This is a genomic window from Parageobacillus sp. KH3-4 (genome assembly GCF_022846435.1).
Lineage (GTDB): Bacteria > Bacillota > Bacilli > Bacillales > Anoxybacillaceae > Parageobacillus > Parageobacillus thermoglucosidasius_A.
In genome coordinates this window covers 1799047-1914389 of sequence record NZ_AP025627.1, presented here as the reverse complement: position 1 = coordinate 1914389, position 115343 = coordinate 1799047, and the positions used below count along the sequence as shown (strand labels likewise).

General features: G+C 39.0%; 99 protein-coding genes, 12 pseudogenes and 2 CRISPR repeat arrays (2 of these 113 only partly in view). Of the genes and pseudogenes, 63 read left to right on the top strand and 48 right to left on the bottom strand.

All coding sequences use genetic code 11. From position 1 onward, the window contains the following. The 4 genes and pseudogenes from MWM02_RS09865 to MWM02_RS09850 form a co-directional block, all read left to right on the top strand. Positions 1–685: pseudogene (locus MWM02_RS09865) on the top strand (glycosyl transferase); it begins 456 nt to the left of the window's first position. Further along, the gene (locus MWM02_RS09860; protein WP_244401898.1) at positions 633–2057 is read left to right on the top strand and encodes a phosphomannomutase/phosphoglucomutase; all 1425 of its coding nucleotides are present in this window, start codon (positions 633–635) and stop codon (positions 2055–2057) included. The pseudogene MWM02_RS09865 and the gene MWM02_RS09860 overlap by 53 nt, the downstream one beginning before the upstream one ends. A 363-nt stretch (positions 2058–2420) precedes the next feature. Further along, the gene (locus MWM02_RS09855) at positions 2421–3155 is read left to right on the top strand and encodes a TGS domain-containing protein (RefSeq protein WP_244401897.1); all 735 of its coding nucleotides are present in this window, start codon (positions 2421–2423) and stop codon (positions 3153–3155) included. A gap of 144 nt (positions 3156–3299) precedes the next feature. Next, positions 3300–3746, top strand: coding sequence for a hypothetical protein (locus tag MWM02_RS09850; protein ID WP_244401896.1), 447 nt, complete (start codon positions 3300–3302; stop codon positions 3744–3746). Between the two features lie 316 nt (positions 3747–4062). Here the strand turns inward: MWM02_RS09850 and MWM02_RS09845 are convergent, their stop codons facing one another. The 3 genes from MWM02_RS09845 to MWM02_RS09835 all read right to left on the bottom strand — a co-directional run bounded on the left by MWM02_RS09845 (position 4063) and on the right by MWM02_RS09835 (position 7421). Continuing rightward, entirely contained in the window at positions 4063–4704 is a 642-nt protein-coding gene (locus MWM02_RS09845) for a DUF2238 domain-containing protein (RefSeq protein WP_064553765.1), read from the bottom strand. Between the two features lie 357 nt (positions 4705–5061). Next, positions 5062–6153, bottom strand: coding sequence for a class II aldolase/adducin family protein (locus MWM02_RS09840; RefSeq protein WP_244403570.1), 1092 nt, complete (start codon positions 6151–6153; stop codon positions 5062–5064). Between the two features lie 41 nt (positions 6154–6194). After that, positions 6195–7421 carry a zinc-dependent alcohol dehydrogenase gene (locus MWM02_RS09835; RefSeq protein ID WP_064553769.1) on the bottom strand — a complete coding sequence of 409 codons (1227 nt, stop codon included), beginning with the start codon at positions 7419–7421 and terminating at the stop codon, positions 6195–6197. A 138-nt stretch (positions 7422–7559) separates the two neighbouring features. Between MWM02_RS09835 and MWM02_RS09830 the strand changes: the two genes are divergently transcribed. From MWM02_RS09830 to MWM02_RS09815, 4 genes and pseudogenes are all read left to right on the top strand, one after another. Then, on the top strand, positions 7560–8129 hold the full coding sequence (locus MWM02_RS09830; protein ID WP_244403569.1) for a lysophospholipid acyltransferase family protein: 570 nt from the start codon (positions 7560–7562) through the stop codon (positions 8127–8129). Between the two features lie 229 nt (positions 8130–8358). Further along, positions 8359–9291, top strand: coding sequence for a diacylglycerol/lipid kinase family protein (locus MWM02_RS09825; protein WP_256462214.1), 933 nt, complete (start codon positions 8359–8361; stop codon positions 9289–9291). 345 nt (positions 9292–9636) lie between these two features. Further along, positions 9637–10192 (top strand): annotated as a pseudogene (locus MWM02_RS09820) (uridine kinase family protein). A gap of 147 nt (positions 10193–10339) precedes the next feature. After that, a pseudogene (locus MWM02_RS09815) lies at positions 10340–10816 on the top strand (N-acetyltransferase family protein). Positions 10817–12003: 1187 nt separating this feature from the next. Here MWM02_RS09815 and MWM02_RS09810 read toward each other — a convergent pair. Next, positions 12004–12386 (bottom strand): annotated as a pseudogene (locus MWM02_RS09810) (transposase); the annotation flags it as partial. Positions 12387–12815: 429 nt separating this feature from the next. Between MWM02_RS09810 and MWM02_RS19320 the strand changes: the two are divergent. The 7 genes and pseudogenes from MWM02_RS19320 (at position 12816) to MWM02_RS09780 (ending at position 15344) form a co-directional block, all read left to right on the top strand. After that, positions 12816–13253, top strand: a pseudogene (locus tag MWM02_RS19320) (S8 family serine peptidase). Positions 13254–13294: 41 nt separating this feature from the next. After that, positions 13295–13642, top strand: coding sequence for a S8 family serine peptidase (locus tag MWM02_RS19625; RefSeq protein WP_481861772.1), 348 nt, complete (start codon positions 13295–13297; stop codon positions 13640–13642). After that, a complete protein-coding gene (locus tag MWM02_RS09800) occupies positions 13630–13821 on the top strand; it encodes a hypothetical protein (RefSeq protein ID WP_064553786.1) in 192 nt (63 codons plus the stop codon). The genes MWM02_RS19625 and MWM02_RS09800 overlap by 13 nt, the downstream gene beginning before the upstream one ends. Before the next feature lie 143 nt (positions 13822–13964). Then, a complete protein-coding gene (locus MWM02_RS09795) occupies positions 13965–14588 on the top strand; it encodes a sigma-70 family RNA polymerase sigma factor (RefSeq protein ID WP_064553788.1) in 624 nt (207 codons plus the stop codon). After that, a complete protein-coding gene (locus MWM02_RS09790; RefSeq protein ID WP_081260553.1) occupies positions 14585–14749 on the top strand; it encodes a YvrJ family protein in 165 nt (54 codons plus the stop codon). Before MWM02_RS09795 ends, MWM02_RS09790 begins: the two co-directional genes overlap by 4 nt. An 8-nt stretch (positions 14750–14757) precedes the next feature. After that, positions 14758–14997 (top strand): helix-turn-helix domain-containing protein, encoded by a 240-nt coding sequence (locus MWM02_RS09785; RefSeq protein WP_064553790.1) that lies wholly within the window; start codon positions 14758–14760, stop codon positions 14995–14997. A 62-nt stretch (positions 14998–15059) separates the two neighbouring features. Continuing rightward, positions 15060–15344 carry a glutaredoxin family protein gene (locus MWM02_RS09780; RefSeq protein WP_064553793.1) on the top strand — a complete coding sequence of 95 codons (285 nt, stop codon included), beginning with the start codon at positions 15060–15062 and terminating at the stop codon, positions 15342–15344. Positions 15345–15414: 70 nt separating this feature from the next. Here the strand turns inward: MWM02_RS09780 and MWM02_RS09775 are convergent. Beyond that, positions 15415–15506 (bottom strand): annotated as a pseudogene (locus MWM02_RS09775) (AAA family ATPase); the annotation flags it as partial. Between the two features lie 114 nt (positions 15507–15620). Here MWM02_RS09775 and MWM02_RS19390 point away from each other — a divergent pair. Then, positions 15621–15743 (top strand): hypothetical protein, encoded by a 123-nt coding sequence (locus MWM02_RS19390; RefSeq protein ID WP_256462213.1) that lies wholly within the window; start codon positions 15621–15623, stop codon positions 15741–15743. A 1281-nt stretch (positions 15744–17024) separates the two neighbouring features. Here the strand turns inward: MWM02_RS19390 and MWM02_RS09770 are convergent. From MWM02_RS09770 to MWM02_RS09755, 4 genes and pseudogenes are all read right to left on the bottom strand, one after another. Further along, positions 17025–18355: pseudogene (locus MWM02_RS09770) on the bottom strand (IS1182 family transposase); the annotation flags it as partial. Between the two features lie 142 nt (positions 18356–18497). After that, complete coding sequence (locus MWM02_RS09765) at positions 18498–19142, bottom strand: hypothetical protein (RefSeq protein ID WP_064550517.1); 645 nt, start codon at positions 19140–19142, stop codon at positions 18498–18500. Between the two features lie 316 nt (positions 19143–19458). Beyond that, positions 19459–20424 (bottom strand): anti sigma factor C-terminal domain-containing protein, encoded by a 966-nt coding sequence (locus MWM02_RS09760; protein ID WP_064550516.1) that lies wholly within the window; start codon positions 20422–20424, stop codon positions 19459–19461. After that, a complete protein-coding gene (locus MWM02_RS09755; protein ID WP_064550515.1) occupies positions 20408–20920 on the bottom strand; it encodes an RNA polymerase sigma factor in 513 nt (170 codons plus the stop codon). Before MWM02_RS09755 ends, MWM02_RS09760 begins: the two co-directional genes overlap by 17 nt. Before the next feature lie 221 nt (positions 20921–21141). On the opposite strand from MWM02_RS09755, the gene MWM02_RS09750 reads away from it, so the two are divergent. From MWM02_RS09750 to MWM02_RS09715, 8 genes and pseudogenes are all read left to right on the top strand, one after another. Further along, complete coding sequence (locus tag MWM02_RS09750) at positions 21142–21900, top strand: phospholipase A2 family protein (RefSeq protein WP_064550514.1); 759 nt, start codon at positions 21142–21144, stop codon at positions 21898–21900. A gap of 338 nt (positions 21901–22238) precedes the next feature. Further along, a complete protein-coding gene (locus tag MWM02_RS09745) occupies positions 22239–22619 on the top strand; it encodes a hypothetical protein (protein ID WP_064550513.1) in 381 nt (126 codons plus the stop codon). A gap of 251 nt (positions 22620–22870) precedes the next feature. Next, positions 22871–24712, top strand: a complete 1842-nt coding sequence (locus MWM02_RS09740; RefSeq protein ID WP_244403567.1) for a hypothetical protein — start codon at positions 22871–22873, stop codon at positions 24710–24712. Then, on the top strand, positions 24709–25563 hold the full coding sequence (locus MWM02_RS09735) for an ABC transporter ATP-binding protein (protein WP_064550511.1): 855 nt from the start codon (positions 24709–24711) through the stop codon (positions 25561–25563). The genes MWM02_RS09740 and MWM02_RS09735 overlap by 4 nt, the downstream gene beginning before the upstream one ends. Further along, the gene (locus MWM02_RS09730; RefSeq protein ID WP_064550510.1) at positions 25560–26174 is read left to right on the top strand and encodes a hypothetical protein; all 615 of its coding nucleotides are present in this window, start codon (positions 25560–25562) and stop codon (positions 26172–26174) included. Before MWM02_RS09735 ends, MWM02_RS09730 begins: the two co-directional genes overlap by 4 nt. A gap of 218 nt (positions 26175–26392) precedes the next feature. Next, positions 26393–26752 (top strand): hypothetical protein, encoded by a 360-nt coding sequence (locus MWM02_RS09725; protein WP_244403566.1) that lies wholly within the window; start codon positions 26393–26395, stop codon positions 26750–26752. A gap of 307 nt (positions 26753–27059) precedes the next feature. Then, positions 27060–27299 (top strand): annotated as a pseudogene (locus tag MWM02_RS09720) (RsfA family transcriptional regulator); the annotation flags it as partial. A gap of 160 nt (positions 27300–27459) precedes the next feature. Further along, positions 27460–27755, top strand: a pseudogene (locus tag MWM02_RS09715) (tyrosine-type recombinase/integrase); the annotation flags it as partial. A gap of 737 nt (positions 27756–28492) precedes the next feature. After that, positions 28493–28852: direct repeats of the CRISPR family, unit length 30 nt; unit sequence GTTTTTATCTTACCTATGAGGAATTGAAAC. A gap of 51 nt (positions 28853–28903) precedes the next feature. Here the strand turns inward: MWM02_RS09715 and MWM02_RS09710 are convergent. The 3 genes from MWM02_RS09710 to MWM02_RS09700 all read right to left on the bottom strand — a co-directional run bounded on the left by MWM02_RS09710 (position 28904) and on the right by MWM02_RS09700 (position 30452). Then, positions 28904–29173, bottom strand: a complete 270-nt coding sequence (locus tag MWM02_RS09710; RefSeq protein WP_244403565.1) for a hypothetical protein — start codon at positions 29171–29173, stop codon at positions 28904–28906. A 147-nt stretch (positions 29174–29320) separates the two neighbouring features. Next, positions 29321–29578: a hypothetical protein gene (locus tag MWM02_RS09705; RefSeq protein ID WP_064550507.1), complete on the bottom strand. Its 258-nt coding sequence runs from the start codon at positions 29576–29578 to the stop codon at positions 29321–29323. A 139-nt stretch (positions 29579–29717) separates the two neighbouring features. After that, positions 29718–30452 carry a DUF6426 family protein gene (locus MWM02_RS09700; RefSeq protein WP_090949097.1) on the bottom strand — a complete coding sequence of 245 codons (735 nt, stop codon included), beginning with the start codon at positions 30450–30452 and terminating at the stop codon, positions 29718–29720. 1378 nt (positions 30453–31830) lie between these two features. On the opposite strand from MWM02_RS09700, the gene MWM02_RS09695 reads away from it, so the two are divergent. From MWM02_RS09695 to MWM02_RS09635, 13 genes are all read left to right on the top strand, one after another. Further along, positions 31831–33030 carry a CRISPR-associated protein gene (locus MWM02_RS09695; RefSeq protein ID WP_064550506.1) on the top strand — a complete coding sequence of 400 codons (1200 nt, stop codon included), beginning with the start codon at positions 31831–31833 and terminating at the stop codon, positions 33028–33030. Between the two features lie 5 nt (positions 33031–33035). After that, positions 33036–34349 carry a TIGR02221 family CRISPR-associated protein gene (gene csx2 / locus MWM02_RS09690; RefSeq protein WP_244403564.1) on the top strand — a complete coding sequence of 438 codons (1314 nt, stop codon included), beginning with the start codon at positions 33036–33038 and terminating at the stop codon, positions 34347–34349. Positions 34350–34373: 24 nt separating this feature from the next. Further along, positions 34374–35279, top strand: a complete 906-nt coding sequence (gene cmr1 / locus MWM02_RS09685; RefSeq protein WP_064550505.1) for a type III-B CRISPR module RAMP protein Cmr1 — start codon at positions 34374–34376, stop codon at positions 35277–35279. Beyond that, the gene (gene cas10, locus MWM02_RS09680) at positions 35276–36922 is read left to right on the top strand and encodes a type III-B CRISPR-associated protein Cas10/Cmr2 (RefSeq protein WP_064550504.1); all 1647 of its coding nucleotides are present in this window, start codon (positions 35276–35278) and stop codon (positions 36920–36922) included. Before cmr1 ends, cas10 begins: the two co-directional genes overlap by 4 nt. Further along, positions 36919–38046 (top strand): type III-B CRISPR module-associated protein Cmr3, encoded by a 1128-nt coding sequence (gene cmr3, locus MWM02_RS09675; protein ID WP_064550503.1) that lies wholly within the window; start codon positions 36919–36921, stop codon positions 38044–38046. Before cas10 ends, cmr3 begins: the two co-directional genes overlap by 4 nt. After that, positions 38046–38924 (top strand): type III-B CRISPR module RAMP protein Cmr4, encoded by an 879-nt coding sequence (cmr4, locus tag MWM02_RS09670; protein ID WP_064550502.1) that lies wholly within the window; start codon positions 38046–38048, stop codon positions 38922–38924. The genes cmr3 and cmr4 overlap by 1 nt, the downstream gene beginning before the upstream one ends. 15 nt (positions 38925–38939) lie before the next feature. Further along, complete coding sequence (gene cmr5 / locus MWM02_RS09665) at positions 38940–39359, top strand: type III-B CRISPR module-associated protein Cmr5 (protein WP_064550501.1); 420 nt, start codon at positions 38940–38942, stop codon at positions 39357–39359. 13 nt (positions 39360–39372) lie between these two features. Then, complete coding sequence (cmr6, locus tag MWM02_RS09660) at positions 39373–40524, top strand: type III-B CRISPR module RAMP protein Cmr6 (RefSeq protein WP_064550500.1); 1152 nt, start codon at positions 39373–39375, stop codon at positions 40522–40524. Positions 40525–40696: 172 nt separating this feature from the next. Beyond that, a CRISPR array of direct repeats spans positions 40697–41320; the repeat unit is 30 nt; unit sequence GTTTGTATCTTACCTATAAGGAATTGAAAC. Between the two features lie 728 nt (positions 41321–42048). After that, on the top strand, positions 42049–44130 hold the full coding sequence (locus tag MWM02_RS09655; RefSeq protein ID WP_244403563.1) for a thioredoxin domain-containing protein: 2082 nt from the start codon (positions 42049–42051) through the stop codon (positions 44128–44130). Between the two features lie 91 nt (positions 44131–44221). Beyond that, a complete protein-coding gene (locus MWM02_RS09650; protein WP_064550497.1) occupies positions 44222–44641 on the top strand; it encodes a CoA-binding protein in 420 nt (139 codons plus the stop codon). A 156-nt stretch (positions 44642–44797) separates the two neighbouring features. Beyond that, positions 44798–46768 (top strand): DNA topoisomerase IV subunit B, encoded by a 1971-nt coding sequence (parE, locus tag MWM02_RS09645; RefSeq protein ID WP_064550496.1) that lies wholly within the window; start codon positions 44798–44800, stop codon positions 46766–46768. After that, positions 46768–49212, top strand: a complete 2445-nt coding sequence (gene parC / locus MWM02_RS09640; protein ID WP_244403562.1) for a DNA topoisomerase IV subunit A — start codon at positions 46768–46770, stop codon at positions 49210–49212. Before parE ends, parC begins: the two co-directional genes overlap by 1 nt. Further along, positions 49209–49574 (top strand): PilZ domain-containing protein, encoded by a 366-nt coding sequence (locus MWM02_RS09635; protein ID WP_244403561.1) that lies wholly within the window; start codon positions 49209–49211, stop codon positions 49572–49574. The genes parC and MWM02_RS09635 overlap by 4 nt, the downstream gene beginning before the upstream one ends. A 32-nt stretch (positions 49575–49606) precedes the next feature. Here MWM02_RS09635 and MWM02_RS09630 read toward each other — a convergent pair whose 3' ends face one another. Beyond that, positions 49607–50290, bottom strand: coding sequence for a MerR family transcriptional regulator (locus MWM02_RS09630; RefSeq protein WP_244403560.1), 684 nt, complete (start codon positions 50288–50290; stop codon positions 49607–49609). 246 nt (positions 50291–50536) lie between these two features. Between MWM02_RS09630 and treP the strand changes: the two genes are divergently transcribed. The 7 genes from treP to MWM02_RS09595 all read left to right on the top strand — a co-directional run bounded on the left by treP (position 50537) and on the right by MWM02_RS09595 (position 60170). Next, positions 50537–51952, top strand: a complete 1416-nt coding sequence (gene treP / locus MWM02_RS09625) for a PTS system trehalose-specific EIIBC component (protein WP_244403559.1) — start codon at positions 50537–50539, stop codon at positions 51950–51952. Positions 51953–52072: 120 nt separating this feature from the next. Further along, positions 52073–53761: an alpha,alpha-phosphotrehalase gene (gene treC / locus MWM02_RS09620; protein WP_064550491.1), complete on the top strand. Its 1689-nt coding sequence runs from the start codon at positions 52073–52075 to the stop codon at positions 53759–53761. A gap of 22 nt (positions 53762–53783) precedes the next feature. Then, positions 53784–54497: a trehalose operon repressor gene (gene treR / locus MWM02_RS09615; RefSeq protein ID WP_064550490.1), complete on the top strand. Its 714-nt coding sequence runs from the start codon at positions 53784–53786 to the stop codon at positions 54495–54497. Between the two features lie 211 nt (positions 54498–54708). Next, a complete protein-coding gene (locus tag MWM02_RS09610) occupies positions 54709–56124 on the top strand; it encodes a Na+/H+ antiporter NhaC family protein (protein ID WP_064550489.1) in 1416 nt (471 codons plus the stop codon). A 370-nt stretch (positions 56125–56494) separates the two neighbouring features. After that, a complete protein-coding gene (locus MWM02_RS09605) occupies positions 56495–57994 on the top strand; it encodes an aminotransferase class V-fold PLP-dependent enzyme (RefSeq protein ID WP_244403558.1) in 1500 nt (499 codons plus the stop codon). Between the two features lie 70 nt (positions 57995–58064). Beyond that, on the top strand, positions 58065–59234 hold the full coding sequence (locus tag MWM02_RS09600) for an acyl-CoA dehydrogenase family protein (RefSeq protein WP_244403557.1): 1170 nt from the start codon (positions 58065–58067) through the stop codon (positions 59232–59234). Between the two features lie 363 nt (positions 59235–59597). Further along, positions 59598–60170 (top strand): DUF4871 domain-containing protein, encoded by a 573-nt coding sequence (locus MWM02_RS09595; RefSeq protein WP_244403556.1) that lies wholly within the window; start codon positions 59598–59600, stop codon positions 60168–60170. Positions 60171–60385: 215 nt separating this feature from the next. Here the strand turns inward: MWM02_RS09595 and speE are convergent, their stop codons facing one another. Together speE and MWM02_RS09585 are read right to left on the bottom strand one after the other, a co-directional pair. Continuing rightward, the gene (gene speE, locus MWM02_RS09590; protein ID WP_064550485.1) at positions 60386–61258 is read right to left on the bottom strand and encodes a polyamine aminopropyltransferase; all 873 of its coding nucleotides are present in this window, start codon (positions 61256–61258) and stop codon (positions 60386–60388) included. A gap of 168 nt (positions 61259–61426) precedes the next feature. Continuing rightward, complete coding sequence (locus MWM02_RS09585) at positions 61427–61870, bottom strand: Rrf2 family transcriptional regulator (RefSeq protein ID WP_064550484.1); 444 nt, start codon at positions 61868–61870, stop codon at positions 61427–61429. A gap of 166 nt (positions 61871–62036) precedes the next feature. On the opposite strand from MWM02_RS09585, the gene hmpA reads away from it, so the two are divergent. The 8 genes from hmpA (at position 62037) to MWM02_RS09545 (ending at position 70431) form a co-directional block, all read left to right on the top strand. Next, on the top strand, positions 62037–63269 hold the full coding sequence (hmpA, locus tag MWM02_RS09580; protein ID WP_244403555.1) for an NO-inducible flavohemoprotein: 1233 nt from the start codon (positions 62037–62039) through the stop codon (positions 63267–63269). A gap of 88 nt (positions 63270–63357) precedes the next feature. After that, positions 63358–64329 (top strand): peptide-methionine (S)-S-oxide reductase MsrA, encoded by a 972-nt coding sequence (msrA, locus tag MWM02_RS09575; protein WP_064550482.1) that lies wholly within the window; start codon positions 63358–63360, stop codon positions 64327–64329. A 70-nt stretch (positions 64330–64399) separates the two neighbouring features. After that, entirely contained in the window at positions 64400–65302 is a 903-nt protein-coding gene (gene purU, locus MWM02_RS09570) for a formyltetrahydrofolate deformylase (protein ID WP_064550481.1), read from the top strand. Positions 65303–65458: 156 nt separating this feature from the next. After that, positions 65459–65833 (top strand): replication termination protein, encoded by a 375-nt coding sequence (locus tag MWM02_RS09565; RefSeq protein ID WP_064550480.1) that lies wholly within the window; start codon positions 65459–65461, stop codon positions 65831–65833. A gap of 180 nt (positions 65834–66013) precedes the next feature. Further along, the gene (locus MWM02_RS09560) at positions 66014–66859 is read left to right on the top strand and encodes an ATP-binding protein (protein WP_232509511.1); all 846 of its coding nucleotides are present in this window, start codon (positions 66014–66016) and stop codon (positions 66857–66859) included. Positions 66860–66869: 10 nt separating this feature from the next. Further along, positions 66870–68792, top strand: coding sequence for a vWA domain-containing protein (locus MWM02_RS09555; protein ID WP_244403553.1), 1923 nt, complete (start codon positions 66870–66872; stop codon positions 68790–68792). Between the two features lie 17 nt (positions 68793–68809). Then, positions 68810–70048: a DHH family phosphoesterase gene (locus MWM02_RS09550; protein ID WP_244403552.1), complete on the top strand. Its 1239-nt coding sequence runs from the start codon at positions 68810–68812 to the stop codon at positions 70046–70048. 188 nt (positions 70049–70236) lie between these two features. Then, positions 70237–70431, top strand: coding sequence for a hypothetical protein (locus MWM02_RS09545; RefSeq protein ID WP_064550476.1), 195 nt, complete (start codon positions 70237–70239; stop codon positions 70429–70431). Positions 70432–71286: 855 nt separating this feature from the next. Here the strand turns inward: MWM02_RS09545 and MWM02_RS09540 are convergent. The 6 genes and pseudogenes from MWM02_RS09540 to MWM02_RS09515 all read right to left on the bottom strand — a co-directional run bounded on the left by MWM02_RS09540 (position 71287) and on the right by MWM02_RS09515 (position 76792). Continuing rightward, positions 71287–71988: a hypothetical protein gene (locus MWM02_RS09540; RefSeq protein ID WP_233130415.1), complete on the bottom strand. Its 702-nt coding sequence runs from the start codon at positions 71986–71988 to the stop codon at positions 71287–71289. A gap of 89 nt (positions 71989–72077) precedes the next feature. Continuing rightward, on the bottom strand, positions 72078–73481 hold the full coding sequence (locus MWM02_RS09535; protein ID WP_275973753.1) for an alkaline phosphatase: 1404 nt from the start codon (positions 73479–73481) through the stop codon (positions 72078–72080). Positions 73482–73996: 515 nt separating this feature from the next. Next, complete coding sequence (locus MWM02_RS09530; protein WP_244403551.1) at positions 73997–74269, bottom strand: hypothetical protein; 273 nt, start codon at positions 74267–74269, stop codon at positions 73997–73999. A gap of 430 nt (positions 74270–74699) precedes the next feature. Further along, positions 74700–75226: pseudogene (locus tag MWM02_RS09525) on the bottom strand (IS630 family transposase). Next, positions 75217–75771, bottom strand: coding sequence for a helix-turn-helix domain-containing protein (locus MWM02_RS09520; protein WP_244403550.1), 555 nt, complete (start codon positions 75769–75771; stop codon positions 75217–75219). Before MWM02_RS09520 ends, MWM02_RS09525 begins: the two are co-directional and overlap by 10 nt. Before the next feature lie 109 nt (positions 75772–75880). Further along, positions 75881–76792 (bottom strand): LysR family transcriptional regulator, encoded by a 912-nt coding sequence (locus MWM02_RS09515; protein WP_244403549.1) that lies wholly within the window; start codon positions 76790–76792, stop codon positions 75881–75883. A gap of 138 nt (positions 76793–76930) precedes the next feature. On the opposite strand from MWM02_RS09515, the gene MWM02_RS09510 reads away from it, so the two are divergent. Continuing rightward, positions 76931–78091, top strand: a complete 1161-nt coding sequence (locus MWM02_RS09510; protein ID WP_244403548.1) for an MFS transporter — start codon at positions 76931–76933, stop codon at positions 78089–78091. Positions 78092–78455: 364 nt separating this feature from the next. Here the strand turns inward: MWM02_RS09510 and MWM02_RS09505 are convergent, their stop codons facing one another. The 5 genes and pseudogenes from MWM02_RS09505 to MWM02_RS19620 form a co-directional block, all read right to left on the bottom strand. After that, positions 78456–79163, bottom strand: coding sequence for an SAM-dependent methyltransferase (locus MWM02_RS09505; RefSeq protein ID WP_244403547.1), 708 nt, complete (start codon positions 79161–79163; stop codon positions 78456–78458). Positions 79164–79398: 235 nt separating this feature from the next. Beyond that, positions 79399–79806 (bottom strand): GNAT family acetyltransferase, encoded by a 408-nt coding sequence (locus MWM02_RS09500; protein WP_244403546.1) that lies wholly within the window; start codon positions 79804–79806, stop codon positions 79399–79401. 137 nt (positions 79807–79943) lie between these two features. Next, positions 79944–80520, bottom strand: a pseudogene (locus MWM02_RS09495) (DJ-1/PfpI family protein). Positions 80521–80743: 223 nt separating this feature from the next. Next, a complete protein-coding gene (locus MWM02_RS09490) occupies positions 80744–81532 on the bottom strand; it encodes an MFS transporter (RefSeq protein WP_481861758.1) in 789 nt (262 codons plus the stop codon). Beyond that, positions 81522–81797 carry an MFS transporter gene (locus MWM02_RS19620; RefSeq protein WP_481861771.1) on the bottom strand — a complete coding sequence of 92 codons (276 nt, stop codon included), beginning with the start codon at positions 81795–81797 and terminating at the stop codon, positions 81522–81524. The genes MWM02_RS09490 and MWM02_RS19620 overlap by 11 nt, the downstream gene beginning before the upstream one ends. Before the next feature lie 454 nt (positions 81798–82251). On the opposite strand from MWM02_RS19620, the gene MWM02_RS09485 reads away from it, so the two are divergent. Further along, complete coding sequence (locus MWM02_RS09485) at positions 82252–82998, top strand: enoyl-CoA hydratase/isomerase family protein (protein WP_003250473.1); 747 nt, start codon at positions 82252–82254, stop codon at positions 82996–82998. A gap of 299 nt (positions 82999–83297) precedes the next feature. Here the strand turns inward: MWM02_RS09485 and MWM02_RS19615 are convergent, their stop codons facing one another. From MWM02_RS19615 to MWM02_RS09435, 11 genes and pseudogenes are all read right to left on the bottom strand, one after another. Continuing rightward, entirely contained in the window at positions 83298–83729 is a 432-nt protein-coding gene (locus MWM02_RS19615; RefSeq protein ID WP_481861770.1) for a LysE family translocator, read from the bottom strand. Between the two features lie 678 nt (positions 83730–84407). Continuing rightward, positions 84408–85130, bottom strand: coding sequence for a hypothetical protein (locus MWM02_RS09480; protein WP_481861757.1), 723 nt, complete (start codon positions 85128–85130; stop codon positions 84408–84410). Positions 85131–86068: 938 nt separating this feature from the next. Next, on the bottom strand, positions 86069–86476 hold the full coding sequence (locus MWM02_RS09475) for an NUDIX hydrolase (protein ID WP_244403544.1): 408 nt from the start codon (positions 86474–86476) through the stop codon (positions 86069–86071). Between the two features lie 524 nt (positions 86477–87000). After that, a complete protein-coding gene (locus MWM02_RS09470; protein ID WP_244403543.1) occupies positions 87001–88065 on the bottom strand; it encodes an anti-sigma factor in 1065 nt (354 codons plus the stop codon). Next, entirely contained in the window at positions 88062–88547 is a 486-nt protein-coding gene (locus tag MWM02_RS09465; protein WP_244403612.1) for a sigma-70 family RNA polymerase sigma factor, read from the bottom strand. The genes MWM02_RS09470 and MWM02_RS09465 overlap by 4 nt, the downstream gene beginning before the upstream one ends. 863 nt (positions 88548–89410) lie before the next feature. Beyond that, positions 89411–89749 carry a hypothetical protein gene (locus MWM02_RS09460; RefSeq protein WP_244403542.1) on the bottom strand — a complete coding sequence of 113 codons (339 nt, stop codon included), beginning with the start codon at positions 89747–89749 and terminating at the stop codon, positions 89411–89413. A 188-nt stretch (positions 89750–89937) separates the two neighbouring features. Continuing rightward, positions 89938–90390 (bottom strand): GNAT family N-acetyltransferase, encoded by a 453-nt coding sequence (locus tag MWM02_RS09455; protein ID WP_064551949.1) that lies wholly within the window; start codon positions 90388–90390, stop codon positions 89938–89940. A gap of 131 nt (positions 90391–90521) precedes the next feature. After that, a complete protein-coding gene (locus MWM02_RS09450; protein ID WP_064551948.1) occupies positions 90522–91211 on the bottom strand; it encodes a M15 family metallopeptidase in 690 nt (229 codons plus the stop codon). Positions 91212–91454: 243 nt separating this feature from the next. After that, positions 91455–92138 (bottom strand): annotated as a pseudogene (locus MWM02_RS09445) (Type 1 glutamine amidotransferase-like domain-containing protein). Between the two features lie 653 nt (positions 92139–92791). Further along, positions 92792–94135, bottom strand: a complete 1344-nt coding sequence (locus tag MWM02_RS09440) for an MATE family efflux transporter (protein ID WP_064551945.1) — start codon at positions 94133–94135, stop codon at positions 92792–92794. 229 nt (positions 94136–94364) lie between these two features. Then, complete coding sequence (locus MWM02_RS09435) at positions 94365–95048, bottom strand: Crp/Fnr family transcriptional regulator (protein WP_064551944.1); 684 nt, start codon at positions 95046–95048, stop codon at positions 94365–94367. Between the two features lie 130 nt (positions 95049–95178). On the opposite strand from MWM02_RS09435, the gene MWM02_RS09430 reads away from it, so the two are divergent. The 3 genes from MWM02_RS09430 to MWM02_RS09420 all read left to right on the top strand — a co-directional run bounded on the left by MWM02_RS09430 (position 95179) and on the right by MWM02_RS09420 (position 97113). Next, positions 95179–95409 carry a glutaredoxin family protein gene (locus MWM02_RS09430; protein ID WP_064551943.1) on the top strand — a complete coding sequence of 77 codons (231 nt, stop codon included), beginning with the start codon at positions 95179–95181 and terminating at the stop codon, positions 95407–95409. A 287-nt stretch (positions 95410–95696) separates the two neighbouring features. Then, complete coding sequence (locus MWM02_RS09425) at positions 95697–96140, top strand: OsmC family protein (RefSeq protein ID WP_064551942.1); 444 nt, start codon at positions 95697–95699, stop codon at positions 96138–96140. Positions 96141–96447: 307 nt separating this feature from the next. Further along, positions 96448–97113 (top strand): haloacid dehalogenase type II, encoded by a 666-nt coding sequence (locus tag MWM02_RS09420; RefSeq protein WP_064551941.1) that lies wholly within the window; start codon positions 96448–96450, stop codon positions 97111–97113. 1471 nt (positions 97114–98584) lie between these two features. On the opposite strand, the gene MWM02_RS09410 is transcribed toward MWM02_RS09420, so the two are convergent. Continuing rightward, positions 98585–98932 carry a pyridoxal-dependent decarboxylase gene (locus MWM02_RS09410; protein ID WP_232509576.1) on the bottom strand — a complete coding sequence of 116 codons (348 nt, stop codon included), beginning with the start codon at positions 98930–98932 and terminating at the stop codon, positions 98585–98587. 778 nt (positions 98933–99710) lie between these two features. Between MWM02_RS09410 and MWM02_RS09405 the strand changes: the two genes are divergently transcribed. Continuing rightward, the gene (locus MWM02_RS09405; RefSeq protein WP_064551939.1) at positions 99711–100199 is read left to right on the top strand and encodes a DUF6803 family protein; all 489 of its coding nucleotides are present in this window, start codon (positions 99711–99713) and stop codon (positions 100197–100199) included. Between the two features lie 221 nt (positions 100200–100420). Here MWM02_RS09405 and MWM02_RS09400 read toward each other — a convergent pair whose 3' ends face one another. Continuing rightward, a complete protein-coding gene (locus MWM02_RS09400; RefSeq protein WP_244403541.1) occupies positions 100421–101035 on the bottom strand; it encodes a class I SAM-dependent methyltransferase in 615 nt (204 codons plus the stop codon). Positions 101036–101786: 751 nt separating this feature from the next. Between MWM02_RS09400 and MWM02_RS09395 the strand changes: the two genes are divergently transcribed. Next, complete coding sequence (locus MWM02_RS09395) at positions 101787–102398, top strand: class I SAM-dependent methyltransferase (RefSeq protein WP_244403540.1); 612 nt, start codon at positions 101787–101789, stop codon at positions 102396–102398. 6 nt (positions 102399–102404) lie between these two features. Here the strand turns inward: MWM02_RS09395 and MWM02_RS09390 are convergent, their stop codons facing one another. The 9 genes from MWM02_RS09390 to MWM02_RS09350 form a co-directional block, all read right to left on the bottom strand. Continuing rightward, complete coding sequence (locus tag MWM02_RS09390) at positions 102405–102686, bottom strand: hypothetical protein (RefSeq protein WP_244403539.1); 282 nt, start codon at positions 102684–102686, stop codon at positions 102405–102407. A gap of 318 nt (positions 102687–103004) precedes the next feature. Beyond that, a complete protein-coding gene (locus MWM02_RS09385; protein ID WP_244403538.1) occupies positions 103005–103472 on the bottom strand; it encodes a GNAT family N-acetyltransferase in 468 nt (155 codons plus the stop codon). Between the two features lie 703 nt (positions 103473–104175). After that, the gene (locus tag MWM02_RS09380; protein WP_244403537.1) at positions 104176–105378 is read right to left on the bottom strand and encodes an MFS transporter; all 1203 of its coding nucleotides are present in this window, start codon (positions 105376–105378) and stop codon (positions 104176–104178) included. A 150-nt stretch (positions 105379–105528) separates the two neighbouring features. Then, the gene (locus tag MWM02_RS09375) at positions 105529–106530 is read right to left on the bottom strand and encodes an aldo/keto reductase (RefSeq protein WP_244403536.1); all 1002 of its coding nucleotides are present in this window, start codon (positions 106528–106530) and stop codon (positions 105529–105531) included. Between the two features lie 38 nt (positions 106531–106568). Then, a complete protein-coding gene (locus MWM02_RS09370) occupies positions 106569–107633 on the bottom strand; it encodes a bifunctional phosphoglucose/phosphomannose isomerase (RefSeq protein ID WP_244403535.1) in 1065 nt (354 codons plus the stop codon). Between the two features lie 21 nt (positions 107634–107654). After that, positions 107655–108725, bottom strand: coding sequence for a bifunctional phosphoglucose/phosphomannose isomerase (locus MWM02_RS09365; RefSeq protein WP_081260321.1), 1071 nt, complete (start codon positions 108723–108725; stop codon positions 107655–107657). Continuing rightward, positions 108722–109657 (bottom strand): 6-phosphofructokinase, encoded by a 936-nt coding sequence (locus MWM02_RS09360; RefSeq protein ID WP_244403534.1) that lies wholly within the window; start codon positions 109655–109657, stop codon positions 108722–108724. Before MWM02_RS09360 ends, MWM02_RS09365 begins: the two co-directional genes overlap by 4 nt. After that, positions 109654–110445 (bottom strand): class II fructose-bisphosphate aldolase, encoded by a 792-nt coding sequence (locus tag MWM02_RS09355; RefSeq protein WP_244403533.1) that lies wholly within the window; start codon positions 110443–110445, stop codon positions 109654–109656. Before MWM02_RS09355 ends, MWM02_RS09360 begins: the two co-directional genes overlap by 4 nt. A 56-nt stretch (positions 110446–110501) precedes the next feature. Further along, on the bottom strand, positions 110502–111398 hold the full coding sequence (locus tag MWM02_RS09350; RefSeq protein ID WP_244403532.1) for a Cof-type HAD-IIB family hydrolase: 897 nt from the start codon (positions 111396–111398) through the stop codon (positions 110502–110504). 278 nt (positions 111399–111676) lie between these two features. Between MWM02_RS09350 and MWM02_RS09345 the strand changes: the two genes are divergently transcribed. The 4 genes from MWM02_RS09345 to MWM02_RS09330 all read left to right on the top strand — a co-directional run. Next, complete coding sequence (locus MWM02_RS09345) at positions 111677–113140, top strand: class I SAM-dependent methyltransferase (RefSeq protein WP_244403531.1); 1464 nt, start codon at positions 111677–111679, stop codon at positions 113138–113140. Between the two features lie 153 nt (positions 113141–113293). After that, on the top strand, positions 113294–113653 hold the full coding sequence (locus MWM02_RS09340; protein WP_157778172.1) for a winged helix-turn-helix domain-containing protein: 360 nt from the start codon (positions 113294–113296) through the stop codon (positions 113651–113653). An 800-nt stretch (positions 113654–114453) separates the two neighbouring features. Then, a complete protein-coding gene (locus tag MWM02_RS09335) occupies positions 114454–114891 on the top strand; it encodes an MFS transporter (protein ID WP_157778171.1) in 438 nt (145 codons plus the stop codon). Between the two features lie 278 nt (positions 114892–115169). Beyond that, positions 115170–115343 carry the 5' portion of an oxidoreductase gene (locus MWM02_RS09330; RefSeq protein ID WP_244403530.1) on the top strand. The gene runs 684 nt beyond the window's last position, so the window shows 174 of its 858 coding nt (coding positions 1–174); its start codon is at positions 115170–115172; its stop codon lies off the right edge, out of view.

The window sequence follows — 115343 nt, the reverse complement described above, 5'->3', positions numbered from 1 at the left end:
CTTGCAGCTTGCTGCCTGATGTTGTCCAAGCGGAATAACGGTTTGGCTTTGCCTTCTGGCGTAACCGAGTCCGACCTTGCAAATTTGGCGGATGCCTTTGAGCAGCGTTTGCTCGCCGCTTACCGCGCACATCGGACGGATGACTGGCGTTGGTTTGAACCACAAATCACCTATGCCAACGGGCTTCTGCCTTGGGCTCTGTTTGTAGCGTATCGGTACCATAGACGTGACGAAACGTTAAAAGTAGCGAAAGAGAGCCTCGACTTTCTGACGGCAAAGATGAGTGGGAGCAACGGTGTCATCCGTCCTGTCGGCAATCGCGGTTGGTGCAGCATCGACCGGCGTGCTGATTGGGATCAGCAGCCTGTCGACGTGATGAAGCTGGCTTTGGCTGCACGCGAGGCTTATCGGGTGTTGGGTGACGAAACGTACCGTGAACTCGTTCGTCGCTGTCGCAATTGGTTTTATGGCGATAACGATCTCGGCACTCCTCTTGCCGATCCGAGCGACGGAAGTTGCTGTGACGGTCTTAACTCGGATGGTCCGAATCCGAACAGGGGTGCTGAGTCGACACTTTCCTACTTATTGACAGAAGCCATGGCACAATCCTTGCAATTGGAGGTGGTTTCACGATGAATTTTTCAATGGCACAACAACAATCCGCTCTACCAACACACGTGTTTAAGGAGTACGATATTCGCGGACGTGCTGGGGAGGATCTGGACGAGAATTTTGCCTACTTGCTAGGATTGGCGTTTGCGGAGATGGTCCAACAAGCTGGTGAGCAGAAGGTAGTGGTCGGCCATGACAACCGCATCTCTTCCCCAACATTGCATCGTGCGCTGATTGCAGGGCTTAGCCAGGCATCGTGCCGAGTGATCGATATCGGTCTAGTGACGACCCCGATGTTTTATTACAGCCTCGAGCACACTAACGTGCCGTGCGGCATCATCGTCACCGCTAGCCACAATCCTGGCGATGAAAACGGATTTAAGATTGCGATGAATAAGACTACCATTTACGGCGAGCGCATCCAAGAACTGCGGCGGATAATGGAACGTCTCCAAACACAAGGAGTTAACCGCAGCGATTCGTGGAAAGAAGGATATGTGGAGGAGCTCGATATCAAGCCGGCCTACTTGAAGATGCTGGAAAACAAGATCAAGCTGGGGGCGCGCAAGCTTAAAGTAGTGGTCGACTGCGGTAACGGAACCGCTTCGATCATTGCTCCGAAAGCATTAGAGGCGTGGGGATGCGAGGTCGTGCCTTTGTATTGCGAATCCGACCCGACGTTCCCTAATCACCATCCAGATCCGGTCGTGCCGGAGAATTTGAAAGATTTGATTGATACGGTGCGACGGGAAAAGGCGGATGTCGGTTTGGCGTTCGACGGCGACGGAGACCGGCTGGGAGTCGTTGATGAAGAAGGAAACATCCGCTGGGGCGACCAATTGATGATTTTATTCTGGCGCGAGATTCTCCGCCGCTATCCGGGAGCTGACGCACCGGTCGAGGTCAAATGCTCGCAGGCGTTGGTGGAGGAAATTGAACGGCTTGGCGGAAAACCGTTCTTCCATCGCACTGGCCATTCGCATATTAAAGCGACGCTGCGTAGCCGTCCGGAAATTCCATTTGCCGGCGAGATGTCTGGCCATCTGTTCTTCAATGACGAATTCTACGGTTATGATGACGCCTTGTACGCGGCAGGACGGCTGTTGCGCATACTATCCAACGATGACCGCAAACTGTCGCAACTGTTTGCCGACGTCCCAAGTTATCATGCTACTCCGGAGACGCGCGTGCCTTGTCCGGAGGAGAAAAAGGCAGAAGCCATCGCTGCGGTAAAACAGCGGTTTGCGGACAGCCATGAAGTCGTCGATGTGGACGGCGCCCGCATTCAATTCAAAAACGGCTGGGGATTGGTGCGCCCGTCGAATACGCAGCCAATTCTGGTACTGCGTGCTGAAGCCGCGTCACCGGAAGCATTGGCTGATATTAAACAACAGTTGGCCGACGTGCTTTCCAAGCCGCCGCTTAACTTAAACATCGCGTGGTGAAGCGGGGCGCGATCAGATTACAATTGGTATCGGCGCTGATTCGAATGGTCTGCACTGTTCGGATCAGCGCCGTTTTTTTCTTTTTTATAGATATTGGATCAACCGATTTTTGACGGTACCTTTTTATATGATTATTGCAAAATATTTGTAAACGTTTCTTTCCAGCAAATATTTTTATCCACTCTGGTTTTTAAGGAATCTATATCTTCATAACTTTGATAAGATTGTGTGAAAAAATGGTGTTGGTTTTCTGTTCGAATAATAATTGGCTGATTGTTACAAAAATATAAATTATGTTTGAAAATTTATATTTCGGTTGTTATGATTTGTTGTAATTTACTTTAAAATCCGGGAGGGATGCAGTTGGTTGATATAATCAAAGAGAAGTTAGAAAATAACGGTTATTCGTTTGTGGCTAAAATCGATTGGGATAGAATGCCTCTATATACGGCTTATTCCCTTTTACAAGAAGGCTATGCGCTATCTGATTTGTTTGGTGTAAAAGTTGTTACCGATTCAACGATTCACTGTTATTCTATTTTGGGAATCCTGCATAATTCATTTAAACCGATTGAAGGGCAATTTGAAGATAACATCGCAATCGAAAAAAGCATTTTCTCAAGATACCTCCAAACAAAGGTAATCATTAATGGAATGGAGGTTAAAGTCACTATACAAACAGAAGCTGATTGGGCTTCAAGTGAAAAAGGGGTATTTCACTTATTGCGAGATGATTTATCCCAAGAAGAAATAAGGAATTTAAGTTCGGCGCTATTAAGAAACTCAATCAATGCTGTAAAGTCAATCTCCAATAATCCAATTGAATTTTATGATTTGGCTTCATTTGAATTATTTCAAAGAGAAATCGCTGTTTTTACACCTAAGATGGATATTTTTTTACTGCCAGAAGGATCAACAGTACTTGATTTTGCTTTCATTGTAAATCCTTCTTCAGCTAAAAGGATGTCTTTTGCGAAAGTGAACGGTAAGTATAAACCAATGAATACAGTATTAAAAGATATGGATGTTATAGAAGTAATTACGGCAAATAAAGAAACACTGGGATTCCAATTGGCTAAATTATGCTTATACTTCTAAAGCAATAAAAGAAAATTATGAAGCATTGTCCAACTCCCATGGAAGATAAATTAGTTTCCATCATCGATGGCGAAGCTCGCTCATAGTTGCTAACGGTACGGTTAGTGAAATGTGAATATAGTTATGTTATAAGGGGGAGAGAAGATGGGAGAAGTGAAATATATAAAAATACACATCCTTTTGCTACTTACGATCATACCTCTTTCTGTTGTTGGTTATTTATTTGCAGTCTATAACGAATCTTTGTTTTTCCTGTATGAATGGCTTCTTACGTTACTGATTTTATATTCAACCATTTTATCCATCATAAGCATCGGGAAAATAAAGGGGAATCTCAAGTGGGTTTCTATCTCCATTTTAGCCTTTCTTGTTCAATTTTCAGTACTTAGTTTGTTCTTAGGCCCTTTTACTCGATATGCTTTATTCTCTGTATTTTATATTGTTACATTTTTTGCGACTATTATTTTTATTATATCTTTTAGAAAAGCGGAAACATTCAAATGGATACCGATGGTTTTTATAATCGTTTCTGTAATATTCACGTGTTATATGTTGTTGTTAAATAGTTTATGGGGAAGAGATGTGAGTTAAGTTTTTATCGTTCGAGAATACTTTTTCTAATGTTAATGAAGGCGTTGCAAAACTAAAACTGGAGGTTATGAATAAGGTTGCAACATAACACATACAGTAATAGTTTCCACAGCCGATTTTCAACAACTTTTTTGTTATTGTTTTCTGGAACATGAAAAAACCGGAGTTCGGCAGTTTGAAGTCCTGGAGCATTCTGTTTCGTCAAGGGCTTGACAACCACTTTCCTGTGAACTCCTAAATACACGTGTAAAGTATGCCCGATCGTTCACCAACACCCTTGGTGCCGCAAGTGCTGGTGAACGTGTTGTTTGCCTAGTCAGTGTCGAGCTTTGGGGGTTATTGCTTCTTTTTTTAACAGTTTGTCATGCAGTTTGGATAAGATAAGCAATGCAGCGATCGAACCGATCAAGCTACATAACATATCCCATTGCGTATCCCAAATATCACCTTGAATTCCTAAAAAGTTTTTCGACGCTTCTCCTCCCTTACTTATTTTGGAAACTAACCATTCGATGATCTCGTACAAGGCAGAGATGGCCAGAGACATACTTATAACAATGGTAAATAACCAAGGACCTTTCGTTAATGGAGTTTTTCGTAATAAAATTTCTCTCAGCACAATCGCAAACAAGCCTTTAAGCAAATGCCCAAATCGGTCGTAATGGTTTCGCTTTAAGTCGTAAGCGTCTTTGATCCAATCGAAAAGAGGGACTTTGGAATAAATATAATGGCCGCCGACAAACATGATAATGGCGAGAATAGTCATAATCACATAAGAGAGAGTAGTGAAACGAAATTTATTGTATACCGCGATGACGATAATCAAACCGACAACAGCAGGGCTAACTTCCAACGCCCATGTCAGGTAACTGGCTGGTTTGATCGCTGACCAAATAAAAACGGCAACAATAACCAATAGTAAAAATAGATGAATTTTTCTGCTTCCATCGTTTTTCACGTTATTCACTCCTTTAGGGAGGTGCTTTATTTACAGTATTTCATCAAAAAACAAGTTTCATACAGTGCATATATCTTCCTTGTTGTGCGAAGAATGGGTTATCATATTCGAAAAAATGCAAACAAAATAAGGGGACTTTGCTTCCCTTATCATCAGACTGAACAATTCCATCTGCTGACAAGGGAGGACCAATCCCCGATCTATCTCCGTTTATTTCAGAGATTCTCCTATCTATCTTAATCGTTACACCAAATTTTTGACGGTATCATCATATAGTACCGGGCTTTATTTCTTCAGCAAAATTGCAGATGATGTTTACAGTTTTTTCTCTTATCATCATCTTAAGAAACGAATGGGTTAAGACATTGGTACTTGGGGAATAATTTTGCCTTCGATACGTGCAAAAATGTCGTCTAAATCCGTACCGGTGATCGTTAAACCATGGTTTTTAAGCCCAATAATCGCTCTAGAAGGATCCTCCGAATTTCTGACAAGTTCAGCTACTGTTTTTGCAAGTTCAATCGTTCCGCATGGATAATTAATCTCTGTAGCTCTTACGCCATCCATCCAAGCATGAACATGTACAATCGCCCCTACCTCCGGGTGTTCTTTGTAAATCATCCAGTGTTCAATCGCGTCAACAGATGCCCTTTTTGGTGTTATATTTGGGGGAACGCTTACTTTTATGGCATTTTTATCAGAATCATACCCCTTTATTAAAAGGAAATCTTCGCCAACCGTTTTCATATTTGCTTTGTTAATTCCGCTTGCACTCATCCAAAAGCTTTCCCTGTCCCGTCTCGCACTGAGGTTTCCATAGCTTAGTCCTCCTATTCCGTAAAGCTTTTTTAGATGACGCATATCGCGAGGTGTAAGATATTCTTCCAAAGGAAATGGAGCAGGGAGCAAATTCATACGGTCAAGCTTTTTTCCAGATTCGCTTAATGATTTCGTAATCTCATCACCGTTCCACAATTCTTCTGGAAGGTCATCATAAAAATCATTGTCAATCACTAGCTGCGAAGCCGCAAGCGGTTCTAATCTTTCATAAATACGCTTGAAAAGTGTTTCTGCTTCTCCTTTTCGATACGTCAATTTGTAAAACCCTTGTTCAGGTGTAAGAAAATAAATATCCGTCGTTCCATCCTCATTATGTAAGATATACATCAAATGATTGGCTAAAGACCTGATTAAATATGGATAGGCCGATTTGTGAATGTTTTCCGATTTTTCCGATGTTTCCATAACGGAAACGACAAATGTTGCTTGAGCCTGCCTCCGGTAAGGACGCGGTTTTTCAGGATCAATAAAATGAAACACAAGTTTAATATTTTCTTCAGGAGCGGAATAAAACGTATAACCTTTTGACAAAAATTCCTCTTTTATTCCTTCTGCAAGCCAACTTAAAAAAGGCGTTTGCTTGTTTCCGCTAATGGTGAAAGTTCTCACGATCTTTCCCTCCGAACTATGTTTTTGTATTAAAAAAGGATTTAAGGTTCGAATACTACTTTCATGATGGGACCTTTTCCTTTGTTAATAACGGTTTGCAAGGCATCACGGTAATTTTCCAAAGGAAAACGATGTGTTACTAATGGAGATAAATCCACCTTTTCATCGCTCATTAATTCAATGGCAATTTGTAACGTCCGCATCTTCTTTCCTTTATATTCTTCCGTACTGTATGCAAAGCTTCCTTTAATATCCAGCTCATTAAGCCAAACGGCCGTCCAGTCGACGCCGTCCATGATCCCTGCCAATCCCAATAGAACAACTTTTCCTCCATTTCTAGCAAAACGGAGTGCATCGTTTATGCTTTGCTTATTACCGACGCATTCAAAAATAAGATCGGCTCCGCCTTGTACAACCGGATCGCCAAAGAACGGCTCTAACACGCTTGCATGAAGAGATTTGGCCGTTTCGTAAATATAATTTTTATTTTTTGTAAGATAAATAATTTCATCTGCACCATAGTGGGAAGCAAGCTGTGCTTGAAAGCCATGTTTTGCCAACACCACAATTCGGCAGGGAAATTCAAGCGCTCTAATCGCGGCGACAACGCAAATCCCTATTGTACCGGCTCCAATGACAAGTACCGTATCACCCTTTTTCGGAGGATTTCGCAAAACAGCATGCAGGGCACAGCTAAAAGGTTCTACCAGCACTCCGTTTAAATCATTTACATTATCAGGAAGCTTTAATACTTGGCTTTTATGTGCAACAAGATAAGATCCCCAGCTTCCGCCGGTATCACGGCAAGTGCCTATTAACAATCCCGGCGAAATTTCTCCCTCGACCATAAAATGGCAAAGGTTGTAATCACCGCGCCGGCAATTAGGACAAGGGTCTGCAATTCCTCTTGTTATACATGATAATATTGGGTCAATGACTACACGGTCTCCGACATTCATGTTTTCCACCTTTGAACCAACTTCTTCAATCGTTCCTACCACTTCATGTCCAATCGTAAATGGAAAAGACGCAAACGGAGAAGTGACTGGACTATCCTTTAAAAGGATGAGATTTAAGTCACTTCCACAGATTCCTCCGTACTTTACCTTTACTTTTACCCATTCATCGTTTGGAAGTTTGGGTACTTCAACACGGCGTAATCGAACGCAGGATAATTTGGAGTTCCAATAAAAAGACTTTGAAACTTTACCCATTATTTTACTTAAGGCATACCGAGGCACGCTGTATTCAAATTGAATGGAATTCATTGTTACATCACCCCCTGGTATAGAATATTTTGGTTAGTAAGTATAATGTGTACTTTGGAGTAGCAAATTATACATAATAGCGAATTTAAACAACGTTTTTCTTATGGTAATGGGTGAAGAAGCATGTTCTATACAAGCATGAAATGGATTTCCAAAATAATCTTATGTTTCATTTTTCGAATTGAAGTAATTGGCATCAAAAATTTCCCTAAAACTGGTCCAGTCATTGTAGCAGCAAACCATACAAGCAATTATGATCCTGTTATTCTTTTCAGTATCTTTAACCGAAAAATTCATTTTTTAGCGAAGAAGGAACTGTTTCAGCGACGTATTGCCAATTGGTTTTTTCAAAAACTTCATGCTATTCCTGTGGACCGACAAAGTGGAATTGTCATTCGCCCTGTCCGCCGTGCCTTAAAGGTGATTGAAAACGGGGGAGTGCTTGGAATTTTCCCGGAAGGTAAAAGATGTAAAAATGGGGAGATTGTCAAACCGAAAAAAGGGGTGGCTTTTTTAGGGGTAAAAACAGGGGCACCTGTTCTTCCGGTGGCGATTATTTATATGGATACGAAAAAGTGGCTTCGAAAGACGGTAAAAATTGTGGTTGGGCCAATAATGTATTTAGATGAACTTAAATGTTCCAATTATACTGTACTTGCAGAGGCTGTTATGAATCGCTCAAGAGAGCTTAGAGAAATACATGCATAAGTTGACAATAAATTTTTCTAAGGATATGGCAGTAAATTTAGGCAAAGAAAAAGCAACATCAATCCCTTGTATTTTCCAGTGATTCCCGTTCATATTTGTCCCGCGTTAGATAACTTTGCATATTTTCCTGATCAAAGGGGAAAAATTGCTATTAAAAAATAGATGGTGAAATGGTAAAATTAATGAAAACAATCCTAGTTATGGAATGGCACAATAAACCGATTTTCGCATGTCCTGCGAATTGTTGCGATTTCTAATAAAAAGGAAAGATCTGTTTATGTATTATTTTATCGTCAATAAAATCTCGGGAAACGGAAAAGGACTAAAAGTTTGGAAAAAAGTTGAGAAGTTGCTTCAAGAGAAACGGATAAATTATCAAGTCCGTTTTACCGAACGTCCAAAACATGCAGTGGAAATCGCTAAGGAGCTGTCTTCTGAAAAATGTTATGCGGTTGTCGCTGTAGGTGGAGATGGTACAGTTCATGATGTTGCTAACGGGTTAATCGGTTCGAATATACCTTTAGGTGTTATTCCTGCAGGATCGGGAAATGATTTTGCAAGAGCTCTTGATATACCAATGGATTATAAAAAAGCACTAGAACGTATTTTAATGGGAAAGCAAAGAAAAATCGATATTGGAAGAATTGGCGAAGAATACTGCATCACTGTAGCGGGGATCGGTTTTGATGGCAAAGTGGCCGAGGTAAATAATGATTCCAAATATAAAAAATGGTTAAATTTCATTAGATTGGGTGCTCTTTCCTATGGGCTTAGTTTCTTGCATGTTTTATTAAAATATCGCCCTGTCAACATTCAATTAAAGGTTGATGGGGAGAACCTAGTTTTTTTTAATGTATGGTTAATTGCTATTGCTAATATTCCAAATTATGGTGGGGGTATTAGAATATGTCCGGATGCTTGTTATAATGATGGACTTTTCGACATTTGTATCGTACACAGCATAACAAAATGGGATTTGTTGCGCACTTTTCCGAAGGCGTATAAAGGCAAACATCTTTTTCATTCTGGTGTAACCATGATCAAAGGAAAACAAGTAGAAGTTATCTCTGAATTTCCAGTTATTGTACAAGGCGATGGCGAGATTCTCATGAAAACTCCGGTGAATGTAACGATTCAAAGGGATGCATTACTTATCATTTAAATAGGGAACGACAACTATAAAAGTTTTGATCTGCTTGGCGAAAACAACCGCCGAAGCTGGCACCAGATGTAAATCTGATTGGTATTTTGTGTAGGAAGCCCTTCAAACACGAAAAATTTTTTGCCAAACTTCCGTTCAGAGCTATTTGTTACATAATGAAGCAATAATATTTTTGCGGGAAGTTTAGTTCTTGTTACTGCTGCTACCTAATTTATTAACATTAATGTAATGCTACGCGAGTAATCCTGCTTTAAACATAGAATATCGTAATATTTTAGCGGATTGAAAGGTGGTGATTTAGTGAATTTGATAACAAAAAAAGGTAAATTTAAAACTTTCGAACAATTGGTAAGGTCTATAGACAAAATTCCCAGAAAACAATCTACGCTTCTAATCGGAATAGATGGTTGTGGGGGCTCAGGAAAAAGCACATTATCTGATAAATTAAAAGAAGAATGTTCTAATGTAACGATTGTTCATATGGATGATTTTTATCTTCCTTCTGCTCAAATTATAAATACGCACCCAACAAAAAAGCCTGTCGGTGCAGATTTTGATTGGAAACGTGTATTAAATCAAGTGCTTGAACCCATTAGCCAAGATAAAGAGGGGTATTATCAACGATATGATTGGGAAACTGACAGTTTAGCAGAATGGCGTATGGTTCCTGTTGGTGGCATTGTGATAATAGAAGGTGTGTACTCCATTCGCAAAGAATTATCAGAAAAATACGATTTCACAATTTGGGTTGATTGTCCAAGAGAAATACGGCTTGCGAGAGGTTTGCAAAGAGACGGAGAAAAAGCTCGTGATATGTGGGAAAATAATTTGTGAAGATATTTATGTTGAAAAACACAAACCACACGAAAGAGCAGACCTTGTTGTTGATGGGACTAGATAAGTTCATTCAGCTCGCACGGAAGAACAGATTAGCTTCCATCATTTATGGTGAAGCTCGCTTCATGGTCGGCTAACGGGCGGATTAGTTGAAGAATAACACTAAATTTGCCTTTATGATAGTCGTACTTTTACAATTAGGGGGATTAAGATGGAAATTCGTTCAGTGAAAGGGTCAGACTACTATGTAATATCTCCACTAATCAATGAGTGGTGGGGCGGAAGACAGATGTCTGATAAGTTGCCAAAATTATTCTTCGAACATTTTAAAAATACAAGTTTCATTGCCGAAAAAGATGGAAAAATCGTTGGATTTTTGATAGGTTTTCTATCCCAAACATATCCATAAGAAGCATATATACACTTTGTTGGGGTTCATCCAGATTATAGGAAACAAGATATTGGAAAACGACTTTACAATGAATTTTTTCATATTGTGAAAAAGAATGGCCGGAATATCGTCCGTTGTGTAACTTCACCAGTGAACAAAGTTTCCATTGCATTTCATACAAAAATGGGATTTGAAATCGAGAAAAACGGAGATAAAGAAATGGACGGAGTTTCTGTATATGCTGATTATGATGGACCAAATCAAGATAGAGTTTTATTTGTGAAGAAGTTAGTTTAATGATGAGCTGTTCAACTAACGGTTGGCGATAGTTGAACAGGACATACAAAAAAAGACCGATTGATTTCGGTCTTTTTCTGTGGTCTAAAATCAACATGAAATTAAAGTTCACTAAGCTATACAGGTTCAGAAAAAGTCATGTTCACTGTTGCTTGTGTTCTTCTAAAATATTGTTTTATAAAATCTCGGTCATTTTAACACTTCCTGGAAATAATAAAAAACCTTCTCAAATGAGAAGGGCTACATATTTGCACTTCCAAAGCTATAGAGTTTCTCCATAAAACTCATCTTTATTTATGTGGGTAGATTTCTGCCATTTTTTGATGAAATATGTAAATGACAGAATTATCCCCGCTTTATGCGCAATTTTGATCATTTTTTGTTTGTATGTTTACTGAATTGTTGAGTAACAAAAATGTTGTTTCAAGACTCCAGATATATTGCTCCATTAAAGAGTCATATTGCGGAAGAGACTTATTGAAATGATGGGCAGTTATGTAAAGTAATTTTGAATTAAGGTTTGGAATGTTTTTGGCAAATAGGAAATGTATCAATGGCAATTAAAAATGTCCACTCATTAATATAGAGTTTGATCAGGCTAATCGTTTAAAAACTCTCACTAACAAACTGGCAAATGGTGCAGCGTTCCATTCATATACGTATTACTACGATCAAAATAACAATATAGAAAGTATTGTTACCAATCATGGTACCATTTCGTATCAATATGATGAGCTGAATCAATTAGTTCGTGAAACGTTGCTGGATGGTACAGTCATTACTTATGAATATGATTCAGTTGGAAACCGCACGAAAAATTGTCACCAAAGATGGAAGCAGTACAACAACTTCCTATTCATACAATGCGGCGAATCAATTTGGAAGTATTGATTTAGGAAAGTTTAAGCAAAAAGTAAAAGGTAAAACAAGCATATAAAGAGCCTAAAACCGGTTGGATAATTGAAAAAGATACCGCTCGTCATGTAGGTAGAAAATGGAAACTAAAAGATAAGAAAGGAAAGCGAAGAGCTTCATTAGACGGAAATGGAAGAATATTATCTAATTAGAAAATCACATATAACCGTATACATGTTTATTTAACAATTTTATGCTAAATAGCCATCAAGATTTAAACAACATTATTTTAGTTAAAAGGTGGTATTTTTTCGAGCCCTTTGCACAGTGAGGGAGACCGTGGATTTGGAAAACGAAGTGCCGCACAACTCTTCTGTGATTTGGGTGATTTTTCGGGTAGACACTCCGTTTATAACCATTTCCATTAGTGCGAGTACTAAAGCCTCTTCGCTCCGTTGAAACAGTTCAGTGGAGAACTCCCCATCTCTTGTCCGTGGAACGCGCAAGATCAACAACCGTCCACCCGGGTCATCAGCTGGCGTGGATACGAACTGTTGCGATATTCTTTTCGTTCTTCCGTTCGTTCATAACGGCGAGCCCCCAGCTGTTCTTCCACTTGCGCTTCGAGAATTTGATTTAAGACTTATTCCAGCAGCTTAGCTGATCCCTCACCTCTGGTTAATAACCCATGCAAAAGTTCACGGTAATGTGATATTGGGCCATTGTTGCGTTTCTCCTTGTTTGGTGTTTTTGATCCACTGTTTATTCTGCCAAATGGGAAGCAACATGGCTCTTTTTCTATTTTCCTTTTTGCACAATTATATGGGCTTAAACTATATTGGATAATTGGTTCTACATAGCGTAGCAATACAAATGAAGTTTCTAGCTATTAACAATAAATTTATTGATTTTGCAAAAATGGTTGTGGAAATTTTTTTGCGAATTTCTTTATAAAGAGAGTCATCCTAAAAAAAGCTATAGGAGGTTTTTAGATATAGGGAAAACGAAGTAAAACTTCTGCCGTTCAATCCATAAAAAATTATTTCATCCTCAAAAAATATACCTTCAGAAGAAATATCCCCCAAATATCTTAGATATCGGTTCACAATATAAATGGAATCACGGTTACACAGGAAAAAGGGTAGTGATTGCCGTACTTGATACTGGTTGTGAAACAAACCATCCTGATTTAAAAGATAGAATAACAAGAGGATATAATTTTACATAAGAACATGGGGGTGATATCAGTATTATCGAAGACACAAATGGACATGGAACCCATGTTGCAGGAATAATAGCTGGTTCTAGAAACGGTAAGGGGATAATGGGAGTGGCTACAAATGTAAAGTTACTCATTTTAAAAGTGCTAGATCAATTTGAAGGAGGTTCAATACGCTCACTAGTTGACGCAATTCGCTACGCTGTTGATTGGAGAGGTACAACTGGTGAGAGGGTAAAGATTATTTCACTATCTTTAAGTTCAAAAATACCTACCTCTGATCTATATGAAGCAGTTAAGAGAGCCATCGCACATAATATCTTGGTCGTAGCGGCATCGGGTAATGATGGAGATGGAAATTAGAAACAAATGAATATCGGTATCCGGGGGCTTATAAAGAAGTAATAGAAGTTGGCGCAATCAGTAAATTAAATGAGGTTGCTGACTTTTCTAATACTATCGAAACTTTTTATGCCCCAGGAATCAATATTTATTCTTCTTTTTTAAATAACAATTATACTACCTTGTCTGGTATTTCAATGGATGCACCTCATGTAGCCGGAGCCATCGCTTTATTAATCAAGGAATACGAAGATTTATTCGGAAGGGAACTAAATGACATGGAAACCTATCGATTGTTCATGGAACATACAACTCCTATTAAAATAAATCACAATAAAGAAATTTATTGGTTGAATTTGGAGAAAAAACAATGCTCAGAAATAGAGGGGAATAAAAAATGGAAACACTAAAAAGGGATATGTTACTCAAATGTTTTTGTGAAGCTAGAAAAACTCAAGCCTTCTTTACGAAATGCTTAGATGAAAATTCATCAGAAGAGGAAAGGGAGTTCCTTTTGGAGTTAGTAAAAGAATCAGCTAGAATTTCTAACAAAATTATGGAGATTTGTGTAATTAATCCAAATAAATGATAATAAATGGTATAATATTTTTGAATATTTAAATAAAATAAAAAAATTATTTTCCTTCATGGCTAAGTTTTCAGTTGGTCATTTTTTTGAACATAAAAACAGAACGTACGTTCATTCTCCTATTCAGGAAGGTGGGAGAGATTATGAATCTAGACAGATTTGACGAAGCTTGTATTCAAGATGTAGAAAAGTTCAAGAAAGAGAACAAGGCATTTTTAGAGAATACGATAATCAAATCATTTCTAAATGATGAGAAGAACGAGAAATTGCTTCTGGAAGTTATTTGTTATCCTACAAAAGAAAATAAAGAGTTATTAGACAACGAATTTAAAAAGTTTTATTCAGGTATAAGATTTACATCGTTTATCTCTTCAACCTTATATTTTAACGCAATCAATTTTGATAAACAGTACCGTAAAGTGTTGAATCGATATATTTTGACACTTGATAAGCCAATGAAGGATGAAGAAGATACGTCATTTAAAGACATGATTGCTGACTCTCAAACGGAAATACAAGTAGAACATATCATAAAAAGTGATGATATAACGGATTATATTGAAGACCCTGTTCTTTATGAGGCTATTCTAACATTATCGGATAAACAGAGAGAAGTTATTAATTTGGCATACGTGAAAGGCCTTACAGACACAGAAATTGGAAAATTATTAAACAAATCGCAACAAGCAATTTCTAAGATGCACAAAAAAGCATTAGAAAATATTTATAAATTTATCAAAGAAAAAGAGGAGGGAACTAGAAAATGACTGTAGTCGAAGTTCCTCAATGGATAACAATTGTAGGCAACTTTGGATTTCCGATAGCGATTACCATCTACTTGTTTTTACGCTTTGAAAAGAAACTGGAAAGATTAGAGATAGTCATTAATCAGTTAAGTGAAGTTATTAAAGAGTCAAAAAAGGAGTGAACTCCGCTATGTTATATGAATTATTAAAAGCATCTAAAAGCAATAATCAGGCGTTAGAAGAAATCATGAATTTGTTTGAGCCAAAATTAAAAAAAACATTATCCCTTACTAAATATGGAGAAAGAGAAGATCTTGCACAAGAGTTAAGATATAAGTTGATTAAGTATATTAGAGAATACGATGTCGATTCTACACCAGGTTTTTGGGAATTAAAAGACCAAATAAAAGGTAGAACCAATGTATCTTAAAAGGGTTGTTTAGATTATGTTTCTTTATAAAATGTACGTTCTTGAAAGGGGAAGGAGTAGTAATGGAAGTTATCGTTTATTCAACAAAAAACTGCATTTATTGCAAAAAACAAAAAGAATTCCTAACGGAAAAAGGAATTGAATTTGAAGAAAGGGATATTCACGAAAATGAGGAATACTTTCGGGAATTTAAAGCTTTGGGTGGGTACGGTACACCTTTTACTATTAAAAAAGAAAATGGTATTATCGTTTCTAAAATTATGGGATTTAATCGGGAAAAGTTACTAGATGAATTAATTAATGATGCTAAGTCTAAAAAGGGAACACATCGAACGGAGAAATTATAACAAACATAATTACATGTTAAGGCTGATTATTTTTCAAAAAATCGCCGGTTTAAAATTCTCCAGAAGGACCTCATTGATCCTTCTGTTTTTCTTGTTGGAACCTCTTTTCCGTAATCGATAGCTTTCCCCCTTTAGATTGAAAATGATGGAATGATGCAGCAATGAAATCGTTAGAAACTCCATTAGTTATTTACTCCATTACGTACATTATTTGAACAGCGATCCGATATATTAGAGCTTGCGTGATGAATGTGATTTCACCGGCGGGTTCGTACTGTGACGGAGTATGTTTCCGAACGCAGAAAGCAATTGATCAAGGAGAAAGAAACGTATGTTGATTTATATCATCTCGAGAACGAAGCACAAGTCGATTTTGGAACAGATGAACTCATCCGCTAAATGAATATTATGAAAAAAAATATCCATCTCTGTCCTTCCCGTACAGTAATGTGGCCTATCGTCGTATTGCTAAAAGCAAATTTAAAAAGCTTTCTTCATAGACTTCAAACTTTATTCGAGTATGACGGAGGAGTATCAAACAAAATATGGTTTGATAACTTTTCGGCGGACGTATTGAAAATCGAAAAGAAACAGAACATGCCCCAACGCATCTAAATATTTCAGTGTTTTCAACTGCACTTTCCCCCAGCACAGATGAATTCATCCATTTCCTCATCATATTCCATGTTTTAGCTAGTTCCATCCATTTTTTATGTTAGTTTTTGTTCCCGTTAGCCAACAATGTATCGCTTTGTTACACCACAGATGATGAAATTAATTAAATCCATCAATACCGTTTACTATGGCTAGGAGTGTAAGCATACAGAACCTGTTAGTGGCAATCAGAAAATGTACAGTTTGGCAATTAAGTGTATGCATCTATTTGTCTATTTAGGAGATCATATTCGTGCTGAACTTTAATACCGGTCTTACGATTGCTTCCTCTGAACCTTAAATAAATTTTTTGTAATTGTACAAATATATTATTTAGAAATTTTTTGATATTATGTTTACAAATACAATACACCAACATATAATTCATAATGAATGGAAATTAACTGAAGAAATGGGAAATTGCAATTCTAAACATTCCTTTTTATTAAGAAATTCAGTTGCACAAAAAAAACATTATATTGTACGGAAGGGGATTTTTTGAAAACCGTTATGCCCAAATTATCTTTAATCGTAACTATCGGAATATCACTATTTTTCCTTATGTCAATGTTTTCAGTTTTAGTTGTTTCACAACGATATTTAGGGTAATCATGATTTTAGGAATTATCATATCTTTTGTGTTGGCGGTATTAGGCCCAAAAGGGAATTTTAAAAATGCTTTACTGACTGTTGTTATAATTATTGGTGTATTTTATGTGATTGGTATTGAGTTAATGAGAAGCAATTTTCAGGGGAACGGATTTTAAATATATTATATGATCGTGTTGTAAAACTTGACTATTTAATTTATCCTCACATTGCATGTGTAATTGTAGTTCCGCTGATGATATTACTCAATAGCATTGTATTGGTCGTCCGGAAATCATCCTTAACCCAATAACGATCAAAAGGAGTGGGAAAAGTTTTTCCACTTCTTTTCAGACTGTTGACAAAATAGAATATGTTTTCAATAAAAGTAGGGAGAATAGGAAATAATACGAGTGAAAAGGAAGGACGGTGCTTCGGCTTCCATAGGTAATTCACCAGTTTTCTCAAATTCATGGCAGCACCAACAAGCATCGGACTGTGCCTGATTTTTTTGTGCCCAGCGCAGACCATGTTTGTTTCTCTTTCATATCGGCGAAATCCCGTTCAACCGTCTCTTTTCGAAGGGCATAGAGTTCATGGTATTCCGACACATACCGCAAATGGCTCTGCTTCTTCATAGTAGTCTTGACATACGTGGCGAGTGGCTACTTTCGTGTGGTTCTTACTTTGTGTGCACGGAGGAAGATACGGACAGCTTCGGAACACCGACGGGTCCGATTTGTATTCCCGATATCTTTTCCGATTCGTGGTTAGAGTAAGATAGAACTTGACTATTAGGACACAAACAACAACAAAAATATTCGTCATACACAAAATCCGATTTTCGAAAAAATCCATCTTTGGTTTTCGGGCGAGCGTACAGTCAAAATTTGCTTTACTACTTGCTCGAGTAAATACTTGGCAATGGCAGGAGTTTTATATCCTGCATCGACACACGCGGCTTCCGGACATGGTTGGATTTCCCGCTTTACTCGTTCGAACAGCTCAAAAAACGCTTGATTGTCGTGAATATTGGCTGCCAGCACGTAAGGCTGTAAAATCCATCCATGGCGATCACAAGCTATATGATACAAATAGGGCAAACATTCGCTCCCGTTCATTTTTCACAAATAGTCCGCTCTCTGGATTTGTTTTGCTTACTTTTACTTCTCGTTTTTTTTCGTCTCCGGCGGCAACGGTGATTTCCCATGAGCGATCCGGTCCCGTTCGATTTCTTTTTCGAGTTCTTGTTGGTAGGCCTTGGCTTCGACTTCTGCCATTTCGATCATAAACTTCTTTTTATTGGCGCTCGCTTTAACATGAGTGGAGTCCACGTATACGATGTTCTGATCTACTAATCCGTGTTGAAAGGCTTCTTTTAAGATCCGTGAAAAAATTTGATGGAACACATCCGTTCCGGCGAAACGGCGCGCATAGTTTTTACTTGGCGTCGAATGATGAGGAACAGGATCATGAAGGCTAAGTCCCAAAAACCAACGGTAGGCGACGTTGGTTCGGATTTGTTCGACCGTTTCGCGCATCGAGCGAATCCCAAATACATACCGAATCAAATATATTTTAAACAACATCACTGGATCAATGCTCGGACGTCCATGGCTGGGAGAATAGAGATCTTTTACCACATCATAGATAAAAGAAAAATCAATGGACGAATTTAGTTTTCTTACCAAGTGATCTTCAGGAACCAGATCATCGAGTTTCACCGTCATTTCGGTATAGCGCCCGTCTTTTTGGTGTGGCCGAAGCATCGTTCTTCCCCTCATTCGCTTTTTCCTGTCTCCATAATAAAACAGCTTGTCGACAAAGTCGGCAAGCTGTGCGTACATTTAAACATGATGTATGCTTAATTTTTTTCATGCCCTTTTTGTAATGTTTACTCATTAGAACTTATTAAAAGGTCTTGAACCACTCTTTATCGTCTAATGGTGCACCATTTTTAATATAACTCATGGAAACCGTTCCATGCTTTAATCCAGCATCTTTTTGAATAAATGATACGATTTCGTTTAAAATTTCTTCATCCTTTTTATCCGGCTTTCTAGGTACAGATATGTGAATAATAGGTGTCGCATCGTATTCTTTATAACTACTTGGCTTATTTGGATTAACGTGATATGTTATTCCGGTTCTATCATCATATTCTACCCAAAATTTGTCCAACGTCCCAAGCTTTTGCTCAATATAAGGACGTATATTGTTTTCTAATTCCATTTCCCATTTCTCCGCAATATAGGTGTCTTCCATCTGTTTTGTTTCTTCGTTGTAATAGATTAAAAACTGTGTATGATCTTTTTCGTTCTCTGCTTTAGCAGCATAATCAAATGTTGAGAAGTTACCCATATTATCAAATAGTGTGCCATAAATAATAATTTTATCTTTAAATGTATTTTTTATATATTCCTGTGCTTGTGTTTTTATCTTTTTGACTTCATCTTCATCTGCCTTCATGCTTTGTAAAAACGAGAAAACAAAAAGCCCGATACCTAATGCGAATATGCCGAATACACCGATAGCAATTTTTATTTCTTTATTCATAATAATCCTCCTTGTTGTGTTATGGCTTTAACGGGCTGACTGTTTTTTCTTGTGAGAAGGCCCTTAATCAAAAAAATACCCTCATTTATAAAGGTTGATATACCAAAGATAACTCCGGCTACTCCTGCTCCAATTCCCTCTCCTGATTGTGTTCCAATAATATAAATGGTTATGGTCGTTACTGTGGGGAAACACAAAAGCATGACGATTAGGTCAGAAGCTATCCAATGGCTGCGTATAGTACCAGAAAAATATTAAGAAATAGGAGAAAGAGGAGCATAACAAATAATGACATGGATAACACGCTTCATTTCATTTAATATCGATCAACAGTGACTCCTAGGGAAGCGGCTCGAACAAAAGGCACGTTATTAAATTTTCTGATTTCGCTAGGAGTTCCGGTGATTACTACACCTATAATTTCAAGGTTTTCGGCTGACAATTTCTCTTTGTTGTTATGCGTAATATTTTGAATGATTTTATCGGCTACATCTTTATAAGAACTGTTCCGTTTAAGTTCCTTTAGGTTACGGATGAAGTATTCTGCTCCCCATTTGCTCTCTGGTTGATTGATGTAATGAAAACCAATTGCATCATCACCAATGATAGTAAAATCTTTTCCTGTTTCTTTAATGAAGTTGTTATAATTTTTTATGTCTGATTCGCTATAAGTATTAACCCAAAACCAAGAGATATTTTTATTGAATATTTTTTGGACATCCGTTACTTTATAGCCTTTATCAAAGGAAAGAGCTAATTCTACTACTTTATCATCGTCCATTTTGGAAACAATGCTTCTATCATCAAATAAAGAAGAGTTGACGTTTGGATGAATAAATTCAATGACTCTTTCTCCATTAAAGTACATCGGAATTCTTTTTTGATCTACATTTCCGGTTCCACTTGCACCTTCTGAAATGATAATTTTTGACTGGCCGAAGATGGAATACACTTTCTCTACAGGCACCCAGGGTACAGGAATGCCATTTACTTTTTTGACAAACTCTGTTTTTGAAATTGCTGAAAACAACGAATAATTAATACTTGTTCCTTGTTCCTCTATATTGGCACCGTGGATATTGTGCCATATTGCATCATTTCTCACTTCTTCATTAACCTTATTTATCATAATGGAGTTACCAATAAAGTAAGTAGCTGTTACGACAATTATGCTTATAATTAGAGATATAATAACAATCCTTAAAACAGAATTTCGTTTTGCCTTTTTAACCAATTTCCGAAAATCTGGATCTTTCGGAAGAAATTCATTCTCTTCGTTCATTTTGATGCCTCCTGTATTCCTCTATGAATTGTTTTCGTGCTCTGTGAATGATAGTTTTGACGGAATCTACTTTCATATCATACAAAGCCGCAATTTCTGTTAGTTTTAAGCCTATGCTGTATTTTAAAATTAGAAATTGTGCATATTTTGGTTTGAGTCGGTCTAAAAGGATATAAATGTCTTTTTCTAATTCTTTTTGAAGGACTGCTTTTTCAGGGGTGAATTCCTCAAATAACTCTTTGTAGTTGAATTTCAATGAAATATTTTTTTGTCTATTACGTTTACGGCATAAATCGTAATATTGATTAACTGATACACGAAAAAGCCAACGTTCTACATTTTCAATATTTACGGAGTCTATATAAGTTAAAAATTTGTAAGCCGTTTCTTGGGTAATATCCTCAGCATCCTGGAGACTTGCTCCCATCTTTAAAAGATAGGCCTTTACTCGCTCCAATTGTTCATGTAATTTCTTCCCTAATTCGAAATCATTCATGTAAAACCTCCCACTGATAAGACGTTTATGTATGTAAAAGGTAAACAGGAAATAAATAAAATTCATCTATTTACATTATATAGGGGGAATTATATGCATGTGGTTTAATTTTTAAATCATGTACATTTATAAATTTTTTATTTATTAGGTTGTAACTTTACCTCTTTGTTTTTCTATATATAGTGTCAGCTGACACAAGAAAAAACAAGGAGGGTGCCAAAATGCAGGTAGTTGGTAATTATTTAAACAAAGCAGAGATTAAAGAACTAATTTCTACTTTCAAAAACAAACCTAAATTTCAAAATCTTATCCGTGAAATGAAGCATCAAGAAAATTTCGATTTCAATGAGGATACAGTTGAGGTGATCCAAGCTCTGAAGTTTGACGTAGCAAAAGGTAATGATGTTATCTCTGCTAAATCTTTATATCTAAAGGTAAACGACAATGTAAAAATCAAATATCTTATCCGTAATCTGAATGGCGAGAAAGAAACAACAAACGACTTTTTTATTGGAAGTATCACTCGCAATAGTGATGATGAAGAAGGGTTTACGATAACCCACTTCAAGGCCAGACATGACACATTTATCTCTTCATTTGAAACTCGATTGACTGAAGAGGCAATTAAAGCGGCTGCTGAAGTTGACGCTCAGGCAAGTGAGGAATTCCCTATTGATGAAAATTACTATCCAGGGATGTTGCTAGATCAAGTTGACTCCGAAGGGTTTCTTGATGGTTGTTTGCCCGGAGGATATATCTGGTGCGGTATGAAGTGTGGAGGTTCCGTTGCTTGCACATCTTCAAAATACGGTATTAATGAGTTAGATAATTGCTGTAAGTCGCATGACTGCTGTTATGCAAGAAATAACGTTGACTATCCAAATTGCTATTGTGACCAAAGACTATGTGATTGCGCACAAGCTGCTCCGTTTTATGGTATGACACCAGTTGTTGAAGCAATTTTTTGTTTCGTCTGCTAAACCGTTAGTTAGTAGATAAAAAATGAGTAATGAATCAATTCTTTGATTCATTACTCAACTTAAAAAATAAGAGAAACCTATGATGAATACCTTAACATCATCTAAGAAAAATTAAAAAAATATACATGGCATCAGATGATTGCGCCCCATGAGGTAGCTGGCCTGAAACTGTCTCCCTTGAACCAAGTAACTATTATGCACATGGGTCTATCCCGATTTGCGGTAAGCGGAAAAGTAAGTGCAATCGGCTAACAAATAAAATTAAATAACCTAAAAGTAGCTTCTTTTTACAATTAAAGTAATATAAAACCATTTAAAAATAATAGGAGGTAAATATTATGAGTCTAGCCACAAGTAAATCAAATATTAAGGCAATCTTCCTGATTATCAGTATGCTGTTTATGGCAATTTTGGCTACTACTGCACAAGCAGCTACTTCAACAGCTATTTTATCGTACGAGTCTAGCAAAAGTGGACCTAATATCCCTGTTCATGACGGAGGTGTAAGCTTTAGTTCTTTTAATGAAAGTAGATCTGTGGATCGCTTAGAAGCTAGTATTAGAAAATCATTGGCAGTTCTGCCGGATCCGTATGCATATTTCCGTATAGACCCACCGGGTACTGGTGTTTCCACGTGGGTTTCTCTTGAGCCTTCTTCCTACTACGCTTATGCGTATTCACCAAGTAAAATCTACGCAAGAGTAAGTATTTCTAATTAAAAAAAGAAAGTAATGAACCGTTAAGATTTCTTAATGGTTCATTACTTTTTAATTGAGGTGGGATAATGAGGATATTTAAGATTTTATCAATCCTAACTATAAAGTCACACAAATATTTACTTATACTTGGATTAGTCAGCTTATATATTTATTCGGTTTTTTTATTGTACAGCATTTTGTTTAAACTAAAAGATGCAGGTAATGCTTTGCAGTTATCAAGCTTTTTAATACAATCAGGGATGCTGTTTTTTATGCTTTTAGGCTTTCAAATAGCAAGGAAGAATTCAGGAGCGATGGTTCTATATAAAACTATAAAAGGCGGTATTATTAAAGTACTTATTTTAAATATTGTATTACTACTCTTAATTATTACGGTCTTTGTTTTCTCATTAATTATTATCACAAATTTGTATTACTTTCATTTGAATCCATCAAATCATTTTTATTTTGAGAGTAGCGCCTTTCTGATAAATAATCTGTTATTACCGTATTTTATAGCGGGATTAATCGGATACATCGTTGGTGCTAATTCACGAAGTACCTTTTCATATGCTTACTTAATACTCATATGGGCATTATTATCACCTACAAACCAGAACTTCGTGAATAATCTCTTGTCCAACGCTCAGTTAACAGAGGGATTTTCGTTATTGCATAACTTGAATCTTGGTGTACAAGATATGAATGCGCCTTATCAACCTTTCTATGGTTTTCAGTTATATTGGGCAAAGAAAGTGATATATATATTGATTTTGTTAGGGATCTGTTTCCTTTCTATATTTGCAGCGACTAAACGAAGATTACAGCGGATTAATATTGCATCGCTTTTGTTTACTTTGGTTATTTTTAGTCTAATACCTTATTCATCTAATAATATTAATTATCTAGATGGATACCTAGACGAATATGATTTTTATGAAAAACAACATAAGATTCCAGATAAGGATTTATTTGATTATAAAATTGAAAGCTTTAAGGTAGCAGTAAAGAATTACGAAAAATTTTCTGTGGATCTTGAAATGGAAGTTAACAATATAAAGACATCTAAAATTGCTTTCACTTTGTATAAAGGCTTTCGAATAACTAAAATTAATGATTCTAATGGTATAAATCTTCGATTCGAACAGATGGGTGACTTTACAATCGTTAACTTACCATTAAACTTTATAGAACGCACCATAACACTTAATATTCAATATACTGGCAATGGCACACTTGCAAATCCGGCCACACAGAATAAGGTGTTTTTGCCTTCTGATTTTAGTTGGATACCTGCCAATAAAATGACTCCTACTCACTTTGTTTTCAATGAACACGTTATACCAAATAAACTTAGTAATCCAGAACCGATTAAATTTAAATTAACATACGAGGGAAAAGAAAAGCTGGACTATGTAAATTTAAAACAAATAGATGGTTCAGTTTATGAAGGAGAAGCGACTGGACTAACATTAATCGGGGGAGATTTAACGCAAAGAAAAAAGGATGATCATAACATTTATTACCCGAAATCTTGGTTTAGTTATGAAAATGAATTAGATAAATATCTTTTAGAATTTGAAAAGATGATAAGTAATTACAACAATCTCTTCAAAACAAATTATAAGCTTCCAAAAAACATCGTTCTGCTGCCTAGTATGGCTATAAATGATTCATATATCTTTACCTTCACATCGAGCACGAAAGAACAATTAATTATCCAATTGGACCCAGTGAAACTAACGAAGAAACGACCATTAAATACAACTATTCCATATCAGATGGTATTTGCCTTTAACAACAATAAGAATTTTAAGGGACCTGAACAATTTGCAAATTGGTTAGTCTTTAATAGTTTTTTAGGTGCGAACTTAGATAACGACTTTAAAAACAAATCTTCTTTTATATTCAAACAATATCAGCAATTAGTTGCTGAACCTTATATCAGTGAAAAAGATAAACCAATTTATAATAAATTGCTGGAATACAATAATACAAAACTACCTAATGAATTTCTGATCAAATGGAAGTCACTTTTAGAGGATGACGAAGAAAATGACTGGGAACAACTTGAGGAGTTGTTAAAAACAACACAAATGGAGGTAATACAATGATAACAATAAAAAATTTGTCAAAAACCATTAGAGGAAATAAGATACTAGATAATTTAAACCTACAGCTAAAAGGAATTACAGGGATAATTGGGCCAAATGGTGCTGGTAAATCCACATTAATGAGAATAATTGCTTCCGTGGAAAAAGGCGATAAGGGGAGCGAAATTATTTTCGATAAAACAAATAATGAGCAAATACGGATAGGATATCTGCCTCAAAATTTTTCTATTTATCCTAATTTAACAGTTTATGAAGTATTGAAACTACTCGCTACTTTGAAAGGTAATTTTGATTCTGCTCATATAGAACATCTAATCGAATTACTTAATCTCGATAATTATAAGAATAAAAAGATGAAGGAATTATCTGGTGGAACGCATCGAAGGGTAGGGATAGCTCAAGCCCTTCTAAATAAGCCTAATTATTTAATTATAGATGAGCCAACTGCTGGATTAGATATAATAGAATGTATTAAATTGCGAAATATTCTTTTAACTATAAGTGAGAAGGTGGAGGATATAATTATTTCTTCTCATTTGCCTGAAGACATTGAATATATTTGTAACCATATTGTAGTAATTGAAAAAGGGCAAAAAAGGTTCGAAGGTAGCTTAAGCGAAATGATACAACGCTCAGAAAATCTTTCCTATGAAGCCACTATAGAATTGAATGATTTACAAAAATTAAATGCTATAGGGGAAATAGTAAAAATAGATAAAATATCTAATAGGTTAGTAAAAGTAAAATTCATTACAAGAAAACCTATTGCGGATCATCAATTATATAAACCAGTTCAACCTGGATTTTTAGGCAGCTATGTATCTCTACTAAAAGGAGAGGTAGTATTATGATAAATTTACTCCAACTAAAAAGTAAAACATTAGGATGGGTGCTATATGTACCGTTGGTCATTCTTATTGTAATGTTATTTTTGATTTTTGGAATTCCCAATAACAATGTTAATGTAGTAATAGTGTTACTTCAGTTAACGTTCATTCCGCTTGCATGTATTTGGGCGTTATATCTGTTTTATGATTTATTTGGAACAGGGAATTTTCAGCATATGTGGCTTTATTATAAAGGAAATATAGAAAAGATATTAATTATGTTTTTTGTTATTTTATTTATTCCCTTATTATCTCTAATCATAGCGATTGAATTTAGATTTGATGAATTTAAGGCTTTACCAACCTTAATGCTATTACTTACACAATGTTTAATCAGTGTTGTTGTTTCATTAATTTTATTTGCTGTTTTTGGTGACGTAAGCATTCCAATTACATTGATTTTTCTCTATATTTCAGCAGAATTAGCCACTTTTGGCTCGAGTAAATATTTATATCATATATTCTTTCTCAATTTACAAGAAAGTTTGAACTTTACCAATATCATCGATCTTGCATTACTAAATTTACTGTTTGGTTTAATTGGGTATAAAATCTTTAAACTTTTAATCACTTAAGATTCACAAATGAGAATAAATAAAAACACTCAGAAGTTTTAGTCATCTGAGTGTTTTTATTTATGTAAGAAAGTACTCTTGGACCGATAGAACTATTAATTCAATACACACTCTTTATAAATTGGTTGTAGTTATACGGTTTTCTTCTTCTTTATATGGTGTAGCTGTTAAGTTCTTATCAGCTGAAAAAAATTTAATTAAAAAAGGAGGAAGCCAAAATGACACAAGAAAATCAAAGTCACCAAAACACAACAAACGAGTTAGAGAACAATGAAGGAGTAGAAACTCAAGCAAGTGTATCAGTCACTCTTCCCCTTGCTGCTGGATTAGCTGATTCTCCAAAGATTGATATTTTGACTGGTAAAGCAAGAGTTACTGCAAGTCATACAAGTGGATATAGTCCAATGGTCATACGAATTATGGAAACCACATTTATTGATGATGTTGTTAAAAGTTGGACCATTGATCCGGGGACATCACTTTACGCCGAAGTAACTATACCGAAAGATACCTATTATCTACGGCTAATGAGTCATGATGGTGGTGCAGGTGGAAAGGGAACTTTAGGACCTGCCTAGATTGTTTTTTGCATTTGTAATTTAAAATCAAATCCGCTTAGTCCTTATAAGGATTAAGCGTTTTTTTCTCTTCAATAATTTTTTAACGGACAGGTTGTATTTATGATGATTATTGCATCCAGTCGCTCTATAAAAACTTATGGCATACCTAAATAAACAGATTGATGTTAAAGAAGATTATGGGAATCGGAAGAACATGAATAGGCGGTGCGTACCTTTTTATAGAAATCATAATATTTCTCTCTTCTATCTATGTTTTCTACTAGCTGCATACATATAGTGAAAAAATAACTGGAGATTAGAATCTATGACGAGCGTACGCCAAGATGCATGGAAGCAAGACGAAGATTTGATGTTGGCAGAAGTTGTATTGCGCTATATTCGCGAAGGGGGAGCTCAGCTCGCCGCATTGAGGAAGTAGGGCTGCCTATCGCGAACGCCGGCATCCTGCGGATTTCGCTGGAATTCATACGTGCGGAAGCAATACAAAGAAGCGATTGAATTAGCGAAAAGGCAGCGGAAGGAAAAGAAAAAGGAAGTGGGTATGAGTAAATATCAACCGTTAAACGACCATCTAACTGAACTGAAGGGTGATTTTGTAAGTCTATCATTTTCGGAAATCGAAATAATTATTTCTGATTAGCTACCAAATTCAGCATTTAAATATCGAGCATGGTGGACCAATAATAAAGCGCATGTTCAAACGAAGAAAAAAGCCGCATGTCGCTCAATCACCATACGTATTTTACAGCCAGCGCTCGCTGAAGTTTTCGGTCTGGGGCATTCAGCGAATGATCGAAAGCTATAGTTTGCCAAATAAAAAACTTACGCCCCATATGTTCTGGCATACATTTCGTAAGTGGATGTTAAAAGCCACAAAAATGACATTAAAAAAGTTCAAAGGCTCGCTGGGGTTACAGCAATATTCGCCACGGCGTCCCGCTGCTTAAAAGACAGCTATAGTAATCTTGTCGATGTCGCGGAGGCGTTGCCGAAGTTCTAACAAAGTTTGTTGTGCGTAGGCGTCGCTGATAACGATTCGGATAGTTCAAGTACGGCTGGGGCGTGATTTTGCTGAACGAATGGCTGCGATAATTGAACAAATACGTACAAAAAAGACCGATTTTGGCATTTTATAAAAAATATAGTAGATGATAAATAATTGTTAAAAATTTCATAATGATGTGATGTAAAAATAATCAGTATTGTAAACACTCTCAAATATTAACATATATGAGAGCGTGACAACAGGCGCGCCACAATGCCGCTTCGGGCACTATCACATGTTACTATTATAATGCAACAGACAAAACAGCAGGGAAATAGACAACGACAGCAGAAACGGCAAACCATAAAACAGATAGCAATAAATGAACCAGAATAATGACTAACGATGACATGCCCAGAAACAGCTTATCGCCAGCACTCAGCCGTTTGTTTTATAGACATGCTAGGGGGACGTAGGAGGTGTCTGCGGTCGGTCTTTCCTTGCCTATGGATACTCAGTTGGTTAAAAAATCTCAAATCAACAAATAGATGTTTGAATTCATTGAATAGCAACATATATTTTTGTCGTCGATCTCTAATAGCGCACAAACCCCAGGGGATCGACGACATATTTATTTTCCTAATTTTCTCCTACAGCTATCAGCACTTTTTCCATATTGACGCAATTTTCAAACTGGCGTATACTGTACATATCTATTATTCACTGTCCTTGATATATTAGCATTTGTTGGGGTTTTTATCTTACCTATGAGGAATTGAAACGCGATTTTCAGCAGTGATTCACCACGCGCCACACCTTGTTTTTATCTTACCTATGAGGAATTGAAACTCCAGGTGATCATAAACATCGTCTGGCATCAAATTCGTTTTTATCTTACCTATGAGGAATTGAAACTTCACAATAAATTCTTTGCTCCGTTGGATGACTTCTGTTTTTATCTTACCTATGAGGAATTGAAACCGAGTTGATTCATATATGAGCATTTTTGACCGTACAGTTTTTATCTTACCTATGAGGAATTGAAACAAATAATAACTAGCGTTATGGGCTTCCGTATATTCGTTTTTATCTTACCTATGAGGAATTGAAACATCGTTCAAACATGTCTCTAAAATAGATAAAGTCGCCGTTTTTATCGTTATTTACATTTTGTGGTAACATTCTGGACATAACAGGTTTTCTCTAGTATAATCATCAATTGTCCATAATAAATATTTGGCAATCAATTGAGCAAAAGGTTTTTCTTTAAACCGTGTTTTTAAAACATAAATCTTGTCAGATAAAACTCCTAACTTTTCTGTAGCATCAAGCCTATCGAAAAGTTTGGAGTTCATATGAAACTCAAAAATCACAGTGGCTACCCTTTGAGCTTTTCGTTCCTGCAATAAAGCCATGTTGCTTATATAGCTCAAAAGCACCCCCCTTAGAAAAGCTAAAGCTTAAATTTCTTTATATTATACTTTTGAAAAATGTTTTTTATAAAAAAAGGAGTTGGATCATCATCTTCCAACTCCCCATTTTATGGTGTTACAATCTGAACGTAATTTTTCTTTTCCATCCTATTTGTTGCCATTCTTGTTGAGAATGGAAAATAAACCTGTAAATAAGAAAATTGATCCTATCACTCTATAAGAGTCTATATACCCTTCTAACATTTGCAAATATTTCTGAGAATCCTCACTACCACCTACTGACCGAAGCCATGATGAAGTTGAAATACTCCCTAATCTAGGACTGTTTAAAATTAAAAACAATCCAATTACAGCAACTATTAATGAAATAAACCTCATTTTGTTCGGGTCTTTTAAAAAATTCATTTTACTCCTTCCTCCTTTTTGTTCATATAAACAATACAAGATAAATTAATTATATTAAAGTTTATACCAAATTAACCACAAAAAAACAGAAGTAAGTTTCATATAGAAACTTACTCCAATAAAAATTCTTTATAAATTATCATTCATAGTAATAAAAGCATACTCCGATTGGTTTGGAAGCATTTCCATATCCCGCTTTATAATCACTTCCAATAATCGGATCATACCAAACGTCAAAATTATAAGTTTGGTAATACGGTCTAGCGACTATGGTATATGTTTTCCCTGATGGAACTTTAATTTGATAAGTATCCGAAACCTCGTAAGAACTTGTTACACTAAAACCTAATCCTGCTGAAACCGTTGAAGCACTTATATTTGTGTTAGATGACCATGTAGCAGAAACATTTTCTTTCACAGTCAATGTAGCAGTTGATGGTCCCTTAAAAGTAGATTGTCTTATTATTGAAACACCGCATGCTTCACCAGTATGAATGTTTTTTAAATAGTAACCAGTTGCCCACTGCGGAGTCACTACAGAATTATTTTTCGAAAGAGATAAGTTTTTTGTTTGAGTGTATGCCACTGAAACACCAACTAGTTTTTTCCCGTCTTGCTCAGGAATAGAAGCTTCTAATTCTTTAAGCACTTCTGGATCCGTTATTTCAACTACCATGTTTCCATTTTGGGATTTAATAACTTTAGATTCTTTAGCTTCATCTAAAGCTTTACTCAATGTCGCATTTGCTTCATTACTTAATAAGCACCCAGTATTTGAATTCTCATTTTCTGCGGAAGCGATGATGCTACCTCCCAATAACAAACCAAAAGTTAGTGAAAAAGCAAGTATCGATTTTAGAAATTTTTTAGTCATTGTTGATTTCCTCCTTACAAAAATCATACTCCCCCAAAGCAGAACAGCCAATAAGATCCGCTAATCATTTCTAAATAAAACAGTGTTTTACCAGTATTCCATCAATCCCCCTATTAACCTTTATTTTACAATTAGATTATATTTTGTTCTTACTATAATTGTCAATAAATATTCCTAATTTTTTAAAAATATTTTAAAAATTTGTCATAATAGTTCTTATCATCATCTTTTTATCTAATAAAAAAAACTTCCCGTTTTTCCTAGGGAAATTTTTTTAGGGCAGTAGTTCTTTTTCTTTACCAAAAAATTTTAAAAAATTGATAGAAGATTGTTCCATAAAGGACTATAATACCTATACTGGAAATGAAATATATCGATAGAGAAATCTTTCTACTCACTGGATTAACCGTTCGCTTGGCAAATTCCACTAGACTAAAAGCAAGCATTATGGCAAAAATAAAAAACAATGCAAACCAAGTGTAAATAAAATTAATAGACAAATTACCACTCCTTTCAGGAGGTGGTTGTTTTTTGCAAGGAAAAAGTGCAGAGTATTGCAGTATATAAATTCGTTTATATTGCATAAAAATTCAATCCGAATTCTCGCTATTGAGGGCTTGACATGGAGCCTCTGCAGCCATGATTCTTTTGCCAAGCGGCCAGCTGTAACAGATTTGACAAACCCAAACAGGTTATCATGACTGCCCCTCCATGTAAAGCCCCTCTGCATAACCATTTGCATAAAAATTTTGCACATCTCTGCACTTTAATTTTGCAATAAACAATGCTTCATCGTTTTTATCTTACCTATAAGGAATTGAAACTCATAAGCTAGGAAGTGGACGAAACCATTGAAATGTTTTTATCTTACCTATGGGGATCGAAATATAATTTCTCGGATAGTTTTTTGACTTCTATTATGAATTCGTTTGTATCGTACCTATAAGGAATAAACCCCAATTGATTCAATTGTATTCATTTGCGCAAAATATAGTTTTTATCTTACCTATGAGGAATTGAAACTGACCATCCAAGATGCATGCTCACTCAACACTCTGTGTTTGCATCTTAACTACGAGAAATAAATTCTGTACAGGAAGCACATTAAAGGTTGCATGTACGTAACTGTAATGATATTTAATCATTACGTCTTTATTAGAGCATATGGAACCGATAGTGTGAAAGCCCCATAATTATGGGGTTTTTTTAGTTTTGTTGTAAATTTTTGTTGATATATGCAGAAAAAATTAGTTAAAATTTGGATAGGAAATTGGAAGTAGTAGAAAGGTGGTGCGCCGCTGGAAATCATGTTTCTGCTGTTGATAGTTTCCTAGAGTTTCTTAATCAACAGCGGTGATGATGTAATTGCGGAACGGAAATGTATCAACATATCGTCATTACGTGCGGTGTTTCCTTATTGACTGGCAGAGCGAATGTTTTTTCGATAAACCGTGATGAAACGATGGCGGAAATACGACTGCTATTAGATGAAAAAGAAATCAATGAGGAGATGGAAAAGAAGATCGAGTGTTGGCTTCAGTACGCTAAGCAATTCGCGCATGAAGTAGAGCATCGGCCTAACCGTGTTTCCGCCGAATACTCGACGGTGCATGAGCTCCGCAAAAAAGGAAAACTGGCCGAGCGGCCGACGATCGTCCTTTTTGTGACGCAAACAGTAGGAGGTCGGATCGTAGAATCCATTTTAACGAGTCTATTGGAAATGCATTTTCAAGCCAATGTCCGTGTGATATACGTAGACATTGACGTAAAAAATCCAAAACGCATGCAAGAAACGTTAGGAGAATACATGTCGAAACTTAGTTACGCCCTTTCCCAAGGGGAACCAACATCGACATGTTTTGCGCCTATCGGCGGATATAAAGTGATGACGTCACTCGGTTATATTGTTGGCGCGTTTTTAAATTATCCGACTGCTTATTTACATGAAGACCATCAAGTTCTTCATGAAATTCCGCCGGTTCCGATTCATATCAAAGAGGAATTCGTTTATGAGCATTTAGATTTGCTTCGGAAATGTCAAAAAGATGTGGTTCCGGTTCAGGCACTGTCTTATCAAGAAAGACAATGCGTGGAACAATACCCTTCCTTGTTCTATCAGGAAGACGGTTTCGTTTGCTTAAGCGCTTTTGGAGAGTTTTTGCTAGAACAAGAGAAATATAGACATTTATTTGATACCGCTTATTTTGTGTCGAAACAAATTGCGGATGTCTTGGAGCACAATCGCCATCAATCATTATTTATTTTTCAGCAGCTTCACGAGCTTGTGAAAAAGCTGAAATATAAAGAGGGAAATGTGTCTGATTTACAACATGAAAAGGAATTTAAAACGATCCGTCAAGAACAAGTAAAATACCATTTATACAAAGGAGCAAGCAACGGACAAACCGTCTTCCGACTGGCGTACCGCTATGACGAACGGGAAGATCGGTTGTACGCTAACTACTTATGGCTTGATCATGACCGTTATGAACGTGAAGCTTCGCAAGGGCGCGGGCTTTATGAAGACTGGTCGGAATTTTTGGATATTACGAATGATTTAATGACGGTGGTGAAGTAAAACGAATGGCTCGAAATGTGCTGTTGTCTTTTCTAGGCCGCAATGATTATGAATATTGTTTTTACACATATCGCGGTCAGCGCTCCAGTTATACGCGCTTTGTGCAAACAGCCATTTACGAATTATTTCGAAATGAAGAACCAATGGATGTGATCATCTTTGCGACGAAAGAGGCAAAAGAAAGCAACTGGAATGATAAGGTTCGTGACGGGCAACAAGTGGAAGGGATCAAAACTGCTTTCCAACGGATCGCTCCAGAAGCGAACGTCAAGCTTGTTGAAATGGAAAGCGGTCAAGACGAGTCCGCCAATTGGAAGCTATTTGATTCCATTATCGCGGAAATTGGCGAAGGGGATACGATTTACTTCGATATCACCCACAGTTTCCGCTCGATTCCATTTGTGGCGTTAATTGTGTTAAATTACGCGCGTTTAGTAAAAAAAGCGACGATCGGAACACTGGCGTACGGATGGTTTGAAAAACTAGGGAGACCAAACGAAGTGAAACAGCTTTCTCCTGAACAGCGGCTAGTGCCAATTGTGGATTTGACGAATATGGCAGAATTGCTTGATTGGACAAACGGAGTCGACCAGTTTTTGCGAACGGGAGATGCTTCTCTCATTAAAGAACTGACGGAGCGCGAAAATAGAAAAGTGTTTTGCGATGCCAATGCAAGCCCGCTATTGAAACAGGAAGTGGCAGAGCTGAATAAATTAGCGAAACAGTTGGACCAAACCGGAAAGTCGATTCGTACGTGCCGAAGCCTGCAAGTGGAAGAAGAAGTGAAAAAATTCCGCCGTCAGCTTGAACAAGTCCGTCACTCACAAGCGGAGGCGATTAAACCGCTTGTTCCGTTGCTGGATGAAATGGAAAAGAAATATTTGAATTTTGGCGGCAACACGATTATCAACGGGTGGGAAGCAGCGCGCTGGTGTGTAGATAATGGACTGATTCAGTCAGCGTTAACGATGTTGTCAGAAAATGTCGTTACGGCAATCTGCCGCGCGTTTCAGCTGGAAGTCACAAATGTGATGATCCGAGATGACCTTCATTCTGTCATACGGATTATCATACGAAAAACGAAAAAAGAAGAATGGAAAGTACATAACGTTTCATTTGTCGAGGAAATGGTAGAAAAGCTGCTTCCGTATCGCGAATTGTTGAAACCGTTTGGAGAAGTGACGGAACTGCGCAATGATATGAATCATGCTGGTGTAAGAGCAAATCCGTTCACGGCAGATCGATTTGCGCAACGAGTAAAAACGGTATTAAATGCGATGAAGCCATTTTTCGAGGAAATGGCGGCACTTTCACAATGAAAATGAATAAAGGGGAAAGAGTGAATGGTTGATAACGAACGGTTGAAAGCGTCAGCGATCGTAGAAACAACGTACAAGTTGAAGTTGATAACACCGATGGCGATGCATGGCGCCAACGCGAAGGAAAAGGCGGAATTCCGTATTTCCTCATTGCGCGGAGTGTGGCGTTATTGGTGGCGAACGCTTCAGGAGGAAAAAAATCATGCATCGTTGCTAGAGCAGGAAGAAGGATGGTTTGGCGGAACACAGGTGAAAAAGCAAAAGTCTCCAGTGAGCTTGCTTTTACCACGCCCATTAAGCGGTTCAAAAGGAGAAAGCGTCCTTCCGCATCGAACAAAGTCGTCGTTTGCGGTTAAGACGATTCCAGCAGGACAAGAAACAGCTGTTGTTATGCGGGCATTGCGAAAACACGAGCAGCTGTTGGAAACATATGAATTGTATTTTCAGTACATGCTTCATCTTGCTGGAATAGGACAGCGGGCGCGGCGTGGATTTGGCGCGGTCCAATGGGAAGAACATCGTTGGAAGACGGTCGCGGATTTCGCGGCTAGCTTGCACGAGGTGCTTATTCGTTTGGGACAGCGCGAGAGGTTTCAGTTTTCCGACAGTGGATGCATTGTAAAGCGCAAAGGAGAAACGCACACTTACCATCCGGTGTTGTCAGCGGTTTGGGTCGGTGAAGGACAAAAAACGCCGCAAGAAGTGTTAAAGCGCTTTGGCGAAGCGTCGCACAGGGCGAACCGCTATGGACGGTTAGGCGCCGTTCGTCCGAAACGATTCGCTTCGCCGCTATGGTGTACCGTGCGGAAAATCGGGGATTTGTATTACCCAATCATCACCGAAGTAGAGGCAGATAGCTCTGTATATAAACAACCACAGTATCAACGAGATCGAGATTTGTTTTTGGAAATAGCTGGGGTGAGGGTATGAGCAAACGGCAATTGGTGATTTTTACGGTCGGACCAGTGCAGTCATTTATTGCATCGGCGCGGAAAACGGAAGATTTTTGGAGTGGAAGTTACATCTTATCTTACCTTGTGCGCGAAGCGATGAAAACGCTGTATCAAGCCGACCCGCATTGCGAAATTGTATATCCTCTCGTTTCCAAAGAAGAATTGGAAAATCCATCATCGCGCCGTCTCCATATCGCTTCCATTCCGAACCGATTTACGGCGATTGTCGAAGGGGAAACGGAAAAAGCAAAAGCGATATTGCAAGAAACGGAACAAAGCGTGCGAAATGTATTTTGCGATTTTTGTTTTCAAGCGATTGATAACGTGTTTCCGTTTCTTTTAGATCATGAAAAAGAAAAGCTGAAGACAACGACAGAAGCGCAAATCCGCTCGTTTTTGGAAATTTATTGGGTTGCCGAACCTTATGATGAAACGGCAGCGTTTAAACAAATTCGTGAGCGCGCCGAGCGGCGGCTAGGGGCGTTGAAAAACGAAAAGCGCTATGAATCCGTTCCTCAACACGGTTTAGTTTGTACCGTTTGTAAAGAGCGGGAAGCGTTATGTTTGGAGGATATAGACGAGTTCGACCGATACGGTACGATGAAACAAAAATTGGAAAGAACATGGGAACGATGCGCGGGAATATACAAAGAACCGGAAGAAAATTCAGAACAAGAGCAATATGTTGGAAGAATAAAAAATAATGAGTTTTTGTGCGGTATTTGTCTTGGCAAACGCGTTGCGCGTGATTACTTCACCCCGATCTTCAAAGCAGCAGGAACAAAGTTCCGGACTTTTCCATCCGTAATGGAAATCGGTTCAGGGAAATATTATGCGATCGTGATGATGGACGGCGACAATATGGGAAAATGGTTTTCAGGAGAGAACAAGGAAGACTATAGCCGCATCAGCCAAAAGCTTGCGCATTTTTCCCAGAAAGTTGTACCGAACATCGTTGAGACGGACTATCATGGCCGGCTTGTATATGCGGGTGGGGACGATGTTCTCGCTTTCGTTCCGGTAGATGAAGCGTTAAAAATAGCTGAGGAATTACGTTTTGCCTTTAGCGATGAAAAAAAAGGATTAGGAAAAGGCGCTACTGCTTCGGTCGGGCTGATCGTTGCCCATAAAAAGGCTCCGCTGCAATTAGTGTTAAATGAGGTGCGAAGACTAGAACAAAAAGCAAAAAGCTATTACTCGGAAACTACGAAACAACAAAAAGATGCGTTGGCGATCGCCGTTCACACTCATTCGGGAGAGATTTCGGAGGCGGTATTGCCATGGACCGTGGAACAGGAAAAAATCACCGATGAGTTACATCAATTTCTCTCACTGTTAAAGGAATCGCTATCACCAACATTCATTCATCATTTTACACAAGCTTTTTATCCTCTTTTACACGAAAAATATCATCTGAAGTGGGAAAACAAGGAAATGGTTCGGACAGAATTGCGTCGATTGTTGAAACGATCGATGAAAGAAGGCGCAAAAATAGATAATCTTGATTCGCATGTGGAAACACTTATGAAACTGCATGATATAGTACCAAGCGGATACGACTTTTTGTATCTATTGAAAATCTTAACCTTTTTCAAGCGGAAGGAGGGAACGGAAGAATGACAAAATTAACGTTGACGCCGGTAGATACGTTTTTTTTCAAAAACCATCATGTTACGGAAGCAGGAGAAGATACAGTGATGGAGTCGATGTTCCCTCCTCGGCCGAACACGATTTACGGGGCTTTGCGTGCCGCTTATATTCACGCCCATACTACATTTGATGAATTTGTTCGTGAAACAGATGAACATGTGAAAAGATGGATGGGGACACCAAATCAACGAGGGGAATTTCAATTACAATATTGCGCACTGACATATAAACAAGAAATTCTTCTCCCGTTGCCATTAGATTATCAAGTAATTGAAGAAAAAAATTCTCTAAAAGCGTATCCGCTGTTGCTTGCAAACGATGAAAAGCCGTCTTCGCTGCAAGGAAAGTGGCGGCTTGCTTCTACAAGACGAGAAAAAACGAAAAGCTCCCAACATCAGTATGTTTCTCTACAGGAATGGAAGCATGCCATTTTACACGAAGCGCCAATATCATCTCTTATTTCGTTGTCGAAGTTAGTCGTGCGAGAAGAAAAGGTAGGAATTCGGTTGGATATAGGAAGGCGTACTGCTCAGAAAGGATTTTTATATCGAGTTACGCAGGGGCGTTTTCGTGATGACGGAGCTCTTGCGGTTTACATTGGAAACGGACCGGATTTTTCAAAAGTGAAATTTGCCCGCATCGGCGGCGAAAATCGCCCGTGGATTATTCAGCAGTCAGAAGAAACATTTACATTATGGGATGACAAAGAGAAAAAACAACTAGCAGAAAAAATAAAGCAAACGAAAGTAGCGAAAATTATTTTCCTATCCCCAGCGATTTTTGAAAGAGGTTCACGCCCGCGCGATTTTGACGGCGAAAAGGTGGCATTGCCGAATGGCGTGACGGTAAAATGGCTTACTGCCGCCATTGGGAGACCAGAGTTATATGGCGGCTGGGATATCGTCCGTCATCGTCCGAAACCACGAAAATGGATGGTGCCTGCTGGTTCGGTCATTTACGTAGAAGTGGAAGAAGGCGACATTTCGAAATTACTATCCGCTGCCAACGGAATGCATTTTACCGATGAGGGAGCAGAAGAAGGATTTGGCTTTGCAGTCATTGCAGGTGCAAGTAAAAGTGAGGAGGAATTGTAATGTATTCAATCGTACGTCCATTTTTTCTACATGCGGTTACATCCGTTCACGCGGGAAGTGGAAGTGAAATCGGGTTGGTCGATTTGCCGATCCAGCGCGAAAAACATACAGGATTTCCAAAAATCGAAAGCTCATCGTTAAAAGGAGCGTTGCGTTACCATATCACGCAGTCGTTAAAAGAAAAAGGGGAAGACAAAAAACTAGAATTGGTATTTGGCTCAGATGGAGAAGAAAACGAAACGCAAGCAAGCGCAATTGCGCTTAGCGACGCGCGCGTATTGTTGTTCCCAGTTAAATCGCTGCGCGGCGTGTTTGCGTGGATTACATGCCCGCAAGTATTAGAACGGTGGAACTATGAGATCGCACTTCATGAATATAGTATCGATCCGCTTCCAGTGCCAAGCCCGAAGACGGTAAGCTCTGATCGCCTAATTGCGGCAAATCAACATATTGTATTGGAGGAATATGCATTTGAAGTAACGGTTTCCGATGATGCCAAACAATTGGCGGAGCGGCTTGCGAAATTGCTTTCTGACCATGTGCAAATCAACATTCAAGATCGCCTTGTTGTATTGACAGATGATGATTTTGCCGATTTTGTAAAATTATCGACAGAAGTGAATGCGCGCATCAGAATTGACCATGAAAAGGGAACGGTAGATAATGGCGCTCTTTGGTACGAAGAAAACGTTCCGCCGGAAACGATTTTTTATAGCTTCCTTTACATCGGAAATGTGCGCGGAAAAGGAATAGAAGGCCTTCAAAAAGCGGAAGACGTGGAAACTTTTTTAGTTAAGGAAAATACGTTCCCGAAAGTATTTCAGCTTGGCGGCAATAGCACGTTAGGTCGAGGAATTCTTCGGACGATTTGGGTATAAAAGGGGTGTGTTGTCGTGGCAAAGAACATTCAACGTGTTGGTATTGAAAATGGGCGCGCCGCTTTTGCGTTTGAAAGAGTGAAAAAAGCAAAAGAAGATAAGCGTATCGGCAATTTTGAAAACTACCGGTCTTACGTCAAAAAAATGCCATCCCTTATTCAAGTGAACGGATTTGGACAAGCGTTGGCATTTTGTTATCAAAGAAAAGATCAAAGAAAAGAGTATGGAGCGATTTATCAGGCGCTTCACGAATGGTTTCAAGAAAAATACCCTTATGCGTTTCAAGGTGACAAAAAGGAATTCGTCCAAGTAGTCATTAACCTTCCAAGCGCCGAATACCGCCTTTGGACGATGGAAGCGTTAGCTCTGTTGAATTGGATGCGTAAGTTTGTTGATGGAATGGCAGAAGAGAACGGAACGGAGAAAGAAGAATAAAGGAGGGAGGGAGATGCTTCTCCATCCAAAAGATACGCAAGAGGTGGTTCGCCTTGCCGACAAGCGGCAAATCGCCCACCTTGCTTATCATATGCATTACTGCTTGGAACATACATGGAATGAACAGAAAACAAGATACGAGATATTAAAAAAGATAGAAACGATTCCTGTGAATCGTGATTTGAAAGAAATCGCAAACGATGTTGCTCGACAGCGTGAACAGGCGTTTGTTCATTGGGCACAAACAGGGTATGTCAAAAAGCTAAAAGCGCATCCAATTGGGAAAATCGTTCATGGGCTTGGTGCGGGTCATGTGCGGGAAACATCATTGACGATTCACCCTGTATACGGTGTTCCGTACATTCCGGTCTCCAGCGTAAAAGGGGTTGTCCGCCACTGGTTTATCGAAGCATATTGTGATGGAAAGGAAGAAAACCTGTCATCGCACGAAACAGGCGCGCTCGTGTTCGGAACGCAGGAACGGCGAGGAGTCATTCAATTTCACGACATCTTTTTGACAAACGGGTTACAGCTCGTTCCCGATGTGTTAACGGTACATATGAAAAAATATTATGAGAAAAAACAAGCGGCAACAGATGACCAATCTCCGACACCAGTTGCGTTTTTTACCGTAACAGTGTCGGATGTTGACATCTATATAACGTGTGATCGTGCCATTAGTCTAACGATAGAACAAACAAAGCGGTTGTTAGATCAAGCCGCGTCATGGACGATCAGCGCCTTGACCGAGCTCGGAATCGGATCGAAAACCTCGTCGGGATACGGGTATTTTACCAATATCCAGGATGTTACGGAATCGGAGTTCCTTCCTCTTGTCAAAAAAGAAAAAGAGCGGGAGGCGAAACGGCTTTTCGAAGAACGAGAGAAAGAACAAGAACGCCAAAGACAAGAGGAAGAAGCACGTTTGGCACAGCTTCCTCCAGAAGAACGGCTGGTGAAGCAAATCGAAATGCTTACCAATAGCCAGCAAGATCAAGAAAAAAGTAAATCTGTGCTGTATCAAGAGGTCATCGCGCAGCAAAACAAACAAGCCGCACAAGCACTTAAAGCCTATTGGCAACGCATTGGACAATGGAACGTAAAACCAAGTAAGCAAAAACAATACGAAAAAGTACAAGCGATTCGGGCGTTGTTAGAAAGCTAACCCGTGTCGTCGACCTCCAATCGTGCAAAAAGTGCGGGGGATCGACGACACTTCTTTTTTCTTTTTGGTCCTTACAGCTATCAGCATTACCACATATTGACGAAATTTTCTAAATGACGTATACTGAATGTAGCCATTTTGGAAAAATGTTGATACATCAACGTTTTTTGGGGTTTGTATCTTACCTATAAGGAATTGAAACTAACAATCGGAACAGCTGGTGGCGTGTAGGAAACGGTTTGTATCTTACCTATAAGGAATTGAAACAACGCTTTTGGTCTGAGCGCGGATAAAGCGTCTAAAGGTTTGTATCTTACCTATAAGGAATTGAAACGCACGAGGCATTTCCTCGATGGCTTCAGCTGTCGTGGTTTGTATCTTACCTATAAGGAATTGAAACTTTTTTCGGTCTTGTTTGAGTGTTTGATATGCTTCAGTTTGTATCTTACCTATAAGGAATTGAAACTCTTCTGAATTGTTGAGAGATGATTTTGCAATGCGTGTTTGTATCTTACCTATAAGGAATTGAAACAATTGCCGGTAACGGCTGTCAAAAGAACGAGAGCAAGCGTTTGTATCTTATCTATAAGGAATTGAAACTGAGGAAAACGGCAAAGAAATTATAGACGTGAACGAGTTTGTATCTTACCTATAAGGAATTGAAACGTTCGTGAAGGTGAGAATTATTTTGACGGTAAACGGTTTGTATCTTACCTATAAGGAATTGAAACGCTTCTTCCTTGTTGTTTTTGGTGAACATGAACGCGTTTGTATCTTACCTATAAGGAATTAAAACCTTGCATCTACCTTGCGCACAACTACTTGTGCCTTTTGTTTGTATTTCATTAGCCCCTAATGAATTTGGACACTCGGTAAGGTGTTTTTATAATCGAAGTGACCAAACGAAGGGGCTTTTTATATATGAAGTGGAGAAAACATTCCAAGGAATTTAAACTGCAAGTAGTCAAGGAAGTATTAGTGGTTGGAAATTTATAGATTGAACGAATTGGGCTTCCTAGATTATCTTAACGATTGTCTGAAGATGGTAAGTTGAGTAATTTATTATGCAGAGTAAGCAGAGTATGATGGCTTTATAATAGGGATAGTAACAAGTTTTTTAGATGGCAAAAACATTATGCAACACAAAATTCATGCCTCTATGGTTTGCCGCGGTGCGAACCTGCCAAGACACCGTATCCTCTTTCCTATGTATAACGTCAAATTTCATCATTGTCCTCAGTCCATTAGTTTCTTTCCACACCTTAATTTCTATTTGCAAAATGTGTTAACCTTTCCTAATATAACCTATATTGCTAATAATAATATATAACAAAAATGAATGTATAATTTTATTTTCCTAAGATTACTTTGTTACGTGTATTTTGCGAAAAATAACTGGTAAAATATACGTAAACGTCTCTTCCTAGCAAATACTTTTACTTTTATACGGTCTGATGGACAACCGTTCAGGCGAAGATGGAAGCAGCGTTCTAATCATTGGATAAAAGGAAGTGTTACATAATAATGAAGGAATATCTCGAACGTGAGCGTTATAACGAAAAATATAATTGGTTAGTGATGTCGAAAAGCCCTTATTTGAAGCAGCATGAAACCAATCCTGTCAACTGGCTGGAATGGTCGCCGGAAGCGTTTCAAAAAGCAAAAAGGGAAGACAAGCCAGTGTTTTTGTCGATCGGCTACTCGACTTGTCACTGGTGTCACGTCATGGCGCACGAAAGTTTTGAGGATGAAGAAGTGGCGAAAATATTAAATGAAAAATATATATCTATTAAGGTGGACCGGGAAGAACGACCGGATATTGATTCCGTGTATATGCGCGTCTGCCAGATGATGACGGGGCAAGGCGGCTGGCCGCTCAGCGTGTTTTTGACTCCGGAAGGGAAGCCGTTTTACGCGGGGACGTATTTTCCAAAACGGAGCCGATACGGACGTCCCGGCTTTATCGATATATTGACGCGGTTGTATGACAAATATAAAGAAAATCCAGATGAAATTATTCATGTTGCGGAACAAGTGACAGAGGCGCTTCGGCAGTCCGCGCGCGCTTCGGGAGCGGAGCGGCTTCCTTTTGCGGCAATCGAGAAAGCATACCGGCAGCTTTCAAACAGTTTTGATGCAGTATATGGCGGGTTTGGCGGCGCGCCGAAATTTCCGATTCCGCATCAGCTGATGTTTTTAATGCGGTATTATCAATGGAAGCAGGATGACCGCGCGCTTTTGATGGTGGAAAAAACGTTAAACGGTATGGCAAACGGCGGCATTTATGACCATATCGGCTATGGGTTTGCCCGCTATTCGACCGATGCGATGTGGCTTGTGCCGCATTTTGAGAAAATGTTGTATGATAACGCGCTTTTAGTGATCGCGTATACGGAAGCGTATCAATTAACGAAAAACGAACGGTATAAAGAGATTGCCGAACAAATCATCGAATTTGTCAAGCGGGAAATGACTTCGCAAGACGGTGCGTTTTATTCAGCGATTGATGCCGATTCCGAAGGCGTGGAAGGAAAATATTATGTATGGACGCCCGATGAAGTGATGAACGCGCTCGGTACGGAACTAGGCGAGCTGTATTGCCGCGTTTACGATATTACCGAAGAAGGAAATTTTTCTGGAAAAAATGTGCCAAACCTCATTCATGCGAAAATGGAACGCATCGCAAAACAATACCGTCTGACGGAAGAAGAATTGCGCGAAAAGCTGGAAGAAGCAAGGAAGCAGCTGTTTGCCGAGCGTTCATCGCGCGTCCATCCGCATGTAGATGATAAAATTTTAACGGCTTGGAACGCGTTAATGATTGCCGCGCTGGCAAAAGCGGCAAAAGTATACGAGCGCCGCGATTATTTACGGATGGCTAAGCAAGCGCTTTCGTTTATCGAAACGCACCTTTGGCAAAATGGCCGGCTGATGGTGCGCTACCGCGACGGGGAAGCGAAACATCTCGGCATTATTGATGACTACGCCTATCTCGTCTGGGCGTATGTCGAAATGTATGAAGCGACCTTGGATTTGGCGTATTTGCAAAAGGCGAAAACATGTGCGGAGCGAATGATTGACCTTTTTTGGGATGAACAGAGCGGCGCGTTTTTTATGACAGGGAGCGACGCGGAAGCGCTCATCGTTCGGGAAAAAGAAATTTATGATGGTGCGCTGCCATCGGGAAATAGCGTCGCGGCTGTACAGATGATTCGTCTGGCAAGACTGACAGGCGATTTGGCGTTATTGGAAAAAGCAGAAACGATGTATAAAGTCTTCCGGCGTCAAGTCGAAGCATACGAAAGCGGCCATACGTTTTTCTTGCAAGGGCTGTTATTGTTTGAAACGCCGACGGCCGAGGTCGTGCTGTTCGGCAAACAAGGCGACGAAAAGCGGGAGCAGCTTATTCTAAAGTGGCAGCACACTTTTGCGCCAAACGTTTTTCTGTTGGCGGCGGAACATCCGGCCGATGTTGCGGGCATCGCACCGTTTGCGGCGGAGTATGAACCGCTTGGCGATGAGACGACCGTGTACGTGTGTGAAAATTTTGCCTGCCAGCAACCGACAACGGATGTCGAATCCGTTGCCGAGCAGCTGTTTGAATGATCCTTTTGTCCATGTTCGCAACTGTTAGCAGGATTTTTTTCATTCTTGAAGAATAAGTACGTCAAAGACAAAAATGAAGGAGAGAGCGGATATGCCAATTGCCAATCCAAGCAGAGAAGAAATCGGAGAAATTTTGCGAAAAGCAAAGCGCATCGCCGTCGTTGGGCTCTCGGACAATCCGGAGCGGACGTCGTACATGGTGGCAAAGGCGATGAAAGACGCCGGCTATGAAATTATTCCTGTCAATCCAATGATTGAGGAATGGGAAGGCATCAAAGCGGTGAAAAAACTGACGGATATTGATGGTCATGTCGATATTGTGAACGTATTTCGCCGTTCCGAACATTTGCCGGAAATCGCCCGTGAATTTGTGCAAATCGACGCCGACGTTTTTTGGGCGCAGCTCGGCGTCGTTAATGAAGAAGCCTATGAATTTTTGAAAGAAAAAGGGTATACGGTTGTGATGGATCGCTGCATTAAAGTGGAGCATGCGTTGACGAAACAACATTAAGCGAAATCGACCATCTTTTTAGATGGTCATTTCCATTTTTAGAGGGAATTTTGCGTATTTTGTCCTAATCGGTAAAATAGGCGTAGACGCTCGCGAATTTTATGTTACAATAAAACAGAAACAAATGTTCTTGTTTTATTTGAAAGGGGTATGTATGTGGCAAAACAATCCGTATATGAATACAACGATGATGCGATTCAAGTGTTAGAAGGACTCGAAGCGGTTCGGAAGCGGCCGGGAATGTATATCGGCAGCACTGATAGCCGCGGTTTGCATCATCTTGTCTATGAAATTGTCGACAATTCTGTTGATGAAGCGCTAGCAGGTTACGGAAATTATATTCTTGTCAAAATACATAAAGATAACAGCGTTACTGTGCTTGACGAAGGGCGCGGCATGCCGACGGGGATGCATAAGCTCGGCAAGCCGACGCCGGAAGTGATTTTGACGGTGCTTCACGCCGGCGGGAAGTTCGGGCAAGGCGGCTATAAAACGAGCGGCGGCTTGCACGGAGTCGGTGCATCGGTCGTCAACGCGCTGTCGGAATGGCTCGTAGTGACGATTCATCGCGACGGTTTTATTTATCAGCAGCGTTTCGAAAACGGCGGAAAGCCGGTAACGACGCTGGAAAAGATCGGGACGACGAACAAAACGGGGACGATCATTCAATTTAAGCCAGATCCAACGATTTTCAGCACGACAACGTTTAACTATGAGACATTAAGCGAGCGTTTGCGCGAATCGGCGTTTTTGTTAAAAGGGTTGAAAATCGAGCTCATCGATGAACGGACCGGGATGAGCGACGTATTTCATTACGAAAACGGGATTAAGGCGTTTGTCGAATATTTAAACGAAGATAAAGATGTTCTTCATCCTGTCGTTTATTTCGAAGGAGAGCAAAACGGCATTGAAGTCGAATTTGCCTTTCAGTTTAACGACGGTTATTCGGAAAACGTGCTGTCGTTTGTCAATAATGTGCGCACGAAAGACGGCGGCACGCATGAAGCGGGAGCGAAGACAGCGATGACGCGCGTCTTTAACGAATATGCGCGCAAAAACGGGCTGTTAAAAGAAAAAGATAAAAACTTAGAAGGCACCGATATCCGCGAAGGGTTGTCGGCAATCGTCTCGGTGAGAATTCCGGAGAACTTGCTGCAATTTGAAGGGCAGACGAAAGGAAAGCTCGGGACAAGCGAAGCCCGTTCCGCTGTTGACGCGGTCGTATCCGAGCATTTAACGTACTTTTTGCAAGAAAACCCAGACGTTAGCACGATGTTGATTAAAAAAGCGATCCGGGCATACCAAGCGCGGGAAGCGGCGCGAAAAGCGCGCGAGGAAGCGCGAAGCGGGAAAAAGCGAAAAGGAAAAGAGACGGTGTTAAGCGGAAAATTGACGCCGGCGCAATCGCGCAATCCGCAAAAAAACGAATTGTATTTAGTGGAAGGGGATTCGGCGGGCGGTTCGGCGAAACAGGGGCGCGACCGCCGTTTCCAAGCGGTATTGCCGCTGCGAGGAAAAGTGATTAACACGGAAAAAGCAAAGCTTGCCGACATTTTGAAAAACGAAGAAATCAGCACGATTATCCATGCGATCGGCGGGGGAGTCGGACCAGATTTTTCACTTGAGGACATAAACTACGACAAAGTGATTATTATGACGGATGCGGACACGGACGGCGCTCATATTCAAGTGCTGCTTTTAACATTCTTCTACCGGTATATGCGTCCGCTCATCGAAGCGGGAAAGGTGTATATCGCGCTGCCGCCGCTCTATAAAGTAAGCAAAGGCAGCGGCAAAAAAGAAATCGTTGAGTACGCATGGACAGATGCACAGCTAAAAGAAATTACGAGGAAATTCGGCAAAGGTTATACGGTGCAACGCTATAAAGGGCTTGGCGAAATGAATGCCGACCAATTGTGGGAAACGACGATGAACCCGGAGACGCGCACGCTGATCCGCGTGCGGATTGAGGATGCAGCGAGAGCGGAGCGCCGCGTTACGACGCTGATGGGCGATAAAGTCGAACCGCGCCGCAAATGGATTGAGGCGAACGTCGCCTTCGGATTAGAAGATGATCCAAATATTCTAGACAATGAGCACGTGTTTGTCGCAGGAGGGGATTATTGATGGCAGAAAGGTTATTAGATTTGCCGTTGGAGGACGTGCTTGGCGACCGTTTTGGGCGCTACAGCAAATATATCATTCAAGAACGCGCGCTTCCTGATGTCCGCGATGGACTAAAGCCGGTGCAGCGCCGCATTTTATATGCGATGTACATCGACGGAAATACGGCGGATAAGCCGTTCCGCAAAGCGGCGAAAACGGTCGGTAATGTGATCGGAAACTTCCATCCGCACGGAGATTCGTCTGTCTATGAGGCGATGGTGCGGATGAGCCAAGATTGGAAGCTGCGCAATGTATTAATTGAAATGCATGGCAATAACGGAAGCATTGACGGCGATCCGCCGGCGGCGATGCGTTATACGGAAGCGCGCTTGTCTTCAATCGCCTTGGAGTTGCTGCGCGATATTGAGAAACAGACCGTCGAATTTGTCCCCAACTTTGACGATACGACGAACGAGCCGGTCGTGCTGCCGGCGATGTTTCCAAATTTACTAGTGAACGGTTCTACTGGCATTTCGGCAGGATACGCGACCGAAATTCCGCCACATCATTTAGGCGAAGTCATTGATGCGGTGATTATGCGCATTGACAAGCCAAATTGCACGGTCGATGAGCTGATGACCGTGATTCAAGGCCCGGATTTTCCAACAGGCGGCATTATTCAAGGGAAAGACGGCATAAAAAAAGCGTATGAAACAGGAAAAGGCAAAATCATGATCCGCGGCAAAGCGGCGATTGAACAAGGAAAAGGCGGAAAAAAGCAAATCATCATCACAGAGCTTCCGTATGAGGTGAATAAAGCGAATCTCGTCAAAAAAATCGATGAGCTTCGCTTTGATAAAAAGCTGGACGGTATTGCCGACGTCCGCGACGAAACGGACCGCACCGGGCTGCGCATTGTCATTGAGCTAAAAAAAGATGCCGATGCGGAAGGAATTTTAAACTATTTATATAAAAACACCGATTTGCAAGTGCCGTACAATTTTAATATGGTCGCGATTCATCAGCGCCGTCCGAAGCTGTTGAGCCTTCCGGAATTGTTGGACGCGTATATCGAACACCGAAAAGAAGTGGTGACAAACCGCTCGCAATACGAGCTGAAAAAAGCGTATGAGCGCCAGCATATTGTCGAAGGATTAATGAAAGCTTTATCTATTTTAGACGAAGTGATCGCAACGATCCGCGCTTCCCGCGATAAGCGTGACGCCAAAGACAATTTAATCGCCAAATATGAGTTTACGGAAGCGCAAGCGGAAGCGATCATGTCGCTGCAGTTGTATCGGTTAACGAACACGGATATTACCGCGTTGCGGCAAGAAGCGGAACAGCTAGAAAAAACGATTCAGGAACTGACCACTGTTTTAAATAGTGAAAAGAAATTGCTTGCTGTTATTAAAAAAGAATTAAAAGCGATGAAAAAGCAATATGCCGATGAACGAAAAACGGTGATTGAAGATGAAATCGAAGAAATAAAAATTAATTTGGAAGTGATGATTCCATCAGAAGACGTCATTGTCACCGTGACGAAAGAAGGATATGTGAAACGGACGAGCTACCGTTCCTACAGCGCTTCAAACGGCCAAGATTTCGGCATGAAAGAATCGGACCGGCTGCTTTCGCAAATGGAAATGAACACAACCGACGTATTATTATTGTTTACGAGAAAAGGCAACTACTTGTACTGCCCAGTTTATGAGCTGCCGGATATTCGTTGGAAGGATGTCGGCCAGCATATTTCCAATTTGATCCCGCTTGACCGCGATGATGAGATTATCGCCGCCGTTCCTGTCAAACGGTTTGATGAACCGTTAAGCCTTATTTTTGTCACCAAACAAGGCATGGTGAAGCGCACGGAGCTATCTCAATATAAAGTGCAACGCTATACGCGGCCGCTTGTGGCAATCAATGTCAAAGAAGGCGATGAAGTCATACATGTGTATGCGACGGATGGGCAACAAAGCCTATTGCTTATAACGAACCAAGGATACGGATTATGGTTTGATGAAGCGGAAATAAGTCTGGTCGGCGTGCGTGCTGCTGGAGTGAAAGGGATCAATTTAAAAGAAGGGGATCATGTCGTTTCCGCGCATTCAATCGTGGATGAAGGCGAACGGTATTTAGTCATCGCAACTCAACGTGGTGCCGTGAAAAAAATGCCATTGAGCGAATTTGCGAAAACGTCGCGCGCCAAGCGCGGAGTAGTCATGCTGCGCGAGTTAAAGACAAACCCGCACCGCATCGTTGCTTCCGTTTTGACGGATAGAAACGATGATATGTTGTTTATTCGCACAGAAACAGGAGCGATCGAGACGCTTTCCGTTTCTTCGTTGCGCGTTGCCGATCGTTACAGCAATGGTTCTTTTGTGATTGATAACGATGAGGCTGGAAACGTAATCGATATGTGGAAACAACCATCCAACATATTAGGAAAAGAGGAGACGAAATGAGATTTAGGCGCCAAGAAGCGTTTCGCTATCAATTTGGCCAGCCGCTTCCATGCACATTCCGCCTTGTGCACAATGATGAAAAATATATAGAAATCGAGGAAAAAAGCGCCCATATTCATGATATTAGCCCACATGGAATGAAACTGGAAACCCTATCACGGATTCCTTGCGAGCATAATAAAGAGATTGAAGTAACATTTATGCTCAATGATGTGCCGTTTCGTTTTTCAGGAAAAGTTGTATGGGAGAGGCCATTTGTGCGAACGTATTATTACGGGGTGCGGCTGTTGATTTCGAATGAACAAGAGGAAAAGCTTATCAGTGAGATTAAACGACACGCGGCTCTTCACCGACAGCGTTAAAAACAACTCGGCGATATGCCGAGTTGTTTTTGTTACCAAAATTTCCACCATTTATTCGAACGTTTCACGCTGGCGCTGGACGCTGCTTGGCGGAAAGAAAGAACAAGTTCGCGAAACGCTTTTTCGCGCTCTATAATTTGTTCTTCATAGCGTCTTTGTTCTTCTTCCCGCTTCGTTTTTTCTTCTTGTAAAAACGTAACGATATTGTCGAGATGTTCATGAATTTCTTCGGTCTCTTCCTGCAGTGTTTTTGTATATCGCGCTAGTGAGCGATGGATTTCTCTTTTAGTGGATGCGGAGTTTTCGCAAATTTCGCCCATGTATGTTTTCATTTCTGCCACTGCTTGTTGCACCGCTTCTGTCGTTTCTTTTTTGAGTTCACCGACGATTTCTTCTTTCATCGTCCTCGCCAATTGTTCCGCTATGTGGTAAGAATCATGACGCAAAGGACGCGGCGTGTCGATCACTTCTCCCTCCAGTCCGGTGTTTTGCTGTTCCTCCTGCAAATATTGAATAATATCATGTTTTGTTTTTTTCTCAGAGAACCATTGTTTAATTTTTATAAATTGTTCCAATAACGCGTCGTTGTAAATGCGCGCTCCTTGTTTTGTCCGTGGAACCGTAATGTATTGCGCAAATTCTTTTTCCCATTGTTTTAGGATTCGCGGAGCGACTTTCACTTTTTTTGCGGCTTCGCGGAGTGTATAGGATTTCATCGCAATTTGTCCATCCTTTCTCTATCAAAATGGTTATATGTTTATTTCCAAGCAAACGGTTTATTTTCCTGCTAAATTACAAAATATAACAAAAAAAGTGATCGATAGCGAAAAAAGTTGAAAAATGTCGAAAATGCATATTGACGAACTTGTATATACAAGTTAAAATGAAAATAGCTTGTATATACAAGTTTGAAAGCGATTGCTGAAAGCGGTTAAATTATAAGGAGTTAGGGGGATTTCGTGATGGGGGCTTACGAACAATCAGTCGCCAAAATTGTTGAAGCGATTGGCGGAAAAGAAAATATTGTCGCCGCTACCCACTGTGTCACGCGGTTGCGCTTCGCGTTGAAAGATGAGGGGAAAGTCGACAAAGAAGCGTTAGAGAGCGTGGATATTGTGAAAGGCTCGTTTTCTGCGAACGGTCAGTTTCAAGTGGTGATTGGACAAGGGCTTGTCGATAAAGTATATAACGAAATGGTGGAAATGACCGGGATCGGCAGAGCGACGAAACAAGAAATTAAAGATGCCGCGGAAGCGAAGTTAAACCCATTGCAGCGCGCCATTAAAATATTAGCGGATATTTTTATTCCGATTTTACCGGCGATTGTGACAGCCGGTTTGTTGATGGGGATTAACAACATTTTAACAGGTCCGGATATTTTTTACGAAGGAAAATCGTTTGTCGAAGTGCACAAAGAATGGGCAGATCTCGCCAATATGATCAACCTTATTGCCAATACGGCGTTCGTTTTCTTGCCTGGTTTAATCGGCTGGTCAGCGGTGACGAAGTTTGGCGGAAGCCCGCTGTTAGGAATTGTCCTCGGGTTGATGCTCGTCCATCCAGATTTGTTAAATGCATGGGGATGGGGAGCTGCGAAAGAAAAAGGCGAAATTCCTATTTGGAATTTATTCGGATTTGAAGTACAAAAAGTCGGGTATCAAGGCCAAGTGCTGCCGGTGCTTGTCGCCGCTTACGTCCTGGCGAAAATCGAGCAATTTTTGCGCAAACGCATACCGGATGCGTTTCAATTGCTGCTTGTCGCGCCGATTGCGTTATTAATCACAGGCTTTTTAGCATTCATTGCGATTGGTCCGATTACATTCGCGATCGGAAACGCGATTACGCATGTATTTGTTAGCATTTTTGATAATGTTCCGGCGATTGGCGGCTTTTTGTATGGCGCGTTGTACGCACCGCTTGTCGTCACAGGAATGCATCATACGTTTTTGCCGGTCGACTTGCAGTTGATAGCAAACACAGGCGGTACGTTCTTATGGCCAATCCTTGTCATGTCAAACATTGCCCAAGGTTCTGCGGCATTGGCGATGATGTTTGTCGCCAAAGATGAAAAATTAAAAGGCCTTTCTTTCACGTCTGCGGTGTCGGCTTATCTTGGCATTACCGAACCGGCGATGTTCGGGGTGAATTTGCGTTTCCGCTATCCGTTTATTTCGGCGATGACCGGCGCAGCGATTGCCGGAATGTTTATAACGCTGAATAAAGTGATCGCGCCATCGATTGGCGTTGGCGGGTTGCCTGGATTTTTATCGATCGTGCCGCAAAAATGGGTGCCGTTCTTTATCGGAATGGCGATCGCAATCATCGTACCGTTTGTTTTAACGTTTGTATTCGGCAAGTTCCGCAAAGAGAATCGCTAATATAGAATGTATAAAACTATGTTCTAAATAATCAATTAAACATGCCATTGGCGAGTGTCAGCCAATGGTATCGTTTTTATCCATAATATCTCTATAATAACCGAACGAGGTGATGATGCAATGCAGCAGCCATGGTGGAAAAAAGCGGTCGTATATCAAATTTATCCAAAAAGCTTTAATGACACAAACGGCGATGGAATCGGCGATTTAGCGGGAATTATCGAAAAGCTCGATTATTTGAAACAGCTCGGCGTGGACGTCATTTGGCTGACGCCGATTTACAAGTCGCCACAGCGTGACAATGGCTATGATATTAGCGACTATTTTCAAATTCACGATGAGTATGGGACGATGGAGGATTTTGATCGCTTGTTGGAAGAAGTACATCGGCGCGGCATGAAATTAATTATGGATATGGTTGTCAACCATACGTCTACGGAACATGAATGGTTTAAGCAGGCGCGGACATCAAAAGACAATCCGTATCGTAATTTTTACATTTGGCGTGATCCAAAGCCGGACGGAAGCGCTCCGACGAATTGGCAGTCGAAGTTTGGCGGTTCGGCGTGGGAGTACGATGAGAAAACAGGGCAATATTATTTGCACTTATTTGACGTGACGCAAGCGGATTTAAACTGGGAAAACGAAGAATTGCGCCGCCGCGTTTATGACATGATGCATTTTTGGTTTCAAAAAGGAGTGGACGGCTTCCGTTTAGATGTCGTCAATTTGTTGTCCAAAGATCAACGTTTTCTCGATGATGACGGTTCGGTGCCGCCGGGCGACGGCCGCAAGTTTTACACGGATGGGCCGCGCATCCATGAATTTTTGCATGAGATGAACCGGGAAGTGTTTTCAAAATACGATGTTATGACGGTCGGGGAAATGTCATCCACCACAATTGACCATTGCATTAAATATACCAATCCAGAACGCCATGAGTTAAATATGGTTTTTAATTTCCATCATTTAAAGGTCGATTACCCGAACGGAGAAAAATGGGCGGTCGCCGATTTTGATTTTCTTGCCTTGAAGCGAATTTTATCGAAATGGCAAGTGGAGATGCACAAAGGAGGCGGCTGGAATGCGCTGTTTTGGTGCAACCATGACCAGCCGCGAATTGTATCGCGCTACGGCGATGATGGGAAATATCATAAAGAATCGGCGAAAATGCTTGCGACCGTCATTCATATGATGCAAGGGACTCCGTATATTTATCAAGGCGAAGAAATCGGTATGACCGATCCGAAATTCGAGCGGATTGACGATTACCGAGACGTGGAATCGCTCAATATGTATCGCATTTTGCGAGAACAAGGAAAAAGCGAGCAAGAAGTGCTTGAAATTTTAAAACGGAAATCGCGCGATAATTCACGGACGCCGATGCAATGGGACGATAGCGAAAACGCCGGATTTACGACAGGCACGCCTTGGATTCGCGTTGCGCCGAACTATCAACAAATTAACGTGAAAAAAGCGCTGGAAGATCCGACATCGGTTTTCTATCATTATCAGCGGCTCATTCAATTGCGCAAACAATACGATATTATCACGACGGGAGATTATCAGCTATTGCTTGAAGATCATCCGGATATTTTTGCATATTTGCGAAATGGGGAGAACGAAAAGTTGCTTGTCGTGAACAATTTTTACGGAAGAGAAACGACATTCGTCTTGCCAGATGATGTCGATGTAAGCGGCTATACGGGCGAAATATTGATTTCTAACTATGATGACTCACCAAGCAATTTTCGGAAAATAACGCTTCGCCCGTACGAATCGATTGTTTATTACTTGGCAAGATCGTGATACAATACTATCGGTGAGCGATATGTATGAAAATAAATATTTAACTATTTATCACGATCTTGCCGAAAAAATCCGTCAAGGGCATTGGAAGCCGTATGACAAACTACCGTCGGAAAACGAACTTGTCGAACGGTATCACACATCGAGAGAAACGATTCGCAAAGCGCTAAATTTACTATCCGAACATGGCTATATCCAAAAAATGAAAGGAAAAGGTTCGATCGTTTTGGATGTTGGCAAATACGACTTTCCGGTTTCCGGGTTAGTTAGCTTTAAAGAATTGGCGCAAAACATGAAACAGCCTGTAAAAACGATCGTCAACGAACTGGAAATCATTAAACCGGATCCGTATTTAAAGCGGTATTTGCACGCGACAAACAAAGACGAAATATGGAAAGTTATTCGTTCCCGCGAAATTGAAGGAGAACGGATCATTTTAGATAAAGATTTTTTCTATAAGAAATATGTTCCGACATTGACGCGGGAAATATGCGAAGATTCCATTTATGAGTATTTAGAGAAACGGTTAAAATTAAAAATCAGTTTTGCGAAAAAAGAAATGACCGTTGAAAAAGTCAATGACGAGGATCGAAAATATTTGGATTTAAACGGTTATGACCACATCGTTGTCGTAAAAAATTTCGTTTATTTAGATGATGCGACGCTATTCCAGTATACGGAGTCGCGCCACCGCCTCGATAAATTCCGTTTTGTCGATTTCGCGAGACGAAAGTGAACGAACACTTGTCCCCGCGCAAGTGTTCGTTTCTTTTTTTTTGGTTAAATCCCCAATTTTGATGGTCCAAGTTTAATGGACTGAATTAGGAATTGATCATTTTTCGTTTCATTCACATCTGATAAAACTATGTGCTAAATAATCAACAAAAAAAGATATCATAAATCCCCATCATTATGGCAATCCTTGTAACGGTAAAGGGGTGAATTGGTTGGAAGGAACATGGTTGTCTTTATTGCCGTTTCTTGTAGTCATTCCGCTGGCGATTTGGCTGAAAGAGATTGTTCCTGGGCTTGTCATCGGATTGATCGTCGGAGCGTTTTGCTTGGAAGAAGGAAGCGTGCTTGCCACGATTGAGCGAGCGGTAGACACGCTGTTAAAAACGATGAATAATTTAGAACATATGAAAGTAGTTGCATTTTTATATTTATTTGGTTCATTAATTGGCATGATGCAAATTGCCGGCGGAGTGAAAGGATTTGTGCAATGGATCGACGGACGGCTTCATTCGAAGCGGAGGCTATTGTTGTTTATATGGCTTACTGTTCCGTTTACTTTTTTTATGCCGATGTTTCGCATTATGTTACTTGGCCCTGTGATGAAATCCATTCTCGGAAAATTTCGCATTGACCGGCGGAGAATAGCATACATGATAGATGTATCAACGGAACCGATTATCGTCCTTCTTCCTGCTGCAACAGCGTTTGTCGGGTTTATGGAGTCGGTAGTAGCGGGAGCACTCGAACAAAATCAAATCAATACATCAGCTTACGAGCTTTTTTTAGCGAGCTTGCCGTATAACTTTTTTGCAGTCATCGCGCTTTTTATCGGATTGATGACGACATTTATGAACGTACGGATTGGAAGAAAAGAAAGAAAAAGAGAAAAAGAAAAAACGAACCCGTTTCATCAATTGGGCCTGCGCAAAGAATTGGCGCTAGTGTCAGGGGAACCGCTTCACTTGTTTTTTCCGCTTTTTCTTGTGCTTGTGCTGACATTTTTTTTCTTTTGGTACAGCGGGACGAAAAATGGAGCCGTCACCATTATCGATGCTTTTTCGAAAGCCGATGCGACGATGGCGATGTTAATGGCATTGTTTGTTACGATCATTGCAACGACGGTATTTTATCTTATCAGGCGGCAACCGTTGCATGAACTGATTTATCATTTTTTTGACGGCGGCAATCAATTGATGGCGCCGATCGGGATGCTCCTTCTCGTTTGGGCGGTATCGCTTGTCGCAGATGAACTAGGGTTTTCCACGTATGTTTCGTCGACACTTGGGACATGGCTTCCAAAAGAAGTCGTCCCCGCTGCCGTATTTGCCGCCGGTTCGTTTATTTCTTATTTTATCGGCACATCATGGGGAACGTGGGGGATTTTTATGCCGCTTGGCATCACGTTAGCGGCGGCAACGGGAGCGCCGCTGCCAATGACGATCGGGGCGGTATTTGCGAGCGGAACGTTCGGCGCTTTCGCTTCTCCGCTAGGCGATACAACGATTACAACCGCGTCGATGATGGATTTAGATTTAATGAGTTATGCGAAATACAAATTACGTATTTCATTATTGTTCGCAATATTATCGATGGTCGCTTATTTAATCGCGCCGATCTTTTTCGCGTAACGACATCGGTGTATTATACTGACCGATATCGTTACGTTTTATTTTTAGTTGTATGGATATTGGCTATGACTATCCATTTTTTAATAAACAAAACTATGTGCTAAATAATCAAAAAACAACTTCCAACACCAAAATGTAAAAAGAAGTAGCTACTTTTTTATACCTTCCAATCTCACCTAAATGAATCCCGGAAACGGTGTAAAAGCAACATTTTTCTGGAACTAAAGTTTACTGGGCTGAAAGTGGAATTTTAAAACTCGATCTTTCGCTTCTCCAATATACGGCTTAATGAATTCCTCGCTTTTATATTGACCATTTTTCCGTTTTCCACATACTGTATGAATAAAAAGCACAAGAAGGGGGGACAACAATGGAAATTAGAGCAACCATCGGAGATGCGACATTTACATGCCGGGGAGAGTTGGAAGCGTATTTTCAACCGTTTCGTGAGGCAACGATTGGAGCGAATATGACATTTTCCACCCCGTTTGGACAACAGCGAATGATTTATGCAGATTGGACAGCAAGCGGTCGTTTATATGCGCCGATTGAACGAAAAATAACCGAAGAACTTGGCCCATTTGTCGCCAACACACACACTGAATCGAATATAACGAGCACGAAAATGACATTGGCGTACCAATACGCAAAAGAGTTGATTAAACGTCATGTCAACGCAGGACGAGATGACGTTATCATTATGGAAGGAGCAGGGATGACAAGCGCGGTAAATAAACTGCAGCGGCTGCTTGGCTTAAGAGTGCCGGAACAATGGAAATCACATCTCAAGCTTCCCGATGAAAAACGCCCCGTTATTTTCGTCACACATATGGAACACCATTCCAATTTATTATCGTGGGCGGAAACGATTGGAGAAGTAGTGACGATTCGCCCGGCCGCAAACGGTGATGTTGATGTCGGCCATTTGCAGGAATTATTGCGAACGTATGCACAGCGCCCGCTAAAAATCGGCGCTTTTACCGCATGCTCGAATGTAACAGGCATCCAGACACCATACCATCAACTAGCGAAAATAATGCATGAACACGAAGGAATTTGCTTCGTCGACTTTGCCGCCTCCGCTCCGTATGTTTCCATCAACATGCACCCTGATGATCCGCTAAAAAAATTAGATGGTATTTATTTTTCGCCGCATAAATTTTTAGGAGGCCCTGGAAGCGCAGGTGTACTTATTTTTGACTCTCATCTGTACCAAAACCGCATCCCTGATCATCCGGGAGGAGGGACGGTCATATGGACGGATCCTTGGGGAAATTATAAATACATCAACGACATTGAAACACGGGAAGACGGGGGAACACCGCCGGTTTTACAAACGATTAAAGCAGCGCTTGCCATCCAATTAAAAGAAAAAATGGGGATTGAACGCATGCTGAAGCGGGAAAAAGAATTAACAGCGCTTTTTTTATCTCAGTTAAAGCAAATACCGCGCGTTCATATTTTAGAAGGCCAACGGGAAGACAGGCTTGGCATTGTATCATTTATAATTGAAGGAATGCATTACAATTTAGTTGTAAAGCTTTTGAACGACCGCTTTGGCATCCAAACGCGCGGCGGCTGTTCATGCGCTGGCCCGTACGGTCACTACTTGCTTGGAATTGACAAAAAACAATCGAAAGAAATTATGACGCAAGTGGAACAAGGAAACTTGCTGCCAAAACCGGGATGGGTGCGTATTTCGCTTCATCCAATTATGACAAACGAAGATATATATCATATCATTCGGGCGATCCGCCATATTGTGCGTCACGAAGAAAAGTGGAAGCAAGAGTATATATATGATCACAAAAAAAATGAATTTCAGCATCGCAACGATGACCGCGACGTTCGCCACTTATTTACTCTCTAGCAACATATCGTTTCCATCTCCGCTTCCCAACGTGTACAATAAAACCATAATGAAAAAAGAGGGGAGACATATGAACGAGCTATATCATTTATTTCTTCGCACAGAGCGGGAGCGAATTTTGTACGAGCGAGCGCGGAAGCTTGCTGATCAATTTCATAAGCGCGCTGGATGGTACGATGAACATGCGGAATTTCCATTTGAGAATTTCAGTGATTTAAAAGAAGCGCGCTTCCTTTCTCTTACTGTGCCTAAATTATACGGGGGCGAAGAAATTTCCCTTTATGAATTTTTGCTCATTCAAGAAACGATCGCCCAAGGGGACGGAGCGACGGCGCTATCACTCGGTTGGCATTTAGGCATTTTGCTGAACCTCGCGGAGACGAAAAAATGGCCGCTGTCCATTTTTGAACGAATTTGCCGCGAAGTAGCGGAAAAGCAAGTTTTATTAAACAGCGCCCATTCCGAAACAGCGACCGGAAGTCCAGCACGCGGCGGAAAACCGGAAACAACTGCGGAACACCGCAACGGCCGCTGGGTAATTTCCGGACGAAAAACGTTCGCTTCGCTAGCTCCGGCGCTTGATTACTTTATCGTATCAGCAACCATTAAAGAAACAGGGGAAGTTGGAAACTTCCTCATCCCGAAAACAGCGGCTGGTTTAAAAATTGAAAAAACATGGAATACGCTCGGCATGAGAGCGACGCGAAGTGACGATGTTATTTTAGAAAATGTAGAAGTGGAAGAAGAAGCGCTTGTCGAAATGCTTAGTTCGCCAAAAGCAAAAAGTCAGGCCCAAGGCTGGCTTTTACATATTCCTGCTTGTTATTTAGGAATCGCCATCGCCGCACGCAATGAGGCGATTGCATTTGCGAAAACATATCAGCCAAACAGCCTTTCCCATCCAATTGCCGAAGTGCCGGAAGTACGGCGAAAAATTGCGCAAATGGATATACATTTGATGGCAGCCCGGCATTTTATGTATTCGATTGCTGATCAATGGGACCGCTATCCGGAGAAACGGGCAGAAATGAAAGAAGAATTGGCAACTGTAAAATATCTTGCAACGAATGCCGCTGTCAACGTCGTTGATTTGGCAATGCGCATCGTCGGCGGGCAAAGTTTATTTGCCGAGAATCCATTGCAGCGGTATTATCGCGATGTCCGAGCCGGATTGCATAATCCGCCGTCCGACGATATTACCGTTTCGATCGTGGCGGATCGCGCTTTAAATTCAAAGTAAAAGAGCAAAACTATGCAGTCAAAATGTTAAGGTGTAGATATTTTAACCGTTTGAACTATTGCCATACGCCTCTCCTAAAACGCCCTGCGATGCGCTAATTATTCGTAAGCCTTCGAGGAAGCGATAAAAACAAGGTGTATTCATCGACTTGAATGGCGAGGTTCAAGATTATCTGCTAAAATGATTGTTATTTTAGTGAGAGATATTATTTGCCCCAGATAAATCATCCTGTTGTCAAAATAGGATGATTTTTTTAAAAATTATATAGAATTTTATGTTAATATATTGTAGAGGGTTATTGAACGGAGCAACATACCTAACTAAACATGAATGCAGTAATAGAGAAAAGAGACACAACTTCCGATGAGACGCGCTACATTTATTGAAGGACATTTTATGTTTGCCGGAGGGATGTTGATGAAGTTTTTTATTCTACTTATCCTTGCAACCATGCTTGTCGCATGTTCAAAAGATACAAATATCCCCAAAAATGTAACGCAGTCTGAGAGTCAAAGTGATGATGTACCTTCATTCTTTAATCTGTCTGTAATAAAAAATGTAGATTGGAAAGAAAGTGAGGTTTTCACTTATGAAGGACTAGAACTTCGTGGTATTCCAGGAAAGGTAGGGATATTGTCCACTCCTTGGAAGGCAGGAGTAAATAACAAGTATATGTGGCACTTCTTTGGCGATAACATCCCATCTGGAAAACTGACAGTCATCGCAGTTCAAGAAGGCACAAATAAAGTGAGCAAAGCACTTACAGACGATAGAGGAAGTCATATGTGGGTATCTCCTTATGGTAGTGTACCAAAAGCGGTTAACGGTCATACGGATATCCCTGCTAATATGATGTTGCCCAATAAGGGGAAGTGGGTTCTAAATGCTTATATAGGAAAAGAGTTGTTTGGGCAGATTGTAGTGGACGTTCAGTAACCTCCCATTTGTTTTAGGTTATGCTACAGAATGTTGCTGATTTTTTTACTCCACTATCATGCATCATAGAAGAACGAATTAACTCCCATCATCTATGGTATTGCGAAGTGCCGCATGGGCGGATAAAAGAAAAAGGAGAACACATATAATCAAGTATAATATGTGCTCTCCTTTTTTATGATTTAGGTTCTGATAACAAAACAACTGCTCTTTCTTTACTTTTCAAGCGCCTTTTTCAAAAACTGCGGAAGTTGGAAGCATTGTTTTAATATTCCTTCGTTAACGTATTTCGTATCCGAAGGAATCGTTAAAGTTTCTGGAAGAGAAAGAGGTTTTGTCGAGCCGATGGTAAAGCTCCATAATCCGCCTGGATATGTAGGTACAGTGGCGGTATAAACTTGAACATGCGGGAATAATTCGCGAATGTTTGTATATGTTTGACGTAAAATGTCCAAATGGAAAATCGGAGATTGGCTTTGGCAAACCATTAGTCCGTCATCTTTTAAAGCACGGCGGACATTGGCATAAAAGTCGCGCGAAAAGAGCGCCTCTGCTGGGCCGACAGGATCGGACGAATCAATAATAATCACATCATACTCGTTTTCGTGTCCTTTCACGAAAGCAACTCCGTCATCATAAATAAACTGTACTCGCGGATCGGATAAATTTCCCGATACTTCTTGCAAATGTGCTTTACACGAGAGCACTACTTTTTCATCGATTTCAACCATATGAATTTCTTCAACATGTTTATATTTCGCTACTTCTCTAGCCGCACCACAATCTCCGCCGCCGATGATGAGCACTTTTTTCGCCGACGGGTGGAACTGCAGCGGTACATGAGAAATCATTTCATTATAAATATGGCCGTCGATGGATGTTGTTTGCACGACTCCGTCGAGGACGAGCATGCGTCCGAAATCGTAAGAATCCAAAATCATGACATGTTGAAAGTCAGATTGTTCGGAGAAAATAACGTCTTTAATACGGTAGCTGATTTTCAAGTTTTCACGGTCATCTTCCGTTAGCCAAAGTTCACCGTTTTCGACTTTTACATAAGGTGGTAATGAATTATGCACGTGCTTCATTGCGACCTCCTTTTAATCCTGCTTGTTTTCTCACACCTTTCTAATATTAATATATTTTGCGAAATGTGACAAATCCTGCGATGGAGCTGAACCAATTCCGCATTCTCACAGCGGCGTGTTGCATTTCGCCTTCAACAGCTATTTTTGAAAAGACGATTGCCTGCAAAGCTACCGCTTTTCTTCGCGAAAAATTGCCTGTAAGCTTTGTTTATTTGCAAGCAAATCAGACAGCGTATATGAATCCAACACGCGCAAAAACGCTTCTAACGCCTCATGCAGCACGCTTTTTAACTGGCAAACAGGGGTCAGAACACAATGATTGCCGTGGCTGGCGAAGCATTCCACAAGCGACAAGTTTTCTTCCGTTTCGCGGACGACAGTACCGATGCAAATCTCTTCCGGCTGTTTAGCGAGCCGAATGCCTCCGTTTCGCCCCCGTATCGTTTCAATATAGCCTAATTTTCCAAGTTCATACACGATTTTGCTTAAATGGTTTTCCGAAATCGAAAATGTTTTGGAAATTTCTTTAATGTTCGTTTTCGCACCAGGCTCAAGCGCTCCTAAAAAGAGAAGAACGCGCAAAGCGTATTCGGTATAGTTTGTCAGCTGCATTTGTTTCACACCTTTAAAAGCGGATTTCAATACGATTTTATCATAATAAATGTTGCAAAAAAAATGTGAACAATTTGTTAAAGATGTATTTAAAATATTGCTTTTAAAACACCGCTATGTTTCAATAAAGATGTATTTAAAATACATGTTTTGGAGGATAAGAGCAATGGGAACAACAACAGCATTAAGTCAAAAAACAATAGAAATTATAAAGTCTACGGTGCCAGTGCTTGAAAAACACGGCGAACAAATTACGAAACGGTTTTATCAATTAATGTTCACCAACCATCCAGAACTGCTTAATATTTTTAACCATGCCAACCAAAAACAAGGCCGTCAACAAAGAGCGCTTGCGGCAGCGGTTTACGCTGCGGCGAAACATATCGATCATTTAGAAATCATTTTGCCTGTCGTCCAACCAATCGCCCATAAGCATCGGAGCTTAGGAATCAAACCGGAGCATTACCCGATTGTCGGCAAACATTTGCTGCTTGCGATAAAAGATGTACTTCAAGAGGCAGCGACAGACGAAATCATCAACGCATGGGCGGAAGCGTATGAAGTAATCGCGAATGTATTTATTCAAGTGGAAGCACAATTGTATGAAGAAGCCGCATCCAAACGCGGGGGATGGAAAGATTTCCGCCGCTTCATCGTTCAGAAGAAGGTAAAAGAAAGCGATGTCATTACATCGTTTTATTTCATTCCTGAAGACGGCGGGGAAATTAGCGAATATTTGCCAGGGCAATATGTCAGTGTCAAAGTGTCTATTCCGGGGGAGAAATATACCCATATTCGCCAATACAGCTTATCCGATGCGCCTGGAAAAGGTTATTACCGCATTAGTGTGAAAAGGGAAGCGGCAACGGCAGACAAACCGGCCGGAATTGTATCCAACTATTTACACGATCATGTTCAAGAAGGGGACGTGCTTGAATTAAGCGCGCCAGCTGGTGTTTTCACGCTCGATATGACAAAAGAAACACCGGTCGTGTTCATCAGCGGTGGCGTGGGCATTACGCCGCTCTTCAGTATGGCCAGCACGGTTGTTTCGCGCCAGCCTAATCGCCAAACAACGTTTATCCATGCGGCAGTCAACGGAAACGTCCACGCGTTCGATCAAGAGTTGCGCCGCTTGGCAGAACATCCGGCATTTTCATATCACGTTTGTTATCAGTCTCCTTCTGTAGAAGACCGTAAACACCCTTATTTCGGGAAGGAAGGATTTATTGATTTGCCATGGATGCAAACGGTGATTCCGAACAAAGAGGCAGATTTCTACTTCTGCGGGCCGATTCCGTTTATGAAAACCGTCTATCGTTCCCTAAAAGAATGGGGCGTCGCCGATGAAAATATCCATTATGAATTTTTCGGACCAGCCGGTGATTTAACGAAGTAATAAATAATTGCATTAAAGGCACCTTTCCGTTTGGAGGAAGGTGCCTTATTTTGATATGATTAATAAGTAAGAAGGAGGGAAGTAATGGATGGGATACGAGTTGGCAACATTTGCAGGCGGTTGTTTTTGGTGCATGGTTTCGCCGTTTGAAGAGCAGCCGGGAATTATCCGTGTCATATCTGGGTATACCGGCGGCCATAAAGAAAACCCAACGTATGAAGAAGTATGTTCGAAAACAACGGGGCATTACGAAGCAGTGCAAATTACGTTTGACCCCGACGTGTTTCCATATGAGAAACTGCTTGACATCTACTGGCGGCAAATCGATCCGACCGATGACGGCGGACAGTTTCACGATCGCGGTCCGCAATATCGCACAGCGATTTTTTACCATAATGAAAAACAACGTCTTCTCGCTGAAAAATCGAAGCGGGAACTTGAAGAAAGCGGCCGTTTCTCGAAACCGATCGTGACGAAAATCTTGCCGGCATCTACGTTTTATCCAGCGGAGGAGTACCACCAAGATTACCATAAGAAAAATCCGCTCCGCTATAAATTGTACCGGATCGGTTCAGGGCGCGATGCGTTTTTGAAAGAGCATTGGCGCGACCCCGAGCGGGAAGCGATGCTGCGAAAAAAATTGACCCCGCTTCAATTTGAGGTAACGCAGCGTAACGGGACGGAGCCGCCGTTTGACAACCCGTATTGGAACAATACGCGGGAAGGAATTTATGTCGACATTGTCTCCGGCGAGCCGCTTTTCAGCACAAAAGACCAATATGACGCCGGCTGCGGCTGGCCAAGCTTTACAAAGCCGCTTCATCCAGAAAATATTAAAACAGAGCTCGATTTAAGCCACGGGATGATTCGGACGGAAGTGCGGAGCCGCAAAGCGGATTCCCACTTAGGTCACGTCTTTAACGACGGTCCGGAGCCAACTGGTCTCCGCTATTGCATTAATTCCGCCGCATTACGCTTTATTCCAAAAGAAGATTTAGAAAAAGAAGGATACGGGGAATATTTATCCTTATTTGCGGAAGACGATGCGGCAAATCAATAAAAAACGGTTGGCATTCCGACCGTTTTTTTATATGATGAAGGTTAAATAGATATACAGGAGGAAACAGTCTATGCAAACATTTCGCGAACATCGCTGGCAATCGTTTCTGCAAAACTATGAAAACCGGGCGCGTTTGTTAATTTCATGCCCGGACAAACCGGGTATTGTTGCAGCGGTAACATCGTTTTTATATGAACAAGGCGCAAATATTGTGGAATCAAGTCAATATTCCACCGATCCTGAAGGAGGCACCTTTTTCTTAAGAATCGAATTTGATTGTCCAAATATCGCGGCGCGAAAGCAAGAGATCGAATCCGCTTTTCGGCCGATCGCCGAGTCGTTTCATATGGATTGGCGCCTCCGCTTACATAACGATGTCAAACGAATCGCGATATTTGTCTCCAAAGCGGAACATTGTTTGCTCGAGTTACTGTGGCAGTGGCAAGCCGGCGAATTAATCGCCGATATTGCGCTTGTTGTAAGCAATCATGAATATCTCAAAAGCACAGTGGAATCGGTCGGCATTCCATATTTCTATATTCCAGTTACGAAAGAAACAAAAGCGGAAGCCGAGCAAAAACAAATTCAATTGCTTAAAAAACATGATGTTGACACGATTGTGCTCGCCCGCTACATGCAAATTTTATCGCCGGCATTTGTCGCCGAATTTCCAGGAAGAATCATTAATATCCACCATTCGTTTTTACCGGCGTTCGTCGGGGCAAGACCATACGAAAGGGCATATGAACGCGGCGTAAAGCTAATCGGCGCGACATCGCATTACGTCACCGACGATTTAGATGAAGGACCGATTATCGAGCAAGACGTCGCCCGCGTTGACCACCGCCACCATCCCGACGATTTAAAGCGAATAGGACGGATTATTGAAAAAACAGTGCTTGCCCGCGCGCTAAAATGGCATTTAGAAGATCGTGTCATCATCCACGAAAACAAAACGATTGTTTTTTATTAAACATGAGCAAAAAAGGAGGCAGACGCGCCTCCTTCTTCATTGAATCCTAATAAATCTATGTTCAAAATAAAGGATTGAAAATGAAAATTAGCAGGATTTCCAAACAACAAGTGGAATTAGTTATAATGAAGAAAAAGAAGAAAGAAGGGAGAATGCATGGGTGAAAAAAGAACGCCAAGCGGTTTTCTATTAAAACAGCGTGCGTTTTTAAAATTATATTTAATCACATTGACCGAACAAGAACGTTTATACGGGTTAAAAATATTAGACTTGCTGCGTCAGGAATTTAAGCCGTACGGCTACCGCCCGAATCACTCAGAAGTGTATAAAGCGCTGCATGACCTCATCGAAGACGGGATCTTGCAACAAGTGAAACGGAAAAAAGAAGGCATGAAATACCAAGAAGTCGTCTATTATCGTTTTGCCGATGGCGGGTATGAAAAAGCAAAGCTGTACAAACGGCAATTAAAAGCGGAATTGGATCGCTGCGCCGCGCTGATTCGTAAGGCGATTGAGGATAATTTCAGCTGACGGGGAGCAATATAAAACAATGGTGGCTCTCCGTTTTTCTCGCGTCTTATTTTACATAACATTTTTACAGTAAATATATAATCCTTTTTGCGCTAGAACAGGACATTTAGTAGAATAGTAACCGTAATGCAAAAAAAGAAAGGACGACAACAAGTGAAACTACCAGAGAAAATTGAACAAATGATTCAATATCGCAACCAGCTATTTTCTAACGATGAAGACGCCCATCTTATCGGAAAAGGCGGTTATACCGCTTCTGACGAGTCGATTATATATGATGCGATCATTGCGCTTGCGCTCGGGAAAAACATCTTGCTAAAGGGGCCGACGGGGGCCGGAAAAACGAAATTAGCGGAAACGCTGTCATCCATATTCGGCCAGCCGATGCATAGTGTGAACTGCTCCGTTGATTTAGATGCAGAAGCGCTGCTTGGCTTTAAAACGATCCAAAACCGTGGCGGAAAAGCGGAAATCGAGTTTGTTCCGGGTCCTGTCATCCAAGCAATGACAAAAGGGCATTTGTTATATATTGATGAAATCAACATGGCAAAGCCGGAAACATTGCCAATTTTAAACGGCGTCCTCGATTATCGCAAAATGATTACCAATCCATTTACCGGCGAAGTCGTCAAAGCAAAAGAAACGTTTGGTGTCATCGCTGCCATCAACGAAGGGTACGTTGGCACTGTGCCGCTCAATGAGGCGTTAAAAAACCGTTTTGTTGTCATCGATGTACCGTATATTCAAGGAGATACATTAAAATCCGTGCTGCTTGCGCAAACTACATTAACGGATGAAACGCTTATCGACCGCTTCGTCGCGTTATCCGCTGATTTAATTACACAAGTGAAAAATGGGCAGATTTCCGAAGAAGCCGCTTCGATTCGGGCGCTCATCGATACGTGCGATTTAGCCGTATATTTGCCGCCGCTTCGCGCTATTCAGCGCGGAATTATCGAAAAGCTTGAAGATGACCGAGAAAAAGCGGCGGTACGCAACATCGCGGAAACGTTGTTCGAAGAATGAGGGATGCAATATGGAACGGTTTATCCAATTTAACGATAAAAAGATTGATTCCTTTTTGTTTATGCAGCTTTCTGATTTGGCGAAAACGCTGGCGAAACATAGCGATTGGGAAATAGAGTTCGGCTTTCAATCTTATGTCGATTTTCCCAATCGAAAATTATATGTTAGCCACTTTTGGGACAACCGCCCAAAAGAAGAAAAAGAAAACGGCCTAAAAAGCGACGTCTGTTTGCGGGCGGTCGGGACGCTTTTCCATACCGATTTTTCTGAAGTCACCGCATTTCTCGGCAATATCAAAAACAGCTCGATCCCTAGTTTTGCCAAGCAGTTATTTGTACTAGCCGAAGATTTACGCCTTGAAGAGATTTGCAAAAGAGAACGTCCTGGCACGAAAAAGTGGTTTCGCATCCGCCGCGATGTATACCGCCGTTATTTTCAAAGCCAAGCGAACGCCAATTTGATAAGAAGCATGTATACAGATGCGTTGTTTTCTGTTGTCTATTTATTATTAACATCCGACTCACCGCTAGAGGACGTTCCGGCTATTCACGAGCCAATTGACCGGATGATGCCTTGGCTTCGCCAAACGCTTCCTCAGTTTTTTGACGCTGCTTCGACAAAAGACGTGGCCCATATCACGTCGATGATTGCCGAAGCGCTTGATGACGTATTAACCAGCGATATGTTAAACACGTATTTTTATTTGCCAGAGCAAAGTTATAACAACGTGGAGAAAATAGGGTTGACGCTGAAAGACTTAAAGCGAACCGACCCGCTGAATAATTGCGATATTTTGGATAAAGAAAAAGGCGGAGACGAAGATGTCCATGAACAAGAATTGCCTACGTGGCACCGCGAAACGAGCGACATGACAAAAAGTTTCTTGCGTTTCGAACTGGAGCAAGGCTCGCGGACCGATTTACTAGGAGAAGGGGAGCGTGAAGGCGAAGACGGAGATCAAGCGTTTGCGATTGTGCAAGGTTCCGCTCGAAAATCGAACCGGAACGACTATATAAAACAAAGCGCTTACGAACAAAAACGGGAAAGCAATCAAGCAGGCAGAGGGGATCGCTACGGAAAAGACAACCGGTATGCGGAAGCGATTTTTCTTCTTCCCGCTTCCCCTTCACCCCAACAAGTTGCTCAATATGAACAAAAGAAAGCTGATATTTTGTCATACCAAAAGAAATTAAAACAGATGATCGAAAAAACGTTGGAGCATCAAAAAACACTTCCGCGGACTGATTTGCATTTTGGCCGGCTGCATAAAAAACTGCTTCGCCTATGGACAGATGAGCAGCCGCGCCTATTTTACAAAAAACACCAGCCGTCTTCCCGCATTGATGCTGTCTTTACGCTGTTAGTCGATTGCTCGGCGTCGATGTATGACAAAATGGAGGAAACAAAACGAGGTGTTATCCTGTTTCATGAAGCGCTAAAAGCGTTGTTGGTGCCCCATCAAATCGTTGGATTTTGGGAAGATCCGAACGAGGCAACAGAAACGAAACAGCCAAATTATTTTCAAACGGTGATTTCATTCGCGCAATCACGAAAAAAAGAAAGCGGCCCAGCAATCATGCAGCTGGAGGCGCAAGAAGATAACCGCGACGGATTTGCGATCCGCGTCATGACAGAGCAGCTTCTTAAGCGGCCGGAAAAGCAAAAATTTTTATTAGTTTTTTCCGACGGGGAACCAGCAGCACTTGGCTATGAACAAAACGGCATCATCAATACGCATGAGGCAGTATTAGAAGCCCGCAAACATCATATCGAAGTGATTAACGTCTTTTTGGCCAACGGGGAAATTGACGAAGGGCAGAGGGAGACGGTGCAAAATATTTATGGAAAACATAGCATTGTTGTTCCAAATGTAGAACAGCTTCCGGATTTTCTCTTCCCGTTATTAAAAAAGCTATTGTACAAAAGTTTATGAAAAAGGATGGATTGGCGATGATCAAACTGTTTACGGATAGTGATTTAGACGGAATCGGATGCGGATTGTTAGCGAAAATCGCGTTTGAACAAGTAAACATATCCTTTTGCTCCTACCGTAATTTAGACGAACGAGTGAAACAATTTATGGAAGATGAACAGCATAATGAAGCAAGCATTTTTATTACCGATTTAGCGGTCGGCGAAGAAGTGGAAAAAAAGCTGGCAGAATGGTTTGAGGCGGGAAAACACGTTCAAGTCATCGACCATCACGTCACCGCCCTCCATTTCAATAAGTATCCTTGGGGGTGGGTGCAACCGGCGGATGAACAGGGAAGGAAAACGTGCGCAACCTCGCTGTTTTACGAATATTTAATCCGCACGCAAAAACTCGAACGAAATGAAACGCTCGATGAATTTGTCGAACTCGTCCGCCAATACGATACGTGGGAATGGGAAGCAACGGGCAACATGCGTGCAAAGCGGCTAAACGATTTGCTGACGATTTTAGGCTTGGATGAATTTTGGGATCGCATGAGTGAACGATTAATGGAAGGTGGTCCCTTTGCGTTAACGGAAACAGAAGAACTTATTTTGGATATGGAAGAAAAGAAAATCCAGCGCTACATCCGCATGAAGCAAAAGCAGCTTGTCCAGCGCTGGTTTGATGATTACTGTGTCGGCATCGTCTTTGCTGAACGGCATATGTCTGAATTGGGGAATGCCTTATCCAAGCGCTGCCCACATTTGGATTTTATCGCAATGGTGAACCTTGGCACAAAACACATTGGATTTCGGACAATTCACGACACAGTGAATGTCGCGGAGTTTGCGAAACAGTTCGGTGGAGGCGGCCATCCAAAAGCATCCGGATGCTTTGTCGATGAAAAAACGTTCCCGCTTTTCGTGGTAGACGTTTTCCCGCTGCCGCCGATATATCATGATGCGGAGCAGAACCAGCTTAACACGAAAACACAAAAAGAAGGATTCTTTTTTACCAACAATCAGGGGCAATGGTTTTTCTTCCTTCCAAACAATGAAAATTGGCTTGTTTATTATGAAGAAAAAGAAAAACAATTTTCCAGCCAAGAAGAGGCGGAACGGTTTATCAAGCGCCAGTTTGCAGCGGGATTGGCGGACGATCAAGCGGTGATCGATTACTTGCAACAACAGTTGTCCATGGAAAAAGAAACGATTGCAAATGAGTATGTGAATGTCTTGCAACAATACAAACTGCAAAACCGATACCAAAAATAGGTGTCGGTTTTTTGACATTTTTACGTAACTTCTGTCATACTATATCAAACTGATAAGCAATTTTTTTGATTATTTAAGAACAATAAACCATATTACAGATTTTCAGAAAATGTTAACATAATTGTAACAGTTAAAATGTTTAATTGACACAGATTTATATTATAATTATGAATGGGGAGGTGAAAAATATGAAACAGTATGTTTTTTCTTTTTACACAGACCAGACGAAACCAGTCGTGTGGGAAGAAACCATTTTGGCGTCTGGCATGATGGAAGCCTTTTCAAAAGTAAAGGCGCTCATGAAAAAATATAAACGAGAGAAAGGTGTACCAATCCGCGTTCAATACAAAGGAGTTTTATATCGTTATACAGATATTGCGTAACAAACATGGAAGGATGGTACGATGTGTTTCTTCATAATGTATCACAATTGGTAACATGCAGCGGTTCGCCAACATCAAAGCAGCCGCTGCATGTTTTATTATTATTTCCAGTATATACTTGATTATTGAAATAAAATCTATTATTTTCCAGTTGCTCGGAAGTAAAAAAGAGATTGTACCAAATCACCGAAGACCGCCGATAATACTGATAACGGATATGGGATAAAAAACATCCGCAAAAACAGTTATATTTATACATAAAAAAAGCGATTAACGCTTTTTTAATTCCGGAACAAGGCTTTCAGAGCTCAATTAAAACAAAATGCTGTTAGCTGTAATTTTGCTTATCATTAAATTAAATTTTGAAATACAACAAACACACAAATATATCTAGTTCGAATTTGAATCTTTGAATCATTGTTTTTATTTTTGTCTCAATATATCTAGTTTACTTATTTTTTGAAACATATTTTTTAAAACTTCCTATAATTTATATTATGTAAACTTAAATCCAAAAAATATAAAGTAGTTATTGGCTACTTAACCTCCCTTTCTTCTTTAAATTCTTCGCTAAATGATTTGTCACGCTTTAACCATTTTGCGTTTTAAACATAATCCTTTATCATGATAAATCCAGTCGAAAATTCCTTAATGGTTTTTCTGCCGCTCATATATAAACGAATATGTTTTTCGTTTTTGGTTAAGTACACTTCAAATCCTCGAGCTTTTAAATGATTCTCTAATACCGCCAAAAATCCAAAGCTTCAACCAAGCTGTTTCTGCATCTGTAATCGCCTGTTTCGTAGCCTTGATGCCTCTGTTGAAGATTGGTGTTCATGGTAGTAAGGAATTCATTTAAAATTCCAATCTTATTTCTTTTGCTTTACTGATGATTTTCTTGTTTGGGTCAACGACGTCGCTCGTAATCATTTTCACCCATTGCACATCTTCCCCGTTCGGCTCTTTTAGAATAAACCCTAGATTACCTTGTTTCGTGCCGTTTCCTTCAATTTCCCCATGTAAGTTTTCAAGATAAATATCTTTTTCCCAATCAAACTTCTCGCCTGTGCTTGATTCCAATAAAGCTACCGGCGCGAAATTTACTTTCTGTGAAGATGTATTTTTGATCTCTACGAATACTTTGATAAAGTCGAACTGTTCCTCATGCGTTAAGGCGTGAAAATAATCAATAAGGCTGTAATCAGGAATTAAATGAATCACTTTCACGTCTTTAACTGTAAGTTGAATTGGTCCAACATTGTATGTCTTGTTTACGATTTTTATTTTCTTTAAAGTAGCTTCTCCCTTTTCATCTACATAATAATCACCTGGTCTTTGTAAATTCTGGTCATCTGTTACCTGCGGGTTTGAAATATATTCGTTTGTCTCTTTTGGTAGCTTATCTTGCTTTGTATCTTTGGTCGACTTATCCATTAGTTCGTTTTTTGTTTGCTGTTGAGTATCTGAATGAGGAGCCTTGTTTCCGTGATCTATATGTTGGCCGCATCCGACAAGCAAAGTTATCAGACTTGTAAGCAAAAATAGTTTTTTCATCATCGTTTGAACCTCCATATGCATATCAAAAAAGTTCCCGTTGCTTGAGTGGGCAACGGGATGGGTGTTCTTTTTCAATACTTTTTTGATCACTACTTATCTTCAATGACAATGTTTTGTTTTCCTTTTCCTAAAATATCAAAGATGATTTTGGCATGATCCGTGTTCTCTATTTGTCCAACGAAACGTTCACTTCCCGAACCATATGCATAAACAGGAACGTCTTCCCCGGTATGGCCGCTTGTTGTCCAGCCAGTATGTGAACGTTTGTCAAAAATATGTTCGATCGCATCATCGACTCTTTTTACACCTTTATCCTTGTCCGCTTTCCCTTGTTCAGCGGCATCTTTCACAGATTGTATTTCTTCAGCTGTCAATTCCAAATCGATATACTTTTTCAACGTCTCTTCAACATCGGCGCCATTGGCAATCTCTTGTGCCATAAAGTCGGGCGTGCGTTTTGCCGCTTTAATTGGCGCACCGAACCAATTATAAATGCCGTCTGCTCCAATGGAGTAACCACCGGTAGAGTGGTCAGCTGTAGCGATAACAAGCGTATGCTTGTCCTTTTTTGCAAACTCTATAGCCGCTTTGAATGCTTTTTCAAAATCCTCCATTTCACTCATCGCAGAAACAATATCGTTGTCGTGTCCCGCCCAGTCAATCTGGCTTCCTTCCACCATCAAGAAGAAACCATCTTTATCTTTGCTTAAACGCTTAATCGCCGATTTTGTCATTTCTTCCAGGGAAGGAATGTCTTCAGTTCGGTCGATCATTTTCGGAAGTCCTCTTGCCGCAAACAAACCAAGAACTTGTTCGTTTTGATCTTTTAATAATTCATTGCGATTCGTCACATAGCTGTATCCGTCTTTTTTGAATTCTTCCACAAGGTTACGATCCTCACGGATAAATAGATCGGTTCCTCCCCCTAGCAAAACATCGACTTTATGCTCGCCATTGATTAATTCATCATAGTAGTCATTGGCAATAGCATTCATATTTTTACGATGTTCATCATGAGCACCGAATGCTGCAGGAGTTGCGTGTGTAATTTCAGAAGTGGCTACAAGACCAGTTGCTTTACCTGCTGCTTTTGCAGCTTCAAGTACGGTTTTTACTTCTGAACCATCATTATCCACAGCAATGGCTGCATTATATGTTTTAATTCCAGCTGCCATCGCTGTCGCAGCGGAAGCAGAATCAGTTATATTTTCTGCAGGGTCTTCAGGATAAGTCATCTGTTGACCGACAAGATATTTGTCAAACTCTGTTCGCTCAACGAATTTTGTGTTTGGGTTGTCTTTTAAATAACGATATGCGGAAGTATAAGATACACCCATTCCGTCACCAATCATAAAAATGATATTTTTTACTTTTCCATGGTCATGATCTTTCTTTTCTTTTGCATCTGTTTCTGTGACGCTTCCCATTCCTAATAAACTTCCTAAAGCAATGGTAGAAACAACTGCCAAGGGTAAGATTTTTTTTCTGAACAATTTTAAACCCTCCTCAAAAATTTTCAAGAACAATTGTATTGGAGAAATGTTAAGTCTTGTTTAATCGAGTTTAATAATTGTGTAAAAAAGGGAATAATAGGAATTTTGAATCACAAAAGGATTTCTTTTACTTGGTCTTACCCCTGTCAAGTAGACAAAATAAAATATCGAAATTTTTTATTTTACCAGATGGAAATATGAATTTTAACATGTGAATTTGCAAGGTGACAGTTCAGTTGGTGATTTCCATGAGTTTTCTTATGGCTGATAGTTAATTCCTAAGCCAAACCAAATCATTCCCATACAAGAAACGATTAGGATGAAGTGAAGGATGCCGCCTAAATAGGAGTGGAATCCATCTTCTTTTAGGAGGCCAAGCAAGCATATGAGCATTCCGAACAATGAAATCCAAATGAAACTGATATCAAAAACAGGGATCTCCGCTATATTTACGTATGAAAAAAGCACCGTAGTTTTAAAGCCTACAGTGCTTAAATATAACTGATTAAGCGTTGTTACATCATATGATTGTTCATATGCCCTTGTTTCATCATTTGTTGATTCATTCTGTCATAATTCATCATATGTTCCATCACTTTATCTCCATTATTTCGACACTGTTCATACATTTTTTGTAATTGTTCCTCTGATAAATTTGGATGCATTTGTTTCATCATTGGTAACATTTCTTTCCAATCCTTATTGTCATTTTTATTTACTGCAAAAACAGCTGTAGCTAGCACAAAAGCTGAAACAAGTACGAACAACCCTGAAATAAGTTTTTTCATTTTCAACACCTCCATCTTTTTCTGGTTTTAGAATAAAGGAGAAGTATGGAGAAAGTGTTCATAAAAATTTACAAATTTTTGTCGTGGGTTATCATTTAGGTAATTAGATATTTTCAAAAACCGGTTAGAATTTCTAATGGCTCTGTCATCATAATCATACTTTGTGCTTACATGTTTCTCTAAGGAATATCAATCATTATAAATTAACTTCTTGTAGAAGTCAGGCGTGATTGCACGAGAATAATTTAAAAAACTGTGTTGCTAGTTGGAGGCATAATTTTGTTACGTTCAAACAGTTTCCTCTTTTTCTATGCGATCACGACATGTGGAAAATACATAATTAACTACCGTTCATTATCATTTAACATCACGAGTTCTCTTATGTAATTTTCTTTGGTTTGGTTAGATCGATTATTTATATAGATTCAGATTAATTTTCCGACATAGCTATCTGTCCGATACGTTGAAGTACTTTTTCAGGAAATTGAGCGAGATAATCCAAGAACGAAACAATCGATTCTCGCAACTCTTTTCGATTAGCATGAAACCGATTGGCAATCACACTTTCTTTCAGCCATCCCCAAATTCGTTCGACCAAATTTAAATTCGGCGAATACGGGGGTAAGAATACCAAAGTCAACCGTTCTTCGTGCTCATGGAAAAAAAGCTGAAGAACTTTGGCGCGATGAATTTTTGCGTTATCTAAGACCCTCACGACATGTTTGTCTGGATACTGGTCCAATGTGTATTGGAGAAATTGCAGAAAAGCATGCGCATTGCATTGATTCGTTTCCATACGAGAAATTCACCCGTTTCGATATTCACACCACCTAATAACCTAACGGTCGCGTGATGCCCATACGTAGGGATTTGTTTTTGGCGCCCTTTGATACTCCATGTGGCACGAAGAGCTTGGTAGTCCCGAATGTGGCTTTCATCTTCATAAATTATGACCATGTTGTCGGACAAGTTTTTTTTATGAGTTCCATCTCCTGTTGAAACTCTTTTTGTTTTTGAGGATTGGCCCGTTTGAGGGTATACGTAGGGCGTGTATAACGAAATCCCCATCGATGGAGCATATCACAAATCCCGCCACGGGACATGGTAACGGAGAATTTCTCTTCTAATACATGTTGAATGATTCGTGTATTCCAGCCCGTTTCGATGCCGTATCCTTCATCGGCAGGGGTGCTTTCTTCCAGCATCTTTCTTAATTCGCGTTCTTCGTCCGGAGACAGATACGGCTTTCTGCCCGGGGCATAATGGCGTTCTAATAGCGCATCCATGCCACCTTGATTAAACTTTTGAACGTAAATCGAAACGGTTTCGCGATGGAGGTTCAAAAGCTCAGCGACTTGGATTCCTAAGTAGCCTTGTATAATGAGACGAATCGCTGCAATTCGTTTCGCCATGTTGGCATTTTTCATTCTGCGTTCCTGTTCTTGAAGACGTTCGATGGTCCAACCATGATCGTTCGTAATTTGTAATCCTTTTTTCTTCATTCTTCATCCGCTCCTTTGATTGACTCGTTTAGGAGCAGTATAGACAAGAATACAGGTTGATTAAACGTGTCGGAATTTCAAACTGAATTTATATAAAAAGAGATCATTTTCAATTATGCTGATTAAAAAGTGGGATGACAGATCTTTTCATTAGATCAATAAACGCATGTACAGTTGGTGATAGATTGTCACTTTTCCAAGCAAGGGCCGTCGTAGTGGTAAATGGGTTATTCTGAATGTCACGATAAACAACTTTATTTTTGAATACATATTGTATCGAAGCTGGTACAAGAGCTACGCCCATTCCTGCTGAAACAAGAGAGATGACAGTAGGTAATTCTTGTGTTTCTTGCACTACCTTTGGATAGAATCCTGCCTGATAACAACCATTCATCACTGTATCATAATGGCTTTGATTTGCCTTTCTTCCCGTTAAAATGAATGGATCGTTGGATAAATCCATAAGATCAATTGGGGATGTTTCGGAAGCTAAAGGATGATCCTTTGGTAAAGCAACCACCATTGGTTCTTGTCGAATCACTTCAACCTGAATGGTGTCATTTTTTATTTTTATAGGATGGCAAAGTATTCCTACATCAATATGGCCTTCGTGTAAAGCTTTCACTTGTTCCGCTGTTGTTAACTGTTGCAAATCTATATGAATATTAGGGTATTCCTTTCGATAGTGCTCTATAATGGTTGGAAGAATATCATAGGCTGCTGAGGCTATGAAACCGATCGCTATTTCCCCAGCCTCCCCACGGTTTATCATTCTTACTGTTTCGATTGCTTCCTCTAGATTCTTCAAAATCTGATAAGCTTTTTCTAAAAACACTTGTCCTTCTTTTGTTAACTCTACCTTCCTTTTCGTTCGATGGAAAAGAGGCACCCCTATTTCTTCTTCTAATTGGCGAATTTGAAGACTTAATGGTGGCTGTGCCATGTTTAAACGAGCTGCCGCTTTACCAAAATGTAATTCTTCAGCTACTGTTATGAAATATTTCAAATGACGCAGTTCCAACGCGTTGCCTCCCTTTTTAATACTTATTATATATTAATACCGATATAAATATATATTAGACATATTACAATGAGTTTTGTAAAGTGGAAATAGAAGAGCTCTTCCATAACAAATGATTCGGTAAAAATGGAGGTTATCATGCGAAAAGTTCTTCTCCTCACGATAGGCATGTTCGCTCTTGGGTTTGATGCCTATGTGATTGCTGGTTTATTGCCGAATATAGGGGCAACGTTCAAAATAAGCGCTTCGCAAACGGGGCAAGCAGTAAGTGTCTTCACCCTTTGTTATGCACTGGCAGCTCCAATTTTTGCGACATTGTTGGCTGGAAAGCCAATGCGGAGGATTTTAGTGCTGGCACTTGCTGTATTCTCAGTAGGCAATGGAGCTAGTGCACTAGCTTCGAGTTTCTCCATGCTGCTTATGGCTCGTGCAATTGCAGGCATCGGAGCCGGGCTTTATTCCCCGTTGGCCGCTGCAGCTGCCGCATCCCTTGTTTCCAAAAAGAAACGCGGCCGCGCTCTTAGTATGACGCTAGGTGGCATGAGCACGGGAACGGTCATAGGGGTTCCACTTGGATTGATCATTGCTGAACATCTAGATTGGCACGCAACTCTCTGGTTCATCACCGCACTAGGTCTTATCGCCATGGTAGGAATTGTCATATGGTTTCCAAATTTTCCAGCTTCGGCGCCACCTTCATTACGCCAACGTGTTGCCATGATGACCAATGGGCGGGTTGCAGCAATTGTTGGCATCACTTTTATGACCAGTGTTGCCAGTTTGGGTCTATATACATACATCGCAACCATTTTGGATAATCTGGCAGGCATTCCTATCATTACACCTTATCTTTGGGCATGGGGCATTGGTGGCGTATTTGGGAGCTTTTCCATTGGAACTCTGATTGATCGAACGGGACGACCAGATTTGCTCATGGCTGGCATTTTAGCCATAATGGCTTTAGCCATGTTCAGCTTACCATTCACACTTTCATTTCCGATGCTATCATTCCTGCCTTTTATCCTATGGGGAGCGATGGGGTGGGCCTCGCAGGCTCCGCAACAACATGAATTATTTCGCTTACAACCTAATCACGGCGCAGCTGTCGTTGCGTTAAACAGTTCCGCTAATTATTTAGGCAGTGCGATAGGTTCCGCACTTGGGGGGATGGTGATGCTAGCCGGATTGTCACCTTCCCGACTTCCGTTTGCTGCCGGTTGTCTAATATTAGTGGCCTTACTGGGACAATGGAGGATTGTGTCATCAAAAGAAAGCGTGGGCAAGCGAGAAAAAACATGAAAAATCAAATGAAATAAAGACTATCTCGAAATTTGGCAAAAACATAATATGGATCACCTTTATACTCAATCGGTGTCAAAAATAAACAATGAAATTTCGCTGAGACTTGGATATACAAAAGAAACCCCGAGTGGTCTTTTCAAGACCGCTTGGAGTTTTTTCTTAATAAAAGGCTACCCTGAAAATAAACGGTATACAAAGATATGAACCTGATAGTATGGACGAAACAGCTTATTTTAATGCATCGTTGTACCAAAAAATTGGCATGAGTGTCTCTGTCAATGTTTAATGTTGATTTTGTAAAGTATAAAACTGAGGGTGTCCCAAAAGCAATCCCTTTCAGGACACCCCCTTTTAGTTATTTTCACCTCATAATTTTTAACATAGTATTGGTGTTCTTTTGAAATTCATAAGGAACTTTAATTTCTTCTGTCATCCATCCTAAATTGTGTATATCACGGATTAGTTCATCCAAGTATTTATATCTCTCACAAGCAAAGTTAGTTGTAGGAAAAATCCTTATTTCATCTTTGGTTACACGCATAAGTTCTTTTATAGTCTGTAAATGAAATTCATAGTCCAGTTTATCTTCATAAAGAAATAGAAAATTTGCTGAAAGTGTCAAGTCAAACTGCTTATCATCAAACGGTAAGGTCGGTAAAACGGCAGGAATGTAACGATTTTTATTCCGTTTCATGTCTGAGATACATTGATTCATTGCTTGTGTTCTTATCTGTTTCAACTCATCAACTGATTTAAAATAATCCCACAAAAAATTTTTTTGAATATCAGCCCTTTCCATGTTAGACATGGTGGTTTCAATATCTTGTAAACCTTTTTGCTCTAATTGTTCAATAGGAAGATAATAAGCAATATCACATGCTGTAACATCCATTCCAAGTTGATTGGATACTGCCGTAAAGGAACATGCTCCAGCAGGGCAATCAAGAATCTTACGCCCCACTAATTCTTCTTTGGTAAGGCCAAACATCCGCATGTATTCATCCCAAATCCTACCAATAAAGACAATGCGATTCAAACCCCACTTGTTAACTGACTCAACTTTACTCATCTCCACTCACCTTTCTTAAACTAATCTGAACTAAGCTTTATAAATAAATATACCAAATATACAAAAGATGGAAGTTCATTCGTTCTTCCATGGAAGTTGAACAAGAACATTTTTTATATTATTTTCTTATCTTGCAAAAAAGCTTGTGGAATTTTTCCTCAAACTTTTAAAGTCATTGCCACTATTCAACTACAGAACCCCATTAGCGGAATAAACATACTTTCACAAAAGATAACTAAATCCACTTTTCCATGAATATTAACTCATTCGTTTTAAAACCCAATTTTTCATAAAATCCTTGAACTTTACAATTATCCTTCTCAATCAATAGATTTACTTTCTCACACCCAAGTTTCTTAAACCGTTTTTCAAGTTCCATCATGATTTCCTTGCCTATATTTCGCCCTTGATATTCTGGGTCAACAGCTAAATGATTTATCCATCCTCTTCTACCATCGTAACAACCCATTACTGCACCTATAATTCGTCCATCTTCCTCTACCACAAAAAACAATTCAGGATCTCTTTTTAATTTTTTTTCAAATCCTTTTATCGTATCAGAACGTGATAAAATTAAACCTGCTCTTTTCCATAAATCAATTACTGAATCAAAATCATTCAATGTAAAGTCACGATATTTCATAAAACATTCATCCCCTTTTTTAGATAAGTATATAAATTCAACTAATCAGAATGATGGTATTATTGAATGTTACTACCCGTTAGTTTAGTACAACAAAAAGGCTTTACTCCTTATTGAAGTTTGAAATAAATCATCCGTTAGCTCAATAACTTATTAAAAGTTAAACCTTGACCAACAGGCTGAATCGAATTTAATACCGCATGTCTAACTTTCTTACTAACTAACCTTTCAATAAACCAGCCAACTAAATCTTGAGCAGCAAGGCAACCAGCTGCGGTTGCAATATTACCTTCAACCACAAATGATTCTTCAACAACGTTAACATTAAACTTTTCTAATTCCTTTTTTGCTGTTGGATAAGTGGTTGCAGTCTTACCGTCTAATAAACCAAGAGCTGCTATGATGAGAGCTCCTGAACACATAAGAACCTATTAATTGCTCCGAACTATTTAATTTAAGTCTTTTGAGGTAATTTTCATCTTTATAAAGCTTCCTTGTTCCCGGACCACTCGCAAACAGAATGGCATCTGCATTTCCTAATTCATCAATTTTAGAGTGGACTGGTACTGTCAAGCCTGTTACAGACCGATGAAAATCTTTCGTTCCGTAAATTTTGACGGTCCATCCACGTTCTTTAACGCGATTTAATAAATCCCAAGGCAAAAACACATCAATATCGGTAAAATCATCAAAAGCTACAATTGCAATTTCCATTAAATACCCTCCTCTAAATCTTAATCCTTTTACTTAATCAACCTGTCCTGTGAGACAGACATAAAGCGATCTTCACCACAGATGATGGAAGTTGAATAAGAAAATCAACATTGTTCTTTAACAAAGCTTAGAGGGAAAATGACTTTCTTGACTCCACTGACCGGCTGATTAGAGCATATGCAAGCCCAGAAAATATACATGCGAAACCCATTAGTAGTAGAAATTAGAATCCCTGTCTCATATCAAAAAAGTATCCGGAAAGAGCAGGACCAATCATGACTCCCAATATCATGTGTAGATTGGAAACAACCGAGTAGGTACCGCGTAAACTTTTTGGAGCTAAACGTAGAATGAACGTGGATTGAACGGGAAGCAAAATCATTTCTCCAAAGGTATAAAGGGTATATCCAATTAGCAGAAATGCCATCATGACGGACCAGTTTGATATCAAGCTGCGAAAATAATGCGTTACGCAAGCAATCTCGATTATACCCAACCCAAACATGATGCTTCCCACCATCATCATAGAGCCCATTGGTCGTGGGGAAGCCCATTTGGAAACTACATATTGCAGAGTAGCTACAAGAAGACCGTTATAAGCCATAAGATACGGATAAGGATTTTCAGGTCCCTTAAACCAAGGCATTTCCTTATCAAAATAGAGTGGAAGCATCCCTTCAGTTTGTGAAAATACTAAAACGATAGGTAATCTAGCGATAATAAAGGTGATCAGAATTCTGTCGCTTAACAAGGTGATGAAAGTTTTTGATGCTCCTTCGGTAATGGTCTTCTTCGTCTCTTCTGCTTTGAAATTTCTATGAAGGGTTTCTTCAAGTAGGAAAGCCAGCGTAATACCATATAGAATTAGAGAAGTAGCTGCAAGAATGAAAAAGAAAAAAGCAAGACCGTGGTACCAAACATAGGACCAACCGCAACTCCAATATTCATGCCCATTCTCAAAAAACCGAATACTTTCAGTTTGCTGGTTGTCTGGTGTTACGTCAGCTACCATAGCAGACGCTGCCGGATGAAAAAAAGAATTGAAGAATCCTGCACCAAAAGAAATAAAACAATAGGCAAGAAATGACATATCCAAACAGAAAAAGGCCATTTCCGACCATGGATAAAACCATGACGGGTTTTCTCCCAATGGAATCTGAAATCCTTCCTCCAACAAATGAGCCTATAATCATTGCAAGAGGAGATAGAGACATCATCACTCCTACTTGCCAAGCGGTTTCCATTTTTTCATTCATGTAGATTGCTAAGAAAGGCATCAACATAGCAAAAGTGATACTATTAACCATTTCACCAATAAATCGAATCCAGACGCTTCGGTAAAATCGAGGAAATTTTGAAAAATTTTAGCTCTAAACAACAGAATATTCCCCCTTTTCTGAATCAATTCTTATGTTATATTATATTATAAAAAATAAATACTAAATTGAAATCATTTTGGTATGCATCTCTTTGTCAATGGTTAGCATCCCAGTGAAGAGAGATTAACGATATTTGTTTTCTATCAATGGAGCAGGGAAAAAGCGGTGTCCTATGCAAAGAGTCAAGGGTATACAGTAACCTGTTCTCGTCGAATAATAGGGGTACCGCCAACAAAATGCGGATTTCGCACGTTAATTGCGGATTTGAAATTGTCATGGGCACAGGTGGTATCCGTTACAATGGAAATCTGGAAAAGGTGCCAGATATGACCTTCGAATGGAGGGAATGGAATTGGAATTCAACCATATTATCGCAGAAATAAATAACAGGGTCGGCATTATTACATTAAATCGTCCCGAAAAAAAGAATGCCATATCCATGCAAATGAGAGAGGAAATCTCAGAATGCCTAAATGCTTGGAAAACAAGCGACGATGTGATGGCTGTGATCATTACGGGTTCATCTTCTGCATTTTCCGCCGGATTTGATTTATCCGAATTTAACAATCCTGAGCAATTTGGCCGTTTATTACAATCATCGTCACAATACCATAAGGATATCTGGTTATTTCCCAAACCAACCATTGCGGCGGTCAACGGCGTTGCACTCGGAGGCGGATTTGATTTGGCGGCCTTTTGCGACTTTAGAATTTGTACGGAGTCCGCTTTATTCGGCCATCCTGAAGTTAAATTTGGGGCACCCCCGCTCATCACACCACTTCGATGGATTGTGGGAGAGGGCATAGCGAGAGAACTATGCCTGACGGGCCGTACAATTGATGCAAATGAAGCTTTACGCATCGGTTTGACAAATGAAATTGTCATAGATAAGAACATTTTAGATCGTGCTATAGAACTGGCCGAGACCATATTAGAAGCCCCAAATGATACGTTGCTTTATTTAAAATCATTTATGACGAGCAGCAAGCAAAAAGAATTTGAAACCTGCTTCTCCATCGAGCATGATGAAGCTTTTCGGAAGCTGCTGCTCCCCAAAGCAGAGGCAGGGTTAAAAAAGAATCACGGCTCCAAATCATAAATCAATGCAATATTTCTACCGTTTTTAGTCAATGGGATACACTAGAAGTAAAAGAAATCTTAAACGCACGTCGTGCTGGTGACAACAACTCATAGGTCGGCAATGATTCCCCTCCTTTTCTTTTGCCAGTATTTCCGCACTCTAACGAGGATTTTACCACTGTCTTATAACCTTGATTCGAACAATACGAACCAGTATCAAAAATAATGAGGATAAAAGACAAAAAACGGTCTTCCTATTTTCTCGGAGGCCGTTTTTTATTGAGGGATGAGTAACAACTTATCTTAGTCGCCATCTACCTAAAAATGTTTCAGATCAAGAACAGCGATTCCTGTGACAATTAAATTGATCGCACCGATTCGGTATATCCATTTTTGAAAGTTATTATTTAGAAATTGGGACACTCTGTCGGCAACTATAATATAAATGATACCTGTGAATATAACTAAGCTAAGAAATGTTAAACCTAAAATTAAAATCTGATAATAAAACGGCTCCCTTTTACTTATAAATTGAGGCATGAACGAGACAAAAAAGAAGAAACTTCTTGGATTTAAAACGGTAACCCAGAAGGTTTGAAATGTAGGTTGTTTAGAAATAGAGTCCTTATTGGTTTGTATCGGTTTACCTGTTTTAGCCCACATTTGAACACCAAGGTATACAAGATAAGTTGCTCCAACTAATTTTATTACATCATAAAGGGTTGGATAAGTTAGAAATAGAGCTCCTATGCCAGCAATGAGAAAATCATAGCTATTAAGTTACCTAAAACAATACCAGATATCATAAAAAAAGGCTTACTAAACACAACATGGGTAATAGTACTTCATGGATAATAAAGCCTTAAAGGAGAAAATTTATGAATGAAATTCTCATTAGATACGATGTCACAAAAGATATACTCGTCCTAACATCGAGAGATCAAACAGGAGTTTATAAACGAATTTGTAGCAACATGAATTTTCATAATATGTTAAAATACTTTCATAAGGGGATTTGATTTGGGATGATTATACCAACATGCCATCATTGACAGTTTACCGACCTCTTTATGCCATTTTGCACGCATGTAGAAAATGAAACAATTTCGAGGAATAGCTGACTATGGATACTGAACCTCCAAACGAATGAATTTTCATGAATTTAAATTTTTAAACGATAACTCCTCGTACGATATGATAATTAATTAAATCAGCCATACGATAAATGCACATAATCCGAACTGCAGTTTATAATATATATCGACGTAAAGCCATCTTCACCTCTTCAGCGGTGAGGAAGGTGCAAAGTTGAAAGCATCCTCTAACTTAACATGTCTAAAGAAATTCTCCTTGCATGCGTTATCCTAAAGTTTTTTTGATTTAGTTTTGTTGTAAGCAAAACACCCGCAAAATGCACGGGTGTTTTGCTTAAATAACCATATCAATAATTTCATTTATCCATTCAGTATTTTCTTCGACTCCGAGCTTATTACAAAGATTTTTATGAACTCTTTTAAATTCTGAAACTATACTTTTCATCACATTCATAATTTCAAGGGGATTTCTACCACATTCCCAACTTTCAAGGAGGAATAGTTGCCAAGCTTCTAGTTTACTTCTTTCACCTTCGTATTTTGCCCAATCGCCAAACGTATTTGGTTGGATTCCTACTTCCATATACCAAGCTGTTGCCATTGATAAACGTAAGTTGTCAATACATTTCAAAGCATAATAATACTCTTTTCTCATTACTCTACGATAAGCTTCATGAAAATACGCAAAAAACTTTGTTCGCCAAAACTCAAATTCTTCAATTGTTGGTTCATAGGATAAAGCCATGGATTTATCTAAAATATCTGCCAACATTCCGTCCGTATCTTTTACAATTTTTATATTTTTCAACCATACGGAAGGCTGAATGTCTTCAGGTTTATAATAAAATGTATCCACCTTAACGAAACAATCATAGTGAGCGATTGAATAAGTTACAAACGGACCTAAATCCTCAAAATAAAGAACATTTCCCCATTTTTTAGGACGCCTTTTTTTGTTCGAGATAAATTCTTGAAATTTTTCAGGTAATACCTTGAAATTTTTCAGGTAATACAACGATGCGGAGGTCAATATCGGAATACAAATCCATGCTTTCATTTCCGATTGAACCACCATAAAAAACTGCTAATACATCATTGTCGTTTAACAAATCTTTTTCGATTGCAGTCATTAAATCTTGACGATGCTTTGGAATTTCTAAATCTCTTTCTCGGTGCCTAGTTACAAATCCCACACATTGAATAACAACTCCTCTAAATATATTTATTTTTATTTTTTATATTTTTTAGAATATAAATCCATATTGATTTTATATATTAGATATTTAACATTTGATTCCTTCTTTATACTGCCCGTTCGTATTATAAAGTCAGATATTTCTGGTTGACCATTTTTTATATGGTTTTAATTATTACGGCAGACGGGGCAGAACGTCCCTGTTCGTGGGTCATAAACCCCGTCGGCTAAAACAGTTTATCCCCTGCTATAGAAACATGATTCAGGCTGGTTGGGACTTGTGATCTCGTAAACAAGCGAACCTATGATACTACAAAGAGGAATGAAGGGGTACCGGCCATTTCATTTTTGGAGGAAAAGATGTTAGAATGAATCCAGTTGTTGGTCTGGATGTTTAGTTAAATAAGCAAGCTCTTAATGCTCATTTATTAGTCTCCGAACCCAATGATTCTATACTGCTTAAAAGGTGCTCGCAGCATGACTACATGAGTGCATACAAAAAGCTTATAGTGTGATGCCCATTGTATGCTTTCACTAATAATATCTTTGTTAATTAAATTGCTATTTATCATTAAGTGCATCATAAACTGAAAAAATAAGAATGCCAAATTTGGCATTCTTAACTACAAGGTTTACTCAGAAAAGATTATGTTGCCAATAAACTCATAGTCATTAACCTGAATCATTTAAATACATGATAAATGAAAATTCACACTTCACAAATTCCTTTTCATTTGTTTGGATAGTGCGGTCCGCAGATCTTACGGCATGAACTGAACTCATTTAGCTATCTTCCATCTCTACTCTATACCCATTCTTCCAACGAAAACACGTGAAATGGCCGGAGGTAGCAGTTTTCGCGATTGTTCTTTAGTTGACCAACGATAATCGATATGTTCTTGCGAAAGAACGACCTCATGATGATCGCTTTTGCATAAGTATGTAAGAATGACAACTTGTCGCGTTGCATGCGTTTGAAACGTCGTCGCATATAAAATCCGCTCCACCGTCACATCCAATCCAACTTCTTCTTGGATTTCTCGCAACAGCGCCGCTTCTAAATCTTCTCCAAAGTGTATTTGCCCTCCGACTAACTCCCACGTTCCGCCGCCCACTTCATCATCATGAGCACGTTGTACCGTTAACACCTTACCTTTGTGTAAAATAAACCCTTTCAAAACTACAACAATTTCATTTAAACTTGTCATTTCAAGCACCTTTCCTCATTATGAACATAACACGGTTGCTTTCGCTCGATTAACGAATTTAATTTCACTTTTGTATCCATAGAATACTCTAAATGTTCTAATAAAATATATCAAGATAAATTTGGGATATTTGGTATTTGTTTTATATGTATGCATCTATGTCTTTTGCAACACGTTCCTATATTGAAAAAGGACAGCCTTAATTTGGACTGTCCTTTTCGCTTTTGCAGCAGTAAAGTTACGGCTTGTAGTTAATGCCTATACCAAACCAAATCATTCCCATACAAGAAACGATTAGGATGAAATGAAGGATGCCACCTAAATAGGAGTAGAATCGATCTTCTTTTAGGAGGCCAAGCAAGCATATGAGCATTCCGAACAATGAAATCCAAATGTAACTGATATCAAAAACAGGGATCTCCGCTATAATTTGTACATTTAACAAAATAAGCAAAAATATAGCCACCAATGTATTTAGCATATTGATTCTTACCATTCTCATTTTCGACTATTCCTCCCTTTTGCTATGGTAAATTGATCTGACCTAATCGAATCACGTTGACTTCCTTCATCTTTTCTAGAGACAAAACATCTTTGGCGGTTCCTGTTATAGCGATTCCATAAATCTTCAATTCTTTATGTTTTTTTATCCATTTTAGTCGCTCAGACATCTTTAAGTCTTTATATTCCGTTAGTTGTGTTGCCCATTTTTCGTTTTTGTTCAATAGCTCGAACCCTTTGACCACTTCTTCGTAATCAGTAAACGAGCGATTGAATACAGAATCTACATGCACTTTTTTGTATGGAAAGCCAATTGCTGGTGTTTGGATGAAATCTAAATCATTCCTCATCTGTTCCTCTACACCTGTGTCTAACGCAAGCCATGTTATATTATATCCTTTGAATTTTTCATTTATTTCTTTTAAGGAATAGGACCGATTCAGGGAAATATAGATTTCAACCGGCCAATCGCTCGGGAGAGATTCAATTTTTCTTCGTTCGTCAGGTAAAAAGTACTTGGTTTTCGGATGAATAAAGTTGGTTCCAATGTGATGAATCGAATACCCAATCGCTCGATAATTCGATTCTTTAGCAAACACATCATTGAAAAATAGTTTGTAAGTATCCTTGCCTATATAACTTCTTTTATCATCCATCCATTTATATTTGTCGGTCGTGACAGTCATAGTAAAGGGCTTGATCTCAACATCCACCGTATCGTAATCTACATACACATTTGGCGCTGTCATTTCACTCACCGTTCGAATGGTTTCAATAAATTCGTTCCCTCTGTTATGATCTCGCCCCCAGCCGTAATAAACAAAAGTAAACATAGTCAATAAGGGAACAATCGTGAGTATAAACGATACAACAAGCAGCGTATTTCTAAAAAAGAATTTTTGTTGGGCCTTTTTCATCATTTTTGCAAGATCGGCTTCCTTCATTCCTTCATCATGAAGGGTTTCATGGAGAAATTCATTGTATACGTCAAAACTTTCTAGAAGCTCCTCTATTTTCTGTTCTTCCTCTTTGCTTAGTGTGCCATTTTGATATTTCTGCAATAATTGTTTTAACTCGTCTTTTCTCATCCCTTCACCTCATTGCGTAATCGTTTTTCTAATTCCCGCCTGCCCCGAAACACAAGGCTTTTTAAATAAGGGAGTTTTACGTTTAACAGCTTCGCCGCTTCTTTGTAGCTAAATCCTCTTAAATCGACGAGCATAATGGCTTTTTGTTGCAGTTCTTTCATGTTAGACAAATGTTTATAAATCAACTCCAGCTCATATTTTTGCAAAAACGCGTTTTCCGTTTCTAATAATGGATCTAGCTTTAACGACGCAAAGAAATCATCCACTTGTACAAGCTGCATCTTTTTTGCTTTTCTGCAGTGGTCGATGAAGGTATTATAAGCGATCCGGTAAAGCCATGACTTTATTTGTACTATGTCGCTTATGCTGCTTACATGTAAATAAACCTTATAAAATGTTTCCTGCAGGAGATCCTCAGCCAAATGATAATCATTGGTTAATTTGTGTAGATAGCGAAAAAGGCATTTGGAATATAAGCGCATAAGTATATCCAATTCAAATTTATTGGCAATGGTTTCCACCCTCCTTCCGCTATAAAAGACGCATAAAAAACAAAAATGTTTCTGTTTTTCCAAAATTTTTTATGAAACATATGCATTAATCAGAAGGATCATTGGACATCATTTTGAAACAGCATCCATTACATACTTTAATTACTTCTATATAAAGCGGTTACCGCTAGACTTTTATGATAGCCCTCTTGGACACTGGATAAGGTTATTTTTTATTAGTGAAGCGATTAAATAAAGAGGATTTTGATTCGTATGAAATGAGGAGTGTATTCGAGGGAGCAAGCATGTTTTGCAAAATTTTAAGCTACTTATATGTCTGTTTTTCAATCTAAACTTATTTACATTTGTGGCTCACTTATAATATTTAAGACTTAATTTAAAATTTAAGCTCTGTTAAACAATAATGTTGATAATTTAGCAAATAAAAAAGAACCCATTGCTTATCAAGACCTAAATTATAAAAAGCCTTAAAAAATAAAGGAACGTACATATTAGTCATGTATAATATGTATGCTCCTTTTAATCTTTTACTAAACTAAACACCCGTTAGTTCAAGAAGTTTACTTTTGAAAATCTGCTATATTCCAATTCATTTTAGGATTAACTGTATCCATAAACTTCTTAATTTGTTCTTCACTAAAATCTTTTTCACCAGTCGAATTTTTCGCATATGATACAAGTTCTCAAGTTTCATCATAAGGTTTCTTCGGTGCTTTCCACCTAATGCTAAATGTATAATCACCACCATCAATCTTTACTTTCATAATCAATATATCGCCATGAAGTATAAACTTACTCATTTCCATTTTTATATGCCACCTACTTTCGTGTATTTACAGGAGAAAAAGAAAGATTGCAACTACGGGCAGAATCTTTGAATAAGAATATTTTTTTGGTTCACTAATCCCCATTGCCAATAGCAAAAGAAAAGCAATGGCCAAAACCGCTCCATTTCCTATCAAGCTGATAATTGGCAGAAAGAAACGTTTCGTCATCAACCACGAGAACACCGCGAATAAAATACCAATAATTGATAAGATGCCATAAATTGTAATCACGAAATAAACATCAGCATTTGGACCTCTTTCAACATAGAAAATAATGATACTTATGATTACAGGCAACAAAGACGTGACACCTAATATATTTCCTACTTTTTTCTTGTCTAACACTATAACCCCCCTTTTTGTTGATAATAACTTTTTGAATCATAACCACTCATGCCGCATTTCGCGGCACTACAGATGATGGAAGTTCATTCGTTCTTCCATGAGAGACAACCATGCCGCATCTATGCGGCACCATCAAAAGAATGAAAATATTAATTTCAGGATAGCTTAATAAAAAACTATTGGATACACTAACTGATTTCATAAACTAACCATTCAGACAATTGGCCACCCATTTTGTTGTAAAGAGATTGAGCAACTAAATTATCCTTTGCAGTTTCCCATGTCATGTAGGCAAAATCATTCTCTCTTATATAAGACAAGCATGTTTGAAACAGTTTCTCGCCTAGTTTTTGCCCTCTTGCTTCTGGTATCACAAACAAGTCATTTAAAATAGCTATTCTTTTCACCTGAAGAGTGCTAAAGGAGAAATACAGGGTTGTAAAACCTAATAATTTTCCATCTTGTTCTGCAACAAATTGTATTCCATTCGCGGGGTTATCCAATAAATGCTGTATCAATCCTTTAAGTGACTCTTCAGTCGGTCTAGGTCTTTTATAAAAATCAACAATGTATTGATACATTAAATTTAAAAGTTGCGGAATATCTTCTTGATTAGCTGTTCTGATAGCTAAATCCCCCATCTCTTTTCCCCTCCATTGTATCTTTATAAATTTCTTTTAAACATTCCTGCCTCGTTAGCTTGAGAAGTAAAGAGTTGCCACAGCAACCCCAATGGAATCGTTTATTCATAAAAAGGTTGATTATGTTCTAGTCATGCCTTTTGTAACAGATTCAACAATTCTTGTTCTGAAACGGGATGATAAAGGGCATGATCCGCATTAGTCATTACAGCCCAGTATCTGTCACCGTATGACCAGTGCCACCATTCCGTGAAGTAGTTAACAAAACCAACAGACTGAAGAGCGTGTGCGAGGATCTGGCGATTTTGCATTGCTTGTACGCTGATGTTGGTTGCATCAAAAAAAGTTGCGTTGTCCGTTTCTTGTGGTATGGCATCATATGGTGTGCCAAGATCCAATTCGCTACCATTGGAGTCAATCAGGGTTAAGTCTACTGCACCACCTGTTGGATGAGGTGCTACATCAGGAGGTGCTACGTATTTGGATGCCTCAGCCATTAAATGATCTAAATCTTGATTTGAAGAATTTTCTTTTACCCGTTGTAATGCCCGCTCAAAGGCTCGCTGTTGAATATGTAAAGGCCTGTATCCTTCCTTAATGAGAAAACGGATACCTTTTGGAAGAAATTGTTTAGCTAAGGAAAGTTTATTAGCTACTGAAAGACGGACAAAAGAAAAGTAACGACTCCTGTTAGAAAGAGATGGATCCACAGCGATATCTGGATCAAAGTGAACAAGGTCAACAAATGGTTCTTGAAAAGGATGTACATTCATTGAGGAAACTAATGGATCACTCATTAAAATTTTTCTTAATTCTTTCATAAAATATCCCCTTCTTGTAAATGGTCTAGCTACCTACAAAAACTCCAGATTCCTCCGTTCAATCTCTCAGCAAACAAATCTAAATCTTTAATATGACCGACAACATTTTCTATTGTATATGATTCAACCCATATTCTCTAAAACATTCCGAAAATTCTATCGTAGAACTATACTGCTCCGTTGGCTACCCATAAAGTGGGCTTCACCACAGATGTTGGAGTTAATTCGTTCTTCCATAGGGGCTTAATAGGAACCCAAAAAATTCGTTTGAAGCTCTTCCTCTATAACCTTCCTCACCTTGTTATCCAAATAAACTTTATAAGCCTTTGCTTTTGGTCTAGAACTAACTATATTACTTATGTTTTGTTCGATATAATGGATGGCAACCCCGTCATCCGCTGCAATACCAGCTTGTACGTCTCCAGAATAAATTAGTTTATGATACGAAGGTCTTCTGTCTAGCTCTCCATCATAATGCGGACAATTACTACCCTTTAGAAAACCTAAGTAATTGGTTCTAATCCCCCTCCAAATGAATCTGTGACTCCTTCCTCGAACCAACATATAGAACCAGCACTGATGCCAGCTAAAACAATCCTAAAATATGATCTAACCCCCACTCCTTCCATAAAACTAATAAGTTTCTTGTATTTCCCCCACCAACATATATAATATCCTTCTCCAGTATAACTCCCTCTAAATCTCTTGTCGGCGGTTTAAATAAAGACAGTGAGAAGGTTTGCAATTTTGTTTATGAAAGAAATTATAATACCTTGATATATAATGATCTGAATCCCCGCTGGCCGTGGGGATAAAACAAATCGTTGGCGTAGTTTTCTTTGCTTGTTTCAATATGTACAAATCTAATAACGAGTTATCCCGTTCCATTGAGAAGCCTCCGCCGCCTAAAGCAATAATCTGTCGCATCTTATTCCTTTCTTTCTAAAAAGAACTACTTTTCATACCAGTAATTTCTACAAATTAAAATCAAATCCTTTTTCGACTAACCTACCCATTGGCCACCCATGCCGTATAATTGCAGTACCACCAGAAGGAGAAAAATATTCACTTTCAAGACAGTTGAAAAAGAAATGGTTGTAAGCAAAACACCCGCACTTTTTGCGGGTGTTTCTGCTCAAATAACCACATCAATAATTCCATTAACCCATTCAATTCAGGATTTTCTTCGATTCCGAGCTTATGACAAAGATTTTTATGGACTCTTTTAAATTCTGGAACTATCCTTTTCATCACATCATAATTTCAAGGGAATTTCTACCACATTCCCAACTTTCAAGGAGAGATAGCTGCCAAGCTTCCAGAACACCCATTTGCAAAAGCAAATATGACCAGTTGAAAAATGATTGATCCCCAATCCATCCCAGCACTATCCTTTTTTCTAATTGCACCATACGGAGAGAAGCGATGGTTGAGGACTTTGGCTGCATATCCTACTCATGTCAGGTCGACATAGCGCAACATTATTAGAAAGTAAAAACCCGATTTCCTTAGCGTAAGGAAATCGGATTTTTAAAAAGGTATGTAACAAAAATAGTTTTTTCATATACTCCCGACAATTTTTAGGTTTTAAATAGCATTTTCTTTCTAAAACAAAAGAATAAAAATAAGGCACGAATATACAAATCAAACGCAATAGATAACCAAACACCAGCTATCCCCATTCCTAGTTGAATCCCTAAAACATAAACACCCACGGCACGAATGCCCCACATTCCTATAGCTGTACTGTACATTGGACTTTTTGTATCTCCTGCCCCCTGTAAAGCACCTGCTAAAACTAAGCCAACAGCCAACGCTGGTTGAGCAAATGCATCAATTCTTAATGCTGTTGTCACCATATCGATTGCGTGTTTATCCGTGGTAAACCAAGCTGCGAACCAAGGAGATAAGAAAAACAATATAATTCCAACGAAGGACATAACTCCTACGGCAATTCCTGTGGTTAACATTCCGTATTTATAAGCTTCTTTTTCAAGTTTTGCTCCAATGCTTTGTCCTACCAATGTCGTAGCAGCTACAGCTAACCCGTAACCCGGCATATAAGAGAAGGTTTCAATATTTCCTGCAATCGTATGAGCCGCATAGGTTTCGGTACCGATACGGACAATCAATCCAAAATAGAGTACCTGACCCAAACGCATAATAAGCCTTTCTGCTGCTGCTGGCCCGGATAACTTTATAATTGGAGAAGTAAATGATTTACTTGACGTACCGCCAAAAATCGAGAAAGAAACTTTGGACTTTTTAATGTAATAATAAAGAGCGATTGTACCTAGAATACGTACAATTACGGTTGCCCAAGCTGCACCAGCAACCCCAAACCCATTAAACCCTAGTCCGAATATGAGGATGTAATCTAACGCAATATGAATAAAGTTAATCCACCAACTGACTTTCATTGGTGTTTTTGTATCTCCTGCTGCTCTCAGAATACTACCGAAAATAAACATGAGAGAAATAAAAAGGGACGTTCCCCCGACAATACGAAAATAAACGGCTCCATCAGCCCAAACCTTGGGTTCTGCACCCATTATTCGGAGCAGTGGTTCAGCAAACAATAAAGTAATAATACCGAATAATAAACCTGCTATAGAAGAAATCCAAGTTGATTGTTTTGCTACAGCCTTTGCCTTTTCAAAATCCCCGGCTCCTATATAACGAGCAACAAGTGAGGAAGTACCTACTCCGATTGCCATAAAAAACGCGATATATACAGCTAAGACAGCATTAGCCACACCAACTGCGGTAACTTCATTTAGTCCAAGTTTAGAAACAAAAAGAGTATCTACAAAACCAACCACAGTTTGAAGAGTATTTTCAATCATTGCTGGAACAGCCAAAGAAAAGATCGTTAAGATCTTTTGTTTTGTTGGTTGTTCCTGAACATGACTTTCCGAAAGCACAAAACCACTTCCTAACGTATGAAATTATCCAAATCTTTTCCAAATATTGGGTTTATGAATAAATATCAATAACTGATTTATAATAAAAGGGCTGATCAAACAGGATCATCCTTGCTTTTTCCTGTTCTACTATAAGGAGATAAAAGCGTCTCTGGATGTGCAGTAAAGCTTTATTTGCAGTTTATTGTGTCTATTTATATACCCCACTATTTTAGAACTGTGGGGGGAATTAAATATTTTCTTCAATCACTTCACTCGCTTTTGCAACGTTTATAGCGAATTGTTCCCCTTTTTTAATGAATCCTTCTTTCTTTAGCTGGCTGATGATGGCACTTACTGTTTCGCGTGTTGATCCGATCATGCTGGCGATATCTTGATGTGTGAGTTTCATATCAATTGTTTGCCACTCATTTTTTCGTCTACCTGTCTTTTCGCTGAGCTTTAATAACAAGTATAAAATTCGGTATTTCACATCACCAAGAGCGATTTTCTCGCTTAAGCTGTAAAGTTCTTTTAACCGTGTTGATAAAATATTGATAAATTTTAATGCGATTTTCGGATTTTTTTCAATGAACTTTTCAAATTCAGATTTACCTAAAATGCATAAATACGAATCTGTCATCGCTTCGGCGTAAATTTGATCGTCCGTTAATGATAACGTAGATGTTTCACCAAAAATATTTCCATCCACTAAAATGTCGACTGTAAATTGTTTTCCGTTTTTGTTCATTCGATATAAACGCACTTGCCCTTTTTTTAGTAAAAATAATGCTTCAATCGGTTTATCTGGAGATAATATGATTGTCCCCTTTTTTACAGGCTTCATTTCACTCATTCGATCAATAACTTGCAAGTCTTTCATCGGCAATTCATCCAATAAATTAATTTGCGATAATAAAGATAACTTATCCAATCAAGCACACCTCCTAAAAGCAGCCTTTCCTCTATACATTATAGACATTCTTTGTTCTATTACTGTAATCCATCTTACCGAATAGAAATGAAAAAAGCAGTATGTTAGTAATCGTTAGGAGGTTTTATGAATGAATTACATTCTTTACATTATAGATGGATGTCATAAATGCCAGCAAGCACGCACACATTTAATAAAAGAACAAATTCCCTTTCAAGAAATCAACATATTAAAAAATCATACCGCTGCAAAAGAGCTAAAAGAAAAGATCCAGAACATCGTTACACCAGTGTTAATTGCCGGCGAGGATGTTTTGGTTGGGGATAAAATTTTATCAGTAACGAAAGAGAGAAGAAGGTAAGCGAAATGGGAAAAAGATAATGGAGGGTCAAAAATATAGAACGAGATCGTAGAGCTTTCTTTTTTCATGATCAGACATATCGAGTAAGAAATGAATCAGCAAATCAGTCCAATATCTATTTTGCTGAACAAATCAAGTTCACCAATTTTTTTATAAAGGTTGCACACAACAGTCATTCTGTAAGAAGCATTACAGCTTTCATGTAGTGGAATATGTAAGATAGATTACAGAAACACATCCATAAAATAAGTATACTAACAGCGTAAATAAAATAAGGAGGGATAAAAATGGAAAATAAAATGAAAATTCATATTACGGCTGAAACAAACGGAATACAAACAGTGGCAAAAGCGGGAAAGCATACAGTCATCGTTGATGAACCAGTAAATATGGGCGGTAAAGATGAAGGAGCCAACCCATTATCCACTCTCCTTTCTGCATTGGCTGGATGTGAGAATGTGATTGCGAACCTTGTCGCAAAAGAAATCAATTTTGATCTTCAAGGAATTGAATTTGATATTACTGGAATTCTTGATCCGAGAGGGTTTATGGGAGATCCGAATGTGAAACCGTATTTTGAAAAAGTGCTCATTCATGCGAAAGTAAAAACATCGGAAACACAAGAACGAGTAAATGAGTTGCAAAAGATCACGGATCAACGTTGTCCGGTATTTACAACCTTAAAAGCTGCTGGAATTGAATTAGAAGTCAATTGGGCAAAAGCATCATAAAAGCTCGCTGTCATTATGCAGCGAGCTTTTATCACTAATTATTTACTGTTTTTTATAAAATTTTGGTGAATATTTTCCAAGCGAGCTTTCTATAATAACGTTGTGCGTAAATCAACAATGTTTCATTATTCCCTGCTGAAAGAGTGACTATGACTATTAACCTAAAGAAGGATATTCACTTGTTAAGTTAGTTAATATTTCATCCTAATTTCAATATAAATCTTTTCCACCGTTATTATTTTAACTATTGTGATTCTTTAGAGGCAGTAATTTAATTTACAAACAAGATTAACGGAGGGATGTTGAAATGAAGTATAAGGCATATATATTTGACGTTTATGGTACATTATTTGATGTTTACTCCGTTTCGAAGGCATGCTCTAAATATTTTGCAGATCATAGCGATTACATAAGCCGATTATGGCGGCAAAAGCAATTGGAATATTGTTTCTTGCGGCAACTGATGGGCGCGTATATTCCGTTTCATGAAGTTACGAAACAGGCACTGCAATTTGCGTGTGAATCATTACAAGTTTCTTTAACCAATGAAACAGCGGAAGATTTATTAAACGCTTATCATTTCTTATCCCCTTATCCAGAGGTAGAAGAAGTGTTACAAGCGTTAAAAGACGAAACACTCGTCGTCTTTTCAAACGGTTCTCCTGATATGCTGCTTCCTTTGTTGGACAATACAGGGCTGGGAAAGTATTTTGATTACATCATTAGTGTTGATGAAGTAAAACAATACAAGCCTTCACCATTAGCTTATCAACATGCGGTAAGCCGACTGAACGTAAATCGAGAGGAAGTATTGTTTTTATCCTCGAATACTTGGGATATTGCTGGAGCAAGCAAATTTGGTTTTCAAACCGCGTGGATCAATCGCACGAACAACGTAATGGACTTTCTTGATGTTACTCCTAACTATACATTTACAAATTTGTTAGAGCTTATAGAACATCTAAAAAGATAAAGAAACAAGGACCGGTCTTATCTCTGTCAAGTAGACAAATAGACAAAATAAAAAAGTCTATACAACCTTTCTCCGGTGGAATATCGGGGAAAGGTTGTTCTTCCTTTGGAATCGTTCTTTGTTATAAAGCACGACTAACCTGCTGATTCATTTCGTTCGACATATGCGACAAGGAGAAAGATAAAAGATAGTTCAACAATCTCATTTGCAATATGAAGAAAATTGTCTTATCTGCTCTTTTTGAACTTCCATTACCTGTTTTGTTTTTTCCATTTTCACTTGCCCTTTTATCATTTTACTTCTCCTCTCTTTTCACTAAAAAATGTGATCACTAATGAAACCGTCCTTAGTCCTTATCAGTAATAAATACAGGGGAAATGACTTTTTGACAGCTGAAGAGATTTTTTTCAGAAATATTGCCGCCATCCCTATGGTTATGATAAAGATCTCGTACTACAAATATTTGATACACGAAACAAAAACATTTCAGGAAGTATACTGATTCCAAGATCAGCTTGATTTTCAGCTAATTCATATTCGAGCTTTGGTGACACTTGATTTTTGATTTTCCTTTAAAATCCGCGCCCTACATTGTTATCGCTCCCCTACTCTGGAATAATAAACTGTTCTTCTTCCATCTTCAGTAGATACTGCTTCTTACGCTTTAACACTAACTTATTAGTAGATCTTATACTTCCTACATTTGTTATCTTGTTAGAGAAAAGAATAAAAATTAAAATATTTTAATAACTTTTGTATTAATCTATACTTAACAAGTAAAAGGGAGTTCTTTAAATAGAATATATATACTTACTTGTTTTACCAATAATAGGTGTTTTGTGGTTTTTAAATTTAACAAGCTTTTTAAAAAATTTACACAGTAATGGAAACATACTTAATCAAACAATACTAGGTGCCGTATTAACCTTTATCTTTACTTTTCTATTTATGTACGGGTTTTTAGGAACGCATTAATTATTCAAATACCTCCTGTACAAAAAGGATTGAACTACCTCCACTTACCGGCTAATGGACGATGGAAGTGGGGGATTCTTGCTTGTTTCCTTTGGCCGTTGTTGCTCAAAGGAAACAAGCCGCCCTCCTCTGTTCAACAAGAGAAGTAGCCATATAGGGATGTCCAAAGTGTCCCTTACGGAGGACACTATATACCTGCTAATACAGCACATATAGAAGGTACACCATCTTCCCTCGTAGGCATCCAAAGAACTCATTGCAATACACCATGTTAAAGCTGGCGATATCATCTGCTTTTTAATTGCTTGCTGCGACTGGAATGCACAGACAGGAAGTTGTTGATTTGAAGCGGGAGAAGGTTGATTTTAACAATAAAACAATCCAAATATATGAAAAAGTTAATAATAAGGAACGGCTTTTTCCTCACTTTTTACTGCCAATAAATACTAATACTCAAAGAGTTGAATCACCTTGGATCTTTCTAAATCACTAGTCATCAAATCCCTCCTGCTTTTCCTTCTTCAATCATTTTATTAATCTTTTTCTCTAAATCTGAAGTATCCATCTGAGAATTTTGATTAGTTTTAACCGCGATTACACTAGATGTTCCTAAACCAAGTAACATTGCAGCTTTATGAAGGGAAGTGTGGCTAGCTTCTGAAGCCAAGATAACTGGTTGTTCCATTAACCTAGTTAATCCTTCCTCTTTAACTGAAAAGCAGTGATTACGCGCCACTGCAAGAGCTTGTAAATTTGCAAGACTTCCGCCGCTTATCATTACTCCCCCACTCTGTTCATCGTAACCAAACATTCGGGCAATGTTCCGCAGCACTTGTACTTCCATTTGGGAAAATACAGGAGACATTTCAAGACTCAGCATGTTGTTATTAAGGCATTGTTGTTACAAATTTATGACTTACCGCCATTCAAACATTGCCTTGCTTTTATTTAACGCCTCTCGTTAGTGAAACATCATTCTCCACATACGCAGTACAAATTCCAACTTAAAAACATTCTGCACTTCATCCAAAATACATAGCTAAGACGGTAAGAAGGAATGAAGTTAAGCAGATGAATCTGTTCTTCCTCACTCCAATGTTTTGCCAATCTCCCCCCAACACAAAAATTTATAAGAAATATATTCTAAACAAATTGTTTTAACCCTTTTTCGAACTAGTGCTGCCTCGTTAATGAATTTCGTATAAAATCCATTCTAATACTTTCAAGGATAATTGATTATCATCACCTGCCATTACTGCTTTCTTTCCATGTAATAATAATTTTAATACAATCTTGGACCAAACAAATGAAACCATCCTCTTTCATTTGTTTACGAAGTTCTTAATTAAGTGAACCCTACATATCATGCTTGAACGTATGATGGCACCACCAAGGCAGCCGCCGTCCATATCCAAGTTGTTTAATACGGGGCATCTAGGAGGTAATCACACCAATATCACTGCTTCTCGTTGCTTCATCATATATTTATTCATTTACGTCTGCGGCAAAAGAAAATTATATTCAGTGAATCTTGTCACAAATCATTCTTAAAATTTCCAAAGAAAATGCACAAATTGTGATTAATGTTAGTAGATGTGTAAACAAATACAGGGGGTGATTGGATGAACATGACGCATTACATGGAACTGTTAGCAGTGAATCAACCTTGGAATTTGATTTTATTTATGGCTATTCCCGTTGCTCTTGCCGAAACGATCGCGATAACGGAACTAGCCATTCTTTTTACTCGACGTTTCGATGGAATGATCCGTAAAGTCAACAAAATATGCAGTATCCTTGCTGGTGTCTATTTTTTAGGAATTTTTATTTACTTATTTGTCAATGCCGTCATTCCATTTACATTGAATGGGGAATGGCGCGGATGGATTGATATCATTGCAGTAGGATTTTATTTAATGGGAGTCCTTCCATTATTGGGATTAAGTCTAATCGATTTAGGCATAGTCGGGCGAAGATGGAGCGAGGAACAAAAATTGAAATATCATTCCACTTTCGTTGGTATATTTTTAGTAGTAGCCCATATTGCCATGATTTTTGGAATGCTCGACCCATCGATTGGCGGCAACCATTCCCATCATATGCATATGTAAAAGTAAAAGAGGGTGTCCCAAAAATGATTGCTTTTGGGACACCCCCCACATTTCTAATTCAACATATTGCAGAAACAATTCTCGATTGTGTAAGAAATAAAATGTCAATCAAGGAACAATTTAATTCACATTTTGTTTAATTAGTTTCTTACTTCTTAGAAAAGCTAATTTATTATTGAGTGAGTTATAGCTGGATTTTCACTAAGACCAAGGAAATAAAACTATTTGCCACTCGATGGATTAACACCGATAGCACATACAGCTGAAACCGGCTTCATTTTTTTCACTTCAAGTCGAATTGATGTGAACCCTGCCGCTTTGAGATACTGTACTAATTTTTCCCCTTCTTGGCGTGCCATTTCATTAGTTGCACCCTTGGAGCGAGGCTGGAGTGTAATTGCAATCAGCCCGTTTGGCTTCAGCAAATTCCGTAACTCTTTTAATCGTTCAATAGGTTGCTCCCAGAATATAATCGAATTGATCGAAAAGATTTTATCAAACGTTTCGTTAAACACAGGAATATCCTCAATAGCCGCAAGCTGTAGCTTTACTCTTCCTTCCCGTATAGCGGCCTCATTTCTTTTTTGTGCTTGTGAAAGCATTACTTCTGAGGGGTCAATTCCTACGAACATCCCCTCCTTAATGATGCTGCTTATCTTCTCAGCTGCGATTCCGGGACCAAATCCAATCTCTAATACCGTATCATTGCTTCGTATATCCAATAATGACACGGTCCATTCGTTGATTTCTTTATTGGTAGCTGCCATAATCCTCCCACCGATGTTTCCTAAAAAACCAGATGGCCGACCGAATAAATTCATCAAGAATCGACTCATTAAAAACCTCCTCTAAAATGGATTCTAAATTGTTTTTTATATATAAAAGGAAGACTTCTTGATGTAAGTTTAGAGTATCAAAAGCTACTCTAAGAGAAGTTCGAATAGCATCGGATTTATAATCCTTATCTGCGATATTCCCCCTCTTTAATTACAATTGTCGTTTCACACGATCGGCCAATCCAATCAATGTTAGTCAGCTTAATTAAACCAGCCATTTTACCCTTAAGATATATTACGCCATATATTACACCTTTTCCTTCTTCAACTAATGCTGTCTGTTAGCATAATGAAAAAAGGATACCTTACCCACATTTTGAATCGCCTGCATTACCAATGTAATATCACTGTCTTCAATGGCTACATCCGATCCGTATTGGTGTCAATTGACATTTCCGATATCTGCTTGCGTAGGTGCCGGGGCATCATTGATTCCATCCCCATCATGGCTACCGTTTGCTTCTGGATTTCTAGTTTGTACCAAACAAGAGAAAAAGGGATGCCGTTTTACATTATCTCTACCTGTTACCTCAATAAAAGGGAGTGCCAGAAAAACGCGGATTTACAAATACTAACAAAATTTTTTCAAAAAACAGATTCCGGTACAATAAGAAAGCCGGGCTTTTGTATATCATTTGGAGGAACATTTTCATTATCGATTCCCGGAGTGTAACAAAAAATAGAAACAATTCGTTCATTATACCGTATTGAAAGGTAGTAATAAGTATAAGGATCAGGAGGTAATTGGTTCATGGAGAAAACGCAATTGATACAAAAATTCAATAAACAGGCTGCCAAATATGCAAAAAAACGTAAAAAACAAGAACAAAATAAATGGAGAAAGCAAATTTTCCAGTCAGTTAAAGGAAAAACTCTAGAGGTGGCTGTTGGAGCGGGGATGAATTTCGCCTTTTATCCTAAAGACATTGAGTACATAGGTGTAGATTTCAGCCCCCAAATGATTGAACAAGCTAAAGAAGCAGCAAGAGAATATGGGATTAATGCTAAATTTATCATATCTGATGTGGAAAGTCTTAACTTCCCTGAGAATTCCTTTGATACCATTGTATCATCGGGTTCTTTATGTAGTTATGAAGATCCAGTCCATGTTCTAAATCTTTTTAATCAATGGTGTAAGGAAGACGGCCAGATATTACTTATGGAGCATGGATTATTTTCTGTCCCTGCACTGGCTTGGCTCCAAAAGAAACTTGATAATTTTGCCGTTAAAGCTATTGGATGCCATCAAAATCGGGATATCTTAGATATAGTCAAGCAATCCAATTTGATAATTAACAAGCATGAACGTGCATTCTTGGGATATCTTTATTTAATCTGGGCAAATCCGCAAAAGATACAATAGTATAATTTAGGAGTTAATTAGCGTCTTTTTATAGGTGGTCTTAATTCTTCCAAATACAAAGTTATTCCTTGGATATGTTGTTTTGCTGTTTCCTGCTATGAAACCAATTGGAGTTTCATTGTTTTTCCAAAAAAATCCCGCAAATTTAGGAGCATGAAACAAATCCGTAAGCCTTTCTTTAGCAGTTTCATACGTCCAACTTTCATTCCAAGGCTCACTATTAAAAACTTTAAATTCGATACATTGTTTCAAATTATCTGTTGTAATTGGTACAACTGTTTCTGTCACCAAAAGTTCCTTCTTCCAATATAATTCTTCAACTACCCTTCCCTTAGCCAAACATGAAACAAGTTTCACCACAGATGATGGGAGTTCATTCGTTCTTCCATGAGAGACAACCATATCGCATCTATGCTCACCCCATCAGAAGGATGAAAATAAAATATATGTCGATACTGTTCTTATGGCTTAAGTCAAAGAGCGTTTAGTATTGCCATTTTGGGTTTAGAAATTTTCATGATAGACCTCCATGCCATGATATGACACCAACAAATGATGAAAACACAAATTTTCGGGACAGTTGAATTAGTAAATTCATTTTCTAACCTAAATAGATAATTCCCATTTTTCTTCTATAAGTTCTTTGTTAGACAAATTTCGTATTCGAGTCTCTTTTAGTTGGAACCCATTTTTCTCATAAATACGTCTTGCTGTTTTAAGTTCACTATTTGTCCAAAGTATGACAGCCTGGTAGCCTTTTTCTTTACAAAAAGCAATTGCGGTTTGTAACAATTGCTTTCCATAACCAGAACCTCTTAGATCAGGTTCAACAAGAAATAATCCTAACTGAGCAACTTTGTCATTCACTTTTTTAATACTTATTGAACCTTTTGGCTCTCCTTCAATTTCTAAAATCCAAATATTTTCTTTGCTGTCAGACCTTTTTATAAAACCATTCACACTTTCTGCAATGAAATCCCGGAAAGACAAGTCGTACTGGTATTCTCTATTGTATATCTTATAATGTGAGTTAATTATGTAATCTGCGTCCTCTAATTTAAACATGCGTATCATTATATCACCATTTTCCTTTATTTCACATTAAAGGTTACCTTCTTCAATGAACCTGCCCCGTTCATATTAGTAGAAACTGAACGAACTTTTGTTTTAAAAGTGATGTAGAACGAAGATCAGTAAATCCTGAAATATCATCACCGATATTTCGTGTTAGTCAAGCCGGCTCCTTATTAAGCTTATACAGATGCTAAGCTGTTAAAATGAAAGCAGCTCAGTGCATACTTCTATATGTAATTGTATAATTGCTTGTTAATAAGCGGTTTCTTCCTCAAACAGTACAGGAGATAATCCTCTGGTTTCAATTGCGGAATATTCCAAAGTTATTCTCCTTGCACGATTGTCCCACTTATCGTTTTAGGAAGTCTTAGTGATCCCTGTGACCTTTCTTTAAAGGAAAAGATAAAAGGATTACTATTTGTTCCTGCACCAATGATGACGCTCAAATCCTTTGGAGAATATAAAACCGTATGCAACGTACCAAAAAAATTTTTGTAATCATCGAAAAATAAAGGTGATTTTTCGCTATTAAAGTGATGAAAAGCAGACAACAGTGCAACAAAATACCATTTGAAGACACTAAACCTAAATTGTATTCCAACATGTAATCCGAATACCTAAAAAAGTAAATTTCATTTAGAGGCTATAAAAAACAGACATTGGCAAGGTTTGACTTTCCCATTATTATGGTTAACCCCGCTTGTTACAATTGTTTTTGGTGATTAACGGTTTCATTGGCTTTATTATCCTTAAATTTTAAAAGACCCATAGCAGTAAGAATGAGAAACATAACGGATGTAAATCCTATTAAAACCCATATACTATACTCGGATTCTAAACGATCCATACTCCATCCCATGAGTAAAGGAAGAACTGCTCCCCCAATTCCGCCTGAAGCAATTAGATTACTTGTTGTTCGCTTCGTAGTTCCAGGAAACACCTTATCCGCAAAAACAAGCGTTATGGAAAAAATCCCAGACAAGAAAAGTCCAACCAGAAAAACAAGAAGAAAAATAATCAAGGTATTTTTTACCACAGAAATATTAGCAATAAAGATAAGAGCTCCTAAATTGCTAAAAAAAAGAAACCGGTAATACTTAATCTTTTCAGCAAGGACACCAGCAAAAATTCGTCCAATGACCATAGCAACCCAAAATAAAGTAACACTGAGCCCTGCTACGTAACTACTTATCTCTATTTGTTTGATTAATATAGATGGAAGAAAATTAATAATACTTGTCTCAATGCCGACATAAAGGAACAGGAAACACATGAAAAACATAAGGCGAAAAATCGCCCTCTTATCATAAGAGTTTACCGTAGGAAATCCATCCTTGTTTTTAGGAGTTGGAACTAAAGTATCGACTTTCCGAAAAGATTCGTGACTCCAAATTATAGTCATAATAAGTGCAAAAAAACCAACTATCATAAATGAAGCAGACCATGCTCCTTTTACTATTAAAACACTTGATAATATTGGCATCAATAAAGCACCAATGCCAAACGAAACCTCAAGCCGGCTCATTATAACTGCCTTTTGATCTTCTTTAGATTCGAGCAGCATCGTTCCGACTGCAGTTTGTGTCACCCCGAATCCAAATCCGTTAAAGGCCGCAAACATTAAAACAAGATACCAAAGAGGGCGCAAAAAGAACAAGCTATGGACAAAAAACAAAATAATGAAGGCAAATAAAATCGTTTTCCAGTAACCTAACCGTTGTGACAATGACGGTGTGATTAACACACCAATTAAGAAGCCAGCAAATTGTAAAAAAACAAGCTTTCCGCCATCGCTATAATTTTGTCCATAAAATCTAAGCAATTCTGGTAACAGAGCACCAAAAATAACTGTCGCAAACCCAACTAATAAATAAGAGAAGATTGCTACCCACTCCAAACGTTTCAAAGTCCTAATCACCTCCCCTACAATCATGAGCTTTAAAACATGATAACGAGGATTCTTATGGAGTTATATTATGTAGTTGATGAAATTATACCATATTAATTGCTTTTAGTTAGCTCACAAGGAGATGACTAGTTTACGTTCTCTTAATGATTATCTTAAAGAAGAACGGGCAGGTGGTCCTGGATTCTTTTTCGGCGGCAAAGGCTTAGTTACTTTTTCATTTATAATCTGCTGTATTTTTTCTAGCTCTTCTTTTGAGAGCTCCCATCCTTCAGTTCCTAATATATCATTCAACTGTTCCGGACGCCGAGCTCCCCACAAGACAATGGTTACACCTTTTTGTTGTAAAGCCCATCGTACTGCCAGTTGAGCAACAGACTTATCTCTTGAGGCAGCTAGTTTTTTTAGTTCATCAACAGCAGCTAAAAATTGAAGAAAATATTCTCCGCGGAACATTGGCTTATAAAAGCGATGATCATCTTCTGGAAATGTAGTTTCAGAGTTGAACTTTCCTGTTAACAAACCATATGCCAGCGTTCCATATGTTATGGTATCGATTTTATGTTCATAGCAATAGGCAAAGTCAGTATTGAGTAAATGCTGTTGGAATAAATTGAGCTGTAGCTGATTGGAATGTAAAGGTGCAACTTTTCTCCATCTTTCCATTTGTTCTGCATTGAAGTTACTTACTCCAATAGCTCGAATCTTCCCTTGTTCATACAGATCGTATAAAGCTTCGGCTGTTTCTTCTAAAGGAGTATCAGGATCTGGCCAGTGAACTTGGTAAAGATCAATATATTCTGTACGTAAACGTCTTAAACTATCGTCTATTTCCTGAAATATTCGTTTACGGGTTGAATTACGCCATATTTTATGTGGGCTTTCCCATTCTAAGCCCACTTTCGTTGCAATAATCAGCTTTTCTCGATTACCGTGTTCAGCGATGGCTCTTCCTACAATTTCTTCTGCAAGCCCAAATCCATATTGTGGTGCAGTATCTACGAGATTAATTCCTAAGTCGAAGGCAGTGCGAAGTGTGTGTATAGATCTGGTTTCATCTGTTCCCCCCCACATCCAACCTCCGATAGCCCAAGTACCTAAGCCTATACGAGAAACTTTATTATCGAAGTTGCCAAATTTGATTTTTTCCATCTTTGGCCCTCCAAAGTCATTCACAACAAGTATATGAGTCAAGTAATCAATTGCTTTTTGATATAATGAATATATTTAATCTCTGTTGGATCAAATCCGTATAGAATAGCCAAATAGGCTGATGCAAAATCGCTGAACGAAAGTAATGATATTAGTTTCCCCAGACTAGTGTTGCCTTGAGCGGTAATCTTTGTAACACTGTTTACGGAAAAGTCGTAGAGCTCATGAATCTTAGATATTTGTTCCAGTATGTGAGATGATTCATTTCCTTCTAGAAGATGAATTACATGAATATTCTTCAGGAACTCATCCGGCATCTCTAAGCCTGTAACTTCATAAAGATTGAGTTCTGGAAATGAGTTCCAATATGCTAAAGCTTTACTGTTCTCATTAATTTGTTGCTTCCAACGAAGAGTCACTGATTCTAGCTTTTTCGTACTGGTCAAGAACATCGGGACATGCCCGTAAATTTCAAATGCAACCTGTTTTGCTGGATTTTGTTTGTAAGGTATGTTAAATCCAAGCTGATTTTTCAACTTTCTCAAAGTGGCAATCGCATCGGTGTATTGATCGTGCATATAAGGCAAAAAGCCTAGTCTTTCCATCAAGACTAACAAAGGAAAAAACATATACCCGATAGCTGCTCTAGGCTGTAAGTTGGCAGGTATTATACAAGTCGTATTTCCATCTTCTTCAGACATTTTCTTCAGTTGTCCCCCCGAAGAAAGCGTAATAATTTGGGCACCGATTGATTTAGCTCGATTGTAAACACTCAATGTTTCCTCTGAGTTTCCAGAATAGCTGATAGCAAATACCAATGTTTCAGGACCTACAAATTTTGGAAGAGAATAATCACGATTAGTTAAAACAGGGGTTGAGGAAAGATCCAACATAAAATCTTTTACCAAATCTCCAACAATGGCCGACCCACCGACTCCTGAGAACAAAATATTCTTAACCTTGCTTGGGTCTACTTTTAATTCAGTAGCATATCCTATTTCAATGGCATGCTCGCATTGTTTATCCATATTTTCAATAATAGAAATCATTCCAAGTGGATCAAGAACATTTAAAAGATCGGGATTATCCAAACAGTGTTTCAATGAAACTTCCTCCAAACTAGACTAGTGTTTTCTCTTTAAATACCGGATATATTTGATTGGCGTAGGATCAACTCCGTACATACAAGCAAGGTAAACACTAACATGATCTCCTAAAGTGAGTAGTGAGAATATCTCTCCAAGTAAGGTATTGCCCACTGGATTAACTTCAGTAATTCCTTGAACACGACCTGCGAGAATATCCTGGGTAATAGTCATTCTTTTTTGAACCTGTGGATGGTCTTTAGTTGAACGTAGTATAACTATATGCATTTGTTTTACAGCATTAACCGGAGCTTCAAACCCAACGATTTCATTGTGATTCAGTTCTGGGAACGAGTTCCAAAAAGCAGCTGACTTTGCGTTCTCGTTAAACTGCTGTTTCCATCTCATTGCAATTGCTTCAGTTGTACCTGTAGTTCCCCATATTAATGGAACATGACCATATAACGAATCCGCCAGCTGCTTGGCCTTGTTTTGCTCGATAGGTACATCTTTCCCTAGCTTTTTTCGCATAATACTTAACGTTGTGATAGCATCCTGAATATCATCATCAATATTTGAAATTAGCCCAAGTCGTTGTAAAACTATTAATATTGGGAAGAAAAGAAACCCTATCGATGCCCTAGCCGTTGGAGCTAACGGCGTCCGTCCTTCATATTGAAGCACCACTTGTCCGTCTTCATGTGCCTTTTTAATAAGATCTCCCCCTCCGGAAACAACTACTATTTTGGCGCCGATTTCCTTTGCCTGATCATAGATAGCTAGCTGTTCTTCTGTATTTCCGGAATTACTACTAATACATACGAGAGTTTCCTTACTAACGAAGCGAGGCAAGGAATAATCTCGACAAGTAAAAAGCGGTACAGTAGATTTGCTAGATAAGTATGTACGCAATAGCTCTCCTCCAATAGCAGAACCACCTACTCCCGCAAAAACTACATTACTAATGGTGGAACCATCAAAATTAAGTGTGGCATTTCGGCCAATTTCAACTGCCTGGGTACATTGTTCATCTAGCCTTTGTATAGTTGATAACATTCCGGATGGGTCAAGAACATCAAGTAACGCAGAGTTATCAAGTCTGTGCTTCAATTATATTCACCTCTCTGCACATTTTCGGTTATTTCTGGGATCTTGTGAGGTAATAAATTAAGCGTTTCAAAAGATAAATGGGAAAAATTATTGCCTTGTTTAACAACCGAGATCCCGAAATTTCTTTCATTGATGCTTTTTTCGACATATTCGGAAAACCTACGTGCCATCTCTATATCCCGAAATGTCGGTGTACAACCACGTGCAATATGTCCTGGTCTACAAAAGCGTATCCGGTGATTACAAAACTCTTCTAACTGATGTACTGTTTTTTCCGACTCAATCCCCTCACTAACTACAGCTATTGCAAAGCCTTTTGAGCAAACTACTCTTTCCAATTTTGCAGCTACTTCTATAGTTTTAAAAGGTAATTCGGGAATTAGAACAATATCAGCATTTAAACTGCTACCAACAGCAGTTGCTAAAAAACCCGTAGAACCTCCCAGAGTTTCCAAAATAAAAATTCGTTCTCTCAATGAAGTTCCTGTTTTTAGAAGATAATCATACATTGTTAAGTAAAAATTACAAGCTGAATCAAAACCTATAGAATAGTCGGTACCGGGCACATCATTGTCAATAGTACATGGTATTCCAATGACAGAAACGTATTGGTTAAGTTCTCTACAGATATATCGTAGAGAACCATCTCCACCTAATACAATTAACACATCAATTTCGGGTGCAAATGTTTTCAATTTTGCTCTAAACTCCTCATCCTTAACTCTAGAAGTACCTATGATCGTACCTCCTGCTCGTAAATTACTGTATAGATCATCTGCAGTAAGCTGCACTATTTCACCATTAAATAATCCTGCAACTCCATTTTTGTAGAAGGTGATATGATGATCTTTTGACAGCCTTGCCCACAAGTGGTAAAGAACTGCATTCATTCCTGGCGCATCTCCACCACTGGTAATGATGCCGATTTTCATATCGAAATTTTCTCTCCCCTATACACGATCTTTAATTTATGTTCAAGCACCCGTTTCATTGCTTCTTTCGCGTCCAATAAAGCTTTTCTATGATCCACATTTGAATGACCTTTAAAGTTAACTAAAGTGTCATAATAAGGTACACGAATATCCGGTCCAATATTTATTTTACGGATACCATTTTTCATAGCTTGTATGAGCTCTTCATCATTAAGGAAATCAGCTCCATGCAGCACAAGAGGCTTGCCAGTAGCTTTAGATAATTCCTTTATTAATGCTTGATTGAGTTTTTGCTTTTCACCAAAGCCATGAACATTTCCGACTGATACAGCTAGATAATCTACATCCGTTTCCTGAACAAAATATTTAGCATCTTCCACATTTGTGTAACATGTTTCATTCCATTCCTGTAAACTATCTGGAACGATCCCAATTTCACCTTCTACTTGAAAACCAATTTTTTTCCCAAGTTCAACCACTTGTTTTGTAAATTTTATGTTCTCTTCTAAATCTTTTTTTGACCCATCTGCCATAACAATATCAAACGGAGCCATTTCTACACACTTTTGAATATAATCAAGCTCAGTTGCATGATCCAATTGCAAAAGAATATTTGGCTTCTTCTTTTTTGCTACCTCAAAAAGGCTTACTAAGTACTCCAGCCCAGCGAACTTAATTGCAGCCTTACTTACGTTAAAAATGATTGGATCTTTCACATTAATTGATGATTCTACAATAGCCTGAACATCAATCATGTCATTAATATTAATTGCAAGGATATTTTCCATATTAAAACCTCCTCTTTTTTAAAAATTAAAAATAGACTAAACAGAATAAAATTATCCTAAACATTGTTGAAATTACATCTTTTTTCACCTTCTTTAAAATCCAGAAATGAATCTAAAGCGTAAGCGACTCCATCTTCATCATTTGATTTAGTGGTAAACATGCACTGGCTTTTAATTATCTCTTCAGCGTTTCCCATTGCAATACTGACACCAGCGACTCTAAACATAGAAACGTCATTATAACTATCACCAATCGCAACAGTTTCTGACATAGGTATTTGATAGTATTCTGCAGCTTTAATTAAACTCGCTCCTTTTTGAGCTAACTCATTTGTCACTTCGATGTTGTAATCAGAAGATCCGCTAATCGCTATCCCATTCAAAGCTTTCAGTTTTGATTTCACTTTGCTCAATTTGTTTTGATCAAATGAGAAAGCTAAAATTTTGTAATATCTGTGATCTTTGTTAACAAAAACAGATGAGAAATTGTCAATATTTACAACACCCGCTTGAAGAAACTGTTTCTGTGCAATATTCCACAAATGATCTTCATTTATTTGCAGTACTGATTTTTTTAGTCTATCTAGCTCAATTAACAATTTATCCTTTCCTCCATTAAGACGATATGTTGCTACATTAGTATAAATTTCACAATATAAATCCTCCTCTTGTAGCAACGATATAATCTGTTCCACTGTCGAACAATTCATAGTACAATCAAAAATACGTTCCCCATCCTCGTTGTATAGAATTGCACCGTTAACACTTAAAATAGGACATCGGAGTCCTGACTCCTGAATAATCTTTAAAGCATCTAAATAAGCTCTTCCAGTTGCAATGATCACAATATGGCCTTTTCTCTGGACCCTCTTAATTGCTTTAACTGTTTTCTTACTAATAACTAAATTCTCATTTAGTAATGTTCCATCCATATCAATCGCTATTAGTTTCATCTCTTGTTCCCCTAATCCAGAATTATCTTTCAATAAAAAATTATCAAATTTTTATCGTCGAAAACCTTACAGTTCATTAAGATAACCAGGACTTTATACCTATTTATGATCTACTGTATAGATAAAACAAATAGTTCTTTTTTACACAGACTAAAGCCTATTTTTTGAAACAATTCATTTATATGTAAATTATATACTTGCCATGTCTACAATCTGGAAATTAAAATTAAGTTGAGGAATTACTGATTAATCAAAAGTTTCAGGAAGGTGAGAAGCAAGTGAATTTTTTCCCAGATTTAACAGTTGAACTTCGAGATTTTTGTAAATCTAGATTAGCGATAAGTCCCTGGTTAATCGAAACAGGTGATCGATTTGATCCAGCAATTTTTGAAATTTTAGATTTAGAAGCACGGGAATACGCCGCCTCAAATATTTTTGAAAAAGACAGAATTAAAATTTTTGGAACCCTTCCAATCCCTGAGAGATTGTTTCGAACAGCGCTTTATGAAATCATGTCATCTACCGCAGTATTATTAGCACATGAACAAACAGGACAATTAGAAGTAAATGAGGAACATGCGAAAACAGCTATCCAAATGGTCAACAATTTTATTCAGAAATACGATTTTGCCACTCTCCTGCAAATTTATGGGCTCGTAACGAGTTACGAAAACCAAAATGCTTTAGCTTATTACGGCTTGATGCCCGAAAGAGAGTTTTTACTTGGAAGTTGGCACAGACCTTGGATTGATTACAACTTATCTGATGAATTGTTGCTTGGTGTTTTAATGGGAAACTATCAAATTGTGATCAAAGAAGGCCGCCGTTATGTGAAGTTGACTGACCAAGGACAAGAAAATCTCAAAAATACAAAAAAAATATTAAAAGAATCTGGGTTTCTTGCTCATCGTTTGGACATGCTGCATCTCTTTCAATTCAATCTTTTTGATGATTTCGAGAAGTTAGCTGAGGAACTATGGCCAGAATCTATGATGCTAAGAAGGAGTTTCATCGACTTTGCCGGGATCAAACCAGGCATGAAAGTACTGGAACTTGGTTGTGCAAACGGCTTACTTACTTTTGAAGGTGGATTAGCCGACCGTGTTGGACCTGAAGGCCGAGTCATATCCATTGATCCTTCGCCTGCTATGATTGCAAGAGCGGAAGCGAAGCGTAAAGAATTAGGCATTGATTGGGTAGAATTTTATCAGGGAAAAGCAGAAGAATTACCGTTTGAAGATGAAAGTTTTGATGCAGTAATTGGTTTTGCTTTTTTACATTTTACAGATTGCAAATCTGCTCTAGAAGAAATGCGTAGAGTCACACGTTATGGTGGAACAATAGCGAGCTTTCATCCACTGAAAGTAAACTTGAATGTACCTTTTTTCCAAGAATGGTTTTCCCCGATTTTGGAACTTGCTGCCAAAAGAAAAGAGCCGCCTAAAGATTTCCTGTTTCATCCTGAAGAAGTACCTGAACACTTTAGAAGGGTAGGTCTTAAGCAAGTACAGCACGAGGAGATTATCTCACCTGCACCTTTTTATCAGCCTGAAAAAGTAGTTCAGCACTATGTGCAAGGGTTAGGCTGGTTTCAAGAAGAACTAGGAGAACTTCCTTGGCGAGCACGTCAAGAGATCATTGAAACTCTTAAAAAAAGAGGGCGTGAAGTTTGTAACAAATTTCCAAAAGAAGAGCTGTTTATGAGATGGCCGGCACAAAGAGTTAAAGCACAAAGATGTTAGATATTAAAAAAACATACCTAAATATGAAATGTTTATAAATCTGGAGACTCAAATCAATAGGAGTTAAAGTAAAAACTCATGTGCCAATAAGTTGCAATTTTAAGTTAGAAAAACCCCTTTTCTCTATATACCTCAAAAAGGGATGCGATTCATTTGGATAAATTTGGTTACAAACAACACTATATCTACTTAGATAAAGATTGTTATTTAGACGTCAGCCAAGAAGTACTAGTTAAAAGAGGATTACGTATCCATTTTTCAAGAATTCAATTTCGCATTTTAGAACGTCTTGCTCAGGATATTTGCAGACCCGTTTCAAGCGAAGAAATAATTGCATATGCATGGGGGCCACATTCACTAGTAAGCAAAGACGAATTATATGTATACATCAATCGTATTAGAAATCGGCTGGAAGATAACCCTAAAAAACCAAAATATTTGTTATCGGTTCGTGGCTATGGCTATATATTGTTTCAAAGAGTAAAAGATACAGACCTGTTGAAAAAGCATTAAACAAGCTGTGAACTTCGACTTTATCTTATCTAAAAATGCTTGAATCTGACTTCCACTTTTGGAACATCCAAACCAACAACTGAATTTTATTTTTGTTTAATGCAAAATACAAGATAAAAATTATGCACTAAACTGGAAACAAAACAGGTCAGTTTTCTCATAAAATATAATTTTAGAGACACAGCTTTACATGGAGTGGCGTGCATGATAGCTGGTTGCCTCTGCGAACTCTTTTTGTGATGCGTCCTTCGCAAAAGAATTCATACACGCAGAGGCTCCATGTCAAGCCTTATAAGGAAAGATAATTTATATTGGTATGTGGATTATATTTACTTTTATGGAACTTAAATTTATTTTTGGTCTGCCCACATCAAAACGGTTCTCGACAAAACGTTTAATGTTTCTAAATATCAGACATGAATTCTCACCTCCTGCAAATAAACGAATATTATTAATATTTCGCAAATTAACTGAAATACATAATTAAATAATCTTTAATAAGGAGTGGAGCCAATGTGATACTCCCCTTTTTTTGCCGATTAAAAAACTAAATAAAAGGGAGTTACTTCATTGAAAAATAAGTCCTTTTACTTATTAGCGACTGGACAGACGTTGGCAAATGCAGGTGATGTTTTTATATCCTAGTTCTGATCTCCATTATTTACAAAGAAACACAATCCGTTTTTTACATCTCGTTTGTCCCTCTTATCAATATGGTTTCTGGAACAATTAGTAGTATATTGGCTCCTTTCATAATTGATAAATATAACTTAAAAAGAATACTAAGTTTATTCTCAGTTATGCAAAACGATGATACTTTTAATAATTACACTTTATGCTTCATATTTCATGTCAGACCAAACCATTCATATTATCTATCTATTTGTTTTTTAGATGGTTGGGCAAACCCTGCTAGCGGTGCATTGTTGCCGATACTAGTTCCTGATGACAAGCTGACGAAGGCGAACAGCCTTCTATCAACTTTAAGCCAATGCGTTCAATTAGGCGGTTGGGCTGTAGGGGGTATTTTAGCAGCTTTCCTCCATTCGATTGGTTTATTTTGGTTGACTTTTTGGCTATATGCCCTATCAACGATAATGACGGCATTGATTAACGATTTGGCGAAAACGGAGATTCCAACGGATTCATCAAACAGCGGCAATAAAATTTTAACAATGCTTGAAGGCTGGAACATTATTGTTAAAAATAAAACCTTATTAACCATCCATTCTACATGAAGTATCTGTTGCAAAACACCAAAAAAGGCTGAACAGGAACAGTTTCTTTAGGAAATCCGCCTGTAATTCTGTGTGATAATAAGCATTCGTGATCAAGCGCAACGAGTATTTTTTCTTTACAAATGGAGAACGCTTCTGAAAGTCACCATCGTTGAAAAAGAATCCACTACTGTGGTTAGCGGACTCTTCATCTTTTTGAGAGCTCTTTATACAACAATATAGCGGATTTTAATAACCATTGATTTGCTAGAAATAATTAATTAATCGGAGGGAATCTTGTGAATCAGACTTTTGACAAACAACCTGTTGCATTTGTTACAGGAGCTTCAAGCGGCTTTGGCTTGCTGACAAGTGTGGCACTTGCCGGCGAAGGCTACCGCGTGCTGGCCTCAATGAGAAACTTGAAGAACAGAGGGCGGCTGGAAGCGGCGGCTAAAGAAGCGGGTGTCACG

What these genes read in the sequence shown, in the direction of transcription:
- MWM02_RS09480 (WP_481861757.1), bottom strand. Translation starts at nt 85,130, where the DNA reads ATGAAAGCATGGATTTGTATTCCGATATTGACCTCCGCATCGTTGTAT.
- parC (WP_244403562.1), top strand. Translation starts at nt 46,768, where the DNA reads ATGGCAGAAAGGTTATTAGATTTGCCGTTGGAGGACGTGCTTGGCGAC.
- cmr3 (WP_064550503.1), top strand. Translation starts at nt 36,919, where the DNA reads ATGACAAAATTAACGTTGACGCCGGTAGATACGTTTTTTTTCAAAAAC.
- MWM02_RS09545 (WP_064550476.1), top strand. Translation starts at nt 70,237, where the DNA reads ATGAAACAGTATGTTTTTTCTTTTTACACAGACCAGACGAAACCAGTC.
- MWM02_RS09695 (WP_064550506.1), top strand. Translation starts at nt 31,831, where the DNA reads ATGTATCAACATATCGTCATTACGTGCGGTGTTTCCTTATTGACTGGC.
- MWM02_RS09755 (WP_064550515.1), bottom strand. Translation starts at nt 20,920, where the DNA reads ATGAATGATTTCGAATTAGGGAAGAAATTACATGAACAATTGGAGCGA.
- MWM02_RS09500 (WP_244403546.1), bottom strand. Translation starts at nt 79,806, where the DNA reads ATGAAATATCGTGACTTTACATTGAATGATTTTGATTCAGTAATTGAT.
- treP (WP_244403559.1), top strand. Translation starts at nt 50,537, where the DNA reads ATGGGGGCTTACGAACAATCAGTCGCCAAAATTGTTGAAGCGATTGGC.
- cmr6 (WP_064550500.1), top strand. Translation starts at nt 39,373, where the DNA reads ATGCTTCTCCATCCAAAAGATACGCAAGAGGTGGTTCGCCTTGCCGAC.
- msrA (WP_064550482.1), top strand. Translation starts at nt 63,358, where the DNA reads ATGGGATACGAGTTGGCAACATTTGCAGGCGGTTGTTTTTGGTGCATG.
- MWM02_RS09705 (WP_064550507.1), bottom strand. Translation starts at nt 29,578, where the DNA reads ATGAATTTTTTAAAAGACCCGAACAAAATGAGGTTTATTTCATTAATA.
- MWM02_RS09745 (WP_064550513.1), top strand. Translation starts at nt 22,239, where the DNA reads ATGAGTCTAGCCACAAGTAAATCAAATATTAAGGCAATCTTCCTGATT.
- MWM02_RS09595 (WP_244403556.1), top strand. Translation starts at nt 59,598, where the DNA reads ATGAGACGCGCTACATTTATTGAAGGACATTTTATGTTTGCCGGAGGG.
- hmpA (WP_244403555.1), top strand. Translation starts at nt 62,037, where the DNA reads ATGGGAACAACAACAGCATTAAGTCAAAAAACAATAGAAATTATAAAG.
- MWM02_RS09420 (WP_064551941.1), top strand. Translation starts at nt 96,448, where the DNA reads ATGAAGTATAAGGCATATATATTTGACGTTTATGGTACATTATTTGAT.
- MWM02_RS09465 (WP_244403612.1), bottom strand. Translation starts at nt 88,547, where the DNA reads ATGCGCTTATATTCCAAATGCCTTTTTCGCTATCTACACAAATTAACC.
- MWM02_RS09800 (WP_064553786.1), top strand. Translation starts at nt 13,630, where the DNA reads ATGGAAACACTAAAAAGGGATATGTTACTCAAATGTTTTTGTGAAGCT.
- MWM02_RS09635 (WP_244403561.1), top strand. Translation starts at nt 49,209, where the DNA reads ATGAGATTTAGGCGCCAAGAAGCGTTTCGCTATCAATTTGGCCAGCCG.
- cmr4 (WP_064550502.1), top strand. Translation starts at nt 38,046, where the DNA reads ATGTATTCAATCGTACGTCCATTTTTTCTACATGCGGTTACATCCGTT.
- purU (WP_064550481.1), top strand. Translation starts at nt 64,400, where the DNA reads ATGCAAACATTTCGCGAACATCGCTGGCAATCGTTTCTGCAAAACTAT.
- treR (WP_064550490.1), top strand. Translation starts at nt 53,784, where the DNA reads ATGTATGAAAATAAATATTTAACTATTTATCACGATCTTGCCGAAAAA.
- MWM02_RS09825 (WP_256462214.1), top strand. Translation starts at nt 8,359, where the DNA reads ATGTCCTGCGAATTGTTGCGATTTCTAATAAAAAGGAAAGATCTGTTT.
- MWM02_RS09795 (WP_064553788.1), top strand. Translation starts at nt 13,965, where the DNA reads ATGAATCTAGACAGATTTGACGAAGCTTGTATTCAAGATGTAGAAAAG.
- MWM02_RS09565 (WP_064550480.1), top strand. Translation starts at nt 65,459, where the DNA reads ATGGGTGAAAAAAGAACGCCAAGCGGTTTTCTATTAAAACAGCGTGCG.
- MWM02_RS09790 (WP_081260553.1), top strand. Translation starts at nt 14,585, where the DNA reads ATGACTGTAGTCGAAGTTCCTCAATGGATAACAATTGTAGGCAACTTT.
- MWM02_RS09785 (WP_064553790.1), top strand. Translation starts at nt 14,758, where the DNA reads ATGTTATATGAATTATTAAAAGCATCTAAAAGCAATAATCAGGCGTTA.
- csx2 (WP_244403564.1), top strand. Translation starts at nt 33,036, where the DNA reads ATGGCTCGAAATGTGCTGTTGTCTTTTCTAGGCCGCAATGATTATGAA.
- MWM02_RS09375 (WP_244403536.1), bottom strand. Translation starts at nt 106,530, where the DNA reads ATGGAAAAAATCAAATTTGGCAACTTCGATAATAAAGTTTCTCGTATA.
- MWM02_RS09335 (WP_157778171.1), top strand. Translation starts at nt 114,454, where the DNA reads ATGCAAAACGATGATACTTTTAATAATTACACTTTATGCTTCATATTT.
- MWM02_RS09360 (WP_244403534.1), bottom strand. Translation starts at nt 109,657, where the DNA reads ATGAAAATCGGCATCATTACCAGTGGTGGAGATGCGCCAGGAATGAAT.
- MWM02_RS09555 (WP_244403553.1), top strand. Translation starts at nt 66,870, where the DNA reads ATGGAACGGTTTATCCAATTTAACGATAAAAAGATTGATTCCTTTTTG.
- MWM02_RS09750 (WP_064550514.1), top strand. Translation starts at nt 21,142, where the DNA reads ATGCAGGTAGTTGGTAATTATTTAAACAAAGCAGAGATTAAAGAACTA.
- MWM02_RS09475 (WP_244403544.1), bottom strand. Translation starts at nt 86,476, where the DNA reads ATGACAAGTTTAAATGAAATTGTTGTAGTTTTGAAAGGGTTTATTTTA.
- cas10 (WP_064550504.1), top strand. Translation starts at nt 35,276, where the DNA reads ATGAGCAAACGGCAATTGGTGATTTTTACGGTCGGACCAGTGCAGTCA.
- treC (WP_064550491.1), top strand. Translation starts at nt 52,073, where the DNA reads ATGCAGCAGCCATGGTGGAAAAAAGCGGTCGTATATCAAATTTATCCA.
- MWM02_RS09850 (WP_244401896.1), top strand. Translation starts at nt 3,300, where the DNA reads ATGGGAGAAGTGAAATATATAAAAATACACATCCTTTTGCTACTTACG.
- MWM02_RS19620 (WP_481861771.1), bottom strand. Translation starts at nt 81,797, where the DNA reads ATGCCTTTCTTAGCAATCTACATGAATGAAAAAATGGAAACCGCTTGG.
- MWM02_RS09650 (WP_064550497.1), top strand. Translation starts at nt 44,222, where the DNA reads ATGCCAATTGCCAATCCAAGCAGAGAAGAAATCGGAGAAATTTTGCGA.
- MWM02_RS09760 (WP_064550516.1), bottom strand. Translation starts at nt 20,424, where the DNA reads ATGAACGAAGAGAATGAATTTCTTCCGAAAGATCCAGATTTTCGGAAA.
- MWM02_RS09550 (WP_244403552.1), top strand. Translation starts at nt 68,810, where the DNA reads ATGATCAAACTGTTTACGGATAGTGATTTAGACGGAATCGGATGCGGA.
- MWM02_RS09520 (WP_244403550.1), bottom strand. Translation starts at nt 75,771, where the DNA reads ATGAAGAAAAAAGGATTACAAATTACGAACGATCATGGTTGGACCATC.
- MWM02_RS09765 (WP_064550517.1), bottom strand. Translation starts at nt 19,142, where the DNA reads ATGAATAAAGAAATAAAAATTGCTATCGGTGTATTCGGCATATTCGCA.
- MWM02_RS09425 (WP_064551942.1), top strand. Translation starts at nt 95,697, where the DNA reads ATGGAAAATAAAATGAAAATTCATATTACGGCTGAAACAAACGGAATA.
- MWM02_RS09835 (WP_064553769.1), bottom strand. Translation starts at nt 7,421, where the DNA reads ATGAATTCCATTCAATTTGAATACAGCGTGCCTCGGTATGCCTTAAGT.
- MWM02_RS09430 (WP_064551943.1), top strand. Translation starts at nt 95,179, where the DNA reads ATGAATTACATTCTTTACATTATAGATGGATGTCATAAATGCCAGCAA.
- MWM02_RS09735 (WP_064550511.1), top strand. Translation starts at nt 24,709, where the DNA reads ATGATAACAATAAAAAATTTGTCAAAAACCATTAGAGGAAATAAGATA.
- MWM02_RS09400 (WP_244403541.1), bottom strand. Translation starts at nt 101,035, where the DNA reads ATGAGTCGATTCTTGATGAATTTATTCGGTCGGCCATCTGGTTTTTTA.
- MWM02_RS09470 (WP_244403543.1), bottom strand. Translation starts at nt 88,065, where the DNA reads ATGAGAAAAGACGAGTTAAAACAATTATTGCAGAAATATCAAAATGGC.
- MWM02_RS09540 (WP_233130415.1), bottom strand. Translation starts at nt 71,988, where the DNA reads ATGATGAAAAAACTATTTTTGCTTACAAGTCTGATAACTTTGCTTGTC.
- MWM02_RS09405 (WP_064551939.1), top strand. Translation starts at nt 99,711, where the DNA reads ATGAACATGACGCATTACATGGAACTGTTAGCAGTGAATCAACCTTGG.
- MWM02_RS09655 (WP_244403563.1), top strand. Translation starts at nt 42,049, where the DNA reads ATGAAGGAATATCTCGAACGTGAGCGTTATAACGAAAAATATAATTGG.
- MWM02_RS09510 (WP_244403548.1), top strand. Translation starts at nt 76,931, where the DNA reads ATGCGAAAAGTTCTTCTCCTCACGATAGGCATGTTCGCTCTTGGGTTT.
- MWM02_RS09350 (WP_244403532.1), bottom strand. Translation starts at nt 111,398, where the DNA reads ATGAAACTAATAGCGATTGATATGGATGGAACATTACTAAATGAGAAT.
- MWM02_RS09605 (WP_244403558.1), top strand. Translation starts at nt 56,495, where the DNA reads ATGGAAATTAGAGCAACCATCGGAGATGCGACATTTACATGCCGGGGA.
- MWM02_RS09455 (WP_064551949.1), bottom strand. Translation starts at nt 90,390, where the DNA reads ATGGGGGATTTAGCTATCAGAACAGCTAATCAAGAAGATATTCCGCAA.
- MWM02_RS09585 (WP_064550484.1), bottom strand. Translation starts at nt 61,870, where the DNA reads ATGCAGCTGACAAACTATACCGAATACGCTTTGCGCGTTCTTCTCTTT.
- MWM02_RS09730 (WP_064550510.1), top strand. Translation starts at nt 25,560, where the DNA reads ATGATAAATTTACTCCAACTAAAAAGTAAAACATTAGGATGGGTGCTA.
- MWM02_RS09490 (WP_481861758.1), bottom strand. Translation starts at nt 81,532, where the DNA reads ATGGTAGCTGACGTAACACCAGACAACCAGCAAACTGAAAGTATTCGG.
- MWM02_RS09385 (WP_244403538.1), bottom strand. Translation starts at nt 103,472, where the DNA reads ATGATACGCATGTTTAAATTAGAGGACGCAGATTACATAATTAACTCA.
- MWM02_RS09505 (WP_244403547.1), bottom strand. Translation starts at nt 79,163, where the DNA reads ATGAGTAAAGTTGAGTCAGTTAACAAGTGGGGTTTGAATCGCATTGTC.
- speE (WP_064550485.1), bottom strand. Translation starts at nt 61,258, where the DNA reads ATGAAGCACGTGCATAATTCATTACCACCTTATGTAAAAGTCGAAAAC.
- MWM02_RS09355 (WP_244403533.1), bottom strand. Translation starts at nt 110,445, where the DNA reads ATGGAAAATATCCTTGCAATTAATATTAATGACATGATTGATGTTCAG.
- MWM02_RS09530 (WP_244403551.1), bottom strand. Translation starts at nt 74,269, where the DNA reads ATGAAAAAACTTATTTCAGGGTTGTTCGTACTTGTTTCAGCTTTTGTG.
- MWM02_RS09830 (WP_244403569.1), top strand. Translation starts at nt 7,560, where the DNA reads ATGAAATGGATTTCCAAAATAATCTTATGTTTCATTTTTCGAATTGAA.
- MWM02_RS09780 (WP_064553793.1), top strand. Translation starts at nt 15,060, where the DNA reads ATGGAAGTTATCGTTTATTCAACAAAAAACTGCATTTATTGCAAAAAA.
- MWM02_RS09450 (WP_064551948.1), bottom strand. Translation starts at nt 91,211, where the DNA reads ATGAAAGAATTAAGAAAAATTTTAATGAGTGATCCATTAGTTTCCTCA.
- cmr1 (WP_064550505.1), top strand. Translation starts at nt 34,374, where the DNA reads ATGGTTGATAACGAACGGTTGAAAGCGTCAGCGATCGTAGAAACAACG.
- MWM02_RS09860 (WP_244401898.1), top strand. Translation starts at nt 633, where the DNA reads ATGAATTTTTCAATGGCACAACAACAATCCGCTCTACCAACACACGTG.
- MWM02_RS09630 (WP_244403560.1), bottom strand. Translation starts at nt 50,290, where the DNA reads ATGAAATCCTATACACTCCGCGAAGCCGCAAAAAAAGTGAAAGTCGCT.
- MWM02_RS09740 (WP_244403567.1), top strand. Translation starts at nt 22,871, where the DNA reads ATGCTTTTAGGCTTTCAAATAGCAAGGAAGAATTCAGGAGCGATGGTT.
- MWM02_RS09600 (WP_244403557.1), top strand. Translation starts at nt 58,065, where the DNA reads ATGAACGAGCTATATCATTTATTTCTTCGCACAGAGCGGGAGCGAATT.
- MWM02_RS09560 (WP_232509511.1), top strand. Translation starts at nt 66,014, where the DNA reads ATGATTCAATATCGCAACCAGCTATTTTCTAACGATGAAGACGCCCAT.
- MWM02_RS09725 (WP_244403566.1), top strand. Translation starts at nt 26,393, where the DNA reads ATGACACAAGAAAATCAAAGTCACCAAAACACAACAAACGAGTTAGAG.
- MWM02_RS09700 (WP_090949097.1), bottom strand. Translation starts at nt 30,452, where the DNA reads ATGACTAAAAAATTTCTAAAATCGATACTTGCTTTTTCACTAACTTTT.
- MWM02_RS09395 (WP_244403540.1), top strand. Translation starts at nt 101,787, where the DNA reads ATGGAGAAAACGCAATTGATACAAAAATTCAATAAACAGGCTGCCAAA.
- MWM02_RS09410 (WP_232509576.1), bottom strand. Translation starts at nt 98,932, where the DNA reads ATGGAAGTACAAGTGCTGCGGAACATTGCCCGAATGTTTGGTTACGAT.